A 111,762-nucleotide genomic window follows, 5' to 3' on the forward strand; every position below is an offset into this window, starting at 1 on the left:
GCGCGCGACGCGCGGCTGGCGCGGCTCGCGGTCGGCCTGGCTGCAGCTGATCGGCTTCGCCGCCATCCTCTTCAACTTCACGGTCGTGAACCTCTTCTTCAAGGGCCTCCACGCCTACAGCGGCCTCTAGCGGTTCTCAACGTCGCGGGTGGTTGCAGACCCGCGTATGCGGGATGAGCGACCACCCGCGACGTTGAGAACACTCAGCCCCAGGGCTGACGGAGGTGGGCGCCGCGTCGGACGACGGCGAGCACCGTTCCCATCACGTAGTCCTGCTGGAAGAGCACCTGCTCGTACGTGAACCGGAGCACGACGTAGCCGCGTCGAGTGAGCTCGGCGTCTCTGGCCCGGTCTGCGGCCTGCTGCTCCGGCGTCGCGTGCCACAGCTGCGAGTCGATCTCGACCACCAGGCACCGGCCGATCAGGAAGTCGACGAAGCGCTCGCGCATCAGCTCTGGCTGCTGCACGAAGCGCACGTGCGCGCGCCGCAGCATCGCCGCGAAGGTCGACTCGGTGCCGGATCCCGCAAGCCCGGTCGCCCAGTCGAGACCGCTGCGTCGGCGCCGCGGCAGCGCCAGCGCGAGCTCCCGCAGCTGCTCGCGGTTCACTAGCTGCTTGGCGAGCGCCGAGTCGGCCGCGGCCAGCAGCTCATCGGGCGCGACGCAGCCCGTTGCGACGGCGAGGGCGTCGAGGGCCGAGTCGACGCCGTGGCGGGGCCGCACCTCGTCGATGCGGTCGTGCATTCGGTGCAGCACCCTGCCGTCGGTGACCGCGCTGAGCGCGACGCGTGCGCTGTGGGTTCGCCGCCGCACCCGCACGTGCAGCAGCTGCGGGCCATGCGGCGTCCACAGCCCGAGCGATCGGAACGCCGTCACGCACGAGGCGACGCCGCCGGCCTGCAGCGAACGCGTGACGTCGTTCTGCACGCCCACGCGAGCGACCCATCCGCGCAACGGGGTCCACAGCGCGCTTCCCTGCATGCTGTCGAGCGCATCCTTCGACATGCGGTCCCGAGCCGACTGCATGGTGCAGACCCCGCCATTCGCGTCCAACCACTCCAGGAAGTCCATCGGCGGAGCATGCCGTGCCCGCCGCGGCTGCCGCTGCCGCGGCAAGCCCCGCTGTGGAGAGATCTCAACGTCGCGGGTGGTAGCTCAGCGCCTATGTGCGCTTCTCCTACCACCCGCGACGTTGAGAAATCAGAGGTGGGGGTGGGCAGCGGCGAGGCGGGCTCGCCAGGCGGCCGTGCGCTCGGGGGACGCGGCGTGGGCGGCCAGGAGCTCTGGGGTGGGGGTGACGCGGGCGACCGGGATCGAGCCGGCGACCGGCACGAGCGGCTCGGCGACGTCGGCGGCGAGCAGCGCGCCGGTGCCGAGCCCGCAGTCGTAGGGGAGCGACGGCATCGCACCCGCGAGCGCCGCGCCCATCGACAGCCCGACGCTCGAGTCGAGCGCGCTCGACACCACCGCTGGCAGCCCCGCCTCGGCGACGATCGCGAGCGCCGACCGCACGCCGCCGAGCGGCTGCGCCTTCACGACGAGCACGTCGGCGGCACCGGCGCGCGCGACGAGCAGCGGGTCGTCGGCCTTGCGCACCGACTCGTCCGCCGCGATCGGGATCGCGAGCCGATGCACGCGCATCCGCAGCTCGGCGAGCTCCGGCACCGTCGCGCACGGCTGCTCGACGTACTCGAGGTCGAAGCGCTCGAGCGCCCGCACGGCGTGCTCGGCCTCGTCGATGTTCCAGCCGCCGTTCGCGTCGACGCGGATGCGCGCGTCCGGCAGCAGCGCCCGCACCTCCGCGACCCGGGCGACGTCGTCGGCGAGCGTCTGCCCCCGCTCGGCGACCTTGACCTTCACCGTGCGGCAGCCGTCGTAGCGCGCGAGCACGCCCGCGACGGCATCCGGCGCGACGGCAGGCAGCGTCGCGTTCACCGGGATGCGGTCCCGCAGCACTGCCGGACGCTCGAGATCCGCGTCCTCGAGCGCCGCCCGCAGCCAGCGCGCCGCCTCCTCGGGCGGGTACTCGAGGAAGGGGCTCCACTCGCCCCACCCGGCCTCGCCCGAGAAGAGCGCGACCTCGCGCACCTCCACCCCGCGGAAGCGCGTGACGAGCGGCAGCGAGACGACGTGCATGCGATCGGCGAGCCGTTCCAGGGCGAGGTCCACGCCGCCATGCTCGCATGCCTGTCAGAATCGTCGCGTGACCGAACTGCCCTGGGTGCTCGAGACCCGACTCGCGCCCCGCCGCAATCCCGTCTGGGGCGTGCTCGCGCTCGTCGCGGCCGTGCTCTGCGGCGCGATGCTGCTCGTCGCGATCGGCGTCGCCTTCGTCGACCTCGACGGCCTCGTCATCTGGCTGCTCCCCATCTGGGGCGTCTGCACGCTGCTGTCGATCGCGTTCGCGATCACCGCCGCGGTGAAGCGCGGCACCGCCAACATCACGATGGCGGCGATCAGCGGCGGCCTGCTGGTGATCTCGAACCCGGTCGTGTTCCTCGTCACCGGCTTCGCGCTCGGCCTGCTGGAGTAGCGAGCGCGCCTCCCGCGCCGACCGCCGCAACGCTCGTAGCATCGAGCGATGCTCGACGACCTCATGACCGACGCCCCGCCGAGACCCGCGCGCGTGCGCAGCACCGACCGCCGTGCCCGCTTCGGCGTGCTCTCGCTGTGGCTCCTCGCCGCCGCGGTCGCGCTGCAGGTCGTCTCGCTCGTGCAGCAGATCAGCTACCTCTTCGCGCCGCGGCCCGGCGAGCTCCCGCTGCTCGTGGCGGTGCTCGTGATGGCCGTGCTCGTCAGCCTCTGCGGGATCGTCGCCGGATGCGTCGGCGCGACCGTGCCGGACGGCCGACGCGCGGGCGTCTTCGGTGCCGCCCTCGGGCTCGGCACGCTCGTGCTCTTCGGCGCCGCCAGCTCGTTCGGCTGGGGCTTCCTCGAGGCGCTCTCCGCCTCGGTCTGACCGGTCGCGCGGTAACGATTCGCGCACTGCCCTGGTCGTCGGCACCGCTCCGCGACAGGATGAGGGCGTGCCGTCGCCGGAGTTCGTGATGCCCGAGCCGGCGCCCGTCATCGAGGCGCCGGTCGAGCCGCCGCCCGTCCGCGCTCCGCGGTCGAGCGCGCCCGATCCGGTCGCCGAGCGCGACCTCGCCGAGCCGTTCGCCCGCCCGCGCCGCCCGTGGCGGCAGCTCGTGATCGCGGCGCTCATCGGCGTGCTCGTCGGGGCGGGGCTGCCGACCGCCATGCAGGGCCTCGACGAGGCCGCCGCCGACGCGCGCGTCGAGCGCCTGCGCCAGACCGCGATGGACTACCTCACGGCGATCGCCGAGGGCGCCTCTGACCGCGCGACCGCGATGGCGCCGGTCGATGGGGAGACGCCGCCGGACGCGGTGCTGCAGTCGGCCGAGCGCCTGAACCAGCCGGAGGTGCGGATGACGACCGTCGACGGCGACGCGGCGACGGTCGAGGTGCGCTACCGCGTCGCGGGGCAGACGGTCACGCGAGCGCTCGAGGCCGAGGAGGTCGACGGCACTTGGCAGCTGCGCACGTCGATCGCCGAGCCCACGATGGCCTACACCTACGAGGGCTACGCGGCGGTCACCATCGCCGGCGTCGAGCTGCCCGCCTCCGCCCGCACCCTGCTCTACCCCGGGGCATACGAGTCCGACCGCGTGGAGGGCTCGCTCGTCGTCAGCGGCGGCAACCCGATCATCGTCGACGGCGACCCGCTGACCCCGACCGAGCTGATCTCCACCATGGAGCTCACGCCGGGGCTCGACGAGCTCGCGCAGGACATCGCGCTCGCGCACGTGCGCGCCTGCGACGCCGAGTGCACGTTCGAGCCGGATGCGGAGCTCCGCGCCGATGGGCCGTGGGTGATGGGCGAGGAGCCGACAGGCGCCGTCAACGTGTCCCTGCAGGTGTACACGAGCACCTTCAGCGGTCAGACGGTGGAGATGCAGCTCCGCGCGATCGTCGACGAGGCCGGCACGCTCGTCTCGTGGCAGTGCGCGATGCCCAGCGCCTCCGAGTTCGAGCTGGAGCCCTGCCGCGGCTAGTGCGATGTGCCGCCCGCGCGAGGCGGAGCCCTGCCTGCCCTGAACTGCCCTCTTCTCGGGGTGCCGCGACGGCGTGACAATGGTCGCGTGTCGACGGCGATGCCGGAGTTCGAGATGCCGTCGCAGGCGGTCGCGCCGCCCGCGATGGTGGTCGAGCCCGCCGTCGACGTGCGTGTGGAGGCGGTGGAGCCGACGGTCGTTCGCCGCCGCCGGATCCCGAGCTTCGGGTGGCGCCAGATCGCGATCGCGGCCGTGGTCGGCGCGGTGCTCGGGGCAGCGGTGCCGGCTGCCTTCGAGGCCTCGGAGCGCAGCGCGGCGACGGCGAGCGTCGACGGACTGCGTGCGGTGGCGCTCGACTACCTGACGGCGATCGCCGAGGGCAGGGCCGAGCTCGCGTCGGAGGTCGTGCCGCTCGAGAGCAGGGGCGCGGTGGCACCCGACGCGGTGCTGCAGGCCGCCGACCGCATCGAGGCGTTCGAGGTGCGGCTCGTGCACGTCGACGGCGACGTCGGCACGGCGGAGGTGCGCTACCGCGTCGGCGGTAGCGACGTCTTCCGCACGCTGCAGGCCGAGCGCGCGGGCGGCACGTGGCGCCTCATGACCTCGCTCGCCGAGGTCGCCGACCTCGCCTACTACGACCCGATCACCCGCGTGCAGATCGCGGGCGTGCCGCTCGGCGGCGACGAGCCGGTGCTCCTCTACCCGGGCACCTACACGATCGACATCGTCTCCGGACCGATCTTCCTCACCGGCGGCGACGTCTTCGTCGTCGACGGCGACCCGCTCACCCCGACCGTGCCCTACGTCACCGCGGGGATCGTGCCGCAGATCAGCGACTACGCCACGGAGCTCGCGCTCGTCACCATCGCGGCCTGCCAGGTCGAGCCGGGCTGCCCCGTGCCCGCCGAGGCGAGGCTCGAGCCGGCCGGCGAGGTCTACCCGATGGGCATGGGCACGACGATGGGCTCGATCGACCTGTCGGTCCCGGTCACGGCGACGGTCGACGGCGCCCCGGAGTGGTTCGAGGTGCGCGTGCGCGTCGTCTTCGACGACGACGGCGTCGCGACCGAGTGGCTGTGCGGCGAGCCCGGCGAGTATGGCGCCGAGCTCCAGCCCTGCACCCCCTGAGCCGATGGAAGGCCTCGACGATGGCGGCAGCACAGGCTGACGGGGTCGGCGCCCGGCGGTCGTTCGGCTGGCGGCACCTCGTGGCGGCCTCGTCGCCGGCGGGCTCGTCGGAGCCGCGGTCGTCGTCGGCATCCGCGCCGCCGACGATGCGAGCGCGGGCGATCCGGCGGCCGGCCTCGAGGCGACGGCGAGCGCCTACCTGCAGGCGATCGCCGACGGCGAGGCAGTCCGAGCGGTGCAGCTCTCGCCGCTCGGGCCTGGACGCGTGCTCGCGCCGGAGGCGGCACTCGCATCCGCGACGCGCATCGAGCCGGTCGCGGTGGGCCCGACGCGCGTCGACGGCGCGCGAGGAAGCGTCGACGTGCGCTACCGGGTGGGCGGTGCGGAGGTGCAGCGCACGCTGCAGGCGTCGCTCACGCCCGCAGGCTGGCGGCTCGCCACGTCGCTCGCCGAGGCGCCCGACACCCGGTACAACGAGCCGACCGCCGTGCTGCGCGTCAGCGGCGTGCCGCTCCCCGACGGCGGCGCGCTGCTGCTCTACCCCGGGGTGTACCGGCTCGACGTCGTCGAGGGGCCGCTCTTCGCGTGGGGCGGGGATGCGTTCGCGGTCGATGGCGACCCGGCGACGCCGACGCAGGTGCAGGCCGCGCGCGAGCTCATGCCCTCGTTCCAGGATCGGCTCGCGCGGCTCGGCCTCGAGGCGATCGGCGCGTGCCGGGAGCGCCCGGACTGCCCGATCCGCACAGGCTACGACTTCGAGCTCGCCGGCGAGATCAGCGTGCTCGAGGCGCTCGATGACGGCAGCACGGTCGATCTCAAGGTGCCGCTCGTCGCGCGCGATGCCGCCGGCTGGGAGTGGCGCGACGTCATCGTGCGCGTCCGGCTCGACGACCGGGACCTGCCGGTCGAGCTGCAGTGCTCGGCATCCGGCACCGGGTTCCAGCCGTGCGGGCCGTGATCCTGCTGCACTGCGGCCTCTCGCTGGACGGAGTGACCCGTCACGCGCACGGCGCGATGGCTAGGGTGGACACGTGATGCCATCGCCGCTCTTCGACCCCGCCGAATGGGCCGACGCGGCGCCGGGCTACGACGACATCACCGTCCACCGGTCCCGCGACGGGCGCATCGCCCGCATCGCGTTCGACCGCCCGGAGGTGCGCAACGCCTTCCGCCCGCACACCGTCGACGAGCTGTACCGCGCGCTCGACGACGCGCGGCAGGACAGCCGGATCGGCGTCGTGCTGCTCACCGGCAACGGCCCCAGCCCGAAGGACGGCGGCTGGGCGTTCTGCTCGGGCGGCGACCAGCGCATCCGCGGCCGCGACGGCTACAAGTACGCCGAGGGCGACACCGCCGGCTCGATCGACCCGGCCAGGTCGGGCCGCCTCCACATCCTCGAGGTGCAGCGGCTCATCCGCTTCATGCCGAAGGTGGTCATCGCGGTCGTGCCCGGCTGGGCAGCCGGCGGCGGCCACTCGCTGCACGTCGTCTGCGACCTCACGATCGCGAGCGCCGAGCACGGCCGCTTCAAGCAGACGGACGCGGACGTCGGCTCCTTCGACGCCGGATACGGCTCCGCCTACATGGCGCGCCAGACGGGGCAGAAGTTCGCCCGCGAGGTGTTCTTCCTCGCCCGCGAGTACAGCGCGGAGCGCGCGCTCGCGGCGGGCGCGATCAACGCGGCGGTGCCGCACGCGGAGCTCGAGTCGACGGCCCTCGACTGGGCGCGCGAGATCCTCACGAAGAGCCCGACGGCCATCCGGATGCTGAAGTTCGCCTTCAACGCGGTGGACGACGGGCTCGTCGGTCAGCAGATCTTCGCGGGCGAGGCGACGAGGCTCGCCTACGGCACCGACGAGGCGGTCGAGGGGCGAGATGCCTTCCTCGAGAAGCGGGAGCCCGACTGGTCCCCCTTCCCCTGGCAGTACTGATCGAGCGACGCGGACGGAGGTGCCCATGACGATCGTCGTCGAGACGAGCGGATCGAGCGGCGTGCCGAAGCGCGTCATCATCTCCGAGGCCGCGATCCAGGCGTCGACGGATGCCGCGAACGAGCGGCTCGGCGGACCCGGCCAGTGGGTGCTGGCGCTGCCCGAGCACTACATCGCCGGCAAGAACGTGATCTGGCGCAACGAGGCCTCCGGCGCCCCGCTCGTGCGGACCGAGGGCTCCTTCACGGCGGAGGCCTTCGTCGAGGCCGTGCAGAGCCTCGAGCACGACCGCAAGTTCACCTCGCTCGTGCCCACGCAGCTCGCCCGGCTCGTCGACGCCGCGCTGCTCGACCGCTCGTTCATCGGACCCATCGCCCGCCTCGACCGCATCCTGCTCGGCGGCCAGCGGGCGCCCTTCGGCCTCATCGAGCGCGCCGCGCGGCTCGGCTGGCGCATCACGCGCACCTACGGCGCGACCGAGACGGTCGGCGGGTGCGTCTGGGACGGCCGGCCGCTGCGCGACGTCAAGGTGCGCCTCACCGACCAGATCGAGATCTCCGGCCCGCAGCTCGCCGACGGCTACGACGATCCGCAGCTCACCGAGCAGCGCTTCATCACCGACGGCACCGGCACCCGCTGGTACCGCACCGGCGACGCCGGCTCGCTGCTGGGCGGCACCCTGCAGGTCTCCGGCCGCATCGACGACGTGATCATCTCCGGCGGCATCAAGGTGTCGCTCGCCGCGGTCGAGCACGTCGTCCAGACGTTCGCGCCGGATGCCGTGGTCGTCGCCGCGCCGCACGCCGAGTGGGGCGAGGTGCCCGCGGTCGTCACGACGCTCAAGCCGTCGCTCGCCGAGATCCGAGCCGCGGTCGGCAACGCGCTCGGCAAGCCGGCCAGGCCCAACCACCTCGTGACGGTCTCGGTGATGCCGACCACGGCATCCGGCAAGCCCGATCGCAAGCGGCTCGCCCGGCTCGTCGCCAACCGCACGCAGGAGCGCCGGCGCCGCGGCATCTTCGGCTGACCGGTCGCCGCACCGGAAGTAGCATCGAGGGGATGGCTTCCAACCGCTCCGGCAACCCTGCTCGACGCTCGCAGACGGCCGGCACCTCGTCCGGCCGGGCGACCTGGCGCGACTGGGTGGCCGCGGCGAGGCCGCGCACGCTCGGCATGGCGATCGCGCCCGTCGCGCTCGGCTCCGCCGCGGCGTTCAACGCCGAGGGGTTCCACCTCGGGATCGCGCTCGCGTGCCTCGTGCTCGCGCTCTGCATGCAGATCGGCGTCAACTTCGCGAACGACTACTCCGACGGCGTGAAGGGCACGGACGCGGTGCGCGTCGGCCCCGGGCGACTCGTCGGCGCGGGCAAGGCGGCGCCGCGCCTCGTGCGGAACGTCGCGATCGGCTTCCTCGCCGCCGGCGCGCTCGCCGGCATCGCGGTGGTGCTCGTCTCGGGGCGCTGGTGGCTGCTGCTCGTCGGCGCGGTCTGCATCGTCGCCGCCTGGACCTACACCGGCGGCAAGCGCCCCTACGGCTACTTCGCGCTCGGCGAGCTGATGTCGTTCCTGTTCTTCGGCCCGGTCGCCGTGCTCGGCACCACCTACGCCATCATCGGCCGCGTCACCGAGGACGCGGTCGCGATCAGCATCGCGATCGGCTGCTTCTCGGCGGCCCTCATGCTCACGAACAACCTGCGCGACATCGACACCGACCGCGCGGCGGGCAAGCGCAGCCTGCCGACGCTCATCGGCCGGCGCGCCTCGAAGGCGCTCTACGCGCTGCTGATGCTCGTGCCGTTCGGCATCCTGTGGGTGTTCTCCTACGCGCTCGCCTACGGCTTCGCGGTGTTCGCCGTGCTGCTGCTCGCGGGCCCCGCGATCGTCATCGTGCTGCTCGCCCGCAACGCGCGCGACCTCATCACGGCGCTCGGCCTCACCGGCATCTCGGCGCTGCTCTACGGGGTCGGCCTCGCGGTCGCCATCTGGGGCGGTCCGGCGGGGTTCGTCGGCGCGTAGCCCGGTCCGGTCCGGAGCGCTCAGCGGCCGGATGCGTCCGGCTCGTCGCGCCGGTCGGTGACCTCGGCGTCGTCCGCGGCGTCGTCGCCGAGCGCGGCATCCTCGACGTCGCCGTCGTCGGGGGCCGCGCCGTCGCGCCGACGGCCCTCGCGCATCCGCTGCAGGTCGGCCGCGGCCTCGTCGCGCAGCTTCCCGAAGAAGACGATGCTGGCGGCGAAGGCGAAGGCGAGCGCGACGAGCAGCGCGAGCCACCACGGCACCTGCGCGATCATGAGCACCGCGAACGGCACGACGAACAGCAGGGCGCGCGCGATGAGGTATCGCATCGAGGGAGCCATGCACCAAGTCTATGAGCGACCCACAGACTCCGGACGTAGGGTGGAGCCATGAGGTGGTTGATCATCGGCGGAGTCCTGGCCCTTGTGGTCACGGTCTACGCGCTCGTCGACCTCACGGTCACCGACGATCGACGCATCCGCCGACTGAACCGGGTGCTGTGGGTCGTGCTCATCGTGGTGCTGCCGATCATCGGTGCGCTCGGCTGGCTCGCCTGGGGCAAGGGACCGGTCTCCTCGGCCCGCCCGATGGCCCCGGACGACGACCCGTCGTTCAAGCGCTCGAGCGACGTGACCGACGACGAGGCGGATCGCCGCATCGCCGAGATCGAGGCGCAGCTCGCCGCGCTCGACGCGGAGGTCGAGATCGTGCGGCCCGAGAAGCCGCAGCCGAAGCCCGAGCCGGCACCCGAGCCTGAGGCCGAGCGCGATGCCCCGGCGGACGACGACACAGACGGGCAGGGCCACCGGGCACCTGACGACGGCGACCCCGCGCGTGCCTGAGGCGCTCGCCGCCGCCGCATACGCCGACCGGCTGGTCGCCGCCCTCGCCGCCGCAGGCGTCGCCGACATCGTCGTCTGCCCGGGCTCCCGCTCGCAGGCGATCGCGCTCGCCGCGGCCCGTGCCGCGCGCGACGACGGCATCGGCCTGCACGTGCGCGTCGACGAGCGCACCGCCGCGTTCCTGGCGCTCGGCCTCGCGCGCGAGACGGGGCAGCCCGCCGCGATCGTCGTCACGAGCGGCACCGCGCTCGCGAACCTGCATCCCGCGATGCTCGAGGCCCACCACAGCGACGTGCCCGTCATCGCCATCACCGCCGACCGCCCGGCCGAGCTGCAGGGCATCCGCGCGAACCAGACGACCCGCCAGCCGGGCATCTTCGGCGAGGCGGCGCGCGTGGTGCTCGACATCGGGGCGGATGCCCTGCACGACCCCGAGGGCGACGCCGTCGCGGCCGTGCGCGCCGCGCTCGGCTGGCGCGGCGACGGCGATCCCGCCGCGCACACCGAGCCGGGCCCGGTGCAGCTGAACATCGCCTTCCGCGAGCCGCTCTCGGGCGGCGAGCGCGCGCACGGACCTGCCGTCGCCCGCGTCGAGCGCCCGCCGCTGCCGACCTCGACGCTCGAGGCCGCCGAGCGCACCGTCGTCATCGCCGGCGCCGACGCCGGTCCTGCCGCCGTCGACCTCGCCGAGGCGATCGGCGCGCCGCTCATCGCCGAGCCCACCTCCGGTGCCCGCTTCGGACCCATGCTCGTGCCGCACGGCCGCGACGTCATCGCCTCGCTCGCCGACGAGGTGCGGCGGGTGGTGGTGATGGGCCACCCGACGCTCGCGCGCGCCGTGACCGGTCTCATCCGCCGGCCCGACGTCGAGGTGGTCGCCATCGGCCGCGCCGGGCAGGACAACGTGCGAGGCACCGGCGTCACGAGCGTGCGCTCCGGACGCATCCAGGTGATCGAGGCCGAGCCCGACCGGGCGTGGATCGACCGCTGGATCGCCGCCGGCCGAGCCCTCGCAGCCGAGCGCGACGCCGAGCGCGCCCCCGACTCGCAGCTGCCGCGCGCCGCCTACGCCCGGGCCGAGCTCGCCGAGGGTCGCACCGCCATCTCGCGCCGCGACCTCGTCACGGCCGTGTGGGACCGCACCTGGCCGCACGATCGCCTCGTCGTCGCCGCCTCCCGGCTCATCCGCGAGCTCGACTCCTATGCCGGGCCGAAGGCAGTCACGGCGCGCGCCAACCGCGGCCTCGCCGGCATCGACGGCACCGTCAGCACCGCATCCGGCGTCGCGATCGCGCACGAGCGCTCGGGCGCGGGCGGGCTCACGCGGCTGCTCATCGGCGACCTCGCGCTGCTGCATGACGCGGGCGGGCTGCTCGTGCCGCCCGGCGAGGAGCGCCCGCGGCTGCAGATCATCGTCGGCAACGACCGCGGCGGCTCGCTCTTCGAGCTGCTCGAGGTGGCGGGCAGCGCCGACCCCGACGACTTCTCGCGCGTCCAGCGCACCCCCCACGACGTCGACCTCGAGCACCTCGCCGCGGCCTACGGCTGGCCCTACGAGCGGGTCGTCGACCGCGCCGGCCTCCGCAGGGCGCTCTCGCAGTCGGAGCCCGGCATCATCGAGGCTGTGCTGGAGGGGGAGACGGATGCGCAGGGGCTCTGACGCCGGTGGCCGGCCGGGCGCGATCGGCGCCGGCACGACCATCGTCATCACCGGTGCCGCGAGCGGCATCGGCCGGCTCGTGGCGCTCGGCGCCGCTCGCAAGGGCGCGCACGTCGTCATCTGGGACCGCGACGCCAAGGCAGCGCGCTCGGTCTCCGATGCCGTGCACGAGGCGGGCGGCCGCGGGACGGTCGTGGTGGTCGACCTCGCCGACGCCGACGCGATCGAGCTCGCCGCCGCCGAGACGCTCATGCTCGGGCCGGTCGATGTGCTCATCAACAACGCCGGCGTCGTCTCCGGCCGCTCGCTCGCCGAGCTCACCGCCGCGCAGATCGATCGCACGATGCGCGTGAACGCGATCGCGCCCATCCTCGTCACCCGCGCGCTCCTGCCCGCGATGCGCGATGCCGGCCGCGGCCGCATCGTCACGGTCGCGAGCGCGGCGGGGCTCATCGGGGTCGCCGGCCAGACCGACTACGCGGCCTCGAAGTTCGCGGCGGTCGGCTTCATGGAGTCGCTGCGGGCCGAGCTGCGCAAGGAGCGGTCGCCGATCACGACGCTCACCGTCGCGCCCTTCTACATCGACACCGGGATGTTCGCCGGCGTCACGACGAAGGTGCCGGCGCTGCTGCCGATCCTGTCGTCGGCCGCGGTCGCCACGCGCATCCTCGCCGCGATCGACTCCCGCCGGTCGATGCTCGCGCTGCCGCCGCTCGTCCGCGTCGTCCCGGCGCTCAAGGTGCTGCCCGCGGCGATCGCCGACCGGCTCGCGGATGCGCTCGGCGTCAACGAGGGCATGGACGGCTTCACGGGGCGCGAGGCGGTCGTCGAGCCGCCGCGCGCGAGGCGCGACTGATGCGCTGGCCGTGGCAGCGGCAGCGCGAGCTGCCGGTCGTGCCTGCGGTGACCGAGGCGGTCGAGCGGCGCTGGATGCTGCCGCGCACGCTCATCATCCTGCTGTCGATCATCGCGACCATCGCGGTGCTCATCCTGCTCAGCCAGGTCGCGACCTTCGTCGCGCCGGTGTTCCTCGGCGTGAACCTCGTGATCGCCGTGCTGCCGCTGCAGCAGTGGCTGCTGCGCAAGGGCGCGCCGCGGCTCGTGGCCGCGCTCGCGGCGCTGCTGACCGTCTACGTGTTCCTCGCGGCGCTCTTCTGGTCGATCTACTGGTCGGTGCAGTCGCTCGTGCAGGAGCTGCCGTCCTACGGCCCGGAGTTCAACGCGCTCTACCGCGACGTGCTCACGTGGCTCGAGGGCTTCGGCGTCTCGCAGGACGAGGCGCTGCACCAGCTGCAGAGCGCCTTCAGCCCGAGCGCGATCGCGAGCGCGCTGACGAGCGTGCTGTCGAACGCGGGCAGCGTGCTCGCCTTCCTCGCGACGCTCACGGTCGTGGTGTTCTTCCTCGCGTGGGATTCGATGAACATCCCCGCGCGGGTCGAGCGGATCGCGCTCACCAACCCGGGCATCGTCCGCGGCGTCGACCGCTTCGCCGCCGGCGTGCAGCGCTACTGGGTCGTGACGACGCTCTTCGGCCTCATCGTCTCGGCGCTCGACCTCGTCGCCCTCACCGCCCTCGGGGTGCCGCTCGCGCTCGTCTGGGCCGTGTTCGCGTTCGTCACCAACTACATCCCCAACGTCGGCTTCGTGGTCGGCGTCATCCCGCCGACGCTCATGGCGCTGCTCGCGAACGGGCCGATCAACGCGCTGCTGACCGCGATCCTCTTCAGCGTCATCAACTTCGTGATGCAGTCGCTCATCCAGCCGAAGGTCGCGGGGGATGCGGTGGGCGTCACGCCCGCGACCTCGTTCCTGTCGCTGCTCGTGTGGGCCTACGCGCTCGGGCCGGTCGGCGCGCTGCTGGCGCTGCCGGCGACGCTCGCCGTGAAGACGCTCATCGTCGACCCCGACCCGCGGCTCGGCTGGGTGAGCACGCTCATGTCGAGCAAGCTCGAGGCGCCGAAGGCGGGCAGGCTCGGCCGCGCCGTCTCGCCGGGGGTCCAGGGCAGGCGCTGAGCCGGCCGACTACGCTCGGCCCATGACAGCGATCACCGACGCGCTGCGCGTCACCCGCTCCGTCCGCCTCGCCGACGTGGATCCCGCATCCACCCCCGGCTTCGACGGCGACAAGGCCGCCGGGGAGGCCGCGCTCGCGGCCGGCGCCGACCGGCTCGAGGAGCTGCAGGAGCGGCTCTTCGCCGAGAGCCGCGCGGGCGGCCAGCGCGCGGTGCTGCTGATGGTGCAGGGCATGGACACCTCCGGCAAGGGCGGCATCATGCGCCACGTCGTCGGCCAGGTCGACCCGCAGGGCGTGCGGATCAAGGCGTTCAAGGCGCCGACGGCCGCCGAGCGGCGGCACGACTTCCTCTGGCGCGTCGAGCGGGAGCTGCCGCAGCCCGGCTTCATCGGCGTCTTCGACCGCTCGCACTACGAGGAGGTGCTGATCCACCGCGTGCGCGGGCTGTCGACGCCCGATGCCATCCAGGAGCGGTACGGCCGCATCGTCGAGTTCGAGCAGGGGATCGCCGAGCGCGGCATCGCGCTCGTGAAGGTGATGCTGCACATCTCGCGCGAGGAGCAGGGCACGCGGCTGCTCGAGCGGCTCGACCGGCCCGACAAGCACTGGAAGTTCAACCCCGGCGACATCGACGAGCGTGAGCGGTGGGACGACTACATGGAGGCGTACCAGATCGCGATTAACCGCACCGCCCGTGCCTCGGCACCGTGGCACGTCGTGCCCGCCGACCGGAAGTGGTTCGCGCGCCTCGCGGTGCACGAGCTGCTCGTCGAGGCCCTCGAGCGGATCGACCCGCAGTGGCCGGTGGCCGACTTCGACGTGGCCGCGGAGCGGGAGCGGCTGCTGGCGACGGGGGATGTCGCGGTGGTGGATACCGCGGATGCGGGGGACGCGGACGAGCGGTCGGCAGCCGGCGAAGAGCAGGGCGGGGCGGACGAGCAGCAGGGCAAGAAGGACGAGAAGCAGGGCAAGAAGGCCGGCAAGAAGGAAAAGAAGAGCAAGAAGAACAAGAAGCACGAGGAGAAGGAAAAGAAGGCCCGGAAGCAGGGCAAGAAGGCCGGGAAGCAGGATGAGAAGGCCGGGAAGCAGGTCGCAGCGAAGGGCGAGCACCAGGCTGCGATGTAGCCGGGTGGCGCAGGACGAGGGGGATCGCACCGGCAGCGGCCGGACGACCGCCGCTCATGCGCCGACGGACCTCCCTCGATCCGTGACGGGCGCTAGGGGAGCGGGTCGGCGAGCGCGTCGGTGATCGGGCGCAGCTTCACGGCCGTCTCGGTGAGCTCGTCGTGCGGGTCGGAGCCTGCGACGACGCCGGCGCCCGCGAAGGCGCGGATGCAGCCGTCCGCGTCGATCTCGGCGCCGCGCAGCGCGATGACCCACTCGCCGCCACCCTCGGCGTCGACCCAGCCGACCGGCCCCGCGTAGCGGCCCCGATCGACGCGCTCGAGCTCTCGGATGATCGCCAGCGCCGCGGCGCGCGGGGTGCCGGCGACCGCGGCCGTCGGATGCAGCAGCGCCAAGACGTCCAGCGTCGAGCTGCCGCCCAGCGTGCCCGTGATGTCGGTCGCGAGGTGCCACAGGTTGGGCAGCCGCAGCGGGAACGGCTCCGAGGCCCGGGTGTCGGGCGCGAGCTCGCGCAGCACCTCGATGGCCGAGTCGGCCGCGAAGCGATGCTCGCGCACGTCCTTGTCGCCGCTCGCGAGCGACTCCGCGATCTCCGCGTCGAGCGACGGAGTCGCGCCGCGTGCTGCGGTGCCCGCGAGCACGCGCGAGAAGAAGTGGCCCCGGTGCGCGGCGATGAGCGTCTCGGGGCTCGCGCCCACCACGCCGTCGACGGCGTAGGTGACGGCGTCCGGGTACCGGCGGCCGAGGCCCACCACGACCGAGCGGATGTCGCCCTCGGGCGGCAGCTGGCCCACCCGGTCGCGCGCGACGACGACCTTCTCGGCGTCGCCGGCGCGGATGCGCTCGGTCGCCGCGGCGACGATCGCCCGGTAGCACTTCGCGCCGATGGCGCCGTCGTGGAGCTCGACGCGCACCTCGTCGATCGCGGTCGGGTGCAGGCGACCGCCGTCGCCGATCCACGTCACCCACTCGTCGTCGCCGCGGCGGCCCACGACGAGCTGCGGCACGATGAGCACGCTCGTCGCCGCGGAGGCGTCGTCGAAGGCGAAGGCGCCGAAGGCGATGAGCCCGGTGCCGGGCACGCCCACCTCGTCGTCGACCTGCGCGTCGCGGGCGACCTCGCGCCACGCGTCCGCCGCATCCGTCAGCCGGGAGGGGCCGCGGAACTCGAGCCGCAGGGCCTCGCCGCGCCCGACGATGCCGTCGGCGCCGCGTCGGATCGCGAGCGGTGCGCGCGGATCGGCGTGCTCCAGCAGGCGTCCGAGCTCCGCGCGCTCGGTGCGCGCCCGCAGGGCCGGCATGCCAGCCAGCCTAGCGTCGCGCCCCGCGAGGGGGCCGTGCCGGCCGGCGATCACGAGCCTGGACGGCCGCCGGAAGGCCCGCACGTCGGGGAGCCTAGGATGGAGGACGTGAGCCGAGCAGACATGCAGAAGGACCCAGCAGAGGTCGCGGGCATGTTCGACGCGACGGCCAAGCGCTACGACCTGCTCAACTCGCTGCTCTCGGGCGGCAACGACAAGCTCTGGCGCATCCACATGCAGCGCGCCGTGCGGCCGCAGCCGGGCGAGCGCATCCTCGACGTCGCCGCGGGCACCGGTGCCTCGGCCGCCCCGATGGCGAAGGCCGGCGCGCTCGTGACCGCGCTCGACATCAGCCAGGGGATGCTCGAGGAGGGCCGCAAGCGCCACGCCGACATCGAGTTCGTGCACGGCTCCGCCGAGGAGCTGCCGTTCGAGGACGACACCTTCGACGCCGTCACCATCTCGTTCGGGCTGCGCAACGTGCAGCACCCGCGCGTCGCGCTCAGCGAGTTCTACCGCGTGCTCAAGCCGTCCGGCCGCCTCGTCATCTGCGAGTTCTCGCAGCCGCCGGTGAACGTCGTGCGCAAGGGCTACGAGCTCTACCTCGGCACGATGCTGCCCGGCATGGCCAAGGTGGCGAGCTCCAACCCCGAGGCCTACCGCTACCTCGTCGAGTCGATCCGCTCGTGGCCCGACCAGCAGTCGCTCTCGCAGTGGATCCGCACCGCGGGCTTCACGCGCGTCGCGCACCGCAACCTCACCATGGGCGTGGTCGCGCTGCACCGCGGCCGAAAGCCCACGGAGCAGACCGCCGCGATGCGCATCGCGCGCCACGCGCAGGCGGAGGAGCAGGCCGACTGATGCCGTCGATCGCTGAGGCCTTCGGCCTGCGAGGGCCGCGCTTCGTCGCGCCCGCGGACGCTCGCGTGGTCGACAACGTCGACCGCGGCCTCGACGAGCTCGAGGCGCGCCTCGACGCGCACCTGCGGGTCGCCGACCCGGTCGCGGATGCGGTCACCCGCTACCTGCTCGAGGCCGGCGGCAAGCGCGCCCGCCCGCTGCTGCTGCTGCTCACGGCCCACCTCGGCTCCGGCGTCGACGACGACGTGCTCTCGGCCGCAGAGGTCGTCGAGATCACGCACCTCGCGAGCCTGTACCACGACGACGTGATGGACGAGGCGGACACCCGCCGCGGGGTGCCGTCGACGCACACCGTCTGGGGCAACTCCGTCGCGATCCTCGCCGGCGACCTGCTCTTCGCGCGCGCCGGCCAGATCGCCGCGCCGCTCGGCCGAGAGGTGGCGGTGCTGCAGGCGCGCACGTTCGAGCGGCTGTGCCTCGGCCAGCTGCACGAGACGCTCGGGCCGGGCGACGCGGATGCGGTCGACCACTACCTGCAGGTGCTCGCCGACAAGACCGGCTCGCTCATCGCCGCCGCCGCCGAGCTCGGGGTGGTCGTGAGCGGCGCCGACGACGCCTACCGCGAGCCGCTGCGGCTGTTCGGCGAGCGCATCGGCGTCGCCTTCCAGATCGTCGACGACGTCATCGACCTCTCCGCCGACCCGGAGACGGGCAAGGACCAGGGCAACGACGTGCGCGCGGGCGTCGCGACGCTGCCCGTGCTGCTGCTCGCGAAGCGCGACGACGAGGCCTCCGCCCGGCTGCACGCCCGGCTCGAGAGCCCGGCCGACGACGCCGACCTCGCGGCCGCGGTCGCCGAGCTCGCCGCGCATCCGGTCGTGGAGGAGACGGTCGCCGAGGCCGAGCGCTGGCAGCGCAGCGCCCTCGAGGCGCTCGCGCCGCTGCCCCGGGGCACCGTGCGCCGCGGGCTCGAGACCTTCGCCGAGCACGTCGTCTCGCGCACCCGCTGAACCCCGACTGAAGAAGACTCGGGCGGCGAGGCCGCCCCGCACCTGAGGAGAATCGTGAGCGCAGCGCTCCGCATCGCCGTCGTCGGCGCCGGCCCGGCGGGCATCTACGCCGCCGACATCCTGAAGAAGTCGGCCGCCGAGTCCGGCCGCGAGGTGCTCATCGACCTGTTCGAGCACCTGCCCGCGCCCTACGGGCTCGTGCGCTACGGCGTCGCGCCCGACCACCCGCGCATCAAGGGCATCATCGCCGCGCTCCGCGAGGTGCTCGAGTCGGGCGTCGTGCGGCTGTTCGGCAACGTGCGGTTCGGCGAGGACATCACGCTCGCCGACCTCGAGCGGCTCTACCACGGCGTCATCTTCGCGACCGGGGCGACGAAGGACGCACCGCTCGACATCCCCGGCATCGACCTGCCCGGCTCCTACGGCGCAGCCGACTTCGTCTCCTGGTACGACGGCCACCCCGACGTGCCGCGCGAGTGGCCGCTCGAGGCCAAGGAGATCGCGGTGATCGGCAACGGCAACGTCGCGCTCGACGTCGCCCGGATGCTCGTGAAGCACCCCGAGGACCTCATGCCCACCGAGGTGCCGGCGAACGTCGTCGACGGCCTCGAGGCATCCCCGGTCACCGACGTGCACGTCTTCGGCCGTCGCGGCCCGCTGAACGTCAAGTTCACGCCGCTCGAGCTGCGCGAGCTCGGCGAGCTGCGCGACGTCGACATGATCCTCCACGACGACGACTTCGGCGTCGACCCCGACGAGGAGACGCTCAAGCAGAACAAGCAGATCCTCGTCATCTCGCGCGTGCTCGAGCAGTGGCGGCAGCGCGAGGTCGGGCAGGCGTCGCGCCGGCTGCACCTGCACTTCTGGTCGCGGCCCGACGCCGTGCTCGGCGACGGCCGCGTCGAGGCGCTGCGCATCGAGCGCACCCGACCGACCGAGCACGGGCTCGAGGGCACGGGGGAGTACCGCGAGATCCCCGTGCAGGCGGTCTACCGCGCGGTCGGCTACTTCTCCTCGCCGCTGCCCGACGTGCCCTTCGACGAGCGCCGCGGGGTCGTCCCCAACATCGCCGGGCGCGTGCAGGACGGCTCGCGGCCGATGCCCGGCATGTACGCGACCGGGTGGATCAAGCGCGGCCCGGTGGGCCTCATCGGGCACACGAAGTCCGACGCCAAGGAGACGGTCGAGCACCTGCTCGGCGACGAGCACTCGTGGTGGACGCCCGAGGCGTACGACCAGGATGCGGTGCCCGCGCTGCTGCGCGAGCGCGGCGTCGCCTGGACCGACATCGACGGCTGGATCCGCCTCGACCAGCATGAGATGGCCCTTGGCGAGCCGCACGGCCGCACCCGCATCAAGGTCGTGCCGCGCGACGAGATGATCTCCGTCTCGCGCGACGAGTGACCGCGCCGCAGCCGCGGGGCGGGCGTTGACGTGGAGCTGCCCGGCTACCTGCTGATCGCGCTCGCCTCCCTCGGCGCAGGCGCCATCAACGCGGCCGCGGGCGGCGGCACGCTCATCACCTTCCCGGCGATGCTCGCCGCAGGCATGAGCCCGCTCGCCGCCAACATGACGTCGTCGGTCGGGCTGCTGCTCGGCACGGTGGGTGGCGCGTGGAGCTACCGTCAGGAGCTGCGCCGCCAGCGCCGCCGCTTCATCGCGAACGCCCCGTTCGCCGCGGTCGGCGGCGTCATCGGCGCGGTGCTGCTGCTCCTCACCCCGTCCGACTCCTTCGAGGCGATCGTGCCGTGGCTCGTGCTCACCGCTGCGGCCCTCTTCGCCGCGCAGCCGCTCGTGGCGAAGGGCCTCCGCCGCGACGACGCGGCCGGGTTCGACGTCGAGTCGACCGGCGGCTGGGTGACGAGGGCGGCGTTCGTCGCGATCGGCATCTACGGCTCGTACTTCGGCGCCGGCATCGGCGTGATGATGCTCGCGATGCTCGGGCTCGTCATCCACGACTCGCTGCAGCACCACAACGCGCTCAAGAACGCGATCGCCGGCGTCATCAACGGCACGGGCGTGCTCATCCTCGCCTTCTCGCCGCTCATCCACTGGGGCGTCGTGCTCGTCATGCTCGCGAGCTCGCTGCTCGGCGGGCTCGCCGGCGGCTGGCTCTCGCGGCGGGTGCCGTCGTGGGCGCTGCGCACGGTCGTGATCGCGTTCGCGGTCGTCGTGGGGCTCGCGATGCTGCTCGACTGAGCGAGACCCGCGGCTGAGCCGCTACTGCAGGGCGGAGGTCAGCCGCGCGACGCTGTCGAACAGCTGCGCGACGCGCGGCCGCGCCATCCAGTCGTCGAGCTGCAGCTCGGTCGACTGCCGCCGGTACCCCTCGGCGATGCCGTGGAGCTGCGCGACCATCGAGGTGCCCTCGATGAGCATCGACACCTCGAAGTTGAGGCCGAAGGAGCGCAGGTCGATGTTCGACGAGCCGATGACCGAGACCCGGTCGTCGAAGGTCATGAACTTCGAGTGCAGCACGGTCGGCTTCTCGAACAGGATGATGCGCACGCCGGCGCGCAGCAGCTCCTCGTAGTAGGAGCGCTGCGCGTGATAGGTCCAGAACTGGTCGCCGATCTCGCTCGCGTACAGCTCCACCTGGACGCCGCGCATCGCGGCGGAGGTGATCGCGTAGCGCATCGCGTCGTCGGGCACGAAGTACGGGCTGACGATCGTGATGCGATCCTCAGCGGCGTGCACGAGCTCGACGAAGACGCGCAGGTTGATCTCGCCCTCGAAGCCCGGCCCCGAGGGGATGGCCGATGCGAGCAGGTCGCCGCCCGTCTCGGACTCGCTCGTCGCGAGCTCGACGAGCTCGTTCGTCTCGGCCCACCAGTCGGACCAGAAGAGCACGTCGAGCGCCCGCACGGGCGGGCCGCTGAGCTCGATCCAGGTGTCGCGCCACTGCAGGCCGCGCCGCAGGTTGCGCCGCCACAGGTAGGAGGGGTCGATGAGGTTGAGCGAGCCGGTGAAGCCCACCCGGCCGTCGACCACCAGGAGCTTGCGGTGGTTGCGCAGGTCCGGGCGCTGCCACTTGCCCGCCCACGGTCGCAGCGGCAGCATGTCGCGCAGCTCGGCCCCCATGGCGTCGAGGCGCGCGAGCGTCTCCTTGCGGCGCGGGTAGCGCACGCTCGTCAGGTGGTCGACGAGCACCCGCACGGTGACGCCGCGGGCGGTCGCCCGCTCGAGCGCCGCGAAGAACGGCTCCGTGCGCTCCGACGCGACGATGAGGTAGAACTCGACGTGCACCCAGTGCTCCGCCTCGTCGATGCGGCGGGCCATCGCCTCGAGCTGCGCGTCGAACTCACCCCAGACAATGCCCGACGAGGGGCCGACATGCGGCATCGAGGTGAGCGTGCGATTGAGCTCGAGCACGCCCGGCAGCCACGACGGGCGCTCCGTGGGCGGCGTCGCGTCGTCGATCGCCTCGGTGCTCTCGCCGATGAGCTCCTGGATCGCCGACATCTTCGCGTGACGGCCGCGCGAGACCCGGTTGTTGCCGAGCAGCAGGAACACGATCCAGCCGACGACCGGCTGGATCATGACGATGAGCAGCCACGCGATGGCCGTCGCGGGCCTGCGGTTGTGGGGGATGACGACGAGTGCGAGCAGGCGCAGCGCCACGTCGAGGGCGATCCAGAGCGCGCCCAGCGCCTGCGTCAGCTCCACGGCCGGCGGTCAGCGGAAGTTGATGAACTGCAGGTCGATGTCGAGGTCAGCGCCCTTGAGCAGCTGGATGGTGGCCTGCAGGTCGTCGCGGCTCTTCGAGGTGACGCGCACCTCGTCGCCCTGGATCTGGGTCTTCACGGTCTTGGGGCCCTGCTCGCGCACGAGCTTCGTGACCTTCTTCGCGTCCTCGGTCGAGATGCCGTCCTTCAGGCCGACCTCGATGCGGAACTCCTTGCCGGAGGCATACGGCTTGCCGGCGTCGAGCATCTTCAGGTCGATGCCGCGCTTGACGAACTTCGACTGCACGACGTCGAGCACGGCCTTCACGCGCTCCTCGCTGGAGGCCTTCAGCAGCAGGCTGTCGCCGCTCCACGAGACGTCGGCGCCGACCCCCTTGAAGTCGTAGCGCTGCTCGACCTCCTTGCGGGCCTGGTTGACCGCGTTCTCGGCCTCCATCTTGTCGACCTTGCTGACCACATCGAACGAGGAATCTGCCATGTCGACAACACTAGGACAACTGCAGTCGCAGGACTGGTGGGAGAGGGGACGACGTACTACTCCTCGCCGGGCGGCACGTCATATCGCTCGACCACGATCAGCCACCACTGCAGGCAATCGCACTCGATCATCGCTGGCTCCTCGCCGCGGTTGGCTATCAGCGCCTCACCCTCGGAGGTGAGGAGTTGCGCTTCGGCACCACGGTCCACCCCGATCGGATCTGCGATCACGTAACTCATCGGCTCAGCCGACAATGTCGAGGTCACCCAACCGGGTTGCGTGACGTCATACCTCACGAAGTCGTGTTCGACTGTGCCCGAGGCGAAAAGTGGCATCGACTCGTCGCCCCAATCCACGGCGTCGACCAACCTCGACACGTGGATGCGCTCGCGCGCGAACTCGGCCGCCTCCGCGCGTGAACCGTCGAGGCGGACGACGGTGATGTCAACGGCAAAGCACGCGAAGGACGCGGGCGATGGTTGCCAGCCATCGTTGAGAGCGATGTCCGAGCACCGGTCGAGTCGCTGATGCGCGATCACGTCGGCGTCCTCCGGCACGATGGAGTTGGTCAACTCCTGAACGCTGGCGAGCGCCCGACTTGCGTCAGCTCGCACCCCTTCGGCTTCGTAGGGAAGTGACGAGCACGCTGTCATCGTCGCGGCCACGATCGAGATTCCGAGAAGTGATCGCGCGGCGGACGCTTCTCGCACTGTGTCTCGGTCGGAAGCGGCCGCCATGCCCCGATCGTATGCTGGGGATTACCGGCCGCCAGCGTCCGAGGGTTGCTCCCAGCTCTCGCTTAGCTGCTCCACGCGGCGCCAGTAGCGTGCGTGTCAACCGCATTCGCCGAAAGGGCACCATGCACAGTCGCACCTTGATCATCATCGCGCTAGTCGGAGGCGCGGCGCTCACCGGTTGCTCGAGCAGCACCGCCCCCGAGTCCTCTGGCGCTGGCGCTGAGGTCAGCGATGCAACGACGTGCGAGGCCTTCGGCGACGTCCTCACCATCACGGGCAATGCAGACATCGCGCTCGATCAGGGGCGTATCGGGCAGCAGGAGCACGACGGCTGGGAGCGATTGGCAACCCGTGTGCTCGATCGAGTGCCAACAACAGGGGAGGGGGCCGTCAGTGAGGCCATCACCCAGCTCCGTGACTCAGCTCCGCCGATCGCGTTAGGAGCTGCGTATAGCGCGGGAATCGGCTCGACGAGCTGGAACGATGGGATCGGGGCGCTTCTCGAGGCTTGTCAGAGCGCAGGATCTGACCTCGCTACCGAGGCCTTCACCGGCGGCTGAAAGCGCGACGACCAGCTCGCGGGCGGGCTCTACAGGCAGGCGGCTCCAATGAAGTCGACCGTTGCGGTTCGACTACATCGAACGAGGAATCTGCCATGCCGCAACCTTAGATCCCGAGGTTGCGGGGGTCCACGCTTCGCGGAGCGACCGCGGCCGGAGGATCCGGCGCTGAGACACGCCTCGACTGCATGCTGCCGACGAGCGGCCGGTGAGCGCGCGATCCTCCGGACCATCTGCCGCAACGACGAAGCCCCGCCTCGAGGGCGGGGCTTCGGATCGGTGGCGAGTGAGGGATTCGAACCCCCGAATGCTGAGCAGTCTGATTTACAGTCAGATCCCTTTGGCCGCTTGGGTAACTCGCCGTGGCCGCACAGGCCGTCGTCAAGGATACATGGCCAACAGGACGCCGGGCGACCGCGGCCGCCCGGCGGCGTGCGCGGTAGGTTCGAGGCATGCGCGAGCTCCATGACCTGGTCGTCGGCATCGCCACCGAGGCGGCCGAGCTCGCGCGCACGCGCCGGCACGAAGGCGTCGCCGTCGCGGCGAGCAAGTCGAGCCTCGTCGACATCGTCACCGAGGCCGACCGCGAGGTCGAGCGCTTCGTCGTCGAGCGCCTGCAGGCTGCGCGGCCCGACGACGGCATCCTCGGTGAGGAGGGCGCGAGCGTCGCCGGCACCTCCGGCCTCACCTGGGTGATCGACCCGATCGACGGCACGGTCAACTACTTCTACGACATCCCGGCCTACGCGGTCTCGATCGCGCTCGTCGAGGGCGAGCCCGAGCCGACGACCTGGCGGGCGCTCTCGGGCGTCGTCATCAACGGCGCGACGGGGGAGCGGTTCGAGGCGCTCCGCGGCGAGGGAGCCCGGCTCGACGGCAGGGAGATCCGGGTCGCGGATGCGGTGCGGGCCTCGATGGCGCTCGTCGGCACGGGCTTCGGCTACGACGCCGGGCGCCGCGAGCGGCAGGCGGCGGTCGTGCAGGGCCTCATCGGCTCGGTGCGCGACATCCGCAGGATCGGCTCGGCGGCGCTCGACCTCGCCTCGGTCGCCTGCGGCCGGCTCAACGGCTACTACGAGCGCGGCCTGCAGCCCTGGGACATGGCCGCAGGCGCGTTGCTCGTCGAGGAGGCCGGTGGGGATGTCCGGGGCTGGGGCGGCGCGCCCGCGAGCTCCGCGTTCCTGCTGGCCGCGCACCCGGCGCTCGCCGACGAGCTGGCGGCGCTGCTGGAGCCCCTCGCGCCGCACGAGGTCTGACACCTTGCCCTCTCGTTACCGTTCCGTTATATTTGAACCTTGAGCGAGTGATGATCGGACGCACAGCGTGCCGCTTCTCGCCACGGCCGGTTCATGCGAGCATCGTTTCCGGCACCGCACAGTTGCAGATCGATCCAGCTGCGCGCCCCACCGCACATCGAGCATCAGGACGGCATCCAGCGTGACGCACCCCACCCGACGAGCACTCCGCTCGTCCCCTGAGGGCGTCTCCCGACCCGATGCGGCTCCCGCCGCCACGCGGCGATCGGTCCGCGATCGCGAGCGCGCCGCCGAGGCCATCGCCCTCACCGCGAGCGAGGCGCGCGCCGCCGAGCGCGTGACCGTTGTCGAGGGCTCCGCGCCGCTCTACACGACGCGCCGCGCCATGCGCGACGCGGCGACGCAGATCGCCCGCGACCTGCCCGTGCAGATCGCCGAGCCGACCTTCGAGTCGCCCAGCATCGTCGTCGACGCCCCGTCGCTCGGCAACGGCGGCGACCAGATCCCCAGCGTCCGGCCCGTGCCGCGCGCCCTCGCGCCGCGCGTCATCCGCCAGGCGCCGATCGCGCCGCCGACGCAGGCCAAGCGCGGTGCGCGCAAGATCGTGCAGAAGATCACCGCCGGTGGCGCGCTGCTCTTCATCGGCTCGCTCGTGGTCGTCACGTCGCTGCCTGCGCAGGCCGTGCAGGCGCCGAACGGCCTCGACCCCGAGGTCGCGCAGATGAGCGAGGGCGTCCAGACGCTCGAGGGCGTCAACGCGGAGTCGACCGGCTACTTCCAGCGCGACGACATCATCGTCAACGACCAGATCGCCGCCGCGCGCATGGCGCCGGGCGAGCTCGCCGCCTACCAGGCGGTCGCGGACTCCGAGGTGGCCGGCCCGTCCTACACCGGCGACCCCGCGTTCCCGCAGGTGTGGGGGATGCTCGAGACCGGCTTCGTGCAGACGCCCTTCCCGAACCTCGACCAGGTGCCGATGTCGAGCGGCTTCGGCTACCGGCCCGGCGGCTTCCACGGCGGCAGCGACTTCATCCCGGGCATCGGCACCGACGTGCGCCCGATCGCCAACGGCGTCGTCTCGGCCGTCTTCCAGGGCAACAACCCTGGCGGTGGGGGCTACTCGGTCTTCATCGACCACAACATCGACGGCCAGTTCGTGCAGTCCTGGTACGGCCACATGCTGCCCGGCTCGCTCACCGTCGAGGTCGGGCAGGTCGTCGACATCACGACCGTCATCGGCCAGGTCGGCAACTCCGGCCGCTCCACGGGCCCGCACCTGCACCTCGAGCTGAAGAACGCCGACTACGTGTCGTTCGACCCGCTGCTGTGGCTGCAGACGCGTGAGATGAACCTGGAGTACCGCTAGCGAGAGCGGCCTCGATGCGCGCGCCGCTGGTGTGGTGCTCGGTCGGTGCGTGTGGTCTCGATACGCGCGCCTTCGGCGTGCTACTCGACCAGCGGGTGGTGTGCTGCTCGACCAGCGAAGTGAGCGCTGCATGACGAAGGGGCCTGCCGGGAGGCAGGGCCCTTCGTCGTCGCGAGGCGGCGGCTACGCCGTGCGGACCCAGACGACCTCGTCGGCCGAGAGCGACGCCGAGTCGAGCGGCGACGAGGCGAGCAGGATCTCGCCGCGGGGCACGTCGACCGCGTCGTGCCCGAGGTTGGCGACCACCGTGATCGAGCCGTTGCGGAACGCGAGCGCCGTGGGGCCGACGTCGAGCCACTCGAGGGTGCCGGTGCCGAGGCCCAGCTCGCGCCGCAGGTGCAGCGCGCGGCGGTACATCGCGAGCGTCGAGTCGGGGTCGTGCTCCTGCCGGTCGCGGGCGAGCTCGCCCCAGAGCGGCGGCTGCGGGAGCCAGGTCTCGCCGGTCTCGCTGAAGCCGTAGGCGGGCGCGGCCGACTCCCACGGGATCGGCACGCGGCAGCCGTCGCGGCCCCACAGCTCTCCGCCCGTGCGTGCGAACGTCGGGTCCTGGCGCTCGTGCGGCTCGATCGCGGTGACCTCGGGGAGCCCCAGCTCCTCGCCCTGGTAGACGTAGGCGCCGCCGGGCAGCGCGAGCATGAGCGCGGTGGCGGCGCGGCCGCGGCGCAGCGAGACGGTCGGGTCGGCCTTCGAGCGCGACGTCGGGCCGATGCCGGCGCCGTGGATGGGCGGCGGCACGAGCGCGAGCCGCGTGCGGTGCCGGATCGTGTCGTGGTTCGAGAGCACCCACGTCGGGGGAGCGCCGACGGCGCCGAACGCCGAGATCGAGTCGTCGATCACCTCGTGCAGCAGCTTCGCGTCCCACGGGGTCTCGAGGTAGACGAAGTTGAACGCCTGGTGCATCTCGTCGGGGCGCACGAAGCGCGCCATCTTCTCGAGCGGCGTGACCCACGCCTCCGCGCACAGCACGCGGTCGCCGTCGTACGCGGCGAGCACGTCGTGCCAGCGGCGGTAGATCTCGTGCACGTGCTCCTGGCCGAAGAACGGCGAGTCCATCGAGCCGGCCGCGACGAGCTCGACGTCGACGTCGGGCAGTCCCTCGGCCTTCGCGTTGCCGTGCGCGACGTCGACCCGGAAGCCGTCGACGCCGCGGTCGAGCCAGAACCGCAGCACGTCGACGAACATGTCGCCCACGGCGGGGTGGTTCCAGTCGAAGTCGGGCTGCGACGTGTCGAACAGGTGCAGGTACCACTGGCCGTCGGGCACGCGCGTCCACGCCGGGCCGCCGAAGACGCTCTGCCAGTTGTTCGGGGGCAGCTCGCCCGACTCGCCCTTGCCGTCGCGGAAGATGTAGCGCTCGCGCGCCTCGCTGCCGGGACCGGCGGCGAGCGCCTCCTGGAACCAGGCGTGCTGGTCGGACGAGTGATTGGGCACGAGGTCGACGATCACCCGCAGGCCGAGCGCGTGCGCCTCGGCGAGCATCCGGTCGAAGTCGTCGAGCGTGCCGAAGAGCGGATCGACGTCGGTGTAGTCGGCGACGTCGTAGCCGGCGTCCTTCTGCGGTGAGCGGTAGAACGGGCTGAGCCACACCGCGTCGACGCCGAGGTCGGCGATCGCCGGGAGGCGCGCGGCGATGCCGGCGAGGTCGCCGATCCCGTCGCCCGAGGCGTCGGCGAACGAGCGCGGGTAGATCTGGTAGATGACGGCGGATCGCCACCACTCGTTGCCGGGGGCGGTCGGGGTGAGGTGGGCGTCGGGCGCGGACTGCGTCGAGGCGTCGGTCATGCGACCAAGGCTATGCGGAGGCGACTGGGTGCGCGCGAAGCACGCGCAAGGTCACGAGTTGCGAACGATTGGCGGAGCGGGGGCGCTTCGGCTTGCCATGCGCCGCACGCGACCGCCACGATGAGCCGGGCTCAGCCGACGATGGCCGTCGGCGCCGCGAGTCCCGAAAGCTGAGGAACGCAACCATGAAGCAGAGCAGCCTCATGAAGGTCGCCGGAGTCGGGGCGCTCGCGCTCTCGCTCGCGGCATGCTCCGGCGGCGGCACCCCCGCCCCCGCTCCGTCGCAGAGCGAGTCGGCAGCGCCCCAGGGCGGCGGCGAGCTCGTCATCTGGATGGACCAGAACCGGGCGGATGCCCTGACCGACGTCGTCGCGACGTTCGAGGAGGAGACCGGCACGACCGTCGAGGTCGTCGTGCAGGACTTCGACTCGATCGACGAGAACCTGACCACCCAGGCGCCGTCCGGCGAGGGCCCCGACGTCATCGTCGGCGCGCACGACTGGATCGGCAAGCTCGCGCAGAACGGCGTCATCGCGCCGGTCGAGCTCGGCGACACCGCGGGCGACTTCCAGGAGATCGCCGTCAACGCCATGACGTTCGAGGGATCGACCTACGGCGTGCCCGTGTCGATCGAGAACATCGCGCTCGTGCGCAACACCGACCTCGCCCCCGAGGCGCCCGCCACGTGGGACGAGCTCATCTCCTCCGGTCAGGCCGCGGTCGACGCCGGATCCGCGGAGTTCCCGCTGCTCGTCGGCATCGACCCGAACAACGCCGACCCTTACCACCTGTACCCGCTGCAGGCGTCGTTCGGCGGCCCGGTCTTCGGCATCAACGAGGACGGGTCCTACGACGCCGACGACCTGCAGCTCGGCAACGAGGGCAACGTGGCGTTCGCGCAGGCGCTGGGCCAGTGGTCGGCAGAGGGCATCATCAACCCGAACATCAGCCAGGACATTGCCAAGGAGCAGTTCGCGAGCGGCGCGTCGCCCTACACGATCACCGGTCCGTGGAACCTCTCCGCGTTCCAGGAGGCCGGCGTCAACTACGCGGTCAGCGAGATCCCGTCGGCCGGCGGCGAGCCTGCCACGCCGTTCGTCGGCGTGCAGGGCTTCATGGTCTCGGCCTACGCGAACAACCCGATCGTCGCCTCGCAGTTCCTCACCGAGTACATCGCGGGCGAGGAGGCGCAGACGGCCATCTACGAGACCGGCCAGCGCGCGCCCGCGCTGACCTCGGCGTTCGAGGCTGCGCAGTCGAACGAGGACGTGGCTGCCTTCGGTGAGGTCGGCGCTGCCGGCGTGCCGATGCCGAACATCCCCGAGATGGGCCTCCTGTGGGAGGACTGGGGCGTCGCGGAGGGACAGATCATCGCGCAGCAGGGCGGTGACCCGGCCACGGTCTGGACGACGATGGCCGACAAGATCCAGAGCTCGCTCGACGGCTGACCCCCTCTCGACGCGGCGGCCGGTCCGATCGGGCCGGCCGCCGCGCCATCCCCGCAACCCATCTCGGCGATCAGGAGCTCCGCGTGACGACGACCGTCTCGAAGGACAGCACGGCGACGCGCAAGCGGAGCATCAGTACCGCGCCGCCCAGCATGAAGGTGCTGGCGGTCAAGATCCTCTTCCTCGCCATCGTCGACGCCGTCGCGGTCTTCGCGATGTCGATGCTGTTCTTCCGCGGCGACTGGCTCGTGCTCGGCATCGTCGCCGTCACCACGCTGCTCGTCAACATCGTCTACCTGTCGCCGGGGCTGCTGCCCGGCAAGTACCTGACGCCGGGCCTCATCTTCCTCGCCGTGTTCCAGGTGTTCGTGGTCGTGTACTCGCTCTACATCGCGTTCACCAACTACGGCGACGGGCACAACTCGACGAAGGAGGACGCGATCTCGGCGATCGTGCTGCAGAACACGCAGCGCGTCGAGGGCTCGCCCACCTACCTCGTGCAGCTCGTCGAGGGCCCCGGCGGCCTCGGCCTGCTCGCGACCTCGCCCGAGGGCGAGGTGCTCGTCGGCACCCAGGAGGAGCCGCTGCAGCCCCTCGACCCGGGGGCGGTGACGCTCGACGGCGACCGCGCCGTCGCGGCCGAGGGATGGACGAGCCTGCAGCAGCAGGACGTGCTGCAGCGGCAGCAGGAGGTGGCCGCGCTGCAGGTGCCGCTGAGTGACGACCTCGCCGACGGCTTCCTCCGCACGACGGATGCGCGCAACGCCTTCGTCTTCCAGTCGATCTTCGTCTACGACGAGGCCGCCGGCACGATGACCGACACCACGACCGACACCGTCTACGCCGACCTCGGCAACGGGCAGTTCGAGACCGAGGGCGGCGAGGTGCTCGGCACCGGCTGGCAGATCGTGGTCGGCCCGGAGAACTTCCTCTACCCGTTCGAGAACCCGCGGTTCGGCGGCGCGCTCCTCGGCGTCGCCGTCTGGACCTTCGCCTTCGCGATCCTCTCGGTGGGGCTGTCGTTCTTCCTCGGCCTGTTCCTCGCGCTCACGCTCAACGACCCGCGGATGCGCTCGCGCAAGGTCTACCGCGTGCTCTCGATCCTCCCGTACGCCTTCCCGTCGTTCCTGTCGGCGCTCGTCTGGCTCGGCCTGCTCAACACCGAGTTCGGCTTCGTCAACGAGGTGCTGTTCGGCTCCGCGAACATCCCGTGGCTGACGGATCCGTGGCTCGCGAAGTTCTCGGTGCTGCTCGTCAACGTCTGGCTGGGCTTCCCCTACATGTTCCTCGTCTGCATGGGCGCCCTGCAGTCGATCCCGGAGGAGCTCACCGAGGCGGCGACCGTCGACGGCGCCAACGGCTGGCAGGTGTTCCGCGGCATCAAGTTCCCGCTGCTGCTCGTGTCGACCGCGCCGCTGCTGATCTCGTCGTTCGCCTTCAACTTCAACAACTTCAACACCACCTACATGCTCACGCGCGGCGGTCCCCGCATGGAGGGCGTCACCGAGAACGTCGGCCACACCGACCTGCTCATCACGCTCGTCTACAAGACGGCGTTCGAGGGCGGCAACCGCGACTACGGCCTGGCGGCCGCGCTCTCGATCCTCATCTTCATCGTCGTCGCCGCCGTCTCGGCGATCTCGTTCCGCCAGACCAGGGCACTGGAGGATCTGCACTGATGAGCATCAACATCGACCCCGCCGCCATCGAGCTCGACGCCGAGCCCGAGCGCCGCCCCGCCCCGCAGCCGAGGATGAGCTTCCGCAAGTGGGTGCGGGAGCTCGGCTGGCGCCACCTCATCGGGATCGCCGTGGTGATCTTCGCCGCGTTCCCGCTCGTCTACGTCCTGAGCGCCTCGCTAAACCCCGGCGGCACGCTCACCGGCTCGAACGCGCTGTTCCGCAACTTCTCGCTCGAGAACTACGTCGACCTGTTCACGGACCCCAACCGCCCCTACGCCGCGTGGTTCGCCAACACGATGGTGATCGGCCTCGTCACATCGGCCGGCACCGTCTTCCTCGGCGCGCTCGCGGCCTACGCCTTCAGCCGGCTGCGGTTCACGGGCCGCCGGGTCGGGCTGCTGAGCCTGATCCTCGTGCAGATGTTCCCGCAGCTGCTCGCGGTCGTCGCGATCTACCTGCTCATGCGCGGCATCAGCGACATCTTCCCGGTGCTGGGGCTCGACTCGCAGATCGGCATCATCCTCGTCTACCTCGGCGGCGCGCTCGGCGTGAACACCTACCTGATGTACGGCTTCTTCAACACGATCCCGACCTCGATCGACGAGGCGGCGAAGATCGACGGCGCGGGGCACGCCCGCATCTTCTTCACGATCATCCTGCGGCTCGTGGCCCCGATCCTCGCCGTCGTCGGCCTGCTCTCGTTCATCGCCACGACGAGCGAGTTCGTGATCGCCTCGACGCTGCTGTCGAGCAACGACAAGCTGACGCTCGCGGTCGGCCTCTTCCGGCTCGTCTCGGACGAGACGAACTCGAACTACCCGGTGTTCGCCGCTGGTGCCGTGCTCGCGGCCATCCCCGTGATGGCGCTGTTCCTCTGGCTGCAGAAGTACATCGTCGGCGGCCTGACCGCGGGAGCCGTGAAGTAGCGACGCGCCCGGCCGGGCCGGACTCCGCGGATTCCTCAGCATCCGCGCCTCGTGCCGCTACGCTCGTCGCACCTCGACGGTGAGGCGGGCGCAGCGTCGCGTCCGGGAATGGGAGCGTCACGCATGCCTGAGTCCGACCCCGTAGCCGAGCGCAGCCTGCAGATGCAGCGCTCACCCGAGTTCCAGCGCCTGCGGCGCACCTTCATGGGCTTCATCGTCCCGCTCACGGTGCTCTTCCTCGGCTGGTACCTCGCCTACGTGCTGATCGCCGGCTTCGCGCCGAGCTTCTTCGCCACCCGCATCGGCGGCAGCAACATCAACGTCGGGCTGCTGTTCGGGCTCGCGCAGTTCGTCTCGACGTTCGTCATCACGATGGCCTACAGCCGCTGGGCGAACCGCACCTACGACCCGCTCACCGAACCGCTCGCGCACGAGATGGAGCAGGCGGCGCAGTCGGGGGGTGCGCGATGATCATCCAGGCCGGCCCCGTGAGCCTCGACGAGATCAACCCGACCATCAACATGATCGTGTTCGCGGCGTTCGTCGCGGTCACGCTCTTCATCGTCTTCCGCGTCTCGCGCCGCAAGGCGACCGAGAACGAGTTCTACGCCGCGGGGCGGTCGTTCTCCGGCCGTCAGAACGGCATCGCGATCGCCGGCGACTACCTCTCGGCCGCGAGCTTCCTCGGCATCTGCGGCGCGATCGCGGTCGCGGGCTACGACGGCTTCCTCTACTCGATCGGCTTCCTGGTCGCGTGGCTCGTCGCGCTGCTGCTCGTCGCCGAGCTGCTGCGCAACACCGGCCGGTTCACGATGGCCGACGTGCTCAGCTTCCGGCTGAAGCAGCGCCCGGTGCGGATGGCGGCGGCGCTCGCGACGCTCACCGTCTGCTTCTTCTACCTCGTCGCGCAGATGGCCGGCGCCGGTGGCCTCGTCGCGCTGCTCATGGGCTTCACCGAGCCGATCGCGAAGACGATCACCGTCGCCGTCGTCGGCGTGCTGATGATCGTCTACGTCATCTTCGGCGGCATGAAGGGCACCACCTGGGTGCAGATCATCAAGGCCGTGCTGCTCATCGCGGGCGCCGGCATCCTGACCCTGATGGTGCTCTTCATCGTGCGGTTCGACTTCAACGAGCTGCTGCAGCGCGCGATCGACGCGTCGCCCGACGGCGAGGCGATCCTCGCCCCGGGCCTGAAGTACACGAACCCGATCGACTTCCTCTCGCTGGGTCTCGCGCTCGTGCTCGGCACCGCGGGCCTGCCGCACGTGCTCATGCGCTTCTACACGGTGCCGTCGGCGAAGGAGGCCCGGCGCAGCGTCGTCTGGGCGATCTGGCTCATCGGCATCTTCTACCTGTTCACGCTCGTGCTCGGCTTCGGTGCCGGGGCGCTCGTCGGACCGGAGACGATCCGCGAGGCCGCGGGCGGCGAGAACGCCGCGGCGCCGCTGCTCGCGCTCGCCCTCGGCGGCCCGGTGCTCATGGCGATCATCTCGGCGATCGCCTTCGCGACGATCCTCGCGGTGGTCGCCGGACTCGCGATCACGGCGGCGACCTCGTTCGCGCACGACATCTACGCCTCCATCATCAAGCGCGGCGACGTCGCACCGGGTGCGGAGGTGCGGGTGGCCCGCTACACCGTCGTCGTCATCGGCATCATCGCGATCATCGGCGGCATCGTGGCGCAGGGGCAGAACGTCGCGTTCCTGGTGGCGCTCGCATTCGCGGTCGCGGCGAGCGCCAACCTGCCGACGATCCTCTACTCGCTGTTCTGGCGGCGCTTCAACACCGGCGGCGCGCTCTGGTCGATGTACGGAGGGCTCATCTCGTGCGTGCTGCTCATCGTCCTCTCGCCCGCCGTGTCGGGTCGCGAGACGTCGATGTTCCCGGATGCGAGCTTCGCGATCTTCCCGCTGTCGAACCCCGGCATCGTGTCGATCCCGCTCGCGTTCCTGCTCGGCATCATCGGCACGCTCGTCACGAAGCCGTCGGCCGACCACGAGGTCAAGCAGGCCGAGATGGAGGTGCGCTCCTTCACGGGCGCCGGGGCCGAGAAGGCCACCGAGCACTGAGGCCACCGAGCACTGAGGCCACCGAACACTGAAGTTCGGCCTCAGGGAGCCCACCAGCCGCCGAGGTACGCCTCGAGGTCGGGCGCCTCGGGCAGCGGCACGACGCCGTCGCCCGGGCGCTCGACCCGGCGCCACCCGGTCGGCCGGCCCCACCGGCGGTCGCGCGCGTCCGCCCGCGTGGCCGTGACGGTCACGAGCGCACCGAGCGCGATCGAGCCGAGGTCGCCCTCGCCCACCTCGGCGGTCGCCGCCCGGAGCCGCGCGGCGGCCGCGGCGTCGACGTGCACGGGCGCCGCGAGGTCGACCTCGACACTCGGGGTGCCGCTCCAGCGCTCGACGACCCGCGGGTCGCCGGCGAGGGCCTCGCGCACGACCGGCGGCACGATCACGCGGGCGCCGGGCAGCACCTGCAGGATGCTGTCGACGCAGACGACGCCGGCGGCCGCGGAGCCGGCCGATCGCAGGGTGACGAGCACATCCGCCTCGCGCACCAGCACGCCGCGCGGGGCTGAGCCCGGTGCCGCGATCGACTGCATGAGCCGCAGCGTCTCGACGTTCTTGCGCCGCAGCCGGTCGGCCTCGTCGCGGCCCGCCCAGTCGGGGCCGTCGTGCCAGGCGACCGCGTCGGGCACGTGCGCGAGGGCCGCGCCGCCGAGCCACGCGCGGTACGCCCACTCCCAGTCCTCGCCACCGTAGGCGTCGAACGTCTCGTCGAAGCCGCCGACGTCGTCGAAGAGCCAGCGGCTGCACGCGACGACCGCGCTGATGACGAAGCGGTAGGAGCGCGCGTCGGCGTCGCGCAGGTCGCGCGAGCGCGCGTAGGCATCGGCGAGCCAGGCCGGCTCGTCGATCGCGCGCGCCGCACCGGCCACCTCGATGGCACGGTCGTCCCCGCTGCCGGCCAGCATGGCGTGGCGTCGCCGCCCGACCGCGACGATGTCCGGGGCGAGCGAGGGCAGCCGCGCGATCCTCGACACGTAGTCCGGCTCGGGCGCCGTGTCGGCGTCGAGGAAGCACAGCACGTCGCCAGTGCTGTGCCGCACGCCGAGGTTGCGGGCCGCAGCGACGCGGAAGCCGAGATCCCTCTGCCGCACGAGCGTCACGTCGCGCGGCACCGCGGGCGGGGTGGGCGAGCCGTCGTCCGCGACGATCACCTCGAGCAGCTCGGGGGGATGCGTCTGGCGGCGCAGCGCCGCGAGCGTGCGGTCGAGCTGCTCCTGCTGGTCGTAGTGCGCGACGATCACCGAGACGGACCGTGGCGCCGCCGGCTCCCCGTCGAGCGCTTCCCAGCCGTTGCCCGCGATGGGACGGCCGAACGGCGCCGTCACCACGCCGCCCACAGGTCGAGGTAGGCGGCCGCGGTGTCGTCGAGGTGCGGGGCGCTGCGGGCGTCGTCCGGCAGCCACGTGCGCGACGGGTCGCGGAGCGCCGCGGCGACGGCGGCTGCGAGGCCATCGCGCTCCACGAGCTCGACGGTGCCGGGTCGGAGGGCCGCCATCTCGGCGAAGTAGTCGTTCACGATCGTGATGGGCCGCCTGCCTGCTGCGATCCAGTCGTTGAGCGAGCCGGACGCCGACACGTGCTGGTGCGCGACGACCGGCACGGCCGCGCGCTGCGCGCGCTCGAGCAGCGCGTCGTCGGGCACGAAGCCCGTCGCCGAGAGGTCGACGCCTCGGGCGGCGGCGTACCGCTGCAGCTCGGCGAGCTCCGCCTCGTGGCCCGGGGCCGCCCGGCCGATCGCGGTCACGGCGATCGGCGGCTCGAGCGAGGCGACGGCGTCGACCGCCTCGCGGTGTCCCTTGCCCGGGTAGAAGAAGCCGAGCACCGCGACCTCGGCGAGCGGCTCCCAGCGCTGCGGCCGCCGGAGCGGCGCCGCCGCGGGCAGCGGCACGACCTCCGCCGCCACGTCGCCCAACGCCGCCCGCAGCAGCGCTCGCTCGTGCCTGCTGTTGCAGACGACGAGCTCGGCGGCGTCGACGACGCGACGGTAGGCCTCGGTGCGGCGCCGCATCGAGGCGACGCCGTCCGAGGCCTGCGGCACGTCGTGCAGCGTCACCGCCACCCGCGATCCGGCGGCGATCGCCTCGACCGCGTCGGCCGCGGACTCGGGCGACTCACCCCAGAGCCGGTCGGTGAAGTGCAGGTGCACGCGCTCGGCGTCCGCTGCGTCGCCGTCCAGCTCGAGCCGCATGCCCGGGTGCATCGCCCGCGTCGCCTCGGCGAGCGTCCTGGCGCACCGGTCGACGCCGTGCTGGGCGTCGCCGCGGTGGAGCAGCACGGGCGGAGCGCCCGTCACAGCCCGAGCACCGCCATGGCGTCGGCGTGCCGCCGGGTGCCCGCGACCACGACATCGGGGTGCTCGCGATACCAGGCCAGGTGTGCCGCGCGCACGTCCCCGTCGTCCACGCGCTCGCCGTCGACGATCCAGTGCTCGCGCGGCTCCGCGTCGAGCCCGAGGGCGTCGATGACCTGCGCGGCCCGGGGCGCGTGCACGCGGTCGAGCAGCGGCCGGGGGAGCGGCGCAGGAGCTCCGCCGAGCCGGAGCACCTCGTGCACGCGCGCCGCGAGCGCGTGCCAGACGGGGTTGCCGGGGTGGTTGATGGTGCGCATGTGGTCGAACGTCGGGCGCGCGAGCGCGTCGGAGATCGGCACGGTCCCGAAGCGCTCCTCTCGCCACCGCAGCTGGTCGAGCGAGGCCTGGCCGACCTCGCGGAGGGCGGCGGGCGACGCGGGGGCAGACGCATCCGCCCCCGCGGCCTCGGCGAGCGTGCGGAGGTCGTGGTACGGCACGATCGGCGGGGCGGCAGAGGGGTCGTGCGGCGGCCGCACGATCGCCTGCCACGGGTGGAGCCCGGCGAAGCGGATCACCGGCACGATCGCCGAGCGGGCGCCGACGCGCACGGCGTCGAGCAGCTGCCGGGTGCCGAGCGGCATGCCGCGGTAGTCGTCGCGGATCGGCTGCGCGACCACGACGTCGACACCGGCGAGCAGCCGCTCGAGGTGCGGCAGGTCCGACGCCTCGAGCTCGTGCACGGGCGGCACCCGGAGCAGCCGCACGTCGGAGCCCGAGAGCGCCTGGCGCAGCGACTCCGCCTGGCAGTTGCCGAGCAGCACGCCGGTCGGACCGTCGTGGGGGCTCGGGTCGTAGAGGTCGGCGTAGTGCTGCCGACGGGCGGCGTCCTGTGCGGCCTCGCTCGTCATGCTGCCTCCTGTCGGCGCGCGCGCCGACGGCGGCAGGGTCGCGGGGCGGTCGCTCAGCCGCCAGCATCTAGTGTACGAACCGGTGGTCCTCCACTGCTGCGCACCGACGACGCCTCGCGCCGCTTATCCCCGCGCCTGTTGCAGAAGGAGCACCGCATCGACGTCATCGAGCCCGCATCGCGGACCGCCACCGTGCGGGTCGCCTCGGTCCGGGTCGCCTCCGTGCCTGCCGCGCACCCCTACGTGCGGGCCGTCTCCGCGGCCGAGGGCGTCGTGGTGCTCGCCGATCCGGTGACCGACCCCGCGCATCCGGACCGCTGGTGGCCGCCGGCGATGCTCGACGCCGAGTGGATCGAGCGGTCCGCCGACCGCTTCGACGTCATGCACGTGCACTTCGGCATGGAGTCGCTGCCCGAGGGGCGCCTCGCGGCAGCGCTCGACGCGCTCGACGCGCTCGGCAAGCCCCTCGTCTACACGGTCCACGACCTGCAGAACCCGCAGCTGGACGAGCAGACCGGCCACCGGGGCGACCTCGACCTGCTCGTCCCGCGTGCCGCCCGACTGGTGACGCTGACGCGCGCCGCGGCCGACGAGGTGCGTCGCACGTGGGGCCGCGATGCGCTCGTGCTCGCGCACCCGACGCTCCTCGACGACGATGCCGACGACCCGGTCGACGCGGATCCGCACCCCGACGCGGGGCTCGACGCGCCGCTCGTCGTCGGCGTGCACCTCCGTGACCTCCGCCCGAACATCGACGCCGAGGCGGCGGTGCGTGCGCTCCTGCAGGCGCTCGACGCGCTCGCGAGCGCCGGCGTGGCCGCGACCGGACGGGTGCTGCTGAACGCGACGACGCGCGACGAGGCGCTCGCGAGCCGGGTCGAGGCGTCGCTGCGCGGCCGCGGCGACTGCGACCTCATCGTGCGCGCGCGTCCGGACGACGCCGCCCTGCTGGCCGAGCTCGACCGCCTCGACGTCGCGCTGCTGCCGTACGGGCACGGCACCCACTCCGGCTGGGTCGAGCTCTGCTACGACCGCGGCGTGACCGTCGTCGGGCCCGGGTCGCTCGCCATGGCGGGGCAGCACCCGGACGGCTACGTCGGGTTCGCGACGCCGGACGACGCGGGCCGGGCCGTGCTCGAGGCGGTCTCGCGCGGTGCCCGCGCCGGATCGCCGGAGCGACGGCGGCTGGTGGGCGCGCGTCGCGAACGGCGCCTGGTCGAGCGCGCGGTCGTGGCCGAGGCGCACGCGGCGCTCTACCGCGAGGTGCTCGCCGAGGGCGGGGCGCGGTGATGCGGCGCCCGCTCGGTGACCGCCTCCGCATCCTGGTCATCGCCCCGTCGCGCCACCCGATCCGCGAGCCGCACGCGGGTGGCCTCGAGGCGCTCGTGTGGGACCGCGTGCGGTCGCTGCGAGCGAGCGGCCACGACGTCACGCTCGTGGCGGCGCGCGGCTCCGACTTCCTCGATCGCACCCCCGAGCAGATGCGGCTGCCCCGTGTGGTCTGGGGCGGCGGGCGCTCGTCCGACGAGGCGTATCCGGACGGGTACCTGGACCAGGTGGCGAGCGTGCTCGACGCCGTGGTCGACGAGCTCGTCGTCGACCGCACCGCCTTCGACCTGATCGACAACCACAGCCTGCACCCGGTGCCGATCGCTCGCGCCGCCGAGCACGGCATCCCGATGCTCACGACGCTGCACACGCCGCCGCTGCCCGAGCTCGTCGCGGCCGCCGATGCTGCCGGGCCCGCGCACTCGTTCGTCGCGGTGAGCGGCCACACGGCGGGGGAGTGGCGCGCGAGCGGGGTCGAGTCGACGGTGCTGCTCAACACGGTCGACGCCGACGCGTGGCCGCTCGGGCCGGGCGGCCCAGGGCTCGTGTGGTTCGGGCGCATCGTGCCCGAGAAGGGCCCGCACCTCGCCGCCGATGCGGCGCGCGCGATGGGGCGCCCCCTGGTGGTGGCGGGCCGCGTGGGCGACGAGCAGTACTTCGAGCGCTCCGTGGTGCCGCGGCTGGGGGGCGGCATCCGCCACGTCGGGCCCATGCGGCGTCGTCGGCTCGCCCACCTCGTGGGGCGCAGCGGCTGCGCGCTCGTGACGCCGTGCTGGGACGAGCCCTTCGGGCTCGTGCTGGCCGAGGCGCTCATGACCGGCACGCCGGTCGCCGCGTTCGACCGCGGCGGCATCTCCGAGGTGCTCGAGGGGCTGCCAGGCACGCGCCTCGTGCCGCCCGGGGATGTCGTGGCACTCGCGGCCGCCGCGGACGAGCTGCTGCGCCTCCCGAGCACCACGCGGATCGGCATCCGCGAGCACGCGGTCGAGCGGTTCTCGGCGCTGCGCCGGGACCGGCAGCTCGAGGCGCTCTACCGCGACCGGCTCGATGTCGTCGAGCGCACGGCGGCCCTGCCGTGACCGCGGTCGGCTGGTACGTGCACCACCACGGCATGGGGCACCTGACGCGCTTCCTCGCGATCCGGCCGCACGTCGCCGCGTCGGTGGTGGCGTTCAGCTCGCTGCCGCAGCCCGCGGCGCTGCCCGACGGCACGACGTGGGTGCAGCTGCCCCGCGACGACGAGGACGAAGGGGCCGGCGCGCCGTCGGCGGCCGAGCCGACGGCGCGCGGCGCGCTGCACTGGGCGCCCATCGGGCACCGCGGTCACGTCGAACGGATGGCGGCGATCGCGGCCCGCGCCCCGCACCTCGACGCGATCGTCGTCGACGTCTCGGTCGAGGTGACGCTGCTCGCGCGGCTCCTCGGGCGCCGCGTCGTGCTGATGACCCAGCCGGGCGACCGCACCGACGACCCGCACGTGCTCGGCCGGCGGCTCGCCGACGCGGTGCTCGCCCCGTGGCCGGCCGACGACGGCGAGGTCCACCCCGTGGGCGGCATCTCGCGCTTCGCGACCCGGGAGCGCTCGGCCGCGCGCCGTCCGGGCACCGTGCTCGCGCTCGGCGGCGGCGGCCGCGACGCGGCGTGGGACGCGATGCTGCGCGAGGCGATCGCGGCGACGCCCGACCGGCAGTGGCGGGTCGCCGGCGGTGCCACGTGGATCGACGACCCGTGGGAGGCGCTCTGCGAGGCGGAGGTCGTGGTCACGGCGGCGGGGCAGAACGCGATCGCCGACATCGCCGCGGCGGGGGCCAGCGCGATCGTCGTGCCGCGGCCGCGCCCGTTCGACGAGCAGCACCGCACGGCCGCCATGCTGGACGAGCTGGGCCTCGCCGTGGTCGCCGACGCATCCGCGCCCGGTGACTGGCCGGCACTGCTCGCCCGCGCGCAGGCGCTCGAGCCGGACTGGAGCGCGTGGGGCGTGCGCGGCGCCGCAGGCAGGGCCGCGGCGATCATCGATCGCGTCGCGGCAGGAGGACGGCCATGACCATCGCCACCATCACGCTCGCGTCGCGCGCGCGGGCGCACCACCTGGACCGGCAGCAGGAGCGGCTGCGGGGCATCCCGGGCCTGGAGCGGATCGTCGTGTGGCTCGACGCCGAGCCGCCCGGCGACGACGTGCCCGCGACGCTCCTGCTGCACGTGCCGCCCGCGGCCGCGGGCATGCGGCTCGCCGCCGCCCGCAACGCCGGCGCGCAGGCCGCGATCGACCACGGTTGCGACCGCCTCGTCTTCCTCGACGCCGACTGCGTGCCCGGTGACGCGCTGCTCGATCGCTACGACCGGGCGCTCCGCGCCCACCCGGGAGCGCTGCTCGCCGGCCCCGTGACGTACCTTGCCGAGGGCGTCGCCGTCGACGCCCAGACGGATCTCGCGGCGCTGACCGCCCCGCATGCCGCGCGTCCCTCGCCGCCCGACGGCGAGGTCGACGTCGCGGCGCCGGAGGACCAGCTGCTGTTCTGGTCGCTCTCCTTCGCCCTCAGCGCGTCGACCTGGCGCCGCATCGGCGGCTTCGACGAGGCCTACGTGGGCTACGGCGCGGAGGACACGGACTTCGCGATGCGCGCGCAGGCAGCGCGGGCGCCGCTCGCGTGGGTGGGCGGCGCGCACGCGTACCACCAGCACCACCCGACCTCGAGCCCGCCGTGGCAGCACCTGGACGACATCCTCCGCAACGGCGGGCTCTTCGCCGACCGCTGGGGGTTCTGGCCCATGCGCGGATGGCTCGAGGCGTTCGAGGCCGCGGGGGCGGTCGAGCGCGTCGACGGCGGCTGGCGCCGCGCGGCCGCCACTCCTCGCTAGCCAGCGCGCGTCAGCGCGCGGCGGGTGATGGCGCGCGCTCCGTGGGCGGCTCGGCCGGGGCAGGTCTGGCGGCGCGGCTCCCGCCGCCCAGCGCACCGGATCCCAGCAGCACGCCGGCTACCACCACGCCGGCGCCGGCGATCTCGACCGCCGTGAGCGTCTCGCCGAGCACGATCCAGGCGGTGAGCAGGCCGACGACGGGCACGAGCATCGAGAACGGTGCGACGCGCGCGGCCGGGTGGCGGCTCAGCAGCCAGGTCCAGATGCCGCTCCCCACGACCGTGCCGAGCAGCATCGTGTAGGCGAGGCCGGCGATCGCGAGCAGGCCGGTGGTGGTCTCGAGCCCGACGAACGACTGCGCGATGCGGTCGGGGCCCTCGACCCACAGCGAGGTCGCGAGCATCGGCAGCACCGGGACGACCGACATCCACAGCGTCAGGTGGAGCGGCTTCGACGGGCGCGCGAGCCGGCTCGAGACGTTGCCAAGCGCCCAGCCGAGCGCACCGAGCAGCGTGAGCAGGAACGGACCGAGCGCGGCGGTGCCGAGCTGCTGCGCGCCGATCGCGGTCAGCCCCGCGACCGCGAGCAGGATGCCGAGCACCTGCGCGCGGTCCAGGCGCTCGCGCAGCAGGGTGGCGCCGAGCAGCACCGTGAAGGGGGCGGATGCCTGCAGCACGAGCGAGGCCAGGCCCGTCGGCATGCCGGTCGCCATCGCCCAGTAGAGGAAGAGGAACTGTAGCGTGCCGAACCCGAGCCCGTAGCCGAGCAGCCACCGCAGCGGCACGTCCGGCCGCGGCACGAGCAGGATCGTCGGTACCGCGAGGAGGGCGAACCGCAGCGCCACGAGGAAGAAGGGCGGGAACTGCTCGAGCGAGAGGTGGATCGCCAGGAAGTTGAGCCCCCACAGCACGGCGACCAGCAGGCCCAGCAGTCGTTCTCTCGTCGTCATGCGGACAGCCGAGCAGGCGAGCACCATGCAGCACAAGCGATGAATGCTGCATCGACTGTGTAGCGTTGCTGCATGGAGCTGCGCGACCTCATCCTGCTGCGGGAGCTCGACGAGCGCGGCAGCCTCACGGCCGTGGCGCGCGCGACGCGGGTGACCCCGTCGGCCGTGTCGCAGCGCATCCGATCGCTCGAGCGCACGATCGGGCTGCCGCTCACCGAACCCCTCGGCCGCGGGGTGCGGCTGACCGAGGCCGGGAGGCTGCTCGCCGCCGGCGCGATCGAGGTCGCGGCCGTGGTCGCGCGGGTCGAGGGCAGGCTGGCCGCCTACCGCGGCGGGATCGGCGGGCGGGTCGACGTCGCGGCCCTGCCGAGCGCGGGCGTCGTGCTGCTGCCGTCGCTCATCGCGGCGCTCGGCGCGGACGTCGACCTCCGCGTGCACGACCACGACGTCGCGGAGGCCGACTACGCGGCGCTCGCGCGCGACCACGACCTCGTGATCGGGCACCGGATGGCGGCGACGCCGCTGCCGGACTGGCGTGGCCTGCGCGTGATCGACCTGCTGCGGGAGCCGATCGACATCGCCGTGCCCGAGGCGCATCCGCTCGCGGGGAGCGTCTCGGTGCGGCCGGCGGACATCGCGGGCGAGCGCTGGATCGGCGTGCCGGAGGGCTACCCCTTCGACGACCTGCGCATCGCGGTCGAGGCGGCGGCGGGGGAGCGGTTCGCGATCGGGCAGCGCGTGCGCGACAACCGCCTCGTCGAGGCGCTCGTCGCCGCGGGCCTCGGGATCGGCATGCTGCCGCGCTTCAGCACGCGGCCCGGCGGCGGCATCGCGCTCGTGCCGCTCGCGGGGCTCCCGACCGGTCGGATCGTCAGCGTCCTCGCCCGACCGGACGTCGCCGAGCGCGCCGTCGTCGCGCACGCGATCGACGCGCTGCGACGCTGCGCGCGGACGATCGGAGGCGTCGACGCGCTCGCGCCGTGAGGTGCGCGAAGGGGCCGTCCGCGGTGCTACGATATTCCGGTTGCCATCACGGCTTCGCCCCGATAGCTCAGCGGTAGAGCACTTCCATGGTAAGGAAGGGGTCGCGAGTTCAATCCTCGCTCGGGGCTCGCGTTCGCTTGATGCTTCGTGCTTGGGTGGGCGTTCTGGCGGGGTAGCTCAGTTGGTGAGAGCGCACGACTCATAATCGTGAGGTCGCGGGTTCGAACCCCGCCCTCGCTACCGCCACGAAGGGGATCGGATGCGTCCGGTCCCCTTCGGCATGTCCGGAGCCGGCACCGCCGGCAGTGCATGCTTCCGCGCGCTGACGTCGTGATCGTACGTCGGGGGAGTCAGGGTCTCCCGGTGGCAGGACCGCGCCACTGCCTAGACTGGCTGCGTGCCAGTGAACCCCGAGATCCAGGGCAGGCAGTACCCGCCCACGGCCCCGTACCTCGTCGGGCGAGAGAAGGTCCGCGAGTTCGCCCGCGCGGTGCAGGCGACGCGCCCCGAGCACCTCGACGTCGACGCCGCGCGCGCCGCCGGCCATGCCGACGTGATCGCGCCGCCCACCTTCCCGATCGTCATCCAGGAGCTCACGCTCCGCCAACTGCTCGAGGACGAGACCGCGGGCGTCGACTTCACCCGCGTGGTGCACGGCGACCAGCGCTTCAGCGCGACGCGGCCGATCGTCGCCGGCGACGAGCTCACGGCGCAGCTGACCGTGACGAGCGTGAAGTCGCTCGGCGGCAACGACATGGTGACGAGCGAGAGCGTCATCACGGATGCGGACGGCGAGCACGTGGTCACGGCGACGTCGACGCTCGTGGTGCGGGCCGCCTGATGGAGGGGACGACGCCGATGACCGGCACGCAGCAGCTCGGCGAGCTCGAGGTCGGGCAGGTGGTCGCGGAGCGCGACCTCGCGCTCACGCGCGACTCGCTCGTCCGGTACGCCGGTGCCTCCGGCGACTTCAACCCCATCCACTACCGCGACGACGTCGCCGAGTCCGTCGGCCTGCCGGGCGTGCTGGCCCACGGCATGCTCACGATGGGCGCCGCCGTGCAGCCCGTCGTCGACTGGGCCGGCCCCGCGCGCATCCTCGACTACCAGGTGCGCTTCACGCGGCCCGTGGTCGTCGATCCCCAGACGGGCGCGGCGCTGCACGTGGTGGCGAAGGTCGCGCGCGTCGACGAGGGCAGTGCCCGCATCGACCTCACCGTCACAGTCGGCGAGCAGACCGTGCTCGGCAAGGCGCAGGTCGTCGTGGCGACCGACCGATGACCGCGTCGCGCAGGCTCGCCGACGCCACGACCATGCGCGTCGGCGGCGAGGTCGGCCGCTGGATCGAGGCGGGCTCGCGCGACGAGGTCATCGCGGCCTACACCGAGATCGTGGCGGACGGCGGCGACCACCTGCTGCTCGGCGGCGGCTCGAACACGGTCGCGTCGGACGAGCCCTACGACGGCACCGTCCTGCACATCACCACCCGGGGCATCCGCACGCTGCCCGCTGCGGAGCGGCCGCATCGGCCCGCCGGCGAGGACGCGCCCGTCGACGACGCCGTCGTGCTGCGCGTCGAGGCCGGGGAGTCGTGGGACGCGCTCGTCGCGCTCGCGGTCGAGCAGGGCCTGACGGGCATCGAGGCGCTCAGCGGCGTGCCCGGCTCGGTCGGCGCCTCGCCCGTGCAGAACATCGGCGCCTACGGCCAGGAGCTGTCGTCGACGCTGCAGGGCATCGAGCTGCTGGATGCCGAGACGCTCGAGGTGCGGTCGGTGCCGGCCTCCGAGCTGCGGCTCGGCTACCGCGACTCGGCGATCAAGCGGGGCGTGCTGCGCGGCGTCGTGCTGTCGGTCGACCTGAAACTGCGCCGCTCGCCCGACGGCCGCAGCCAGCCGATCGCCTACCAGCAGCTCGCCTCGGCGCTCGGGGTCGAGCTCGGCACGCGCGTGCCGCTCGAGGATGTGCGCGCATCGGTGCTCGCGCTGCGCGGCTCGAAGGGCATGGTGCTGTCGGACGACCCCGACTCGGTGAGCGCCGGCTCGTTCTTCACCAATCCGATCGTCTCCGCACGCTTCGCCGCGGCGCTGCCGAAGGATGTGCCGAGCTGGTCGACGTCGCCCGCGCCCCAGGCGACGGTGCTGCCGCTCGACGCCGACACGGCGGTGCCGTCGCTCGAGCGACCGGTGCCGCAGGTGAAGCTGTCGGCCGCGTGGCTCATCGAGCACGCGGGCATCGGACGCGGCTTCTCGCTGCCGGGCTCGCGCGCCGCCATCTCGGACAAGCACACCCTCGCCCTCACCAACCGCGGCGGCGCGACGGGCGAGGAGATCGCCGAGCTCGCGCGCTTCGTGCAGGCGCGCGTCGAGAACCAGTTCGGCGTGCACCTCGCGCCGGAGCCCGTGCTCGTCGGCCTGACGCTCTAGCCCGACCGCGCGTCCGATCGGCCTGAGCCGCCCGCCGAGCGCGAGGAGCGGCTCACGGCGGCGTCAGCCCGATCGAGCGCACACCGGATGGCGTGCGCGTGTCCGCGGTGATCGGCGCCACGATTGCTCCCCGCGTCGGGCCGTGGCAGAGTCGATGCTCAGGGGACAGCCATGGATCAGCACGAGCCGGACGACACCTCGCCGATCGAGCACGAGCTCGAGGTGGCGGTGAGCCGGACGCGCGCCTGGGACGCCTACGTGCACGGCCTCAGCGAGTGGTGGCACCCCGGTTGGACCGCGACGGGCTCGGGGCTCGATCGCATCGAGGTCGAGCAGCGCGACGGCCTGCGCATCGTCGAGCACGGACGCGACGGCCGGGAGGTCGTCTGGGGCGAGGTCATCGAGACGATCCCGGGCGAGCGCTTCGGGCACACCTTCCGCCTCACCCACGAGGGCGACGCGACCACGGTGCTCGTCACCTTCACCGACCTGCCGCACGGCGGCACCCGGGTCCACCTCACGCACTCCGGCTGGAACGACTCCAACCAGCGCGGCCGCGAGCTGCACGCCGGCTGGCCGAAGCTGCTCGAGCGCTACCGGGCCTACGCCCAGCACGTCTAGCTAGGCCGCAGCCCTCGCCGCGGTCAGATCCGGGCTCGGAGCCAGTCCTGCGCCGCGCGCCGGTAGCGCTCCGCGAGCGCCGACCGCGCTGCGATCGCCAGCAGCCCGTGCGGCGCACCCGGCACCACCAGCAGCTCGACGTCGACCCCGGCGGCGCGCAGCCGATCGGCGTACGCGACGTCCTCGTCGTGGAAGAGGTCGATCGAGCCGACGCCGATCCAGGCCGGCGGCAGCCCGCCGAGGTCCGCGCGGCGCGCGGGCACGGCATGGGCGGGCACCGACGGCGCGCCCGGCTCCTGGCCGAGCAGCGAGCGCCAGCCCAGGCGGTTCTCGCGGTTGTCCCAGACGAAGTGCGCCTCGTCGTCGCGCGCCGCGTCGGCGGCCGTGCGGTCGTCGAGCATCGCGCAGTCGAGCAGCTGCGCGATGGGCTGCGGTCCGCCCTCGTCGAGCAGCCGCTGGGCGAGCCCCGCGGCGAGGCCGGCGCCGGCGCTCTGGCCGCCGAGCGCGATCCGCGCGTCGCCTCGAGCGATGAGCCCGGCGAAGACGCGGGCGCAGTCGTCGAGCGGCGCCGGGAACGGATGCTCGGGTGCGAGCCGGTAGTCGACGCTCACGACCCGGAGGCCGAGGCGGGCGGCCGTCTCGGAGCAGAAGTGGTCGTCCATCGCCGGCGCACCGATGAGCATCCCGCCGCCGTGGATCCACAGCAGCACGGCGTCGCTGCGCGGCTCGGGCGGCGCGTAGGTGCGCACGCGCACGCCGCCGATGCGGGCGCGGCCGATGCGCACGCCCGGCTCCCGCGGCCAGCGCATCAGCCGGGGCGCCACCCTCCCGATGGCGCGGCCGACTCGACGCTCGAGCGGAACGCCGCCGAGTCTCGCGACGGCATCGCGCAGCTCGGGCGCGACCCGCTCGAGCTCCACCGGCTACGCGGCGAAGAGGCGCTGGAGCCGCTGGACGCCCTCGAGCAGCGCGTCGTCGCCGAGCGCGTACGAGAAGCGCAGGTAGCCCGAGGGGCCGAAGGCCTCGCCCGGCACCGCGGCCACGTCGGCCTGCTCGAGCATCAGGTCGGCGAGCTCGAGGCTCGACGAGGGCGTGACGCCGCCCCAGGTCCGGCCGAGCAGCCCGGCGACGTCCGCGTAGACGTAGAACGCGCCCCTGGGCGTCGGCACGGTGATGCCGTCGATCTGCGAGAGCTCGGCGACGATCGTCTGCCGACGGCGGTCGAACGCCGCGAGCATCTCGCCGACCGCGTCCTGCGGGCCGGTGAGCGCCTCGAGCGCCCCGCGCTGGGCGACGTTGTTCACGTTGCTCGTCAGGTGCGACTGCAGGTTCGCGGCCGCCCTGATGACGTCGGCGGGGCCGACCATCCAGCCGACGCGCCAGCCGGTCATCGCGTAGGTCTTCGCGACGCCGTTGACGAGGATGGTGCGGTCGGCGAGGGCGGGCACGGCCTCCGTCACCGAGACGGCGCGCTCGCCGTCGTAGACGAGGTTCTGGTAGATCTCGTCGCTCACGACCCACAGGCCGTTCGCCTCCGCCCACTCGGCGATCTCGCGCACGCGGTCGGCCGGGTAGACGGCGCCCGTCGGGTTCGACGGGCTCACCATGAGCAGCGCCTTCGTGCGGTCGGTGCGGGCGGACTCGAGCTGGTCGACGGTGACGAGGTAGCCCTGCTCGGCGCCGGCGAAGACGTCGACCTGCCGCGCACCCGTGAGCGCGATCGCCTCGGGGTAGGTGGTCCAGTACGGCGTCGGCACGAGCACCTCGTCGCCCGGGTCGAGGATCGTCTGGAACGCCTGGTACACCGACTGCTTGCCGCCGTTCGTGACGAGCACCTGGCTGGGCTCGACCTCCAGGCCCGAGTCGCGCCGCGTCTTCGCGGTGATCGCCTCGCGCAGCTCCGGCAGGCCGGCCGCGGGCGTGTAGCGGTAGTTCTTCGGGTCGGCGAGCGCGCGCTGCGCGGCCTCGACGATGTTCTGCGGGGTGGCGAAGTCCGGCTCGCCCGCGGCGTACGAGATGACGTCGCGGCCGGCGGCCTTGAGCGCCTTGGCCTTCGCGTCGACCTTGAGGGTCGCGGACTCGTTGATGGCGGCGATGCGGGCGGCGATGCGGTTCACGGCGCCCAGCCTAGGCGGCACCGCGTGTCGCCGCCCGGATCTCTCGCGATCGAGCCGGGGATGGCGCGCCGTCAAGTGGACAGGGGATGCCGACCCGTCGTAGACTCTCTCCTTGGTGGTTGACAACCGCCATGCTGTCGTATGCCCTGCACGGGCGATCATGGGCGACGCCATGGCACTCCACCCGCCCAGGGCGGTGGCTCAATTGGTAGAGCAGCGGTCTCCAAAACCGCAGGTTGCAGGTTCGAGTCCTGTCCGCCCTGCTCGAGGCGCCCGTGAGGGCGCCTGACGGGCCTGGCACCCGCCGGGCCGAACAAACCGAAGGGTCACCGTGGCTGAGAACGCGATCGAGGAGGCACCCCGCACGCGCGAGGGTGCGTCTCGCAACCCGTTCATGCGCCTGTGGACCTTCCTCAAGGAAGTCCTGGTCGAGCTGCGCAAGGTCGTCACCCCGACCCGCAAGGAGCTGATCCGGTACACGCTCGTCGTGCTCGTGTTCGTCGTCTTCATGATGCTGCTGGTGTCTGGCCTCGACCTCCTGTTCGGCTCGTTCGTGGGCTGGATGTTCGGCGACCTGCCGATGTTCGGCCTCGCCGGCTGAGCCCGATCCAGGACCTGAAGGAGAAGGTGGACTGTGTCTGACGTCAACGACCTCGACATCGAGCTGAACAAGGCGCTCGACGACCTCGTGCCTGCCGACGAGAAGCCGGCCGAGCCCGAGACCGACCCGTACGACGACTTCAAGCGCGAGATGCGCCTGAAGCCCGGCCGCTGGTACGTCATCCACTCGTACGCCGGCTACGAGAAGAAGGTCAAGGCGAACATCGCCTCCCGTGCCGAGAACATGCAGGTCGACGGCATCTACGAGATCCAGGTCCCGACCGAGGACGTGCTCGAGACGAAGAACGGCCAGGCCAAGCGCGTCAACCGCGTGCGCGTCCCCGGCTACGTGCTCGTCCGCATGGAGCTCGACGAGGACACCTGGTCGGTCGTCCGGCACACGCCCGGCGTGACGGGCTTCGTGGGCAACGCCCACAACCCCGCGCCGCTGCGCTTCGACGAGGCCTTCACGATGCTGAAGCCCATCGCCGACGAGCAGCTCGCCGAGCAGCAGAAGTCCGCGCCGTCGCAGCAGCCCACGCAGCTCGCGGTCGAGGTCGACTTCGAGGTCGGCGAGACCATCACCATCACCGAGGGCTCGTTCGCGGGCTTCCCGGGCACGATCAGCGAGATCCAGCCGGCGAGCCGCAAGCTCACCGTGCTCGTCAGCCTGTTCGAGCGCGAGACCCCTGTCGAGCTCGGCTTCGGACAGGTCAGCAAGCTCTAGCCCCCACAGGGGACTGGATGCGGTCCCGGGCGCTCAGCGCTGCCCGCGATCGCGACACACCAAGAAGGAAGAGACATGGCACCCAAGAAGAAGGTCACGGGTCTGATCAAGCTGCAGATCCAGGCCGGCGCCGCCAACCCGGCGCCCCCGATCGGACCGGCGCTCGGTCAGCACGGCGTCAACATCATGGAGTTCTGCAAGGCGTACAACGCCGCGACGGAGAACCAGCGCGGCAACGTCATCCCGGTCGAGATCACGGTCTACGAGGACCGCTCGTTCGACTTCATCCTCAAGACCCCGCCGGCCGCAGAGCTGATCAAGAAGGCCGCAGGCGTCAAGAAGGGCTCCGGCGTCCCGCACACGACGAAGGTCGGCAAGCTCACGTCGGCGCAGATCACCGAGATCGCCGAGCAGAAGATGGCCGACCTCAACGCGAACGACATCGAGGGCGCGAAGAAGATCGTCGCCGGCACCGCCCGCTCCATGGGCATCACCGTCGAGGGCTGACCTCGACTCCCGAGCCGCACGGCTCACCAGTGGGAGCGCCTGCCAGGCGCGCACCACGAACTCTGATCTAGGAGATCCACATGGCACAGAAGTCCAAGGCCTACAAGGCCGCAGCGGCGAAGATCGACGCTGACAAGTCCTACACGGCCGCCGAGGCCGTCGCGGTCGCTCGCGAGACCGGCTCGACGAAGACGGACTCCACCGTCGAGGTCGCGCTGAAGCTCGGCGTCGACCCCCGCAAGGCTGACCAGATGGTCCGCGGTACCGTTTCTCTTCCTCACGGCACCGGCAAGACCGCTCGCGTCATCGTCTTCGCGCAGGGCCCGGCCGCTGAGGCCGCCATCGCCGCCGGCGCCGACGAGGTCGGATCCGACGAGCTCATCGAGAAGGTGGCCGCGGGCTGGACCAACTTCGACGCCGCCGTCGCGAGCCCCGAGCTCATGGGCAAGGTCGGTCGTCTCGGCAAGGTGCTCGGCCCGCGCGGCCTGATGCCGAACCCGAAGACCGGCACCGTCACCCCGAACGTCGCGCAGGCCGTGACGGACATCAAGGGCGGCCGCATCGAGTTCCGCGTCGACAAGCACGCCAACGTGCACTTCATCGTCGGCAAGGCCTCGTTCTCGGCAGAGCAGCTCAGCGACAACATCCAGGCCGCGCTCGACGAGATCGTCCGCCTGAAGCCGTCGTCGTCGAAGGGCCGCTACGTGCAGAAGGCGACCGTCTCGACCACGTTCGGTCCGGGCGTGCCGGTGGACGTCACCACGATCTGACGCACCGCACCCCAGGAGAGCCCCGCTTCGGCGGGGCTCTCCTGCGTTTGGGGGACGGTGCGAACTCGTGGTGGGATGGAGCAATGCCACCAGCCTCCGCCTCGAGCACGCTCACCGCGCAGGTGCAGCGCTCCATCCTCGACCTCATCGAGGCCGACGGGCTCGAGCCGGGGCAGTCGCTGCCGTCGACGGCCGCGATGAGCGAGCGCTTCGAGGTGTCGCGGCCGGTCGTGCGCGAGGCGCTGAGCGCGCTGCACGCCACCGGCGTCGTCGAGCTCATGAACGGCCGCAACGCGATCGTCCGGCAGCTCGACGACCACCTCATCTCGCTCTTCCTGACGCGCGCGCTGCAGGCGACCGGCGAGCCGCTCGCCGCGCTCATGGAGGTGCGCGCGCCGCTCGAGATCCAGGCCGCCCGGCTCGCCGCGGAGCGGGCGACGCCCGACGCGCGCGCCGAGCTCGTCGACGAGGTGCACCGGATGGCCGCGCTCGCCGACGACCGCGACGCCTACGCCCTCGCGGACCTCGACCTGCATCGCAGCATCGCCGACCTGGCCGGCAACCCGGCGCTGCTGTGGTTCACGGGCGCCGTGCGCCACCGCGTCTACGAGGCGATCGTGCAGGTGCGCCAGCACCGCGCGGAGCACGGGCTGCTCGGCATCGAGCACGAGCAGCACGAGGCCATCGCGACGGCCATCGCCGCGGGCGACGCGCCCGCCGCGGAGGCCGCGATGCGCGAGCACATGGCGTCGGTCGCGGGCATCGTCGCGGCGATCGAGTCGCCCGGCCGCTGACTACGCCTCGATGAGGCGGTGCTCGTAGGCGAGCGCGATGAGCTGCACGCGGGACGCGACGCCGAGCTTCGCGAGGATCGCGCGCATGTGCGTCTTCACCGTCGTCTCCGCCACCCAGAGCTGCTGTGCGATGTCGGCGTTCGAGAGCCCGCGCGCGGCGAGCGCGAAGAGCTCGCGCTCCCGGTCGGTGAGCGGCTCGAGCACGCTGGTGTCGGGCGCCGGCCGCACCGGCGCGAACGCCCGCAGCAGGTCGAAGGTCTCGGCGGGCGCGATCACCTGCTGCCCGTCGACGACCGCCCGGATCGACTGCACGAGGAACTCCGGCCGCGCGTCCTTCAGCAGGAACCCGCTCGCCCCCGCGCGGAGCGCATCCACCACGGCGCGATCGTGCCGGATGGTCGTGAGGACGATGATGTGCGGCGGCTCGGCCGACGTCCGGCGGATGGCGGCGGTCGCCGCGACGCCGTCGAGCACCGGCATGCGGATGTCCATGAGCACGACGTCGGGCTGCAGCTCGCGCACGCGCTCGACCGCCTGCGCGCCGTCGAGCGCGGTGCCGACGACCTCCAGCCCGTCCTGGCTCTCGAGGATCATCGACAGCCCCTGCAGGAAGAGCTCCTGGTCGTCGACGAGCAGCAGCCGGATCACGCGCGCTCCGGCCGCGGCGCCGCATCCGGTTGCGGCGCTGCATCCGGTCCCGACATCGGGTTGGCGACCCTGCCGTCCGACGGCTGCACGGGGGTCAGGTCGACCGTCGTCGCCTGCGACCAGTCGGCGGCGGCCTGTCGCGGGTGGCGCTGCTCGTAGCGCCGCGACGCCTCCACGATCCACGGCGCCACGACCTCCTCGGGCCGCCGCTGCACCGGCACGGGCAGCGTGGCGAGCTGGTCCTCGCTGAGGGGAGCGGTCGGGGCGTCGCTCACGGGCGAGTAGGGCAGGTGCGCGCTCACCACGAAGCGATCGCCGTCCGCATCGATCTCGAGCGAGCCGCCTGCGAGCCGAGCCCGCTCGAGCATGCCCGCGATGCCGCGCCCAGCCGGCCGCAGCGCGGTGCGGTCGCGGATGGGGGAGGAGACCACGATCGTGAGCCCCGGGCCGGTCCAGGTGAGGGAGACCGAGACCTCGATGTCCGCGCCGCCGTGCCGCAGCGCGTTCGTGAGGCTCTCCTGCACGATCCGGTAGGCGGCGATGTCGGCCACGCGGGCGAGGTGCCCGCGCGTGCCCACATCCTGCAGGGCGACGGTGGGACCGGCGGAGCGCAGCTGCGCGACCAGCCCCGGGATGTCGGCGCTCGTCGCCTGCGGGCGCCGGTCGTCGTCGTCGACGCGCTCGAGCAGCTGCCGCACCTCGACGAGGGCGAGCCGCGCGGTGTCGCTGATCGTCGTCAGCACCGGGTCGATGCGCTCGGGATGCTGCCGGTGGCTGAGCCGCAGCCCCTCGGCCTGGGCGGCGAGCACGGCGAGGGAATGGGCCATGACGTCGTGGAAGTCATGCGTGAGGTCGGCGCGCAGCCGCTCGTCGCGCAGCTCCGACTCGACGACGGTGGTGCGGGCGACGGCCTGCTGCTTCGCGGACTCGACCCGCAGGTAGTCGCGCAGCGCGCGAGCGCCGATGACCGCTGCCCACGCGACCACGGCGAACGTCCACGCGTACCCGGCCGCCCAGCTCGCGACCGAGGAGGAGCCGATGCTCGCTTCCGCGCGCAGGCCGAGCAGGATGAGCGCCGCAGCGGCCGTCGCCGCCACCGGGATCCCGAGCAGCAGCCGCCAGCGCAGCGGCTCGACGCCCCAGCTCGCGAGCAGGCCGACGGCGAGCGCGAAGGCGAGCAGCACCCATCCCGTGCTGGTCTCCCCGGCGAGCGGGGCGAGCACGGCGCCGAGCGCGGCGATGCAGAACGACTGCAGCGGTCCGACGCGCGCGACGGCGAGCGCGAGGCACAGCACGAGGATCGCCAGCATGAGCAGGGGCTCCCCGAAGCGCGTCAGCGCGTTCGCGAGGAAGACGATCGCGGCGATCGGCGCGGGCCACCAGCGCTCGGCGAGCCGACGGCTCCGGGTCATGTCCATGGCGTCAGGCTAGGCCTGCCCGCGCGGCCGCGGCACGGCATCCGGCCGGATCTCCTCCCCGAGGACGAGACCCGTGTTGAGCGTTCGCGTCCGAGTTGCCCTGCACTCGGACGCGAACCCTCGACGCGCTGCCGCGAGGAGGCGCCGACCGAGCCGATGCGACCCGCATGCACCGAAACCTGATCGTGACCCTGCTGTGACATTCGAGGCGCCTGTGACTCGCTAGGTTGTCCCTACGCAGCCTCACGGCCGAGCCGCGGCGTGCGTCCAGTCCCAGAAGGAAAGGTCCAGCACCGTGAACCGAACCGCACACCGGCGACTCCTCGGGGGTCTCGCGGCAGGCGCAGCATTCGCGCTCCTGCTCACCGGCTGCCAGAGCCAGCGAGACGACGGCGATCCCGCAGCATCAGAGCCGGGAGCAGCCAGCGACGTCGACTCGACGTTCGTCTTCGGCGCTTCGAGCGACCCCTCCGGCCTCGACCCCGCGTTCGCATCCGACGGCGAGACCTTCCGCATCTCGCGCCAGATCTTCGAGGGCCTCGTCGGCGTCGAGCCCGGCACGGCCGACCCGGCCCCGCTGCTCGCCGAGAGCTGGGAGACCAGCGAGGACGGCCTCGACTACACCTTCGCGCTCAAGAGCGGCGTCACGTTCCACGACGGTACCCCGTTCGACGCCGAGGCCGTCTGCGCCAACTTCGACCGCTGGTACAACTGGACCGGCCTCACGGCGACCGAGAGCCTCTCCTACTACTACGGCTCGCTCTACGGCGGGTTCGCCGGCGACGAGAACGCGCTCTACGCGTCGTGCTCGGCCGACGACGAGACCACCGCGACCGTGAGCCTCACGCGTCCGTTCTCGGGCTTCATCGCCTCCCTCTCGCTTCCCGCCTTCTCGATGCAGAGCCCGACTGCGCTGGAGGAGTATGGCGCGGATGACGTCGGCGGCTCGGAGGAGGCGCCCGAGTACAGCGAGTACGGCGAGGGCCACCCGACGGGCACCGGTCCCTTCAAGTTCGAGTCGTGGTCGCCGGGCAGCGAGGTCGTCCTCTCCGCCAACGCCGACTACTGGGGCGAGCAGGGACAGATCCAGGAGATCGTCTTCCGCACGATCGACGACCCCACGGCGCGCCGCCAGGCGCTCGAGGCGGGCGACATCGACGGCTTCGACTACGTCGCGCCGGCCGACACCGCCGCGCTCGAGGACGCCGGCTTCAACGTGATGCAGCGCGACCCGTTCACGATCCTGTACCTCGGGTTCAACCAGACGGTGCCGGAGCTGCAGGACGTGCGCGTCCGCCAGGCGATCGCGCACGCTGTCGACCGCGAGGCGCTCGTGACGCAGGTGCTCCCGGAGGGCACCGAGGTCGCGTCGCAGTTCATCCCGCCGGTCGTCAACGGCTACAACGAGGGCGTCACCGACTACGCGTACGACCCCGACGCCGCGCGCGACCTGCTGGCCGAGGCCGGCTACGCCGACGGCCTGGAGCTGACGTTCAACTACCCCGTGAACATCTCGCGCCCGTACATGCCCAACCCGGAGCAGATCTTCACCGCGCTGTCGTCGCAGCTCGCTGAGGTCGGCATCACGGTGAACCCGGTCTCCGACGAGTGGACGGACTACCTCGACCGCATGCGCGGCGGGGCCGACCACGGCATCCACCTGCTCGGCTGGACCGGCGACTACAACGACACCGACAACTTCGTCGGCGTCTTCTTCAACGGCTACTCCAACGAGTGGGGCTTCGAGAACCCGGAGCTGTTCGGCGCACTGAGCGAGGCGCGGCAGATCGCCGACCCGGACGAGGCGGCGACGGCCTACCAGGAGATCAACGAGCAGATCGCGCAGTTCGTGCCCGGCGTGCCGCTCGCGCACCCGGCGCCGTCGCTGGCGTTCGACTCGCGGGTCACCTCGTACCCGGCCAGCCCCGTCAACGACGAGGTGTTCAACATGATCGAGCTGAGCGAGTAGCCTCGATCGTCACCAGCGGATGCCGCGGGCCACGACCGGCCCGCGGCATCCGCCACGAACGGACCGCGCGATTCGCGCGCCGCACCCAGCCCGCCCCCGACGGAGAGACCACGTGCTGAGAACCATCGGCAGACGACTGCTGCTGCTGATCCCGACGCTGTTCGGCCTGACCGTGCTGCTGTTCTTCTGGGTCCGGGCGCTGCCCGGCGGCCCGGCCTCCGCGCTGCTCGGCGAGCGCGCGACGCCGGAGGCCGTCGAGCGCATCAACGAGGCCTACGGCTTCAACCGGCCGCTGCCCGAGCAGTACATCACCTGGCTCGGCCGGCTGCTGCAGGGCGACTTCGGCAACTCGATCGAGACCCGCAGGCCGGTGCTCGAGGAGTTCGTCAACCGCTTCCCCGCGACCTTCGAGCTCGCGATCGTCGCGCTCATCCTCGCCGTCGGCATCGGTGTGCCGCTCGGCTACTGGGCGGCTCGCCACCACGGCGGCATCATCGACAACCTGTCCGTCACGGGCAGCCTCATCGGCATCACGATCCCGGTATTCTTCCTCGCGTTCATGCTCAAGTACGTCTTCGCGGTGCAGCTCGGATGGCTGCCCTCGACGGGCAGGCAGGACCGGGAGATCGATGCGACCCACGTGACGGGGTTCTTCGTGCTCGACGGCCTGCTGACCGGCGAGCTCGACGCATCCGTGAATGCGATCGTCCACCTGCTGCTCCCCGCGATCGCGCTCGCGACCATCCCGCTCGCGATCATCGTGCGCATCACCCGCGCCTCGGTGCTCGAGGTCGTGAACGCCGACTACGTGCGCACGGGTCGCGCGAAGGGCGTCTCGACGCAGGTCATCCGCAACCGCTTCGTGCTCCGCAACGCGATGCTGCCCGTCGTCACCACGATCGGCCTCCAGGCGGGCCTGCTCATCTCGGGCGCCGTGCTCACCGAGACGGTGTTCGCGTTCCCCGGCATCGGCGCCTTCATGAAGGACGCGATCTTCGCCCGCGACTTCGCTGTGCTGCAGGGCTTCGTGCTCTTCATCGCGATCGCGTACGCGCTCATCAACCTGCTCGTCGACATCTCGTACAGCATCATCGACCCGAGAGTGAGGATCCAGTGAGCGCCGCAGAGGTCCTGCCCACCGTCCCGACGCCCGAGACGGGGCCGGCCGCGAGCGGGCGCCGCAGCGGCAGCTTCTGGGGCGACGTGCTGCGGCGCGTGCGCCGCAGCCCCGCCGCGTGGATCGGCGGCGTCGTCATCGCCGCGTTCGTGCTCGTCGCACTGCTCGCGCCGTGGATCGCGCCCTACCCGGAGCTCGCGACCCCCGGCCGCGAGTACCTGCGGCCGACGTCGCTGCCGGGCATCGGCGAGATCCCCGAGTTCCCGCTCGGCATCGACCGCTTCGGTGGCGACGTCGTCTCGAAGCTCATCTGGGGCGCGCAGGCGTCGCTCATCATCGGCATCGCATCGACGTTCTTCGGTCTCGTCGGCGGCATGGTGCTGGGCGCCCTCGCCGGCGCGTTCGGCGGATGGGTCGACACGATCGTCATGCGCGTCGTCGACATCCTGCTGTCGGTGCCGCACCTGCTGCTCGCGGTCTCGATCGCCGCGATCCTCGGGCGCACGCCGCTCGCCGTCATGATCGCCATCGGCGTCGCGCAGGTGCCGATCTTCGCCCGCCTGCTGCGCTCGTCGATGCTCGGCCAGCGCGAGGCCGACTACGTGCTCGCCGCCCGCACCCTCGGGCTCGGCACGGGTCGCATCACGATGTCGCACCTGCTGCCGAACTCCGTCGGGCCCGTGATCGTGCAGGCGACGCTGACGCTCGCGACCGCCGTCATCGACGCCGCCGCGCTGTCGTTCCTCGGCCTCGGCGGCGGACGCCCCGAGGCGGCAGAGTGGGGGCGCATGCTCACCTACGCGCAGTCGGAGCTCGCGATCGCGCCGCACCTCGCGTTCCTGCCCGGCATCTGCATCATGATCACCGCGCTCGGCTTCACGCTGCTCGGCGAGGCCCTCCGCGAGGCGATGGACCCCCGCACCCGCAAGCGCTGACGGCCCCCGCGCGCGGCAGGTCCGGCGCGTCCCGCCCGCGGCGAGTGGTCACCTCCGCGCGTGAGTGGTCACTTCCGCGCGCGAAGGGTCACTTCCGCGCGTGACTGGTCGCTTCCGCACGTGACTGGTCGCTTCCCCGCGCGAGTGGTCACGCCCGCGGGTGAGCGGTCACGCCGGCACCTGAGGGGTCACTCCCGCAGGTGAGTGGTGACGTTGGCGGGTCAGGGCGAGTGCAGCCGCCGGTCTCGGATGTGGAGACCAACGCATCCAGGAAGTGATGAGCGACGCGCGTGGTGAGTGACGCTCCCGGCAGGTAGTCACGGCATCCCTGCCGCATCGCGGGCGCTCGAAGGTGCCACTGAGCTCAGGGACGCCCGCGCACCTGCGCGAGCAGCCGCTCGGGCGCGGGAATGACCGCTCCGGCGCGGCAGTGACCATCCAGGCGCGGGAATGACCGCTCAGGCGCGGGCGTGACCGCTCAGGCACGGGAGTGACCACTCAGGCGCGGGAGTGACCGCTCGAGCGTGGGAGTGACCGCTCGGGGTCAGCTCGCGATCTTCAGCTCGTTGCCGGGGATCGAGGCGAGCAGCCTGCGCGTGTAGGGGTCGCGCGGGTTCGTGAAGATCTCCTCGGAGGTCGCCGCCTCGACGAGCTTGCCGTTCTGCATCACCGCGACGTAGTCACTGATGAGCCGCACGACGGCGAGGTCGTGCGAGATGAAGAGGTAGCTGAGCCCGAGGTCGCGCTGCAGGTCGCCGAGCAGTCGCAGGATCTGGTCCTGCACGAGCACGTCGAGCGCCGACACCGGCTCGTCGCAGACGATGACGTCGGGGGAGAGGGCCAGCGCGCGGGCGATCGCGACGCGCTGCCGCTGCCCGCCCGACAGCTCCGAGGGGTAGCGGCGCGCCATGTCGCTCGGCAGCGCGACGTGGTCGAGCAGCTCGCGCACGCGGCGCTGCCGCTCGGTCTTCGAGCCCTGCTTGTAGAACGAGAGCGGCTCGTCGATGATGCGCTCGATCGTGAACATCGGGTTGAGCGACGAGTACGGGTCCTGGAAGACCGGCTGCACGCGCTGGCGGAACGCCTTCTGCTCCTCGCGCGAGAGCGCGAACACGTCCTTGCCCTCGAAGCGCACCGTGCCGCTCGTCGGCTCGAACGCCTTCAGCAGCATGCGCGCGGCGGTCGTCTTGCCCGAGCCCGACTCGCCCACGATCGAGACCGTCGTGCCGCGCGGCACCTTGAGGCTGATGTCGTCGACGGCCTTGAACGGCTCGCGCCGCCCGCGCACGTGGAACTCCTTCGACACGTTCTCGAACTCGAGGATGATGTCGGATGCGTTGCGCGGCACCGCGACGTCGGGTCGCCCCTCGGTGCGGGCGAAGTCCTCGGGCCGCAGGCGCGCCATCGCCACCGACGGCGCCGCCTTCACGAGCGACTGCGTGTAGGGGTGCTGCGGCGCCTCGAGGATCTGCTTGGCCGGCCCCTGCTCGACGACGCGGCCGCGGTGCATGACGACGACCCGCTGTGCGCGCTCCGCGGCGAGCCCGAGGTCGTGCGTGATGAGCAGCACGGCGGTGCCGAGCTCCTTGGTCATGGTGTCGAGCTGGTCGAGGATGGTGCGCTGCACCGTCACGTCGAGCGCGCTCGTCGGCTCGTCGGCGATGAGCAGCTGCGGCCGGCAGGCGAGCCCGATGGCGATGAGGGCGCGCTGCCGCATGCCGCCGGAGAACTCGTGCGGGTACTGCTTGGCGCGCTCGGCGGCGTTCGGCAGCCCGGCGGCCTCGAGCGTCTCGATGACCTTCGCGTCGACGGTGCGGCGGTCGGCGAGGCCGTGCGCGAGCAGCGTCTCGGCCACCTGCGAGCCGATGCGCGCGACCGGGTTGAGGTTCGACATCGGGTCCTGCGGCACGAGGCCGATGCGGCGTCCGCGCACCTTGCGCATCGCGGCCTCGTTCGCGCCGACGAGCTCCTCGCCGTCGAGCCGGATGCTGCCGGACATGACCCGGCCGTTGCCGGACAGCAGCCCGATGATCGCCATCGCGGTCGTCGACTTGCCCGAGCCCGACTCGCCCACGATCGCGAGCGTCTCGCCCGCGGCCAGCGTGAGGTCCGCCTCGTGCACGGCGGTGACCAGGCCGTCCTGGGTCGTGAACTCCACCTTGAGTCCGGAGACCTCCAGCAGCGGCTTCTTCGCGTCGCTCATGCGACCATCCTGCACTGCCCCGGGGGCTTTCGGTGACTCAGCGGATCTTCAGCACGAGCTTGCCGCGCACGTGCCCGCCCTGGAGCTCGGCGAAGGCGTCGTGCACCTGGTCGAGCGGGTAGATGTGCTGCACCTCGACGTGCACGTCGCCGGCGTCGATGAGGCGACCGATGATGCCGAGGTTGGAGCCGTCCGACTCCACCTTGACCGAGGAGGAGCGCAGCCCGCGCTCGGCGGCGGCTGCGGCGTACTCGGGCCACGACCCGGTCGGCACGTTGAGGTAGAGGCCGCCGTGCTTCAGCACGTCGAGCGAGCGGGTGCCGGTGTCGTCGGCGACGTTGCCGACGAGGTCGATGACCACGTCGACCTTCTGCAGCGCGTCCTCGAAGCGCGACTGCGTGTAGTCGATGACCTCGTCGGCGCCGAGCGACCTGGCGAAGTCGACGTTGCGGGTCGAGACCGTCGTCGCGACCTGCGCGCCGAAGTACTTCGCGAACTGCACGGCGAAGTGGCCGACGCCGCCGGCGCCGGCGTGGATGAGGATGCGCTGCCCGGCGCGCGCCTTCGCGACCCGCACCACGGCGTCCCACGCGGTGAGCGCCGCGCACGGCACGGCTGCGGCCTGCTCGAAGCTGAGCGACTCGGGCTTGAGGGCGAGCGCGAGGCTCGGCACGACCGCCTGCTCCGCGTAGGAGCCGCGCGTGCGCCAGTGGTTCACGATGCCGAAGACCGCGTCGCCCGGCTGCAGGTCGTGCGCCTCGTAGGCGGCCTCCGCGACCACGCCGGCGACGTCGCCGCCCGGGATCCACGGCAGCAGCGGCGCGACGGCCTTCGCGGCACCCTTGCCGATGACGGTCTTGAAGTCGATGGGGTTCATGCCCGCGGCGTGGACGTCGACGACGACCTCGGTGCCGAGCTTCAACGGGGCCTCCGTCTCGCCCACCTCGACCTCGTCGGTCGGACCGAACTCCCGCACCAGCACTGCGCGCATCGCACTTCCCCTCGCCTCGCTTTCGACGCTAGCGCACGCGTGTGACGGGCAGATGACGGCTTGGCGACGCGGCTGGTCGCGGCGCGGCTACAGTGCTCGTGTGCCGCTGCGCCCCCGGATCGTCGACGCCGCCGTCGCCGTGCTCGCCGCCGCGTGCCTCGTCGCGGGGGCGGTCGTGATCGGCGTCGCCCGCATCGTGCTCGACCGCTACCTCTACATCTCGGAGCTCGGCGCCCTCACGATGCCGACGGCCGAGCTCTTCCAGGTGGGCTTCCTGCTCGTCGTCGCGGGCATCGTGCTCGTCGGCGTCGTCGTGCGGGACGTCCGCACGCGGCTGCCGGTGCTGCGGCGCTGGGCGCCCGCGGCGTCGCTCGTCACCGCGGGCGGCCTCTTCCTCGTCGCGGCCGCCGTGCCGTGCTCGCTCGGCTGCCCGTCGCTGCTCACCGACGGGGCGCAGTGGCGCGACTGGGTGCACATCGCGGCCGCGGTGCTCGCCTTCGCGGCCGGCTGCGTCGCGATGCTGCAGTTCGCGACCGCCGGCGACCGCTGGGTCGCGCGCCTCTCGGCCGTGAGCGGCATCGCGGTCGGCGTGATCTCGGCCACCGGCGGCATCATCTCGCTCGCCCGGGGCAACACCGACATCGGCTCGACGCTCGAGTACGTGGCGGCTGGGCTCGGCGTCGTGTGGATGCTCGCGATGGTCGTCGTGCACACCGTCCCGACCCGTGCCGGCCGGCCGGTCGCGCCGGCCGACGCGCTCGTCGGCGCAGAGCGCTAGCGGATCCCGACCAGGAAGCTGCCCAGCCGCTCGCGGAACCACGCGAACATCGCGGCCTCGCCGTCGTCGCGCGCGGGGGAGACGAGCATCCGGCACCCGAGCTCGTCGCGCCAGGCCTCGGCGACGTGCAGCGGATGCACCGGGTCGCGCGGGCTCGCCAGCACCACGGTGGGCGCGGCGATGCGCAGCTCGCCCGGACGGTAGGCGACGTCCCGCGGGATCTCGAGCAGCCGGATGCGCCGCTCGGCAGCGAGCGGCTGCGTCAGCTGCGCCTCGAGTCCGTGCGCGTGCGCGAGCGATTCGTGCGCGATCGCCCGCCACGCGCCGGAGCGGTGCAGCTCGGCGAGCGCCCTGCGGGGCCGGTGCTCCTCGAGCAGCCGACCGAGCACGGGGAAGATCGCGAGGTTGGGCGGCAGCGGCTCGGTCGTGAACGCGGGCCGGACGAGCGCGACGCGGTCGAGCGGGAAGCGGCCGGAGCGGGCGATGATCGCCGCGAGCGCCGCCCCGAGCGAGACCCCGACGATCGAGACAGCCGAGCCGTCGCCCGCGCGGGTGCGCCGGTCGGCGAGCTCGTCCGCGACCTCGGCGGCGAGCGCCTCGAGCGCGAAGTCGTCGGGCTCGCCGATGAGCGTGCTCGAGCCGTGGGCGCGGAGGTCAGGCGCGAGCACCTGCACGCACGCGGGCACCGCGCCGTCGAGGTAGCCGTGCATCGCGCCCGCATCCGAGCCCAGCCCGTGGATGGCGAGCAGCATCAGCCGCGCAGGATCGCGAGCAGCCGGTCCGCGCGGTCGACGAGCATCGCGATCTCGTCCTCGTCGCGCTCGACCCAGACGTGCTTCGGCCGGCCGACCGGCACGAACTCGCTGTGCAGCTCCCAGACGAAGAGCGTGCGCTCGGCGCCGAGCACGTACTGCTGCCACCAGATCTGGCGCAGGTACTGCTTCGGCACCCGGTCGAACGGCTTCGACGTGGTCTTGATCTCGGCGAGCACGCTGCCGTCGTCGCTGACGCAGTCCGGCGTCGCGAGGTGCTGGCGGTCCGGCACCGCGTGGAAGAGCGCATCCGACGGCACGAGCGAGAAGTGGTCGTGCACCCACCGCGCGATGTGCGGCTCCCGCGCTCGACCGTGGTCGGTGAAGGCGTTCCCCGAGAAGCCGCGGAGCCCCATCTTCTCGCGCGCGACGGCCTCGACGGCGCGCGAGGTGCTGAGCCGCGCGGCGTCGGTCGCGGTGACGCCGCGCGAGCGGGCGCGCAGCCAGGCGATGCGGTCGCTCGAGCGCGCCACGATGCGGCTGGTGTGGCCCAGCACCGTCGGCTGATCGCCGAAGATGTCGAGCTGGAGCTGCATGCCTCCATCGTCCCACGCCGGACCGACGCGGGACGCGCCGCGCGCCGGGAGCGACGTGATGGGATGGCGGCATGACGCAGGCGTACGACGAGCTGGGCGAGGCCGACCAGGTCGGGGTGCTGCGCGGCGTCGCCCTGCGCGCGGCGGCGGCGTTCGGGCTCGAGGTCGAGGGCATGGCGCTCGCGCTGCACGGCTACAACACCACGTTCCGCGTCGACGTCCGCGACGGCCGGCGGCTCGCGCTCCGGGTGGGCACCAACTCGCACAGCACGCCGGCGCACGCCGTCGCGCAGCAGGCGTGGCTCGGCGCGATCGCGGCCCAGACCGACGTGCGCGTGCCCGAGCCGCTGCGCACCCCCGACGGCGGATGGTTCGTGTCGGTCGACGCCGAGGAGCTGGGTCGGGCGGTGCTCGTCGCGATGGCGAGCTGGCTCGAGGGCCCCGACGCGGAGGTGCTCGGGCCCGACTCGGCGCGAGCGCTCGGCCGCGCGATGGCGGCGCTCCACATGCAGTCCGCCGAGTGGGCGCCGCCGGCGGGCGGCGCGCTGCCGCGGCTGGACGCGCCGCTGTTCGGCGACCTCGACGTGCTCGACGACGCCCCCGGCCTCGCCGCCGACGACCGCTCGGTACTCGACACCGCCCGGTCGCGGGCGACGGAGGTCTTCGACCGGCTGCACCGCGGCGCCGAGGTGCGGCCGCTGCACGCCGATCTGCACGGTGGCAACCTGAAGTGGCACGAGGGGCAGCTCGCGGTCTTCGACTTCGATGACGCGGGGCTCGGGCTGCCGGTGCTCGACCTCGCCATCTCGACGTTCTACCTCCGCGGCGGCGATCCGGCCCTCGAGGTCGCGCTGCGCGAGGGCTACGCCGAGGTCGCCCCGCTGCCGGACGTCGACCCGGCCGACGTCGAGGCGCTCATCGCCTCGCGCCAGCTGCTGCTCGCGAACGCCCTGCTCGTCTCGACCACCGCGGAGCACCGCGCGCAGGCCGCCGACTACACGGGCGTCGCGCTCGCGAGGCTGCGGCACTGGCTCGCCTCCGGCAGGTTCTCGCTCGACCCCGACCGGGGGTGATCAGGGGAAAGGCGACGCACAGGAAGCGCATAGGTAGACTGTGACGCCTCCACAGGATGCTCTGACGGAATGGATGGCATGACCGACACCGCTCAGCAGCAGCTGCGTGCACAGCCCCGCCTCACGCGCCCCGACGGGTCGCCCATCCGCATCGTCGTGGTCGACGACGAGCAGAGCCTCGCCGACCTCGTCGCCATGGGCCTCAAGTACGAGGGCTGGGACGTCAAGACCGCCGCGAACGGCCAGCAGGCGCTGCAGGCCGTTCGGGAGTTCCGGCCCGACGCGGTCGTGCTCGACATCATGCTCCCCGACATCGACGGCCTCACCGTCCTGCAGCGGCTCCGCTCCGCGGGCTTCGACGTGCCGGTGCTCTTCCTCACCGCGAAGGACTCGCTCGACGACCGCGTCGCCGGGCTCACCGCCGGCGGCGACGACTACGTGACGAAGCCGTTCGGCCTCGAGGAGGTCGTCGCACGCCTCCGCGGCCTCATCCGTCGCACCGCCGCGACCGCCGAGGAGTCGAGCGTGCTCTGGGTGGGCGACCTGATGATGGACGAGGACTCCTACGAGGTGCGCCGCGGCGGCCAGCAGGTCGACCTCACGGCCACCGAGTTCGAGCTGCTGCGCTACCTGATGCGCAACCCCCGCCGCGTGCTCTCGAAGGCGCAGATCCTCGACCGCGTCTGGTCGTACGACTTCGGCGGGCGCGCGAGCGTCGTCGAGCTCTACATCTCGTACCTGCGCAAGAAGATCGACACCCTCGGCCCGCCCATGATCCACACGGTGCGCGGCGTGGGCTACCAGCTGCGCGCCGCTGAGTGAGCCCGGCGGGCGTGACCACCGGCCGACCGCACCCGTGAACCCGGCGACGTCCGCATCGCAGACCCGGCGCATCCAGAACCCGTCGTCGTGGTCGCTGCGCCGACGCCTGCTCGTGGTGGTCGTGACGCTGTTCGCGCTGCTCACCGCTGCCGTCGCGATCGCGAGCGTCATGACGATGCGCGTCGTGCTCGAGACGCGCGTCGACGAGCAGCTCACCGAGCTGGGCAACCGCACCGCGGTCGAGGTCGAGCGCGCGATGGCGACGGGCACGCCGGCGCTCGTCGACCCGCGCAGCGCGCCCGCCGGGGCGCTGTTCGCGGTGCAAGAGGGCGACGCCCTGCGCGAGGCCTTCATCCTGACGAAGACGCAGACGGAGCAGGCGCTCACCGCCGCCGGCGAGCAGGCCGTGCTCGCCGTGCCCACCGGGAGCATCTCGAGCGCCACCCTGCCGGGCTACGGCTCCTACCGGGTGGTCGCGCACGACGTCGGCGGCGCTCGCGTGCTCGTCGGGCTCTCGCTCGCGGACGCCAACCAGACGCTCGCCGCGCTCGCGTTCGTCATCGCGGTCTCGGCCTTCGCCGCGGTGTCGATCGTGCTGCTCGTCGGCGACATGATCATCCGGCGCGCGCTCCGCCCGCTCACCGCCTTCATCGCGACGACCGAGCGCATCTCGCAGCTGCCGCTCGCCTCGGGCGATGCGCAGCTGACCAACCGGGTGCGGATCGAGGAGCCCGCGTCGGAGGTCGGTCGTGTGCAGGAGAGCATGAACCGGATGCTCAGCCACATCGAGGAGGCGTTCGACGCGCGCGCCGCGAGCGAGCGGCGGGTGCGGCAGTTCGTCGCCGACGCCTCGCACGAGCTGCGCACGCCGCTCGCGGCGGTGCGCGGCTACGCCGAGGTGACGCGCAAGCACGACGACGACCTCCGCCCCGACTCGCGCGAGTCGCTCGAGCGCATCGAGGCCGCCGCCCGCCGCATGCAGGCGCTCGTCGACGACCTGCTGCTGCTCGCACGCCTCGACGAGGGCCGCGAGGTCGAGCGCGCCGAGGTCGACCTGTCGCTGCTCGTGGTCGAGGCGGTCGCCGACGCGCAGGCCGCGGGTCCGGAGCATCCGATCGCCCTCGAGCTCCCCGAGGAGCCCGTGACGGTCGCGGGCGACGCGCTGCGGCTGCAGCAGGTGATCGCCAACCTGCTCGCGAATGCCCGCGTGCACACGCCCGACGGCACCGCGATCGACGTCACGCTCCGGGCGGACGGCACGCACGCGATCGTCCAGGTGGTCGACGCCGGACCGGGCATACCTGTGGAGCAGCAGCGCACGGTCTTCGAGCGCTTCGCGCGCGGCGACTCGTCGCGCTCGCGGGCGACGGGCTCGTCCGGCCTCGGGCTCGCGATCGTGCAGGCGCTCGTCGACGCCCACCACGGCGCCATCCAGCTCGAGAGCGAGCCGGGCCGCACGGCCTTCACGGTGCGGCTGCCGCGCTGGCAGCAGGCGCCGGCCGGCGCGCTCCGCGAGACTCCGCTCGCCGCAGAGGCGTAGGGCAGGGGCGTAGGTCCGACCGCGCCAGGTTGCGCCGCGCATCCGTCGTGCCGTAGTCTGATGCCATACCAAAGACCGCTGGTCGCTGGTGCGTGCCCGCAAGGGTGTGCAGCAGTCGAAGGCTCGCCCAGGAGCGACGTCCCGCGCAGGTGTGACACCCCGTCGAGGGTCGAGCTCCGTGCGCGTGCGCCGGAGCTCTTTTCATGTTTGAGCCAGGGAAGCCAGCAACGACGCAAGGAGCACCATGGCGAACAAGGAAGCTGCGGTCGCCGAGCTCTCGAACCTCTTCGAGACCTCGAACGCCGTTCTGCTGACCGAGTACCGCGGTCTCACCGTCGGCCAGCTGAAGACGCTGCGCCGATCCATCAGTGAGCACGCGACGTACGCCGTGGTGAAGAACACGCTCACCAAGATCGCAGCCAACAACGCCGGCATCTCGGCGTTCGACGAGTCGCTTGCCGGCCCGTCCGCGATCGCATTCGTGCACGGCGACCCTGTCGCCGTCGCGAAGGAGCTGCGTGCCTTCGCCAAGGCGAACCCGGCGCTCGTGGTCAAGAACGGTTTCTTCGACGGGAACCCGCTCACGGCCGACGACGTCAACAAGCTCGCCGATCTCGAGTCCCGGGAGGTGCTGCTGGCCAAGCTGGCCGGTGCCTTCAAGGCCTCGCTCTTCGGCGCTGCCTACATGTTCAACGCTCCGCTCGCCCAGGCCGTTCGCACGGTCGACGCGCTGCGGATCAAGCAGGAGTCCGCGGCCGAGTAAGGCCCGGTCGATACCAGAAACAAGGAGAAGACGATGGCAAAGCTGTCGACTGACGAGCTGCTCGAGCAGTTCAAGGAGCTCACCCTCATCGAGCTCAGCGAGTTCGTGAAGGCGTTCGAGGAGACCTTCGAGGTCACCGCCGCCGCTCCGGTTGCTGCCGCTGCTGCCCCCGCAGCCGCTGCTGCCGCCGAGGAGGTCGAGGAGAAGACGGAGTTCGACGTCGTCCTCGAGGCCGCCGGCGCGAGCAAGATCCAGGTCATCAAGGTCGTCCGTTCGCTGACGTCCCTCGGCCTCGGCGAGGCCAAGGCACTCGTCGACGGTGCACCCGCGACGGTGCTCGAGGGCGCCAAGAAGGACGACGCTGACAAGGCGAAGGCTGACCTCGAAGAGGTCGGCGCGACGGTCACCGTCAAGTAGCCTGCATCACTTGCGAAGGGCCGCACCCGCGAGGGTGCGGCCCTTCGTCTGTGCGTCGCCGGGTCGGGCGGCGCCCGCGGCGCGGGCTGCCGCACGACGCGGCGAACGGGGTCGGCGCCCGGCGCTACGGTTGACCCGATGAGCATGATGGGTGGGGGCGGCGGCCGTGGCGGCCGCGTGGCGATGCGCGACGAGGCGGCGCAGAAGGCGGTCAACGCCGACGCCCCGCGCGTCCCCGACCTGGGCCGGCGCATCATGGCGCTCTTCGCGCCCCACCGGTCGGCGCTCACCCTCACCATCGTGCTCGTGCTGCTCGTCGCGACGATCACGGTCTTCCCGCCGCTGCTCACCCAGCGCGTGTTCGACGAGGCGCTGTTCCCTGCGGCCGGCGGCCCGAACCTCGAGCTGCTCTGGGTGCTCGTCGGCACGATGGTCGCGCTGCTCGTCGCCGCCAACCTGATCGGCGTCTGGCAGACGTGGATCACGTCGAGGGTCGGCAATCAGGTGATGGGCGAGCTGCGCAACGCGCTGTTCGAGCGGCTGCAGGGCATGGAGCTCGCGTTCTTCACCCGCACGAAGACCGGCGTCATCCAGTCCCGCCTGCAGAACGACGTAGGCGGTGTCGCGAACGTCCTCTCGAGCACGGTCTCGTCGGTCGTCGGCAACACCGTCACCGTCATCGCGAGCCTCGTGACGATGCTCATCCTGTCGTGGCAGCTGACGATCGTCGCCGTGCTGCTCACCCCTGTGCTCGTGCTGCTGCAGCGCCGCGTCGGCCAGGTGCGCGCGCGCATCGCGACCAAGACGCAGGAGTCGCTGAGCGACATGACCGCCATCACGCAGGAGTCGCTGTCGGTCTCCGGCATCCTGCTGGCGAAGGCCTTCGGCCGCCAGGCCGACGAGTCCAAGCGCTACCGCGACGAGAACGACCGCCAGATCGACCTGCAGGTGCGCCTGACGATGAGCGGCCAGACGTTCTTCGCGCTCGTCTCGATCTTCATCTCGGTGCTGCCCGCGGTCGTCTACCTCATCGCCGGCTTCCTCATCGTCGGCGGCGACGCGGCGGTCACCGCCGGCACGCTCGTGGCGTTCACGACCGTGCAGGCGCGGCTCCTCATGCCGCTCATGGGCCTGCTGCGCGTCGCGCTCGACCTGCAGACGTCGGGCGCGCTCTTCGCCCGCATCTTCGAGTACCTCGACCTCGTGCCCGCGATCGAGCCGCCGGCCGACCCGAAGCCGGTCGACCCGGCGCGGCTCGGCGAGGTCGCGTTCGACGACGTCGAGTTCCACTACCCGGATGCGAAGGAGGGGGAGCGGGCGACGCTCGACGGCGTCTCCTTCTCGCTCGAGCCCGGCACCTTCGCGGCCTTCGTCGGGCCGTCGGGGGCCGGCAAGACGACGATCGGCTACCTGCTGCCGCGCCTGCACGAGGCGACCGCCGGTGCGGTGCGCTTCGCGGGCGTCGACGTGCGCGAGCTCGACCCCGCGGCGCTCACCGACAACATCGGCATCGTGAGCCAGGAGCCGTACCTGTTCCACGCCACCATCGCCGAGAACCTGCGCTACGCCAAGCCCGACGCCACCGATGACGAGCTCGACGCCGCCACCCGCGCCGCGAGCATCTACGACACCATCCACCGCTTCCCGGACGGCTACGACACGATCGTGGGGGAGCGCGGCTACCGCCTCTCGGGCGGCGAGAAGCAGCGCATCGCGATCGCGCGCGTGCTGCTCAAGGACCCGGCCGTGCTCGTGCTCGACGAGGCGACGAGCGCGCTCGACACCGTCTCGGAGCGCGTCGTGCAGGCCGCGCTCGACGAGGCAGCGCGCGGTCGCACGACGCTCGCGATCGCGCACCGGCTCTCGACCATCCGGCACGCCGACGTCATCTTCGTGATCGACGCCGGGCGGATCGTCGAGCAGGGCACGCACGACGAGCTGCTCGCCCGCGGCGGCACCTACGCGACGCTCTTCGCGCAGCAGGCGCGCGGCTGACGCGACCGCGGCGTCGCGTCAGGCGGAGGCGTCCTCGGCGACCGCGTCCGGGTGCGGCAGGTCGGCGACCGCCGTCCGCCATGACTGGGCGAGCGCATCCGGGTCGGCCGCGAAGTCGGCGTAGCGGCATCCGAGCCCGTTGGGCTTCACCCGGATGCCCTCGGCGTCCCACAGCGGCCGCGCCTCCGCGAGCAGGTTGGCGGGCAGGTCGCCGGAGGCGTTCGTGATGCGCCACCAGGTCACGTCGTGCCCGTAGGCCTTCATGATCGAGCCGACCTGGCGCGGGCCGATGCCGCAGACGGCGGCGATCGCGCCGTAGGAGGCGACGCGGCCGGGCGGCACCTGCTCGACGCAGCGCAGCACTCGCTCGATCACGAGCTCCCGCCTGGCGTCCACGCCCCCATCCTGCCCGCTGTCCCACCCAGCTGGCCGCACAACGCAAGCCCGCAAGACCCCATCCAGCCCCCAGCGAGGAGCCGACGCCCATCGGCCGCGGGATCGCGGGCTCGGGCTTGCGTTGTGCGTCGGGGGACCGGGGTGCGGCCGCCTCGCCGGGTTCAGCGGGCCGATAGGCTCGATCGTCAGTCAGGAGGCACGATGCGCTACGCAGAGTCGATCCTCGAGACCATCGGCGACACCCCGCTCGTGAGGCTCTCGAAGGTCACCGAGGGGATCGCCGCGACGGTGCTCGCGAAGGTCGAGTTCCTCAACCCCGGCGGCTCGGTCAAGGACCGCATCGCGCTCGCGATGGTCCTCGACGCCGAGGAGCGCGGGCTGCTGCGCCCCGGCGGCACGATCGTCGAGCCGACGAGCGGCAACACCGGCGTCGGGCTGGCGCTCGTCGCGCAGCAGCGCGGCTACCGCTGCGTGTTCGTCTGCCCCGACAAGGTCTCGGAGGACAAGCGCTCCACGCTGCGCGCCTACGGCGCCGACGTCGTCGTCACCCCCACCTCCGTCGCGCCCGACAGCCCCGAGTCGTACTACGGGGTCGCGAACCGCCTGACGGCCGAGATCGAGGGCGCCTACCAGCCCAACCAGTTCTTCAACCCGGCGGCCCCCGGCGCGCACGAGGTGACGACCGGGCCCGAGATCTGGCGCGACACCGACGGCCGCGTGACGCACTTCGTCGCCGGCGTCGGCACCGGCGGCACGATCACCGGCACCGGGCGCTTCCTCAAGCGCGCCTCCGACGGCGGGGTCGCCGTCATCGGCGCCGACCCCGTCGGATCGATCTACTCGGGCGGCACCGGCCGCCCCTACCTCGTCGAGGGCGTCGGCGAGGACATGTGGCCCGGCAACTACGACCCGAGTGTCATCGACCGCGTGATCGCGGTCGACGATGCGGCGTCGTTCGCGATGACCCGCCGCCTCGCGCGCGAGGAAGGACTGCTGGTCGGCGGCTCGAGCGGCATGGCCGTCGTCGCCGCGCTGCGGGTCGCGCGCGAGCTGCCCGCCGACGCGGTGCTCGTCGTGCTGCTGCCCGACTCCGGTCGCGGCTACCTGCAGAAGGTCTACTCCGACGCCTGGATGCGCTCCTACGGCTTCGCGGCGCCCGACGAGGGCACGACGGTGCGCGACGTGCTCACCGGCAAGGGAGCCGCCGCCGATGGCGGGGTGCCCGCGCTCGTCCACGCGCATCCGAGCGACACCGTGCACGACGCGATCGAGATCATGCGCGAGTACGGCGTGAGCCAGCTGCCCGTGCTGACCGCCGAGCCGCCGGTCGTCGTCGGCGAGGTCGCCGGCGCCGTCGACGAGCGATCGCTGCTCGACGCCGTCTTCGCCGAGCGGGCGCAGCTCGCCGACCCCATCGCCGAGCACGTCGGGCCGCGGCTGCCGCAGATCGGCATCTCCGAGTCGGTCGACGCGCTGCGCGCCGCGCTCAAGGACGCCGACGCGCTGCTCGTGCTCGACGAGGCCAAGCCCGCGGGGGTCATCACCCGCACCGACCTGCTCAGCTACCTCGCCAAGGAGGCATGACCGTGACCGACGCACCGGACCTCGGCTTCTCGACCCGCGCCATCCACGCCGGACAGGCGTTCGAGCCGCGCACCGGCGCGGTGATCCCGCCGATCTTCATGACCTCGACGTTCGTGCAGGACGGCGTCGGCGGGTTCCGCGACGGCTACGAGTACTCGCGCGGCGGCAACCCGAGCCGCGACGCGCTGCAGCAGCAGCTCGCGAGCCTCGAGGCGGGCACGCACGCCTACACGTTCGGCTCCGGCCTCGCCGCCGAGGACGCGATCCTGCGCGCCGTGCTGCAGCCGGGCGACCACGTGCTCATGGGCAACGACGTCTACGGCGGCACGCACCGGCTCGTGTCGCAGATCCACGCGCGCTGGGGCATCGAGATCACGACCGCCGACGCCTCCGACGTCGACGCCGTGCGCGCAGCGATGCAGCCGAACACGCGCATCCTGTGGGTCGAGACGCCCTCCAACCCGCTCATGAAGGTCGCCGACATCCCCGGCCTCGTCGAGCTCGGGCACGCCGCCGGCGCGATGGTGGTCGCCGACAACACGTTCGCGACGCCCTACCTGCAGCAGCCGCTCGTGCTCGGCGCCGACGTCGTCATCCACTCGACGACGAAGTACATCGGCGGGCACTCCGACCTCGTCGGCGGCGCGGTCGTGACCTCGGATGCCGACCTCGCCGAGCGCATCGCCTTCCAGCAGTTCGCGGTGGGCGCCGTCAACAGCCCGTTCGACGCCTGGCTGACGTCGCGGTCGCTCAAGACGCTCAGCGTGCGCGTCGAGCGGCACTGCCGCAACGCGCAGGCGGTCGCGGAGTCGCTCGTCGGCCACCCGGCCCTCACCGCGGTGCACTACCCGGGGCTGCCCGACCACCCGCAGCACGAGCTCGCGTCGCGGCAGATGCGCGGATTCGGCGGCATGGTGTCGATGCAGCTGGCCGGCGGCCGGGAGGCGGCGCTCGCGCTCGTGCAGCGCACCCGCCTCTTCCAGCTCGCGGAGTCGCTCGGCGGCATCGAGTCGCTCGTCTGCTACCCGACCGAGATGACGCACGCGTCGGTGCAGGGCACGGAGCTCGCGGTGCCGGACGACCTGCTGCGGCTCTCGGTCGGCCTCGAGGACGCCGACGACCTGGTCGAGGACCTGCGGCAGGCGCTCGACTCGCTCTAGCGCGGCCGTAGGGGCGGCGCCGCTAGGCGAGCACGAGCCGCGCGGCACCGCGCCGCGCCGCGCGCGCAGCGGCCGCCGGGAGGGACGCATCGCTGACGAGCACGTCGAGCTCGTCGAGCGCGGCGAAGGTCGACAGCCCCTGCACCCCCCACTTCGACGCGTCGACGAGCACGATCGTCTCGCGCGCCGCCGCGATGAGCGCGCGGTTCGTCTCGGCCTCCGCGAGGTTCGGCGCCGTGCAGCCGCGCTCGGCGTCGATGCCGTGCGCACCGAGGAAGAGCGCGTCGAGCCCGATCGACGCGGCGCTGCGGTTCGCGACCGGCCCGACGAGCGCGTCCGACCGCGTGCGCTCGCCGCCCGTGAGCACGACGTGGTCGTGGTGGGGGAGGGCGAGCGCGACCGACAGGGAGTTCGTCACGATCGTGAGCCCGGGCACCGCCCCGATGAGCCGCGCGAAGGCGAGCGTCGTCGTGCCCGCGCCGATGCCGATCGCCGTGCCCGGCCGCACGAGCGTCGCCGCCACCTGGGCGATGCGCGCCTTCTCGTCGCTGTGGAGCGCAGCCTTCGCGAGCGGGCCGGGCTCGTCGGTCACCGGGGATCGCGCGAGCCGGATGCCGCCGCGCACGCGCTCCGCGCGGCCCTCGCTGACGAGCCGATCGGCGTCGCGGCGCACCGTCATGGGCGAGACGCCGAGGGCAGCGGCGAGATCGGCGACGCGCGCCGTGCCCGCCGCGCGCACGTGGCTGAGGATGCGCTCGCGGCGCTCGACGTCGAGGAGCCCGGCCTCGAGCGCGGAACCGGGACGCGCGTCGCCCGGGCCCCGAGCCGGGACACCGGGACGTGATCGATCGTCGTCCATGTGCACACTTTCGCACACGAACGCGCAGGATCGCACGGGGTACGGCATGATCGAGGGGTGAGCCGCATCCGTCAGACCTCCGACCTGCTCGCCGACGGGCGGGAGATCGTCTACTTCGACGATCCCGGGACGCCGGCGCGCGAGCGCCGGGCCGACAGCCGCGCCCTCGACCCGCGCCCGCAGACGCCGACGATGCGCTTCGACGCCCTGAGCGCGGAGTGGGTCACGGTCGCGACCGCGCGCCAGGGCCGCGTGCACCTGCCGCCCGCCGAGTTCGACCCGCTCGCCCCGCAGTCGCCCACGAACCCGAGCGAGATCCCGGACGGCTACGACGTCGCCGTCTTCGAGAACCGGTCGCCGTCCTTCGGGCCGGGCACCGCAGCCGACGACCTGCCGGAGCTCGCCGTCGAGGTGCCGATCGCGCTCGGGGCCGCGCGGCCCGCGATCGGACGCTGCGAGGTCGTGTGCTTCAGCCCCGACCACGCGGGCTCCTTCGGCACCCAGTCGACGCTCCGCGCCCGCACCGTCGTCGAGGCGTGGGCGGAGCGCACGCGGGCGCTCTCCGCCGTGCCCGGGATCGCGCAGGTGTTCCCGTTCGAGAACCGCGGCGTCGAGATCGGCGTGACGCTGCACCACCCGCACGGCCAGATCTACGGCTACCCCTACGTGCCGCAGCGCATCCGCCGCATCTGCCAGTCGGTCGAGGCGTACGGGCAGGGGCTCTTCGCCGACCTGCTCGACAGCGAGGCGACCGGGCCGCGCGTGCTGATCGCGGGCGAGCACTTCACCGCGTTCGTGCCGTTCGCGGCCCGCTGGCCGGTCGAGGTGCAGCTCATGGCGCACCGGCACGTGCCCGACCTCGCCGAGACGACCGACGCCGAGCGCGACGAGCTCGCCGTGCTGACGCTGCGCATCGCGCGCGGACTCGATGCGCTCCACGACGCGCCGCTGCCCTACATCGCCGGCTGGCTGCAGGCGCCGGTCGGGCGGCACCGCGACGACGTGCGGCTCACCTGGCAGGTGACGAGCCCGCGCAGGGCCGCCGACAAGCTGAAGTTCCTCGCCGGCTCCGAGGCTGCGATGGGCGCGTGGGTCGCCGACATCAGCCCCGAGGACGGCGCCGCGCGGCTGCGCGACGCGATCGCGAAGGCCGACGAGGCCCGCCCGGTCGAGCCGCTCGCCACGACCGGAGCCGCGGATGCGTGACGCGTTCGCGGCCGCGTTCGGCGCGGAGCCCGACGGCATCTGGTCGGCACCCGGCCGCGTCAACCTGATCGGCGAGCACACCGACTACAACGGCGGCCTCGCGCTGCCGTTCGGCATCGACCGCCGCACGCGCGTCGCGGTGCGGCTGCGCGACGACGACGTCGTGCGCGTCGCGACCGACTCCGCGCAGGCGCAGGCCGACGACGGCGGCGGCATCGTCACCGCGACGCTCGCCACGGCGGGCGAGGCGACCGGATGGAGCCGCTACCTGCTGGGCGTCGTGCACGTGCTGCGCCGCGAGCGCGCCGTCGAGGGTGTCGGCTTCGACGCGCTCGTCTCGAGCGACGTGCCCGTCGGCGTCGGCGTCTCGTCGTCCGCCGCGCTCGAGTCGGCCGCGCTCGTCGCGCTCGACGAGCTCTGGGGCCTCGGCATCCCGCGCGGCGAGATGGTGCGGCTCGGCCAGCTCGTCGAGAACGAGGTGGTCGGTGCGCCGACCGGCACGCTCGACCAGTCCGCCGTGCTGCTCGCCGAGCGCGACCACGCGGTGCTGCTCGACTTCCGCGCCGACACCGCAGAGCAGGTGCCGCTCGGCTTCGAGGCGGCGGGCCTCGAGATCCTGGTGATCGACTCGCTCGTGCGCCACGACCACGCGACCGGCGGCTACGGCGAGCGGCGTCGCGAGTGCGAGGAGGCCGCGCGCATCGCGGGCGTGCCGACGCTGCGCGAGATCGCGGTCGACGACGTCGAGGCGTGGGCCGACCGCATGCCCGCGCACGTGCACCGGCGGATGCGCCACATCGTCACCGACACCGATCGTGCTGCCCGCGTCGCCGCGCTCGTGCGCGACGGCCGGCCGCGCGAGATCGGGCCCATCCTGACCGACGGGCACGTCTCGCAGCGCGACGACTTCGAGGACTCCGTGCCGGCGATCGACGCGGCCGTCGAGGCCGCGCTCGCGGCCGGCTCGCTCGGGGCCCGGCTCACCGGCGGCGGCTTCGGCGGCGCCGCCATCGCGCTCGTCGACGCGGCCGAGTCGGCGCGCATCGGCGCCGAGGTCGCGGATGCCGTCGAGGCGGCCGGCCACGCCCGTCCGGTCGCGTTCACGGTGCGGGCGTCGCAGGGCGCCCGCCGCGACCCGGACGCCTGACCCCGCCGATTCGGCGTCACGCTGGGTGCAGGCCCACCGTGGTCTTCGTGAGTTGTAGTTGACGCCCGCCGAGCGTCCAGTGACCGCCGCTCGATGGGGCCTGCACGTCGAGCTCCGACGTCGCCGTCGCATCGGCGTCCACCGGTGATGCAGTCCCCGCCTGCCCGGCCGCCACTTCGTGGAACGTGACCCCGGCGATCAGGTAGCGCGAGTCGAGACGGATGTTGAGGCGCGCAAACCAGACGTGCAGCGGGGGCGGTGGGATCGTCGCCCTGCTGTTGGCTGTAGGGGTCAGCATGCCCCAGCCGACGAATCGCGGGCGACTGTTGCTGGTTGTCGTCGGCGGCCGGAAGAACAACAGGCCGGTGTAGCAGCCCCAGAGGTCGCCGGGCTCCTGCATCCACGCGAAGTAGAGGCATCGCGTCGCCTCCGGAGTCTGTGCCGGCTCGAGGCACCAGTCGACCAGCGGTTGCACGTGCTGTGGGATATGCGGGCTCGACATGGGCTGCTCCTCGTCGCGTCGATCTCTGCGGCCGGGACGCGAGAGCGACGCCGTGCTCACAATGAGACACCGTCAGGATCTGCTGCATCACGCGTGCTGCACACATCTCCCTTCGTTGGGGACCCGGCACCGCTGCAAACCTGGCGCTATGCGCTCGATGGCGGCGCACGGGAACACCCCTGGTGCGGAACCAGCTGGCGGAGCATACTCACCGACGGGCGGCCCGACCGCACCACACAACGGCGAGGAGGCAGCGATGCCATGGGTCGATGCAAGTCAGACGGTGAAGGTGCTGGCGATCCTGGCCAGGTCGAGACCTGAGGTCTACGACGTCTTCCCTCCACACCGCCTGGCGGCGGAGCCGTCAGCCGCAGATCGCTTGGTAGTGGAGGGGATCTCGATGGCGCGCCGGGTGGCGCAGCTGGCGATCGAGGCGGACGTTCGCGGCGAGGATCCGGTGGGATGGCTGTCGCAACTGATCGATGAGTGGTGCGGGACTCCCTGGCCCGGGAAGTGGCCGCGGCCCGGTTCCGGGCCGGCTCCCGAGGAAGGACCTCATCCCGAGCCGTGGGCGCTCAATGGTGCTCGCATCGCCGGGGCTGCCGTCTTCGCATCGACCGCATGGAGGCTCGGAGATGGCCCCCTGCGGGCTGCGCTCATCGACGGCGCTGAACGGCTGGCGGAGATCGCGGTGCGCGAGTAGCGCTCGTGACCACCCCGCTCAGTCGAGCGGGCGGCCGCGGCGCTCGGGGAGCGTCCACGCCGCGATCGCGGCGACCGCGAACGCCGCGGCGAAGACGCCGAACAGCGCGATCGTGCCACCCGCGCCCAGCAGCAGCGGCACCGCGAGCGGCGCGAGGATCGACGCGATGCGGCCGAAGCCGGCGGCCGCGCCGGTGCCCGTGCCGCGCACGTCGGTCGGGTAGAGCTCCGGCCCGATCGCGTAGAGCGCGCCCCAGGCGCCGAGGTTGAAGAACGACAGCGTGCAGCCCGCGGCGATGATCATCGCCTCCGTCGAGGCGGTGCCGTACCAGGCGGCGGCGAGCGCCGATCCGACCAGGAACACCGTGAGCGTCGGCCTGCGGCCCCACTTCTCGATCAGGAACGCGGAGACCGCGTAGCCGGGCAGCTGCGCGATCGTGATGATGAGCGTGAACTCGAACGAGCGCACGAGCGAGAACCCCTGTGCGACGAGCAGCGACGGGATCCAGATGAACGCGCCGTAGTACGAGAAGTTGATGCAGAACCACACGACCCAGAGGGCGACCGTGCGGCCGCGCAGCTCGCGCGACCAGATCGAGGTGCGGGGCGCCGACGTGCCGGTCGCAGCCGCATCCGCAGCCGGGGCGCCGGCGCCGGGGCCGGCCGAAGCGGCCACCGGCACGCCCGCGGCCTCCTCGAACCCGCGCACGGTGCGCTCCGCCTCGGGCAGCCGCCCCTTGGCCTCGAGGTAGCGCACCGACTCGGGCATGCCCCAGCGCACGACGATCGAGAAGATCGCGGGCGCCATGCCGATCGCGAGCCCCCAGCGCCAGCCGTCGTCGGACGCGCCGACCACGAACGTGCCGATCACCGCTGCCGCGATCCACCCGACCGCCCAGAACGCCTCGAGCCAGACGACGACGCGGCCGCGGATGCGCTTGGGCGCGAACTCGCTGATGAGCGTCGAGGCGACCGGCAGCTCCGCCCCGAGGCCGAGCCCCACGACGAAGCGGAGCACGAGCAGCGCCGCGAGCGAGCCGACGAGCGCGGAGGCGCCGGTCGCGAGGCCGTAGACGATGAGCGTGAGCGCGAAGACGCTGCGGCGGCCGATGCGGTCGGCGAGCAGCCCGCCGACCGTCGCGCCGATCGCCATGCCGACGAAGCCGATCGACGCGATCCAGCTCGTCTCGGTCGTCGAGAGGCCCCACTGCTGCACGAGCGCCGCGATGACGAACGAGACGAGGCCGACGTCCATGGCGTCGAGCGCCCAGCCGATGCCGGCGGTGCCGAGCAGGCGGCCGTGCTTGCGCGTGAAGGGGAGGCGGTCGAGCCGCTCGGAGCGGGTCAGCTCGCCGGCAGTGGGCAGCGCGGTCATGCGGAGGCCTCTCGGGCGGCGGCGCGGATGCCACCACGATAGTGCCCGGCGCGACGCGCGGCCGCGGGCGATCGGCTACGGCCGGGCGAGGGGCGCGGTGGTGCTGCGCTCGACGAGCCGCGTCGGCAGCCGCAGGTGGCGCTCGGTCTCGCGGCCCTCGAGCAGGTCGAGCATGAGGGCGAGCGCCGAGCGGCCCATGTCGTGCAGCGGCTGCGCGATCGTCGTGAGCGGCGGGCTCGCGATCGCCGCCTCCGGGATGTCGTCGTAGCCGATGACCGACAGGTCGTGCGGCACGCGGATGCCGAACTCGGCGGCGACCTCGAGCACGGGGAGGGCGGAGCGGTCGTTCGCGGCGAAGATCGCGGTCGGTCGCACGTCGGCGGGGAGCGCGAGCAGCTCGCGCGCGGCCTGCTCGGCGAGGTCGGGGCGGTAGCCGACGACGCGCACGAGCGCGGGGTCCGGCACGACGCCCGCGGCGTCGAGCGCCTCGCGCCAGCCCGCCTCGCGCATCCGCGCCGACTCGAGGTCCTCACGGCCCCCGAGCAGCCCGATGCGGCGGTGCCCGAGCGCGAGCAGGTGCTCGGTCGCGAGCCGAGCGCCCGTGCGGTTGTCGGAGTCGACGGTGTGCGGTCCCTCCGGGCCCGAGTGCGGGTCGACCGCGACGATCGGGATGCCGAAGCTGCCGGTGATGAGCGTCGACGGCGTGACGACGATGGCGCCGTCGAAGAGGGTGCGGGCGAGTCGCGAGAGCGAGCGCCGCTCCCAGCCGACCTCGGTGACGTCGTCGCGGCGTCCGGCGTACGCGAGGAGACCGTACCCGGTGCCCGCGACGGCCTCCGAGATGCCCTTGAGGAGCTCGGTCGAGTACGACTCGAACTCCGAGACGAGCACGCCGATGTTGCCCGTGCTCTGCCCGCGCATGCTGCGCGCGACGAGCGACGTCTCGTAGCCGAGCTCGGCGATCGCGGCCTGCACGCGCGCGATCGTGCCGGGCGCGACGCCGTAGCGGCCGTTGACGACCTTCGACACCGTGGCGACCGAGACCCCGACGCTGCGCGCGACGTCCGTGATCGTGACCCGGCCATCGCCGGAGTCGCCGAAGACGTCGGATGCTGTCGTCACGTGCCGACCATAGCGGAGCCGGAGCCCGCCGACGTCGCTCGACGGCCGGGTTGCGAAAACGTTATCGAAAACGTTTGACAAGTGCTCGCGCCGGTGCCATCGTCATCAGCACGCGCACCGCGGATCAGCGATCGCAGGTGCGGGGCACACCACTCAATGACGAGGAGCACTGCCATGAAATCACGCACCGTGCTGACGCTCGCAGCCATCGCGGGGGTCACCGCCCTCGTCGGCTGCTCGGGCGCGCAAGGCGACCCTGCGGCATCCGGGGGCGAGGTGACGATGACCTTCTGGCACAACTCCACGACCGGCGACGGCAAGGCCTACTGGGAGGACCGGGTCGCTGCCTTCGAGGCGGCGAACGAGGGCGTCACCATCGAGATCCAGTCGATCCAGAACGAGGACATGGACGGCCGCCTGCAGACCGCCGTGAACTCGGGCGACATGCCCGACATCTTCATGGCGCGCGGCGGCGGCAAGCTCGCCGACATCGTCGGCGCGGGCGCCGTGCGCGACCTCACCGACCTCATCTCGGAGGACGTGTCGAGCGACTACGGCGAGGGCGTCTTCAGCGCCTTCACGGTCGAGGGCGCCATCTACGGCATGCCGGTCGCGGTGCTGCCGGGCGGCATCTTCTACAGCGAGGACCTCTTCGCCGACGCCGGCATCGACGGCACGCCCGCCACGATGTCGGAGCTGGACGACGCCGTCGGCGCGCTCGAGCAGAGCGGCGTCGAGCCGATCGCGCTCGGCGGCATGGCCGCATGGCCCGCCGCCCACTGGTACTACTTCTTCGCGCTGCGCGAGTGCAGCCAGGAGGTCATGGAGTCGATCGCCTCGACGCTCGACTTCAGCGACGCGTGCTGGCTCGCCGCGGGCGAGGACCTGGCCGAGTTCGCCGCGACCGAGCCCTTCAACGAGGGCTTCCTCACGACCGCCGCGCAGGAGGGCGCCGGCTCCTCCGCGGGCCTCATCGCCAACCACCAGGCGGGCATGGAGCTCATGGGCGGCTGGAACGTCGGTGTCATCGGCGGGCTCACGCCCGACCAGCAGCCGCTCGCCGACCTGGGCTGGTTCCCGTTCCCGGAGGTCGAGGGCGGCGCTGGCTCGCCCTCCGCGATGATGGGCGGCGTCGACGGCTACTCGTGCGCGAACGACGCGCCGACGGCGTGCGAGGCGTTCCTGAACTTCATCGCCTCGCCCGAGTCGCAGGCCGGCTACGCCGAGGCGTTCGACACCATCCCCGCCTCGTCCGAGGCGCAGACGGCCGTCGAGGACCCGGCGCTCGAGCCGCTCGTCGAGGCCTACGAGTCGGCCGACTACGTGGTCGTCTGGCTCGACACGCTGCTCGGCCAGAACATCGGCAACTCGCTCAACACGGCGGTCGTCGAGCTGCTCGCGGGCAACGGCACGCCGCAGGGCATCGTCGACGCCGTCACGACCGCAGCACAGCGAGGGTGAGCACCGCGGCGGCGTCCGTCGCGCCGGTGCGCCAGGGATCCGCGGAGCCGGAGGTCGACGCCCAGGCGTCGGCCCCGGCCCCGCGGGGCCCGCGCCGCGGGCGGACGGACTGGCGGAAGCGCGCGGAGATCCTGCTGCTCGCGGGGCCCGCGGTCGGCGTCTTCGTCTTCTTCGTCATCGTGCCGGTGCTGATGGCGGCCTTCTACGGCTTCTTCCGCTGGAACGGCTTCGGCGCCCCGACCGACTTCGTCGGGCTGCAGAACTACGTCACGATCCTCGGCGACTCGACCTTCCGCGACGCCGTCGCGCACAACCTGTTCATCGTCGTCGCCTCCCTCGCGCTGCAAGGGCCGCTCGCGGTCCTCTTCGCGCTGCTGCTCAACCAGCGCATCCGCGGCCGCTCGATCATCCGCGTGCTCATCTTCGTGCCGTACGTGATCTCGGAGGTCGTGGTCGGCACGGGCTGGAGCCTCATGCTCCAGGACCGCGGCGCCGTCAACGACCTGCTCTCGAGCGTCGGGCTCGATGCGCTGCGCAACTCCTGGATCGCCGACCCGCAGATCGCCCTCTGGACGCTCATGGTGATCATCACGTGGAAGTACATCGGCTTCGCGGTGATCCTCATGCTCGCGGGCCTGCAGTCGATCCCCGACGAGCTCTACGAGGCGGCGTCGATCGACGGCGCGTCGTTCTGGCAGATGCAGCGCAGCATCACGCTGCCGCTGCTCGGGCCGACGATCCGCATCTGGGCGTTCCTGTCGATCATCGGGTCGCTGCAGCTGTTCGACCTCGTCAACATCATCTGGGGCCAGTACGTCTCCGCGACCGCGGGGACGTCGACGATGGCGACGTACATGTACCTCAACGGCCACATGGCCGGCAGCTACGGCTACGGCAACGCCGTCGCCGTCGTGCTCTTCATCATCTCCCTCGCCATCGCGCTCGGCTACCAGCGCTTCGTGCTGCGTCGCGACACCGAGGGGGCCCTCACCGGCATGGCCGGATCCAGCACGAAGGAGCCGCGACCGTGACGACCTCGATCCTCCCCGCACGACCCGCGCTGCGGCGCCCGAACCGACGCGTCGCCGCCTGGGGCAGCCCGCTCGTCTACCTGTGCTCGATCGTGCTCATCGCGATCTGCATGGGACCGGTGCTCTACATCATCCTGGGCGGCTTCCGCACGAACTCGCAGATCACCACGAGCCCGTCCGGCTTCCCGAGCCCCTGGGTCGCCACGAACTACCTCGAGGTGCTCGCGAGCGGCAGCTTCTGGCAGACGATGGGCAACTCCGCCGTCGTCGGCGTCGCGACCGCGGTCGGCGTCGTCGCGCTCGGCCTCATGGCGAGCTTCGTGCTCGCCCGCTACGAGTTCGTCGGCAAGGGCGCCATGTACGCGCTCTTCGCCGCGGGCCTCATGTTCCCCGTCACGGTCGCGATCACGCCGCTCTACCTGCTGGTGCGCAACCTCGGCCTCACGAACACGCTCGCCGGCGTGATCCTGCCGCAGATCGCCTTCGCGCTGCCGGTCACGATCATCATCCTCGTGCCGTTCCTCCGGGCGATCCCGGTGGAGCTCGAGGAGGCGGCGGCGATCGACGGCGCGAGCCGGCTCGGCTTCTTCTTCCGGATGGTCGTGCCGCTCAGCCTGCCGGGCGTCATCACGACCGGCATCCTCGCGTTCGTCGGCTCGTGGAACGGCTACATGCTGCCGCTCTTCATCCTCAACGACCCGAACCTCTACACGCTGCCGCTCGGGGTGCAGAACTTCTCGTCGCAGTACTCCGTCGACACCGCGCGCGTGATGGCCTTCACCGCCCTCTCCACGGTGCCGGCACTCGTGTTCTTCAGCATCTTCGAGCGCCGCATCGTCGGCGGCCTGACGGGAGCGATCAAGGGATGACCACCACCGTGCACACGAGCGGCGCACCGCTCGCCGACGTCGGACGGGCGACTGCCCTTCCCGCGAGCCCGCTCGTCTCCGAGCGGGTGCGGGAGCTCCACGCCCGCATGACGCTCGAGGAGCGGCTCGCCCAGCTCGTCGGCTACTGGCTCGACCAGGGCGGCAGCGTCGTCGCCCCGATGCAGGGGGAGATGGCGAGCGCGGCGGCCGGCGCGTCGCTCGCTTCGATCACCGAGCACGGGATCGGCCACTACACCCGCGTCTACGGCACGCGACCCGTCGAGCCCGCGGCGCGCGCCGCGTGGCTCGTCGCCGAGCAGCGGCGGCTCCAGCGCGAGACGCGGCTCGGCATCCCCGCGATCGTGCACGAGGAGTGCCTCACGGGGCTCGCGGCGTGGAAGGCGGCGACCTTCCCCACGCCGCTCGCCTGGGGCGCTGCGTTCGACCCGGCGCTCGTCGAGGAGATGGGGCGCGCGATCGGCGACTCGATGCGCAGCCTCGGCATCCACCAGGGCCTCGCACCCGTGCTCGACGTCGTCCGCGACCCCCGCTGGGGCCGGGTGGACGAGTGCATCGGCGAGGACCCGTACCTCGTCGGCACCGTCGGCAGCGCCTACGTGCGCGGCCTCCAGGGCGCCGGCGTGCACGCGACGCTCAAGCACTTCGTCGGCTACAGCGCCTCGAACGCGGGCCGCAACCACGCGCCCGTCTCGGCGGGGCCGCGCGAGATCGCGGACACCTACCTGCCGCCCTTCGAGATGGCCATCCGCGACGGCGGCGCGCGCTCCGTGATGAACAGCTACACCGACGTCGACGGGATCCCCGTGGCATCCGACGAGCGGATGCTCACCGACGTGCTGCGCGGCGAGCTCGGCTTCGACGGCGTGGTGGTCTCCGACTACTTCTCGGTGGCGTTCCTCGAGGTCATGCACGGCATCGCCGCCGACCGCGGCGAGGCGGCGGCGCAGGCGCTCATCGCCGGCATCGACGTCGAGCTGCCGACGGGCGACGCGTTCCTCGGCCCGCTCGCCGCGCGCATCCGCGCCGGCGAGCTCGACGAGGCCTACGTCGATCGCGCCGTGCTGCGCGTGCTCGCGCAGAAGGAGGAGCTCGGGCTGCTCGAGCCCGATGCCTTCGCCGACGACGCGCCGGCGACGATCGACCTCGACTCGCCGCGGCACCGCGCCATCGCCCGCAGCCTCGCCGCGGAGTCGCTCGTGCTGCTCGCCAACGACGGCACGCTCCCGCTCGCGGCACCCGCGCGTGTGGCGGTCATCGGCCCCAACGCCGACCGGTCCGAGGCGCTGCAGGGCTGCTACTCCTTCGCCAACCACGTGCTCGCGCACCACCCGGGCGTCGAGCCCGGCTTCGCGATCCCCACCGTCCGCGAGGCGCTCGCGGCGGCGCTCCCCGGCAGCGCCATCGAGGCCGTCCAGGGGGTCGGCATCGAGGACGGCGACGCGCACGGCATCGCGGACGCCGCGGCCGCCGCGGCGCGCGCCGAAGTCGCGGTCGTCGTCGTCGGCGACGACGCGGGGCTCTTCGGCCGCGGCACCGTCGGGGAGGGCAACGACGTCGCCTCGCTCGAGCTGCCGGGCAGGCAGCGCGAGCTCGTGGAGGCGGTCGTCGCGACCGGCACGCCCGTCGTGCTCGTCCTCCTCACCGGCAGGCCCTACGCGGTGCCGTGGGCGCTCGAGGGCCATGCGGCACCCGCCGCCGTGCTGCAGGCGTTCTTCCCCGGGGAGGCGGGCGGCGAGGCGATCGCCGACGTGCTCACCGGTGCCGCCTCGCCGTCCGGCCGGCTCCCGGTCTCGCTGCCGCGCACCACGGGCGCCCAGCCCTACACCTACGCGCACGCGCGGCTCGGCGGGCCGTCCGACGTGACGACCGCCGACCCGACGCCGCTGCGCCCGTTCGGCTTCGGCCTCTCGTACGCGTCGTTCTCGTACACCGACCTCCAGGTCGACGCGACGGCACCGACCGACGGCGCGTTCCGCGCATCCGTCGTCGTCACGAACACGGGCGACCGCGCCGGCGACGACGTCGTGCAGCTCTACGGCCGCGACCTCGTCGGCTCGATCCCGCGGCCGCTCGTGCAGCTGCTGGGCTACGCGCGCGTCTCGCTCGCCCCCGGCACCTCGGCGCGCGTCGAGCTCACCGTGCCCGCGCGCCGCTTCTCGTTCACCGATCGGCGGATGGTGCGGGTCGTCGAGCCCGGCGAGGTCGAGGTGTGGATCGCGTCGCACGCGGCGGCCTCCGCACCGCGGTCCGACGAGGACGACCCGTCGCAGGGCGTCATCTCGAACGCGCGGCGGAGCGAGGCGATCGCGATCCCCGGCACCGCGACGGCTCGCGCGCGGCTGACGCTCACCGGGCCCGTGCACGAGGTAGGCCCCGGCGACCGGCGCATCGTCGACGTGACGATCGGCTGACGCGTGCCGGTCGCGAACCCGATCCTGCCGGGCTGCTTCCCCGACCCCTCGATCTGCCGCGTGGGGGAGTGGCACTACCTCGTCACGTCCACGTTCGAGCTGCTGCCCGGCATGCCCGTGATGCGGTCGCGCGACCTCGCGACCTGGGAGACGATCGGCCACGTGCTCGACCGGCCCGGGATGGTCGACCTGGCCGGCATCCGCTCGTCCGGCGGCATCTTCGCGCCCACGATCCGGCACGACGGCGAGCGGTTCTGGATCGTCACGACGCTCGTCGATCCCGCGGACGGCGAGCGCGGCGGCACGTTCCTGGTCACCGCCGACGACGCGGCCGGCCCGTGGAGCGAGCCGATCTGGATCGACGTGGCGGGCATCGACCCGTCGCTGCTGTTCGACGACGACGGCCGGGTGTGGATGCACGGCACGCGCCTCGTCGCCGAGCCCGAGTGGCACCACCAGACGGAGGTCTGGGTGCGCGAGCTCTCGCTCGCCGAGGGGCGGCTCGTCGGCGAGGAGCACGTCGTGTGGACCGGTGCCGTGCGCGGCGCCGTGTGGGCCGAGGGTCCGCACCTCCTGCGCATCGACGGCACGTGCTACCTGCTCGCCGCGGAGGGCGGCACGGCGTTCGAGCACGCGGTGTGCATCGCGCGGGCCGAGCACCCGACCGGCCCGTTCGTCGGCTCGCCCGCCAACCCCGTGCTCACGCACCGGCAGCTCGGGCACGGCGCCGAGGTGCAGGCGGTCGGCCACGCCGACCTGGTGCAGGCGCCCGACGGGCGCTGGTGGGCGGTGCTGCTCGGCACCCGCCCCTACGACGGCCACCGGCACCCGCTCGGCCGCGAGACCTTCCTGTGCCCCGTCGAGTGGCAGGACGGCTGGCCCGTGTTCGCGCCCGGGGAGGGGCGCGTGCCCGCCACGGTCGAGCTCGGCGTGGAGCTGACGCCTGGCGTCTGGCAGCCGGACTCGCGCTCGGCGGGCGCCGTCCTGCCCGAAGACCCGCGCTGGACGAGCGTGCGCGGCTTCGCCGCGTCGTTCGCGACGCCCGACGGCGAGGGCTGGTCGCTCCGGGCGACCGAGGACGGCCTCGGCGACCCCGGGACACCCGCCTTCCTGGGCGTGCGGCAGCAGCACCGCGAGCTCGACGTCGCCGTGCGCGTCGAGCACGTCGCTGACGGCGCCGCCGCCGGCCTCGTGATCCGCCAGTCGGAGGACGACCACGTCGCGCTGCTCGTCGAGCGGCGCGGCGCAGGCTCGCGCGTGCGCGCTGTGCACCGCCTCGCAGGCGAGGAGACGGAGGTCGGCGCCGTCGACCTGGACGCCGGCGCGGCGCTGCTCGGCGTCCGCGCGCGCGGCAGCGACTACCGGCTGCTCGTCGACGGCGACGTGGTCGCGACCGTCGACGCCCGCACGCTCGACACGGCGTCGACCGGCGGCTTCCTCGGCGTCTGGATCGGCATCGCCGCCGTCGGCGCGGCCGGTGCCGGGGCCCGCTTCGGGGCGCTCGACTACCGGCCGGCCGCGTCGCCGATCGGGTCGGCGGGTGTCGCGGCGTAGGCCGCGCGCACCTCCGGCCGCGGCTGCTCGACGACGGTCGCCGCCTCGACGGCCCAGGATGGCCGAGCGCCGGTGAGTGCCCACGCCGCCTGCACCGCGGCGCCGGCGGCGACGTACTCGCCCGGCGTCGGCACGGCGATCGGGCGGCCGAGCACGGCTGCCGCGACGCGCTGCACGGCGGGCGACTGCGCCGCGCCGCCGATGAGCAGCACGCGGCGCGGCTCCACGCCGAGCCGCTCGAGCGAGTCGAGCCCGTCGGCGAGCCCGCACACCATGCCCTCGATCGACGCGCGCGCGAACCCCTCGCGCGTGAGCGAGCGGCTCGTGATGCCGTACAGGGTCGCGGTCGCGGTCGGCAGGTTCGGCGTGCGCTCGCCCTCGAGGTAGGGCCGCAGCACGAGGCCGCCGGCGCCGGCGGGCGCGGCGAGCGCGAGCTCGCCGAGCGTCGCGTGGTCGACGCCGAGCAGGCGCGTGGCGGCGTCGAGCACGCGCGCCGCGTTGAGCGTCGCGACGAGCGGCAGCCGCAGCCCGGAGGCGTCGGCGAAGCCGGCGACGGTGCCCGTCGCATCCGGGGCGAACGCGCGCGTCACGGCCGTCACGACGCCCGAGGTGCCGAGCGAGACGATCACGTCGCCATCCGCTGCGCCGAGCCCCAGCGCGGCGCCGGCGTTGTCGCCGCAGCCGACGCCGATCGCGAGCCCCGCGGGGATGCCGGGATGCGCTGCCGTGACGCCCGCGGTCGCCCCTGCCGGCAGCACGCGCGGCAGCACCACGTCGCTCGCGTCCCGGCGGAGCGCCGCACCGAGCAGCGTGCGGTCGTGCTCCCCGTCGACCGTCGTCCACCCGGTGCCGGAGGCGTCGGAGGCGTCGGTCGTGAGCGCCGACAGCTCGGGGGCTGCGGGCCCGAAGCCCCGCAGCCGCCAGGTGAGCCAGTCGTGGGGGAGCGCGATCGCGGCGACGCGCGCCGCGAGCTCGGGGTGCGCGTCGGCGAGCCAGCGCACCTTCGCGATCGTGAACGACGCGACCGGCACGACGCCGGTGCGCCGCGCGAGCGCTTCGGCGCCGAGCTCGTCGACGAGCGCGGCGGCCGCGGCCGCGGAGCGCACGTCGTTCCACAGCAGCGCGTCGAACACGGGCTCGCCGCGGTCGTCGAGGGCCACCATGCCGTGCTGCTGCGCTCCGACCGAGATCGCGGCGACGTCGTCGAGGCCGCCGGCGTCGGCGACCGCGGCGAGCAGCGCCTCCCACCACCGCTCGGGGTCCACGGCCGTGCCGTCGGGGTGGGGTGCACGACCCGCGCGCACCGTCGCCCCGGTCTCGAGGTCGCGGACGACCACCTTGCACGACTGCGTCGAGGAGTCGACGCCCGCGACGAGGGTCATGCGCGGGTCAGCGCGCGCCGAGCAGGTGCTCGGTCGCGAGCTGCTGCAGGTGCACGAAGCCGGCGCCCTTGCCGCCGAAGTAGGCCTGGGCGTCGAAGTCCTCGAACGCGCTGCGGTCGGCGACGAGGTCGGCGATCGACTCGCCCTCAGCGAGCGTCGGGGTGCGCAGCTCGTCGACCTTCGCGGCCGAGAGCGCGGTCTGCACCTCGGGGTCGGCGCGGAACGACTGGGCGCGCTCCTTGAGCAGCAGGTAGTTGCGCATGTTCGCGGCGGCCGACGCCCACACGCCGTCGTAGTCCTCGGTGCGCGACGGCTTGTAGTCGAAGTGCCGCGGCCCGTCGTAGGCGGGGCCGCCGGTCGGCGAGCCGTGCTCGAGCAGGTCGACGAGCGAGAACGCGTTGAACAGGTCGCCGTGGCCGAAGACGAGGTCCTGGTCGAACTTGATGCCGCGCTGCCCGTTGAGGTCGATGTGGAAGAGCTTGCCGTGCTCGAGCGCCTGCGCGATGCCGGCGGTGAAGTTGAGCCCGGCCATCTGCTCGTGCCCCACCTCGGGGTTGACCCCGACGAGATCGGGCCGGTCGAGCGTCGCAATGAACGCGAGGGCGTGCCCGAGCGTCGGCAGCAGGATGTCGCCGCGCGGCTCGTTCGGCTTCGGCTCGATCGCGAAGCGCATGTCGTAGCCGCGCTCGACGACGTGCTCCGAGAGCAGGTTCACGGCCTCGCGGTAGCGGGCGAGCGCGGCCTGCACGTCCTTCGCGGAGTCGTACTCGGCGCCCTCGCGGCCGCCCCACATGACGAAGGTCTGCGCGCCGAGCTCGGCGGCGAGGTCGATGTTGCGCAGCACCTTGCGCAGGGCGAAGCGGCGGACCGAGCGGTCGTTGCTCGTGAAGCCGCCGTCCTTGAAGACGGGGTGCGAGAACAGGTTCGTCGTGACCATCGGCACGACGAGCCCGGTGTCGTCGAGCGCGCCGCGCAGCCGGTCGATCTGCTGCTGCCGCTCGGCGTCGCTCGAGCCGAAGGGGAACAGGTCGTCGTCGTGGAACGTGAGCCCCCACGCGCCGAGGCCGGCGAGGCGCTCGACGGCCTCCACGACGTCGAGGTCGGGGCGGGTCGGCGGGCCGAACGGGTCGTTGCCCGTCCACCCGACGGTCCAGAGGCCGAAGGAGAAGCGGTCGTCGGGGGTGGGATTGGTGGCCATGAGCGGTGCCTTCCATGCTTCGTCGCAGGATGCGTCGCGCCTCAGGCAAGGACCGTCAGCGTCGACGACTTAGAATGTTCTGGACGGAAACATATCAGGCGCACGAGCCGGGCGCACCCGGTGAGATCCGCCGCGCGGCCGTAGCATGCGAGCGGCCCGACTCCGAAGGAGCGACATGACGCAGGCGCACACCGGTTCGCGCGAGCTGCGCCGCGCCAACCTCTCGCGCGTGCTGCGGCTCGTGCACGAGGAGGGCGCAGCGTCGCGCGCCGCGCTCACGCGACGCACGGGCCTCAGCCGCTCGACGATCGCCGACCTCGTGGCCTCGCTCGAGGCCGCAGGGCTCGTCGTCGAGCGCGATCCGACCGGCACGGGCGGCGTCGGCAGGCCGTCGCCCGTCGTCCACGCGTCGGCCCACGTCGTGGCGATCGGCGCAGGCGTCGAGGCCGACGCGGTGACGGTCGCGGTGGTGGGCCTCGACGGCGCCGTCGCGCACCGCATCCGCCACGAGTACGCGGCCGAGCCCTCGGCGGCGGCGACCGTCGAGATCGTCGGCAGGCTCGTCGACTCGCTCGCGCCGGCGCTCTCGGGCGCCCGCGTGCTCGGCATCGGCGCCGCGGTGCCGGGGCTCGTGAGCGCCGCCGACGGGCTCGTGCGGATGGTGCCGCACGCGGGCTGGGTCGACGAGCCGATCGCGCGCCTGCTCGCCGATCGCACCGGCCTGCCCGCGTTCGCCGACAACGACGCGAACCTCGGCGCCGCGGCGGAGTCGACGTTCGGCGCCGGCCGAGGGGTCTCGAGCCTCGTGTACCTGCACGGCGGGCCCTCCGGCATCGGCTCCGGCGTGCGCCTCGGCGGCAGCGCGCCGGCGAGCGCGCACGGCTTCGCGGCCGAGCTCGGGCACACGCTCGTCGACCCGCGCGGCGAGCGCTGCCGCTGCGGCGCGACCGGTTGCCTCGAGACCGAGGTGCGCTTCGACCTGCTGCTCAGCGTGCTCGGCCGCGACCGCCTCGACCTGCCGGACGTGAGCGCGGCGCTGCGGGAGGCGGCGAGCCCAGAGGTCGACGCCTTCGTCGCCGAGCAGCTGCGGCGGCTCGCGATCGGGCTGCGGAACGCGGTCAACGCGTTCGACCCCGAGGCGGTGGTGCTCGGCGGGTTCCTCGGCGCGCTCTTCGCGGAGCAGCCCGAGACGCTGCTCGCGGCGCTCCGCGCCCAGCTCATGCCGCCCATGGCCGAGTCGCTCGTGGTGGTGCGCGGCGCGCTCGGCGAGGACCGGCTGCTCATCGGCGCCGCGCAGCTCGCGTTCCGCGGGCTCCTCGACGATCCGCTCGGCACGTGACGCGCGACGGCGCGGGCCCGAGTGCGGCTAGCGTTGCGGCATGGCACTCGACAGCGAGCACGACGGCGGGCAGCGGGTCGAGGTGACCGGCTTCGTCGCCGCGACGACCGACGCGGTGTGGGCGCTCTGGACCACGGCCGACGGCCTGCGGCAGTGGTGGTGGCCGCAGTTCGACGACACGCGCTACGAGCTCGACGCCCAGGAGGGCGGCTGGTACCGCATCCGCACGGCCGAGGGCGGCATCGGCGTGCAGGGCACGTACGTCGAGCTGCTCGAGGGGGAGCGCATCGTGCAGACGTGGGACTGGCTCGGCGGCGACGGCACCGCCGCGACGCAGCTCGTCACCGTCGAGCTCGAGGAGCTCGACGGCGGCACGCTCGTGCGGGTGACGCAGACCGGGCCCGCGGACGAGCTCGAGCAGCTCGAGCAGGGCTGGAGCGACATCCTCACGCGGCTCGAGGAGCTGCTCGACGACTGACGGCGGTCGGATGCGAAACGGTCACTTCGTGCGATGCTTGGGGCTCAGCATGCAGCGAGCGGAGGGGCGATGGCGTCCGGAGAGCGGAGGCGACCGAACATCCGCGACGTCGCGGCGGTCGCCGGGGTCAGCTATCAGACGGTCTCGCGCGCGCTGAACCGGCATCCCAACATCCGCCCCGAGACCCTCGCGCGGATCGAGGCGGCCATCGTCGAGCTCGGCTACCGGCCGAACGCCGCGGCGCGCGCGCTCGTGCGACGCAGCTCGCAGACCATCGGGCTCCTCACGCTCCCCACGACCCACTACGGGCCACAGGCGCAGCAGATCGCGATCGAGATGGCGGCACGCGACGCGGGGTACCGGATCGCGCTCACGAACGCCGCCACCGGCAGCGTCGAGGACCTCGCCGCGGGCGTCACGTTCCTGCGGGAGACGAGCGTCGACGCGCTCGTCGTCTCGGTCGCCGAGACCGCGATGCTCGAGGCGCTCGCGCAGCTCCGCGTGGAGGTGCCCTACGTCACCCTCGAGCCGACCGGCCTCGCCTCGGGGCACAGCGTCGCCATCGACCAGCGGCTCGGCGCGCGCATGGCGATCGACCACCTCGCGAGCCTCGGTCACCGTCGCATCGCCCAGCTGTGCGGGCCGAGCGGCTCGATCGACGCGACCGCGCGCACGTCCGGCACCGAGGAGCGCATCGCGGAGCTCGGCCTCGAGCTCGTCGGCACCGTCGAGGGCGACTGGACGCCGGACTCCGGCCACGCGGTCGGCGCGCGCGTGCTCGCGCTCGGGGCGACGGGGATCGTGGTCGGCAACGACCAGATGGCGCTCGGCCTCATGCACGCGTGCCGCGACGCCGGCCTCGACGTGCCGGGCGACGTGTCGATCGTCGGCTTCGACGACGTGCCGGAGGCGGCGCACTTCCCGACGCCGCTCACGACCGTGCGGCAGGAGTTCGAGGAGGTCGGCGCCGCCGCCATGCGCGTGCTGCTCGACGACCTGGCGGGCCGGGCGGGGCTCGTGCACCTGCGGATCCCGCCCGTGCTCGTGACCCGCGCCTCGGTCGCGCGCCCCGGCTGAAGACTCGCCGCCACGCCGAAGGTCACGGTTCGGCCACGGAGTGGCATGCATGTGACCGTTTCGCATACAGTGTCACCCATTGCATCGCGGCAGCCGCCGCACGAGACGACGGAGTCCCATGGGAACGAGCCGAGATGACGCGGTCGCTGCTGTGCGCGAGCAGGTCGCCGCGCTGCACGCGGAGCTCGTCCGGTACGGCCTGGTCGTCTGGACCGGCGGCAACGTCTCCGGCCGGGTGCCGGGGGAGGACCTCTTCGTCATCAAGCCGTCCGGCGTCGACTACGACGACCTGACGCCCGCGTCGATGATCCTGTGCGACCTCGACGGCGTCGTCGTCCCCGGCAGCGAGGGCTCCGAGCGATCGCCCTCGAGCGACACCGCGGCGCACGCCTACGTCTACCGGCACATGCCCGAGGTGGGCGGCGTCGTCCACACGCACTCGACCTACGCGACCGCGTGGGCCGCGCGCGGCGAGTCGATCCCGTGCCACATCACCGCGATGGCCGACGAGTTCGGCGGCGAGATCCCCGTCGGCCCGTTCGCGATCATCGGCGACGACTCGATCGGCCGCGGCATCGTCGAGACGCTCACCGGCCACCGGTCGCGCGCCGTGCTCATGCAGAACCACGGCCCCTTCACGATCGGCAGCGACGCGCGCGACGCGGTCAAGGCCGCCGTCATGTGCGAGGACGTCGCGCGCACGATGCACCTCGCACGGCAGGGCGGCGCGACGATCCCCATCGACCCGGCGGCGATCGACGCGCTCTTCGACCGCTACCAGCACGTGTACGGCCAGCAGGAGGCTTCGGCCATGGAGGAGACGCAGTGACCAGCATCATCCCCGACCCCACGACGCGGACCGTCTGGTTCCTCACCGGCAGCCAGGGGCTGTACGGCGAGGAGACGCTCGCGCAGGTCGCGGCCCAGTCGCAGGAGGTCGCGGCGCTCCTCGCGGAGGCCGACGAGATCCCCGTGACGGTCGAGTGGCGCCCGGTGCTGACCTCGCAGGACGCGATCCGCCGCGCCGCGCTCGAGGCCAACGCCGACGACTCCGTGATCGGCGTGATCGCCTGGATGCACACCTTCAGCCCGGCGAAGATGTGGATCGCCGGCCTCGAGGCGCTCGCGAAGCCGATGCTGCACCTGCACACGCAGCACAACGTGGCGCTGCCTTGGGACGAGATCGACTTCGACTTCATGAACCTGAACCAGGCGGCGCACGGCGACCGCGAGTTCGGCTACCTCGCCGCGCGCCTCGGCGTGCCGCGCACGATCGTCGTGGGCCACGCCTCGGCGCCCCGCGTCCGCGCCGAGATCGGCACCTGGTCGCGCGCCGCGCTCGGCACCGCCGCGGTGCGGTCGCTCAAGGTCGCGCGCTTCGGCGACAACATGCGCTTCGTCGCGGTCACCGAGGGCGACAAGACCGAGGCCGAGATCCGCCTCGGCACGCAGATCAACACCTGGGGCGTCAACGAGCTCGCGGATGCCGTCGCCGCGGCCGACGACGCCGCGGTCGACGCGCTCGTCGACGAGTACGTCGCGAGCTACGACGTCGCCGACGAGCTGCTCCCCGGCGGCGCGCGCCACGAGTCGCTGCGCGACGGCGCCCGCATCGAGGTGGGCCTCCGCGGCTTCCTCGAGGCAGGCGGGTTCGGCGCCTTCACCACGAGCTTCGAGGACCTCGGGTCGCTGCCGCAGCTGCCCGGGCTCGCGGTGCAGCGCCTGATGGCCGACGGCTACGGCTTCGGCGCGGAGGGCGACTGGAAGACGGCGATCCTCGTGCACGCGGCCGCGCACATGGGCGCCGGCCTGCCGGGCGGCGCGAGCCTCATGGAGGACTACACGTACCACCTGGTCGAGGGCGAGGAGGTGATCCTGGGCGCGCACATGCTCGAGGTGAGCCCGAGCCTCACGACGGCGCGCCCGCGCCTCGAGGTGCACCCGCTCGGCATCGGCGGCAAGGACGACCCGGTGCGGCTCGTCTTCACGGCCGACGCCGGCCCGGCCGTCGTCGTCGCGCTCAGCGACATGCGCGAGCGGTTCCGGATGACCGCGAACGCGGTCGAGAACGTCGCGCTGCCGCACCCGATGCCGAAGCTCCCGGTCGGGCACGCCGTGTGGCGCCCCGCGCCGGACCTGGCGACCTCCGCCACCGCCTGGCTCACCGCCGGCGCCGCCCATCACACCGTCATGTCGACGCAGGTCGGCATCGACGCCTTCCGCGAATTCGCCCGCCAGTCCGGCATCGAGTTCCTCGCCATCGACGAGACCACCACGAAGGACGGCTTCGAGCGCGAGGTGCGCTGGAACGCCGCCTACCACCGACTCGCACAGGGCCTCGGCTGACGCCCCGACCCTTGCCGCGACCGTCCCGGTCGCACCAACCCGCCGCATCGCGGCACCCCATGAAAGGAACCACAGTGAAGAAGCACCGCATCCTCGGCGCTGTCGCCGCTGCAGGCGTGATCGCGCTCGTCGCGACCGGCTGCGGCCGTGGCGGCACCGCAGAGCCGGCTGCGTCCGACGGGGCACAGGAGCCCGGCGGCACGGGCCAGATCGTCGGCGTGGCCATGCCGACGCAGCAGTCGGAGCGCTGGATCGCCGATGGCGACAACGTCCGCTCGCAGCTGGAGGAGATGGGCTACACCGTCGACCTGCAGTACGCGAACGACGACATCCCCACGCAGGTCTCGCAGATCGAGAACATGATCTCCTCGGGCGCTGAGGCCCTGATCATCGCCTCGATCGACGGCACCACCCTCACCGACGTGCTGGCGCAGGCCGGCGACGCCGGCATCCCGGTCATCGCCTACGACCGCCTCATCAACGGCAGCCCGAACGTCGACTACTACACGACGTTCGACAACTTCCAGGTGGGCGTGCAGCAGGCGACGAGCCTGCTGACCGGCCTCGGCCTGGTGGACGAGAGCGGCGAGCGCACCGACGAGGCTGGCCCGCTCAACGTCGAGCTCTTCGCCGGCAGCCCGGACGACAACAACGCCACGTTCTTCTGGGAGGGCGCGATGAGCGTACTGCAGCCCCTGATCGACGAGGGCGTGCTCGTGGTCCCCAGCGGCCAGGTCGACTTCGAGCAGGCGGCGATCCTCCGCTGGCTGCCCGAGACGGCGCAGGAGCGCATGGAGAACATCCTCACCGTCATCGGCGACACGAAGCTCGACGGCGTGCTCTCGCCCTACGACGGCCTCTCGATCGGCATCATCTCGGCGCTCACGTCGGGTGGCTACTCGACCGACGCCCTGCCGGTCATCACCGGTCAGGACGCTGAGGTCGGCTCGGTGCAGTCGATCATCGCCGGCGAGCAGTACTCGACGATCTTCAAGGACACGCGACTGCTCGCTGAGCAGGCCGTGACCATGGTCGACTCGATCCTGCACGGCGACGAGCCGGAGGTCAACGACACGGAGACCTACGACAACGGCGACCACATCGTGCCGTCGTACCTGCTCGAGTCGACCATCGTGACGGTCGACAACTACGAGGAAGTGCTCATCGACTCGGAGTACTACACCGAGGACGAGCTCTCCTGACGGTCCGGGGCGGGGGCGCGAGCCCCCGCCCCGCACCATCACCCATCGGCATCGGAACGGAAGGAGGGGCGCTGTGACGGCGATCCTCGAGATGCGCGGCATCACCAAGGAGTTCCCGGGCGTCAAGGCCCTCTCCGACGTCAACCTCACCGTCGAGCGCGGTGAGGTCCACGCGATCTGCGGCGAGAACGGCGCGGGCAAGTCGACGCTCATGAAGGTGCTGTCGGGCGTGTACCCGCACGGCACCTACGACGGCGAGATCGTGTTCGAGGCGGAGCCGGTGCAGTTCCGGTCGATCAGCGACTCGGAGCACAAGGGCATCGTGATCATCCACCAGGAGCTCGCGCTCAGCCCCCACCTGTCGCTCGCCGAGAACATCTTCCTCGGCAACGAGCGGGTCGGCCGCGGCGGCCTCATCGACTGGCACGCGACGAACACCGAGGCCCAGAAGCTGCTCGCGCGCGTCGGCCTGGGCGACAACCCGGCCGTGCGCGCCAACGAGGTCGGCGTCGGCAAGCAGCAGCTCGTCGAGATCGCGAAGGCGCTCTCCAAGGACGTGAAGCTGCTGATCCTCGACGAGCCCACCGCGGCGCTCAACGACGAGGACTCCGCCCACCTGCTCGACCTCATCCGCCACCTGCAGCAGCAGGGCATCACGTCGATCATCATCAGCCACAAGCTGAACGAGATCAAGGCGATCGCCGACAAGGTCACGGTCATCCGCGACGGCCGGACGATCGAGACGCTCGTGACCCACGACGTGACCGAGGACCGCATCATCAAGGGCATGGTGGGCCGCGACCTCGAGTCGCGCTACCCCGACCGGGACGTGACGATCGGCGACGAGGTCTTCCGCATCGAGGACTGGCGGGTGCACCACCCGACCGAGGCCAACCGCGTGATGATCCACGACGCGAACCTGTCCGTGCGCGCCGGCGAGGTCGTCGGCATCGCCGGCCTCATGGGCGCGGGCCGCACCGAGCTCGCGATGAGCGTCTTCGGGCGCTCCTACGGCTCGCACATCACCGGCACCGCCTACCTGCACGGCAAGCCGATCGACGTGCGCACCGTGCCGGCCGCCATCCGCGCCGGCCTCGCGTACGCGACCGAGGACCGCAAGATGTACGGCCTCAACCTCATCGAGGACATCAAGCGCAACATCTCCGCCGCCGCCCTCGACAAGCTCGTGAAGCGCGTGCTCGTCGACGGGGAGCAGGAGATCATCGTCGCCGAGGGCTACCGCAAGAGCATGCGCATCAAGACGCCGACCGTGAACGCGGTCGTCGGCAAGCTCTCGGGCGGCAACCAGCAGAAGGTCGTGCTGTCGAAGTGGCTCTTCACCGACCCGGAGGTGCTCATCCTCGACGAGCCCACCCGCGGCATCGACGTGGGCGCCAAGTACGAGATCTACACGATCATCAACCAGCTCGCCGCCGCCGGGAAGGCGGTGATCGTCATCTCGTCCGAGCTCCCCGAGCTGCTCGGCATCTGCGACCGCATCTACACGCTGTCGGAGGGCCGCATGACGGGTGAGTTCCCGATCGCCCAGGCGACGCCAGAGGCGCTCATGCAGCGCATGACCCAGGAGAAGGAGGCGGACCATGTCCTCGCCCAATGACACGTCGACCCAGGGCACGTCGACCGGCGGCTCGCCGGCACAGGGCGGCGCCGGCCGGCGTGCGCCCCGCGGCGACGCGGGCCGCGACCTGAGCCCCTCGCCGCTGCGCACCGCAGGCTCGTTCCTGCTCTCGCGCGTGCAGCAGATCGGCATCTTCATCGCCCTCGTGGTGATCGTGCTGCTGTTCCAGGGCCTCACCGGCGGCCGCCTGCTCACCGCGGGCAACGTCGCCAACATCATCGTCCAGAACAGCTACATCCTGATCCTCGCGATCGGCATGGTGATGATCATCATCGCCGGGCACATCGACCTCTCGGTCGGCTCGGTCGCCGCCTTCGTGGGCGCCGCGACCGGCGTGATGGTCGTGCAGTGGGGATGGCCGTGGTGGCTCGCCATCGTCGTCGGCATCGTGCTCGGCGCGGTCGTCGGCGCCTGGCAGGGCTTCTGGGTGGCGGTGGTGGGGATACCGGCGTTCATCGTGACGCTCGCGGGCATGCTCATCTTCCGCGGCCTCACGCAGATCACCCTGTCGAACACGCAGATCACCCCGTTCCCGGCCGAGTACCGGCAGCTCGGCGGCGGCTACCTGTTCCCGCAGCTCTTCCCGGCATCGACGAGCCCGGCGGAGTGGATCACGGTCGGCCTCGGCCTGCTGACGCTCGTGCTGTTCGTCGGCTCGCAGCTGCGCGGTCGCGGCAAGCGCGTCAAGCTCGGCGTCGAGGGCGAGCCGGCGTGGTGGTTCTGGACCCGCACCGGCTTCGGCGCGCTGCTGATCGTGCTGCTGACCTACCTGCTCGGCATCGCCGAGGGTTCGCGCGGCACGCCGATCGTGCTCATCGTGCTCGGCGCGCTCATCGTGGCCTACTCGGTCGTGATGCAGCGCACCCGCTTCGGCCGCCACATCTACGCGGTCGGTGGCAACCGGCACGCGGCCGACCTGTCGGGCATCCGCTCGAAGCGCATCGACTTCATGCTGTTCGTGAACATGGGCATGCTGGCGGCGCTCGCGGGCATCGTGTTCACCGGTCGCCTGAACTCCGCAGGCCCCGGCGCCGGCAACCTGTTCGAGCTCGACGCGATCGCCGCGGCGTTCATCGGCGGCGCGGCCGTCCAGGGCGGCATCGGCACCGTGGTCGGCGCGATCACCGGTGGTCTCATCATGGGTGTGCTCAACAACGGCATGTCGCTCATGGGCGTCTCGACCGACTACCAGCAGTTCATCAAGGGCATGGTCCTGCTGCTGGCCGTCGCGTTCGACGTCTACAACAAGCGGCGCGCGCGCTCGCTCGGCTGACGAGCGGCACTGCGGCGGCCCCGGGCGGATGCCCGGGGCCGTCGTCGTGCGTGGGGCTTGCGGCTCACGCGACGCGCTCATACACTTCACCACATGGTGAAGTCATCGGTCGACGGGGTCGCGCACGCGATCGCGTCCGCGCCGCGGCGGCTGCTCGTCGGCCGGCTCGCGGAGGGCCCGGCGACGATGAGCGAGCTCGCGGCCGTCATCGGCGTGACGCTGCCGGCGATCGACAAGCACGTGCGCGTGCTCGAGGCGGCGGGGCTCGCGCGCAAGCGCAGGGCCGGCCGGCACGCGATCGTCACGCTCGAGCCGGGCGGGCTCGACCTGCTCGCCGACTGGGCGACGGGCGTGCGCGCGATGTGGCGCGCGCAGCTGGCCGACTTCGCCGCCCACGTTGAGTCGCAGCCCGCGGCCGCAGACCAGGAGGAGCAGCCATGACCGAGACGCAGATCGAGCTGACGCAGCAGGTGGCGGCGCCGCGCGAGACCGCATGGGCCGCGTGGACCGACCCCGAGCGCATCGCGCGATGGTGGTGGCATCGCATCCCCGGCACGACGATCGCGGCGGATGCGCGGGTCGGCGGCGCCTACCGGTTCGAGAGCGTCGACGCCGGCTTCGGCGTCACGGGGGAGTACCTCGAGGTCGAGCCGCTCGAGCTGCTCGTCTTCACGTGGCGCTGGATCAACGACGGCGTCGAGGGCGAGGCGCTCGACACCGTGACGGTCCGGTTCGCGGATGCGGCGGGGGGCACCGCCGTGACCGTCGTGCACGAGACGGATGCGGCGGGGGCCGCGGACTACGAGCTCGGCTGGCGCGACACGCTCGCCGAGCTGCCGCAGTCGGCCTGATCGCCGCTCGTCGGCGCAGAAGTCGTTCGTCCGGCTAAGGAGGTAGGCTGGTCGGAGGAAGTCTGACACGAAGAGGGAACGCATGCTGCTCGCCATCGTCAACGCCAAGGTCATCCCGGTCGAGGGCCAGGAGTTCGACGGCACGATCGTCGTGCGCGACGGCCGGATCGCCGAGCTGGGCGCCGACGTCGCCGTCCCGGAGGGCGCCGAGGTGCTCGACGCCGCGGGCGCTCAGGTCACGCCCGGCCTCGTCGACGCACACGTGCACCTCGGCGTGCACCCCGAGGGCGACGGTCCCACCGCGAGCGACACGAACGAGATGACGAACCCCAACACGGCGGGGGTGCGCGCGCTCGACGCGATCGACCCCTTCGACGAGGGCTTCGACCTCGCGCTCGCCGGCGGCGTGACGACGGTGAACGTCAACCCCGGATCGGGCAACCCGATCGGCGGCCAGGCGGTCACCCTCCACACGCACGGCCGGATCGTCGACCACATGGTGCTGCGCGAGCCCGCGGGCATCAAGAGCGCGCTCGGCGAGAACCCGAAGCGCGTCTACGGCGACAAGAAGGTCATGCCCTCGACGCGGATGGGCACGGCCAAGATCCTGCGCGACGCGTTCGTCGCCGCGCAGAACTACCAGCGCAGGCTCGCCGACCCCGACAAGGGCAGCCAGCAGGACGTCGATCTCACCATGGAGGCGCTCGGCAAGGTGCTGCGCCGCGAGATCCCGTGGCGCCAGCACGCGCACCGCGCTGACGACATCGTCACGGCCCTGCGGCTGCAGGCGGAGTTCGGCTACGACCTCATCATCGACCACGGCACCGAGGCGCACATCGTCGCCGACCTGCTCGCCGAGCGCGGCGTGCCGGTGCTCATCGGGCCGCTCTTCACCACGAAGTCGAAGATGGAGCTGCGCAAGCGCTCGATCGCGAACCCCGGCAAGCTCGCGAGGGCCGGCGTCGAGCTGTCGCTCATCACCGACCACCCGGTGATCCCCATCTCGTTCCTCGTCCACCAGGCATCCCTCGCGGTCCGCGAGGGCCTCGACCGCGAGACAGCGCTGCGCGCGATCACCATCAACCCGGCGAAGGCGCTCGGCGTCGCCGCGGAGGTCGGCTCGCTCGAGGTCGGCAAGCGCGCCGACGTCGTCGTCTGGGGCGGCGACTGGATGGACCCGATGGCGCGACCCCGCACGGTGCTCATCGACGGCCGCGTCGTCTTCGAGCACGACGCCGCCACCGGCGACGAGCGCATCGCGTCGCGCGACGAGGTGCCCCTGGCGCTGTCCGCGTGACGGGGCACCCCGGAGACGCGCTGAGCCCCAGCCGTCGCTTCACCACCCTGCTCGTGCTCGGGCTGCTCGCCGGGCTGGGGCCGTTCACGATCGACCTCTACCTGCCGGCGTTCCCGGCGGTGAAGGAGGAGTTCGCGACGACGGATGCGGTCGTGCAGCTCACGCTGTCGGCCACCACGATCGGCTTCGCGCTCGGCCAGCTCGTGGTCGGGCCGCTCTCCGACCGCATCGGGCGCCGACGGCCGCTGCTCATCGCCACGACCGTCCACGTGCTCGCGAGCGTCGGCGTCGCGATCGCGCCCGACGTCACGACGCTCATGCTGCTGCGCGTGCTGCAGGGCTTCGGCGCGGCGGCCGGCACGGTGGTCGCCATGGCGATGGTGCGCGACCTGTTCAGCGGCTCCCGGCTCGTGACCGCGCTCTCGCGCCTCGCGCTCGTGATCGGCATCGCGCCGATCGCGGCACCAGTGCTCGGCTCGTGGCTCCTCGGCCTGCTCGACTGGCGAGGGCTCTTCTGGGTGCTCGCGGGCTACGCGGTGCTCGTCATCGTGCTGCAGCTGCTCTTCCTGCGCGAGACGCTGCCGCCGCACCTGCGGCAGGAGCCCGGGCACTCCACGCTCCGGCAGCGCTACCGCGCCGTGCTGGGCGACCGCGTCTTCGTCGGCGTCGCGATCATCGGCGCGAGCATCTTCGGCGGCATGTTCGCCTACCTCTCCACCTCGTCGCTGCTGCTGCAGGAGGTCTACGGCTTCTCGCCGGAGGAGTTCGGCCTCATCTTCGCGCTCTGCTCGGTCGCGGTGCTCATCGGCACGCAGACCGCGGGCCGCGCGGCGAACCGCTGGGGTGCGCAGTGGGTGCTCGCGGTGTCGACGTCGCTGCTCATCGTGGGTGCATCGGCCATCATCCTGCTCGACCTCGCCGGGCTCGGCATCGTCGGCCTGGTGCCGCCGCTCGCCGTCTTCGCCTTCGCGTTCGGCCTCTCGATGCCGTGCGTGCAGTCGCTCGCGCTCGCGAACCACGGCCAGGAGGCCGGCACCGCGGCGTCGCTCCTCGGCGCGCTCAACATGTCGATCGCCGGGCTCGTGAGCCCGATCGTCGGGCTCTTCCGCATCGAGAACGCCATCCCGATGGGCGTCGTGATGCTGCTGTGCGGGATCCTCGCGACCTGCTCGCTGTGGCTCGTCGTGCGCCCGCGGCAGGTGCAGCCGATCGCGTGAGCGTGCGCGCGGGCTCGCGCGCCGCGACCGCGGCGCTCCTGGGCGCCGTGCGGTCGAGACCTAGGATGGCGACATGACCGACGAGCTGGCGAAGGCCCAGGCCGAACTCGAGGCGGCTCGGCAGGCGCAGGCCGCCGCCGCGGCCCGCCTTGCGGAGCTGCAGGCGGGCGAGACGCGCTCGAGGATCGACACCCCGCCGTCCGCGGCCGACGAGGCGACGCCCGAGGGCGCGCCGCCCGTCGCGGAGTCGTACACGCAGGCGCCCGAGGCAGAGACCGCGCCTGCCGACCCGGAGCACCCGTCGGAGCCCGGCGACCGCGTCGAGCCCGCGGCCACCGCCGGCCCGCTCAGCGTCGACGAGGTGGCCGCCGTGCGCGCCGGCTACGCCTTCACGGGTCCCGTGCTCGAGATCGGTGCGCTCGTCAACGGCGAGCCCGACGCGGCGACGCAGGTGCGCATCCCGCTCGCGATGGTCAATCGGCACGGCCTGATCGCCGGCGCGACCGGCACGGGCAAGACCAAGACGCTGCAGGTGCTCGCGGAGCAGCTCTCCGCTGCCGGCGTGCCCGTCTTCGCGGCCGACATCAAGGGCGACCTCTCCGGCGTCGCGACGGCGGGTGCGTCGAGCGAGAAGCTGCTCGCGCGCACGGCCGGCATCGGCCAGGCGTGGGAGGGCGCCGCCTTCCCGGTCGAGTACTTCGCGCTCGGTGGCCAGGGCACCGGCGTGCCGGTGCGCGCGACCGTGCTGTCGTTCGGACCGACGCTGCTCGCGAAGGTGCTGGGCCTCAACGACACCCAGGAGTCGAGCCTCGGCATCGTCTTCGCCTACGCCGACGAGCAGCGGCTGCCCCTCGTCGACCTCAAGGACCTGCGCGAGCTGCTGCTGTGGCTCACGGGCGACGAGGGAAAGGCGGACCTCAAGCGCCTCGGCGGCATCTCGACGCAGACCGCCGGCGTCATCCTGCGCGAGATCACCGCGTTCAGCGAGCAGGGCGCCGACGTGTTCTTCGGCGAGCCCGAGCTCGACACCCGCGCGCTCATGCGCACGACGCCGGACGGCCGGGGCGTCATCAGCCTGCTGGAGCTGCCGGACGTGGCCAGCCGCCCGACGCTCTTCTCGACCTTCCTCATGTGGCTGCTCGCCGACCTCTTCGAGGACCTGCCCGAGGTGGGCGACATCGAGCGGCCGAAGCTGGTCTTCTTCTTCGACGAGGCGCACCTGCTCTTCCAAGACGCATCGAAGGACTTCCTCACGGCCATCACCCAGACGGTGCGGCTCATCCGCTCGAAGGGCGTCGGCATCTTCTTCGTCACCCAGACGCCCAAGGACGTGCCCTCCGACGTGCTCGCGCAGCTCGGCTCGCGCGTGCAGCACCAGCTGCGCGCGCACACGCCCGACGACGCGACGGCGCTGCGGCAGACGGTGCGGACCTACCCGCGCAGCGGGTACGACCTCGAGGAGGTCCTCACGAGCCTCGGCATCGGTGAGGCGATCGTCACGGTGATGGACGAGCGCGGCGCGCCCACCCCGGTCGCCTGGACGCGCCTGCGGGCGCCGCAGGGCTCGATGGAGCCGACCCCGGTTGTCGCGATGCAGCAGAGCGTCCAGGCGTCGCCGCTGTCGGCGACCTACGGGCAGGCGGTCGACCGCGAGTCGGCGTACGAGCTGCTGCAGGCGCGGCTCGCGTCGGCGCAGCGCGCCGAGCAGGACGAGGCCGCTCGCGAGGCGGCCGAGCAGGAGGCGCAGCGGCTCGAGAAGGAGGCGCAGCGCCTCGAGAAGGAGGCGCAGCGGGGCCGCTCGACCGGCCGATCCTCCGGCGAGCGCGCCGGCGGCAACGTCGTGACCGACTTCATCGGGTCGCGCACCGGCCAGTCGCTCATCCGCGAGATCGTGCGCGGCGTGTTCGGCAACCGGCGCCGGTGAGCGTGACCGAGAGCCTCGAGGCTCGCGAGCGACCGCGCGGCCTCGCCGCCCTGACCGAGACGCTGCGCGGGCAGCTGCTGTCCCTCGCGGTGCTCGCGCTCGTGCTGATCGTGCTCACCGTCGTCGCACCCGGCGTCTGGGACGGGCCGTGGCTGTGGGCGAGCGTCATCGCGGTCGCGGTGGCGACCGGCGTCGCCCTGCTCGGGCAGGGGCCGCTCTACGACGCGCCCTGGATGCCGGTGCTCGTGCCGGCGCTCGACCTCCTCGTCATCATGCTGCTGCTCGGCGACGCGGAGGTGCCGCGCATCGTGGCGATGCTCGCGGTCGTGCCGGCGTTCTGGCTCGGCTTCGTCGCTCGCCGGCTCGGCCTCGTGATCGTCGCCGCCGGCGGCGTCGCGATGGGCATCGCGATGGCGCTGCGGATCGGAGCGTCGACGGGCACGACCCTCACGGCGAACGCGGTCGGTGCCGTGCTCGTGCCGCTCGCGCTCGTCGCCGCCGCCTACTTCGCCGACAGCTACACCGGCAGGATCGAGCAGCAGCAGCTCACCCTCCTCGAGCGGGAGCGCGAGAAGACCGAGATGGCGCGCCAGCTCGTCGCCGACGGCGTGCTGCTCGACAACATCTTCGACACCGCGCGCGTCGGCCTCATGCTGCTCGACGCCGACGGCGGCGTCGTGCGCATCAACCCGACGCTGAGCGGCCACCCCGCGCTCGACGGCACCGACCTCGAGCACGTGCTCGACGGCGCGAGCTTCCTCGACCTGGAGTCCCGGCAGCCGATCCCGTACGGGGCGATGCCGTTCCTGCGGGCCGCGCGCGGCGAGTCGTTCGACAACAGCCGCTTCTGGATCGCGCGCCCGGGCCACGACATGTTCGCCGTGACGGTGTCGTCGCGGCCGCTCATGGTCGACGGTGAGTTCCGCGGGTCGATCGCGTCGGTCGACGACGTGACGGCCTACATGCGCATGCTCGAGGACCGCGACGACTTCGTCGCGCTCATCTCGCACGAGCTGCGCACCCCGCTCACCTCGATCGCCGGGTACATCGAGCTGGCGATCGACGAGGACATGTCGGAGCAGCTCCGCTCCTGGCTGAAGATCGTGGAGCGGAACAGCACGCGCCTGCGCACGCTCGTGGAGGACCTGCTGATCGTCGGCGAGATGAGCCGCGGCGAGCTGCACCTCGAGCCTGGCGAGACCGACCTGCGCTCGGTCGCCCAGGACGCCGTCGCGACCCTCGCCCACCGGGCGCGGAACCGCGGCGTCGAGCTGCGGCTCGTCGACGGGCCGCCCGTGCCGCTCGTCGCGGACGCGCGCCGCGTGAGCCAGGTGGTCGAGAACCTCATCTCGAACGGCATCAAGTACACGAGCGACGACGGCTTCGTCGAGGTGCGGGTCGGCACAGAGGGCACCGACGCGCTGCTGCAGGTGAGCGACGACGGACCCGGTGTCGCGCCCGACGAGGCGGCCCGCGTCTTCGAGCGCTTCTACCGCTCGTCCGCCGCGCGAGCCTCGGGGGTGCAGGGTGCCGGCCTCGGCCTCTGGATCTGCCGGATGATCGCGCAGGCGCACGGCGGCGCGATCGCGTTCGACAGCGAGGTCGGCGCCGGTTCAGTCGCGACGGTCCGGCTGCCCGCCGGTCGCTGATGCGCCGGGCATGACCGCGTCCGGTGCATCCGAGGCGCCGGCGAAGCCGGTGCGGGTCATCTCGCCCCACACCTGCGTGCGGTTGGTGAGGCCGGCCCACCAGCCCTGGATGCGCCAGATCGCGGTGAGCTGGCGGTAGCCGAGGCTCTCGGCGACGACCGCCCAGAGCGTCGTGCCCATGTCGCGCCAGCGCTCGTAGCGGTGGAAGCTCGCCTCCTCGACGACGACCGCGGCGAGCGTGACGATGGTGCCGTAGACGTAGGCGACGATCAGCAGCAGCAGCGCCATCCCGGGGTGGACGGCGCCGACGAGCAGCCCGAGCACGACGAGCACGATGCCCACGAGCTCGATGAGCGGCGCGAACAGCTCGAAGAGCCAGTAGTAGGGGAGCGCCAGCATGCCGACGCGGCCGTAGCGGGGGTTCAGGAGCATGCTGCGGTACTTCCACAGCACCTCCCAGAGCCCGCGATGCCAGCGCCGCCGCTGCCGCGCGAGCACCTTGAGCGTCGAGGGCGCCTCGGTCCAGCTGACCGGCTCGGCCACGAACTCGACCCGGGACTCGCGATGGCCGTGGCGGATCCAGCGCTGGATGCGCATGACGAGCTCGAAGTCCTCGCCGATCGAGTCGGCGTCGAGGCCGCCCACGGCGATGAGCACGTCGCGGCGGAACATGCCGAAGGCGCCCGAGATGAGGATGAGCGCGTTGAGGTCCGACCAGGCGGTGCGCCCCAGCAGGAAGGCGCGCAGGTACTCGACCACCTGGATGCGGGTGATGAGCTCCTTGGGCATGCGGATGTCGACGATGCGCCCCGCCTGCACGCGGCTGTTGTTGACGATGCGCACGACGCCGCCGGTGGCGACGACGCGCTCCGGGTCGTCGGCGAACGGCTTCGACACCGACAGCAGCGCGTCGGGCTCCAGGATCGAGTCGGCGTCGACCATCACCACGAGCTCCTTGCTCGCGAGGTCGAGGCCGAGGTTGACGGAGTCGGAGCGCCCGGAGTTCTCCTTATCGACGACGAGCAGCGGCACGGCCGGGTCGGGGGAGCGCCACACGCCGCGCAGCGCGCCGCGCACGGGGATGCGTCCCGGGACGTCGCGCTCGTCGGGCACGAGCCCGAACCCCTCCTTGAGGAGGCGCATCGTGTCGTCCTTGCTGCCGTCGTTGACGACGATGACCTCGTGGTCGGGGTACCGGAGGTCGAGCACGGAGCGGACGCTCGTGAGGATGACGGCGGCCTCGTTGTAGGCCGGCACGATCACGCTCACGCCGAGGCTGAGCGGCGACGCGGCCATGGCGTCCTCGCCGCGGTGCTCGCTGCGGCGCAGGTAGCGGGCGAAGTGCCGAGCGGCGAGCAGCACGAGCAGCAGCATCGAGGTGTTCGCGAGGATGAAGTACGCCGCCGCCGGCCACGCGATGACGGCGAAGATCGCCTCGAGGGTGTCGTGCAGCCAGCTCACGCGCGCGCCTCCGCCCTCGGGAGCCCGGCTGCGCGCCGCACGCCGAGCTGCGCCTCGGCAGCGATCTCGGCGAGCGCGTCGGCGGTCCAGCTGCGGGGCATCGCGACGAGCGCCCGGGCAGCCGCCTCGCCGACCGTGCCGCCGTCGAGGGCGGCCGACCGGAGCGCCGGCACCGCGGCGCGCACGGGCATCCGCTCGAGCGACCGCATCGCGGCGAGCCGCACCGACTCGTGCTCGTCGGCCACCAGGCGGGCGAGCGCGTCGGCGGTGCCGGATGCCTGCAGCAGGCCGGCGACGCGCGCGGCGCCGCGGCGCACGCCCGGGTCGTCGTCCTCGAGCGCGAGCCGCACGCGGTCACCGACCGCGCCGCCCTGCTGCAGCAGCGCCGATGCCGCGACGCTCGTCGGGACGCCGCTGCCCTCGGCGAGCGCCGCCACGACGCGGTCGATCGCGGCGGGCTCGTCGAAGGCGCCGAGGGCGCGGATCGCGACCGTGCGGACGTCGGTGGAGGGGTCGTCCGCCAGCTCGAGCAGCAGCGCGAGCGCGCCGTCCGGCGCGAGCAGCCCGAGGGCCTCGGCGACGTCGGCCCGGATCACGGGGTCGCGGTGGTGCGCGGCCGCGATGACGCGCGGTGCGAGGCCGCTGGCGTCGGCGACGGCGCGCAGCCGGTCGGCGGCCTCGCCGGTGATGCCGCGCAGCATGAGCGACACCGTGCGGCCCACGTGCGCCCGCTCCTCGGCGTCGAGCGCGCGCACGCGGGCGAGCAGCGCGTCGACCTCGTCGTCCTCGGCGATCGACGCCTCGAGCACGAGCGGTCGCAGGCGCTCGTCGAGCTCGGCGCGCCGTCGCTCACGACGATGGCGCACGAGCCGCTGCGTGACGAGGCTGATGAGCATGCCGACCACGACGAGCGACGCGATGGCGAGCAGCCACCACAGCAGCGATGGCGGCAGCAGCGTGGTCATCCCAGCGCGGCGGTCACACGAGCGAGCAGCGCCCTCGGGCTGAACGGCTTCGTCACGTAGTGGTCCGCGCCGGCAGCGAACCCCGCCTCGATGTCCTTCTCCTGGCCCCGAGCGGTGAGCAGGATCACCGGTGTCCGGTCGCCGCGGTCGCGGATGAGGCGCAGCACGTCGATCCCCGACATCCCGGGCATCATGACGTCGAGCACGATGACCGACCAGTCGCCCTCGCTCGCGGCCTGCAGGGCCTCGGAGCCGTCGGCGCGCGTCTCGACCTCGAGCCCCGCGGACTCGAGCTTGATCGCGACGAGGTCGCGGATGTCGCGGTCGTCGTCGACGACCAGGATGCGCTTGCTCACGAGCGTGCTCCAGCACACCCGAACGAGCGCGGACTGCTTGGGCCCATCGGGTGCTCCAACGTGACGAGTCTGCTCTACCGGTGCTCTCACGGTACACCGGCGGCCATGGCCACGCCCGATCGGTCGCCCCCGGCACGGGAAGAGCCCCCGGCGGGGCCGAGGGCTCTTCGTGCGCGACATGCGTCGCGGGGCGGAGGATGGGGGATTCGAACCCCCGAGGGCTTGCACCCAACACGCTTTCCAAGCGTGCGCCATAGGCCACTAGGCGAATCCTCCAGGCCGGTCCCGAGAGACCAACCCTGCGATCCTACCCGGTAGCGGAAGGGGGCGAGGACCGAAGTCCTCGCCCCCTCCCGTCAGTGCTGCACTACGGGCAGATCGCGTACGCCGCGACCTGGGCCGACAGCGTCTGCTCGTCGCCGAGCAGGTACACCGGCGGCTGGTCGAGCCGCAGGCTCTCCGTCACCACGGCCGAGTCCACGCAGGACGAGCGCGACAGGTACAGCGGGGAGCCCTCGGCAGCCGCGAGCGCCGAAGCGGCCAGGGCGTCCGGGAACTTCTCGCCGCTGGCGATGTACATCGCCGGCACCGGTGCGTCGAACATCGCGCGGTTGACGAGCACGGCCGTGTCGAACCGGTCGGAGCCGCCGAAGCGGTTCACGGCCAGTCCGGCGTTGTCGAGCTGGAGCTCGATGCCGTTCGACATCGACTGCTGGTCGCCCATCAGGTACGCGTTCTGCACACCCAGTCGGTCGAGCTCAGCCACCGTCGCGTCGTCCAGACCGCCGGCCTTGCCGTCGACCAGGATGACCGGTGCGTCGATCGAGCCGGCAGCAGAGCCCGCCGTCAGCGCGTCGGGGAACGCGCGGCCGGTGGCCATGAACGCGGAGCCCGAGGCGTCGAAGGCGTAGGCGGCGATGAGACGGCTGGTCTCGTACCGGTCTGCGCCCGCGAGTCGGACGACCTCGGCCGCGAGCGGCTCGAGCGCATCCTCGACCGCGGCCGTCAGCGTGGGCTCTCCACCCACGATGACGATGCGCTCGGGTGCGAGTCGCTCGATCTCCTCCATCACGACGTTGTTCAGCGAGGCACGCGACGAGAGGAGCAGCGGGCCGCCCTCGTGCGCCGCGGCCGGAGCCGCTGCGAGGCCGTCGGGGAAGTTCTCGCCGCTGGCCACGTAGACGACGTCAGCGCCGCCCGGGTAGCCGTGCTGCGAGACCTCGACTGCGGTCTCATAGCGGTCGTCGCCTGCGAGCCGCTCGGGCACAGGCATCGTCGCGTCACCGGTCGTGACGTGCACGATCGTGGTGACGTCGGTGCCGGTGTACTCGACGACGCCCAGGTACTCGGAGTTCACGTCCAGGCCGTTCCACTTGGCCGTGTAGGTGAACTCCTCGCCGATCCCCACGTCCACCGAGGTGGGCTCGGTGCGGAACTGGCCCTCCTGCTGGCCCTCGCCGACACCGACGTGGTCGAGCGTGAAGCTCGCGGGCTCGCCGGCCTGGTTGACCGCGTAGACGTCCACGAAGGCGACGTAGTTCGCCGCCTGCGGGGCCTCGATGAGCAGCTCCTCGTCGGCAGAGCCGGTCGCGGCGACGATCTCCTCGACCGCCTGACCCTGCGCGTTGAGGCGGTACACGAACAGATCGAGATCCGTGGTGTCGTCCGCGGCGTCGAGCGAGAAGTAGTGCACGAGCTCGCCCTCCGGGATGGAGAAGCTGTAGTCGAACGAATCGCCCTTGGCGCCGGTGTCCGCACCGAGCTGGACGTACGGCGCGAGGCCGTTCGCCTCGAGGCCGATGGAGCCCTCGATGCCGGAGACCGCGGTGATCGGCGTCTCGCCGACCGTGCCCATGCCCTCGACCCACGTGGGCGCCGCGACGGCGACCGGCTGCACCGCGATGGGCGACCGGACCGTGTGCTCGGCGCTCGTCCAGGTGAGGAAGCCCGACGACCAGGTGCCGAGTTCGGCGCCGGCGGTCGTGAACGTCACCGTGTAGTCGAGCGTCTGGCCGGCGTCCGTGAACGCGAGCGACGCGGGCGACACCTCGACGTCGATGCCGGGCACGCCCTCGATCGACGGCGTGTACGTACCCGCCTCGAGCGACGTCACCGAGCGGGTGATCGTCTGCGTGCCTGCCAGCGAGCCGATCGCGATCGACGCCTGGTTGAGGTCGCTCGGATCGATCGGGCTGCCCACCCACTCGTCGGGCAGGATGTAGCCCAACCCGCGGAGGTAGCCGTACCAGTCGGCCGTGCCTGCCTCGTAGTACAGGCCCGCGTCGAGCATCGACTGCGTGTTCACGAAGCCCGCACCCTGTGCCCACGGGTCCGTCGAGACGGTCCCGTCGAGGTTGCGCGTGTCGGTCGCCGTCGTCATGAGCGCGGACTTGACCTCCGCCGGCGACGCGTTCGGGTGCGCACCCAGGTAGATCGCGCCGAGGCCCGCCACGTGGGGCGCCGACATCGACGTGCCCGAGAGGAACTCGAAGCTCGGCTCGCCGTCAGCCGGGTTGGGGCCGGCAGCGATGATGCCGACGCCCGGTGCGGTGATGTCCGGCTTGAGGACATCGCTGCCCTCGGCCAGCACCGGACCGCGCGACGAGAAGCCCGCCACGACAGGAGCGATCGTCTCGATGCCCGACGTGTTGCCCGGCTCGAACGAGATGACGGTGGTGCCGTCGGCGGCTGCGAGCAGCTCGTCGCGGTACTCGGCGTCGACGTGGATCGTCGGCACGGCGTGGTCGTCGAGGTCGATCGACCCCGGCGTCACGTTGACGAGCACCGTCGCGATGCCGCCGGCGTCTGCGACGACCTG

103 protein-coding genes, 5 tRNA genes and 2 pseudogenes (2 of these 110 only partly in view) are annotated in these 111,762 nt (G+C 72.6%); 77 read left to right on the plus strand and 33 right to left on the minus strand.

All coding sequences use genetic code 11. From position 1 onward, the window contains the following. Positions 1-130, plus strand: the 3' end of a protein-coding gene (gene ccsB / locus ABIB37_RS07205) for a c-type cytochrome biogenesis protein CcsB (protein ID WP_354261557.1). 749 nt of this gene lie to the left of the window's left edge; only the last 130 of its 879 coding nucleotides appear in the window; the start codon falls outside the window, past its left edge; it ends in the stop codon at positions 128-130. Between the two features lie 73 nt (positions 131-203). Here the strand turns inward: ccsB and ABIB37_RS07210 are convergent, their stop codons facing one another. Together ABIB37_RS07210 and ABIB37_RS07215 are read right to left on the minus strand one after the other, a co-directional pair. After that, positions 204-1,070, minus strand: coding sequence for an endonuclease domain-containing protein (locus ABIB37_RS07210; protein ID WP_354258606.1), 867 nt, complete (start codon positions 1,068-1,070; stop codon positions 204-206). Positions 1,071-1,199: 129 nt separating this feature from the next. Beyond that, positions 1,200-2,168 carry an o-succinylbenzoate synthase gene (locus ABIB37_RS07215; protein ID WP_354258609.1) on the minus strand — a complete coding sequence of 323 codons (969 nt, stop codon included), beginning with the start codon at positions 2,166-2,168 and terminating at the stop codon, positions 1,200-1,202. A gap of 34 nt (positions 2,169-2,202) precedes the next feature. Between ABIB37_RS07215 and ABIB37_RS07220 the strand changes: the two genes are divergently transcribed. From ABIB37_RS07220 to ABIB37_RS07255, 8 genes are all read left to right on the plus strand, one after another. Next, positions 2,203-2,532 carry a hypothetical protein gene (locus tag ABIB37_RS07220; protein ID WP_354258611.1) on the plus strand — a complete coding sequence of 110 codons (330 nt, stop codon included), beginning with the start codon at positions 2,203-2,205 and terminating at the stop codon, positions 2,530-2,532. Positions 2,533-2,580: 48 nt separating this feature from the next. Next, entirely contained in the window at positions 2,581-2,958 is a 378-nt protein-coding gene (locus tag ABIB37_RS07225; protein ID WP_354258614.1) for a hypothetical protein, read from the plus strand. 67 nt (positions 2,959-3,025) lie between these two features. Then, on the plus strand, positions 3,026-4,054 hold the full coding sequence (locus ABIB37_RS07230) for a hypothetical protein (protein ID WP_354258616.1): 1,029 nt from the start codon (positions 3,026-3,028) through the stop codon (positions 4,052-4,054). 87 nt (positions 4,055-4,141) lie between these two features. Next, on the plus strand, positions 4,142-5,182 hold the full coding sequence (locus ABIB37_RS07235; RefSeq protein ID WP_354258619.1) for a hypothetical protein: 1,041 nt from the start codon (positions 4,142-4,144) through the stop codon (positions 5,180-5,182). A gap of 235 nt (positions 5,183-5,417) precedes the next feature. Beyond that, positions 5,418-6,140: a hypothetical protein gene (locus ABIB37_RS07240; protein ID WP_354258621.1), complete on the plus strand. Its 723-nt coding sequence runs from the start codon at positions 5,418-5,420 to the stop codon at positions 6,138-6,140. Between the two features lie 76 nt (positions 6,141-6,216). Next, the gene (locus tag ABIB37_RS07245; RefSeq protein WP_123698397.1) at positions 6,217-7,113 is read left to right on the plus strand and encodes a 1,4-dihydroxy-2-naphthoyl-CoA synthase; all 897 of its coding nucleotides are present in this window, start codon (positions 6,217-6,219) and stop codon (positions 7,111-7,113) included. Between the two features lie 25 nt (positions 7,114-7,138). Beyond that, positions 7,139-8,140: an AMP-binding protein gene (locus tag ABIB37_RS07250; RefSeq protein WP_354258624.1), complete on the plus strand. Its 1,002-nt coding sequence runs from the start codon at positions 7,139-7,141 to the stop codon at positions 8,138-8,140. A gap of 32 nt (positions 8,141-8,172) precedes the next feature. After that, entirely contained in the window at positions 8,173-9,129 is a 957-nt protein-coding gene (locus tag ABIB37_RS07255) for a 1,4-dihydroxy-2-naphthoate polyprenyltransferase (RefSeq protein WP_354258627.1), read from the plus strand. 20 nt (positions 9,130-9,149) lie between these two features. Here the strand turns inward: ABIB37_RS07255 and ABIB37_RS07260 are convergent, their stop codons facing one another. Next, positions 9,150-9,467: a DUF4229 domain-containing protein gene (locus tag ABIB37_RS07260; protein ID WP_354258629.1), complete on the minus strand. Its 318-nt coding sequence runs from the start codon at positions 9,465-9,467 to the stop codon at positions 9,150-9,152. A gap of 48 nt (positions 9,468-9,515) precedes the next feature. Between ABIB37_RS07260 and ABIB37_RS07265 the strand changes: the two genes are divergently transcribed. The 5 genes and pseudogenes from ABIB37_RS07265 to ABIB37_RS07285 all read left to right on the plus strand — a co-directional run. Beyond that, positions 9,516-9,968 (plus strand): PLDc N-terminal domain-containing protein, encoded by a 453-nt coding sequence (locus ABIB37_RS07265; RefSeq protein ID WP_354258632.1) that lies wholly within the window; start codon positions 9,516-9,518, stop codon positions 9,966-9,968. After that, positions 9,961-11,628: a 2-succinyl-5-enolpyruvyl-6-hydroxy-3-cyclohexene-1-carboxylic-acid synthase gene (gene menD, locus ABIB37_RS07270; RefSeq protein WP_354258635.1), complete on the plus strand. Its 1,668-nt coding sequence runs from the start codon at positions 9,961-9,963 to the stop codon at positions 11,626-11,628. Before ABIB37_RS07265 ends, menD begins: the two co-directional genes overlap by 8 nt. Then, a complete protein-coding gene (locus ABIB37_RS07275) occupies positions 11,612-12,484 on the plus strand; it encodes an SDR family oxidoreductase (RefSeq protein WP_354258638.1) in 873 nt (290 codons plus the stop codon). Before menD ends, ABIB37_RS07275 begins: the two co-directional genes overlap by 17 nt. Next, complete coding sequence (locus ABIB37_RS07280) at positions 12,484-13,641, plus strand: AI-2E family transporter (RefSeq protein WP_354258641.1); 1,158 nt, start codon at positions 12,484-12,486, stop codon at positions 13,639-13,641. The genes ABIB37_RS07275 and ABIB37_RS07280 overlap by 1 nt, the downstream gene beginning before the upstream one ends. Positions 13,642-13,663: 22 nt before the next feature. Continuing rightward, a pseudogene (locus ABIB37_RS07285) lies at positions 13,664-14,494 on the plus strand (PPK2 family polyphosphate kinase); the annotation flags it as partial. Between the two features lie 365 nt (positions 14,495-14,859). Here the strand turns inward: ABIB37_RS07285 and ABIB37_RS07290 are convergent. Continuing rightward, complete coding sequence (locus ABIB37_RS07290; RefSeq protein ID WP_354258644.1) at positions 14,860-16,068, minus strand: isochorismate synthase; 1,209 nt, start codon at positions 16,066-16,068, stop codon at positions 14,860-14,862. Positions 16,069-16,167: 99 nt separating this feature from the next. Between ABIB37_RS07290 and ubiE the strand changes: the two genes are divergently transcribed. Genes ubiE through ABIB37_RS07310 form a run of 4 tightly spaced genes read left to right on the plus strand, consistent with a single transcriptional unit; the run spans position 16,168 to position 20,138 of the window. Beyond that, a complete protein-coding gene (ubiE, locus tag ABIB37_RS07295) occupies positions 16,168-16,929 on the plus strand; it encodes a bifunctional demethylmenaquinone methyltransferase/2-methoxy-6-polyprenyl-1,4-benzoquinol methylase UbiE (RefSeq protein WP_354258647.1) in 762 nt (253 codons plus the stop codon). Then, positions 16,929-17,939: a polyprenyl synthetase family protein gene (locus ABIB37_RS07300; protein ID WP_354258650.1), complete on the plus strand. Its 1,011-nt coding sequence runs from the start codon at positions 16,929-16,931 to the stop codon at positions 17,937-17,939. The genes ubiE and ABIB37_RS07300 overlap by 1 nt, the downstream gene beginning before the upstream one ends. A gap of 54 nt (positions 17,940-17,993) precedes the next feature. After that, the gene (locus ABIB37_RS07305; protein ID WP_123696241.1) at positions 17,994-19,343 is read left to right on the plus strand and encodes an FAD-dependent oxidoreductase; all 1,350 of its coding nucleotides are present in this window, start codon (positions 17,994-17,996) and stop codon (positions 19,341-19,343) included. 30 nt (positions 19,344-19,373) lie between these two features. Next, entirely contained in the window at positions 19,374-20,138 is a 765-nt protein-coding gene (locus tag ABIB37_RS07310) for a sulfite exporter TauE/SafE family protein (RefSeq protein ID WP_354258653.1), read from the plus strand. Between the two features lie 21 nt (positions 20,139-20,159). On the opposite strand, the gene ABIB37_RS07315 is transcribed toward ABIB37_RS07310, so the two are convergent. Genes ABIB37_RS07315 through ABIB37_RS07325 form a run of 3 tightly spaced genes read right to left on the minus strand, consistent with a single transcriptional unit; the run spans position 20,160 to position 22,840 of the window. Then, positions 20,160-21,605 carry a phospholipase D-like domain-containing protein gene (locus ABIB37_RS07315; RefSeq protein WP_354258656.1) on the minus strand — a complete coding sequence of 482 codons (1,446 nt, stop codon included), beginning with the start codon at positions 21,603-21,605 and terminating at the stop codon, positions 20,160-20,162. Positions 21,606-21,614: 9 nt separating this feature from the next. Continuing rightward, positions 21,615-22,103 (minus strand): YajQ family cyclic di-GMP-binding protein, encoded by a 489-nt coding sequence (locus tag ABIB37_RS07320; protein ID WP_123696238.1) that lies wholly within the window; start codon positions 22,101-22,103, stop codon positions 21,615-21,617. A gap of 56 nt (positions 22,104-22,159) precedes the next feature. Next, positions 22,160-22,840, minus strand: coding sequence for a hypothetical protein (locus tag ABIB37_RS07325; RefSeq protein WP_354258660.1), 681 nt, complete (start codon positions 22,838-22,840; stop codon positions 22,160-22,162). A gap of 137 nt (positions 22,841-22,977) precedes the next feature. Here ABIB37_RS07325 and ABIB37_RS07330 point away from each other — a divergent pair, with 137 nt between their 5' ends. Further along, the gene (locus ABIB37_RS07330; protein ID WP_354258663.1) at positions 22,978-23,400 is read left to right on the plus strand and encodes a hypothetical protein; all 423 of its coding nucleotides are present in this window, start codon (positions 22,978-22,980) and stop codon (positions 23,398-23,400) included. A gap of 280 nt (positions 23,401-23,680) precedes the next feature. Here ABIB37_RS07330 and ABIB37_RS07335 read toward each other — a convergent pair. Further along, positions 23,681-23,762, minus strand: a tRNA-Tyr gene (locus ABIB37_RS07335). A gap of 90 nt (positions 23,763-23,852) precedes the next feature. On the opposite strand from ABIB37_RS07335, the gene ABIB37_RS07340 reads away from it, so the two are divergent. After that, positions 23,853-24,656, plus strand: coding sequence for an inositol monophosphatase family protein (locus ABIB37_RS07340; RefSeq protein ID WP_354258666.1), 804 nt, complete (start codon positions 23,853-23,855; stop codon positions 24,654-24,656). Positions 24,657-24,837: 181 nt separating this feature from the next. Beyond that, a complete protein-coding gene (locus tag ABIB37_RS07345; protein ID WP_354258669.1) occupies positions 24,838-26,022 on the plus strand; it encodes a M23 family metallopeptidase in 1,185 nt (394 codons plus the stop codon). 183 nt (positions 26,023-26,205) lie between these two features. Here the strand turns inward: ABIB37_RS07345 and ABIB37_RS07350 are convergent, their stop codons facing one another. Then, positions 26,206-27,864, minus strand: a complete 1,659-nt coding sequence (locus ABIB37_RS07350) for a glycoside hydrolase family 13 protein (protein WP_354258672.1) — start codon at positions 27,862-27,864, stop codon at positions 26,206-26,208. Positions 27,865-28,049: 185 nt separating this feature from the next. Here ABIB37_RS07350 and ABIB37_RS07355 point away from each other — a divergent pair, with 185 nt between their 5' ends. The 5 genes from ABIB37_RS07355 to ABIB37_RS07375 all read left to right on the plus strand — a co-directional run bounded on the left by ABIB37_RS07355 (position 28,050) and on the right by ABIB37_RS07375 (position 33,992). Beyond that, positions 28,050-29,312 carry a sugar ABC transporter substrate-binding protein gene (locus ABIB37_RS07355; protein WP_354258675.1) on the plus strand — a complete coding sequence of 421 codons (1,263 nt, stop codon included), beginning with the start codon at positions 28,050-28,052 and terminating at the stop codon, positions 29,310-29,312. An 83-nt stretch (positions 29,313-29,395) separates the two neighbouring features. Further along, positions 29,396-30,991, plus strand: coding sequence for an ABC transporter permease subunit (locus tag ABIB37_RS07360; protein WP_354258678.1), 1,596 nt, complete (start codon positions 29,396-29,398; stop codon positions 30,989-30,991). A gap of 74 nt (positions 30,992-31,065) precedes the next feature. Then, positions 31,066-31,920, plus strand: coding sequence for a sugar ABC transporter permease (locus tag ABIB37_RS07365; protein WP_245989997.1), 855 nt, complete (start codon positions 31,066-31,068; stop codon positions 31,918-31,920). A 123-nt stretch (positions 31,921-32,043) separates the two neighbouring features. Further along, positions 32,044-32,391 carry a DUF485 domain-containing protein gene (locus ABIB37_RS07370; protein ID WP_354258681.1) on the plus strand — a complete coding sequence of 116 codons (348 nt, stop codon included), beginning with the start codon at positions 32,044-32,046 and terminating at the stop codon, positions 32,389-32,391. Next, positions 32,388-33,992: a monocarboxylic acid transporter gene (locus ABIB37_RS07375; protein ID WP_123696230.1), complete on the plus strand. Its 1,605-nt coding sequence runs from the start codon at positions 32,388-32,390 to the stop codon at positions 33,990-33,992. The genes ABIB37_RS07370 and ABIB37_RS07375 overlap by 4 nt, the downstream gene beginning before the upstream one ends. Positions 33,993-34,033: 41 nt before the next feature. On the opposite strand, the gene ABIB37_RS07380 is transcribed toward ABIB37_RS07375, so the two are convergent. From ABIB37_RS07380 to ABIB37_RS07390, 3 genes are read right to left on the minus strand one after another with little or no spacing between them, the layout of a single operon-like run. Beyond that, on the minus strand, positions 34,034-35,320 hold the full coding sequence (locus ABIB37_RS07380; protein ID WP_354258684.1) for a glycosyltransferase family 2 protein: 1,287 nt from the start codon (positions 35,318-35,320) through the stop codon (positions 34,034-34,036). Further along, on the minus strand, positions 35,317-36,270 hold the full coding sequence (locus ABIB37_RS07385; protein WP_354258687.1) for a glycosyltransferase family protein: 954 nt from the start codon (positions 36,268-36,270) through the stop codon (positions 35,317-35,319). The genes ABIB37_RS07380 and ABIB37_RS07385 overlap by 4 nt, the downstream gene beginning before the upstream one ends. Before the next feature lie 14 nt (positions 36,271-36,284). Next, positions 36,285-37,193, minus strand: a complete 909-nt coding sequence (locus ABIB37_RS07390; protein ID WP_354258690.1) for a WcbI family polysaccharide biosynthesis putative acetyltransferase — start codon at positions 37,191-37,193, stop codon at positions 36,285-36,287. Between the two features lie 138 nt (positions 37,194-37,331). Here ABIB37_RS07390 and ABIB37_RS07395 point away from each other — a divergent pair, with 138 nt between their 5' ends. The 4 genes from ABIB37_RS07395 to ABIB37_RS07410 are packed head-to-tail and all read left to right on the plus strand — an operon-like array spanning position 37,332 to position 41,381. After that, positions 37,332-38,483 carry a glycosyltransferase gene (locus ABIB37_RS07395; protein WP_354258693.1) on the plus strand — a complete coding sequence of 384 codons (1,152 nt, stop codon included), beginning with the start codon at positions 37,332-37,334 and terminating at the stop codon, positions 38,481-38,483. Continuing rightward, entirely contained in the window at positions 38,483-39,601 is a 1,119-nt protein-coding gene (locus tag ABIB37_RS07400) for a glycosyltransferase (RefSeq protein WP_354258696.1), read from the plus strand. Before ABIB37_RS07395 ends, ABIB37_RS07400 begins: the two co-directional genes overlap by 1 nt. Next, positions 39,598-40,566 (plus strand): glycosyltransferase, encoded by a 969-nt coding sequence (locus tag ABIB37_RS07405; protein ID WP_354258699.1) that lies wholly within the window; start codon positions 39,598-39,600, stop codon positions 40,564-40,566. The genes ABIB37_RS07400 and ABIB37_RS07405 overlap by 4 nt, the downstream gene beginning before the upstream one ends. Continuing rightward, the gene (locus ABIB37_RS07410) at positions 40,563-41,381 is read left to right on the plus strand and encodes a glycosyltransferase family 2 protein (RefSeq protein ID WP_354258702.1); all 819 of its coding nucleotides are present in this window, start codon (positions 40,563-40,565) and stop codon (positions 41,379-41,381) included. The genes ABIB37_RS07405 and ABIB37_RS07410 overlap by 4 nt, the downstream gene beginning before the upstream one ends. 10 nt (positions 41,382-41,391) lie before the next feature. Here ABIB37_RS07410 and ABIB37_RS07415 read toward each other — a convergent pair whose 3' ends face one another. Beyond that, positions 41,392-42,330 (minus strand): EamA family transporter, encoded by a 939-nt coding sequence (locus tag ABIB37_RS07415; protein ID WP_354258705.1) that lies wholly within the window; start codon positions 42,328-42,330, stop codon positions 41,392-41,394. Between the two features lie 72 nt (positions 42,331-42,402). Here ABIB37_RS07415 and ABIB37_RS07420 point away from each other — a divergent pair, with 72 nt between their 5' ends. From ABIB37_RS07420 to ABIB37_RS07450, 7 genes are all read left to right on the plus strand, one after another. After that, on the plus strand, positions 42,403-43,314 hold the full coding sequence (locus ABIB37_RS07420) for a LysR family transcriptional regulator (RefSeq protein WP_354258708.1): 912 nt from the start codon (positions 42,403-42,405) through the stop codon (positions 43,312-43,314). 56 nt (positions 43,315-43,370) lie between these two features. Beyond that, positions 43,371-43,442: transfer RNA gene (locus ABIB37_RS07425), tRNA-Thr, on the plus strand. A 38-nt stretch (positions 43,443-43,480) separates the two neighbouring features. Beyond that, positions 43,481-43,554: transfer RNA gene (locus tag ABIB37_RS07430), tRNA-Met, on the plus strand. A gap of 157 nt (positions 43,555-43,711) precedes the next feature. Then, positions 43,712-44,155: an FAS1-like dehydratase domain-containing protein gene (locus tag ABIB37_RS07435; protein ID WP_354258711.1), complete on the plus strand. Its 444-nt coding sequence runs from the start codon at positions 43,712-43,714 to the stop codon at positions 44,153-44,155. A 17-nt stretch (positions 44,156-44,172) separates the two neighbouring features. Next, positions 44,173-44,595, plus strand: coding sequence for a MaoC/PaaZ C-terminal domain-containing protein (locus ABIB37_RS07440; protein WP_354258714.1), 423 nt, complete (start codon positions 44,173-44,175; stop codon positions 44,593-44,595). Continuing rightward, positions 44,592-45,737, plus strand: coding sequence for a UDP-N-acetylmuramate dehydrogenase (locus tag ABIB37_RS07445; RefSeq protein WP_354258717.1), 1,146 nt, complete (start codon positions 44,592-44,594; stop codon positions 45,735-45,737). The genes ABIB37_RS07440 and ABIB37_RS07445 overlap by 4 nt, the downstream gene beginning before the upstream one ends. Positions 45,738-45,908: 171 nt before the next feature. After that, positions 45,909-46,358: an SRPBCC domain-containing protein gene (locus ABIB37_RS07450; protein WP_354258720.1), complete on the plus strand. Its 450-nt coding sequence runs from the start codon at positions 45,909-45,911 to the stop codon at positions 46,356-46,358. 23 nt (positions 46,359-46,381) lie between these two features. On the opposite strand, the gene ABIB37_RS07455 is transcribed toward ABIB37_RS07450, so the two are convergent. Next, entirely contained in the window at positions 46,382-47,167 is a 786-nt protein-coding gene (locus ABIB37_RS07455) for an alpha/beta hydrolase fold domain-containing protein (protein ID WP_354258722.1), read from the minus strand. Between the two features lie 114 nt (positions 47,168-47,281). Continuing rightward, complete coding sequence (locus tag ABIB37_RS07460) at positions 47,282-48,475, minus strand: pyridoxal phosphate-dependent aminotransferase (protein WP_502914038.1); 1,194 nt, start codon at positions 48,473-48,475, stop codon at positions 47,282-47,284. 190 nt (positions 48,476-48,665) lie between these two features. Here ABIB37_RS07460 and ABIB37_RS07465 point away from each other — a divergent pair. The 6 genes and pseudogenes from ABIB37_RS07465 to ABIB37_RS07490 all read left to right on the plus strand — a co-directional run bounded on the left by ABIB37_RS07465 (position 48,666) and on the right by ABIB37_RS07490 (position 51,873). Then, positions 48,666-48,738: transfer RNA gene (locus ABIB37_RS07465), tRNA-Trp, on the plus strand. Positions 48,739-48,869: 131 nt separating this feature from the next. Next, positions 48,870-49,076 carry a preprotein translocase subunit SecE gene (secE, locus tag ABIB37_RS07470; protein ID WP_245989992.1) on the plus strand — a complete coding sequence of 69 codons (207 nt, stop codon included), beginning with the start codon at positions 48,870-48,872 and terminating at the stop codon, positions 49,074-49,076. A 120-nt stretch (positions 49,077-49,196) separates the two neighbouring features. Then, positions 49,197-49,802, plus strand: a pseudogene (gene nusG, locus ABIB37_RS07475) (transcription termination/antitermination protein NusG); the annotation flags it as partial. Positions 49,803-49,877: 75 nt separating this feature from the next. After that, a complete protein-coding gene (gene rplK, locus ABIB37_RS07480) occupies positions 49,878-50,309 on the plus strand; it encodes a 50S ribosomal protein L11 (RefSeq protein WP_123696209.1) in 432 nt (143 codons plus the stop codon). Positions 50,310-50,389: 80 nt separating this feature from the next. Beyond that, positions 50,390-51,079 (plus strand): 50S ribosomal protein L1, encoded by a 690-nt coding sequence (rplA, locus tag ABIB37_RS07485; RefSeq protein ID WP_354258725.1) that lies wholly within the window; start codon positions 50,390-50,392, stop codon positions 51,077-51,079. A gap of 83 nt (positions 51,080-51,162) precedes the next feature. After that, positions 51,163-51,873: a FadR/GntR family transcriptional regulator gene (locus tag ABIB37_RS07490; protein WP_354258728.1), complete on the plus strand. Its 711-nt coding sequence runs from the start codon at positions 51,163-51,165 to the stop codon at positions 51,871-51,873. Here the strand turns inward: ABIB37_RS07490 and ABIB37_RS07495 are convergent, their stop codons facing one another. Both ABIB37_RS07495 and ABIB37_RS07500 read right to left on the minus strand, forming a co-directional pair. Beyond that, entirely contained in the window at positions 51,874-52,521 is a 648-nt protein-coding gene (locus tag ABIB37_RS07495; protein ID WP_354258731.1) for a response regulator, read from the minus strand. Continuing rightward, positions 52,518-53,939, minus strand: coding sequence for a sensor histidine kinase (locus tag ABIB37_RS07500; RefSeq protein ID WP_354258733.1), 1,422 nt, complete (start codon positions 53,937-53,939; stop codon positions 52,518-52,520). Before ABIB37_RS07500 ends, ABIB37_RS07495 begins: the two co-directional genes overlap by 4 nt. 295 nt (positions 53,940-54,234) lie before the next feature. On the opposite strand from ABIB37_RS07500, the gene ABIB37_RS07505 reads away from it, so the two are divergent. The 3 genes from ABIB37_RS07505 to ABIB37_RS07515 all read left to right on the plus strand — a co-directional run bounded on the left by ABIB37_RS07505 (position 54,235) and on the right by ABIB37_RS07515 (position 57,960). Beyond that, complete coding sequence (locus tag ABIB37_RS07505) at positions 54,235-55,908, plus strand: ABC transporter substrate-binding protein (RefSeq protein WP_354258736.1); 1,674 nt, start codon at positions 54,235-54,237, stop codon at positions 55,906-55,908. Between the two features lie 112 nt (positions 55,909-56,020). Then, the gene (locus ABIB37_RS07510) at positions 56,021-57,025 is read left to right on the plus strand and encodes an ABC transporter permease (RefSeq protein ID WP_354258739.1); all 1,005 of its coding nucleotides are present in this window, start codon (positions 56,021-56,023) and stop codon (positions 57,023-57,025) included. 14 nt (positions 57,026-57,039) lie between these two features. Next, positions 57,040-57,960: an ABC transporter permease gene (locus ABIB37_RS07515; protein ID WP_354261561.1), complete on the plus strand. Its 921-nt coding sequence runs from the start codon at positions 57,040-57,042 to the stop codon at positions 57,958-57,960. A gap of 544 nt (positions 57,961-58,504) precedes the next feature. Here the strand turns inward: ABIB37_RS07515 and ABIB37_RS07520 are convergent. Both ABIB37_RS07520 and ABIB37_RS07525 read right to left on the minus strand, forming a co-directional pair. Further along, a complete protein-coding gene (locus tag ABIB37_RS07520) occupies positions 58,505-60,163 on the minus strand; it encodes an ABC transporter ATP-binding protein (protein WP_354258742.1) in 1,659 nt (552 codons plus the stop codon). 37 nt (positions 60,164-60,200) lie between these two features. Continuing rightward, on the minus strand, positions 60,201-61,154 hold the full coding sequence (locus ABIB37_RS07525) for an NADP-dependent oxidoreductase (RefSeq protein WP_354258745.1): 954 nt from the start codon (positions 61,152-61,154) through the stop codon (positions 60,201-60,203). Positions 61,155-61,254: 100 nt separating this feature from the next. Here ABIB37_RS07525 and ABIB37_RS07530 point away from each other — a divergent pair, with 100 nt between their 5' ends. Continuing rightward, positions 61,255-61,932: a DUF998 domain-containing protein gene (locus ABIB37_RS07530; protein WP_354258748.1), complete on the plus strand. Its 678-nt coding sequence runs from the start codon at positions 61,255-61,257 to the stop codon at positions 61,930-61,932. Here ABIB37_RS07530 and ABIB37_RS07535 read toward each other — a convergent pair. Continuing rightward, the gene (locus ABIB37_RS07535; protein WP_354258750.1) at positions 61,929-62,684 is read right to left on the minus strand and encodes an alpha/beta fold hydrolase; all 756 of its coding nucleotides are present in this window, start codon (positions 62,682-62,684) and stop codon (positions 61,929-61,931) included. The genes ABIB37_RS07530 and ABIB37_RS07535 overlap by 4 nt on opposite strands. Next, on the minus strand, positions 62,684-63,280 hold the full coding sequence (locus ABIB37_RS07540) for a YqaJ viral recombinase family protein (protein ID WP_123696197.1): 597 nt from the start codon (positions 63,278-63,280) through the stop codon (positions 62,684-62,686). The genes ABIB37_RS07535 and ABIB37_RS07540 overlap by 1 nt, the downstream gene beginning before the upstream one ends. A 71-nt stretch (positions 63,281-63,351) precedes the next feature. Here ABIB37_RS07540 and ABIB37_RS07545 point away from each other — a divergent pair, with 71 nt between their 5' ends. The 6 genes from ABIB37_RS07545 (at position 63,352) to ABIB37_RS07570 (ending at position 69,890) form a co-directional block, all read left to right on the plus strand. Further along, positions 63,352-64,353, plus strand: coding sequence for a phosphotransferase enzyme family protein (locus ABIB37_RS07545; protein WP_354258753.1), 1,002 nt, complete (start codon positions 63,352-63,354; stop codon positions 64,351-64,353). 78 nt (positions 64,354-64,431) lie between these two features. Next, on the plus strand, positions 64,432-65,175 hold the full coding sequence (locus ABIB37_RS07550; protein WP_123698394.1) for a response regulator transcription factor: 744 nt from the start codon (positions 64,432-64,434) through the stop codon (positions 65,173-65,175). Positions 65,176-65,209: 34 nt separating this feature from the next. Next, positions 65,210-66,715 carry a sensor histidine kinase gene (locus tag ABIB37_RS07555; RefSeq protein WP_354258756.1) on the plus strand — a complete coding sequence of 502 codons (1,506 nt, stop codon included), beginning with the start codon at positions 65,210-65,212 and terminating at the stop codon, positions 66,713-66,715. A 244-nt stretch (positions 66,716-66,959) separates the two neighbouring features. Then, positions 66,960-67,478 carry a 50S ribosomal protein L10 gene (gene rplJ / locus ABIB37_RS07560; RefSeq protein ID WP_123696194.1) on the plus strand — a complete coding sequence of 173 codons (519 nt, stop codon included), beginning with the start codon at positions 66,960-66,962 and terminating at the stop codon, positions 67,476-67,478. Positions 67,479-67,511: 33 nt separating this feature from the next. Then, positions 67,512-67,895 (plus strand): 50S ribosomal protein L7/L12, encoded by a 384-nt coding sequence (rplL, locus tag ABIB37_RS07565; RefSeq protein ID WP_123696193.1) that lies wholly within the window; start codon positions 67,512-67,514, stop codon positions 67,893-67,895. Positions 67,896-68,033: 138 nt separating this feature from the next. Further along, on the plus strand, positions 68,034-69,890 hold the full coding sequence (locus ABIB37_RS07570) for an ABC transporter ATP-binding protein (protein WP_354258759.1): 1,857 nt from the start codon (positions 68,034-68,036) through the stop codon (positions 69,888-69,890). 18 nt (positions 69,891-69,908) lie between these two features. On the opposite strand, the gene ABIB37_RS07575 is transcribed toward ABIB37_RS07570, so the two are convergent. Then, a complete protein-coding gene (locus tag ABIB37_RS07575; RefSeq protein WP_354258762.1) occupies positions 69,909-70,286 on the minus strand; it encodes an MGMT family protein in 378 nt (125 codons plus the stop codon). 201 nt (positions 70,287-70,487) lie between these two features. Between ABIB37_RS07575 and ABIB37_RS07580 the strand changes: the two genes are divergently transcribed. Continuing rightward, positions 70,488-71,870, plus strand: coding sequence for a cystathionine beta-synthase (locus ABIB37_RS07580; protein ID WP_354258765.1), 1,383 nt, complete (start codon positions 70,488-70,490; stop codon positions 71,868-71,870). Beyond that, positions 71,867-73,030 (plus strand): cystathionine gamma-synthase, encoded by a 1,164-nt coding sequence (locus ABIB37_RS07585; protein WP_354258767.1) that lies wholly within the window; start codon positions 71,867-71,869, stop codon positions 73,028-73,030. Before ABIB37_RS07580 ends, ABIB37_RS07585 begins: the two co-directional genes overlap by 4 nt. Before the next feature lie 22 nt (positions 73,031-73,052). Here the strand turns inward: ABIB37_RS07585 and ABIB37_RS07590 are convergent, their stop codons facing one another. Further along, the gene (locus ABIB37_RS07590) at positions 73,053-73,889 is read right to left on the minus strand and encodes a DeoR/GlpR family DNA-binding transcription regulator (protein WP_354258770.1); all 837 of its coding nucleotides are present in this window, start codon (positions 73,887-73,889) and stop codon (positions 73,053-73,055) included. 57 nt (positions 73,890-73,946) lie between these two features. On the opposite strand from ABIB37_RS07590, the gene galT reads away from it, so the two are divergent. Both galT and galK read left to right on the plus strand, forming a co-directional pair. Beyond that, positions 73,947-75,095 carry a galactose-1-phosphate uridylyltransferase gene (galT, locus tag ABIB37_RS07595; protein ID WP_354258773.1) on the plus strand — a complete coding sequence of 383 codons (1,149 nt, stop codon included), beginning with the start codon at positions 73,947-73,949 and terminating at the stop codon, positions 75,093-75,095. After that, on the plus strand, positions 75,088-76,242 hold the full coding sequence (galK, locus tag ABIB37_RS07600) for a galactokinase (protein ID WP_354258776.1): 1,155 nt from the start codon (positions 75,088-75,090) through the stop codon (positions 76,240-76,242). Before galT ends, galK begins: the two co-directional genes overlap by 8 nt. Before the next feature lie 16 nt (positions 76,243-76,258). Here galK and ABIB37_RS07605 read toward each other — a convergent pair whose 3' ends face one another. After that, entirely contained in the window at positions 76,259-76,744 is a 486-nt protein-coding gene (locus ABIB37_RS07605; protein ID WP_354258779.1) for a hypothetical protein, read from the minus strand. Between the two features lie 256 nt (positions 76,745-77,000). On the opposite strand from ABIB37_RS07605, the gene ABIB37_RS07610 reads away from it, so the two are divergent. Continuing rightward, positions 77,001-77,447 (plus strand): hypothetical protein, encoded by a 447-nt coding sequence (locus tag ABIB37_RS07610; protein WP_354258782.1) that lies wholly within the window; start codon positions 77,001-77,003, stop codon positions 77,445-77,447. Positions 77,448-77,465: 18 nt separating this feature from the next. Here the strand turns inward: ABIB37_RS07610 and ABIB37_RS07615 are convergent, their stop codons facing one another. After that, positions 77,466-78,821: an MFS transporter gene (locus ABIB37_RS07615; protein ID WP_354258785.1), complete on the minus strand. Its 1,356-nt coding sequence runs from the start codon at positions 78,819-78,821 to the stop codon at positions 77,466-77,468. Positions 78,822-78,896: 75 nt separating this feature from the next. Beyond that, positions 78,897-79,943, minus strand: a complete 1,047-nt coding sequence (locus ABIB37_RS07620) for a LacI family DNA-binding transcriptional regulator (protein ID WP_354258787.1) — start codon at positions 79,941-79,943, stop codon at positions 78,897-78,899. A gap of 174 nt (positions 79,944-80,117) precedes the next feature. On the opposite strand from ABIB37_RS07620, the gene ABIB37_RS07625 reads away from it, so the two are divergent. Genes ABIB37_RS07625 through ABIB37_RS07645 form a run of 5 tightly spaced genes read left to right on the plus strand, consistent with a single transcriptional unit; the run spans position 80,118 to position 87,290 of the window. After that, positions 80,118-81,404 carry an ABC transporter substrate-binding protein gene (locus tag ABIB37_RS07625; RefSeq protein ID WP_354258790.1) on the plus strand — a complete coding sequence of 429 codons (1,287 nt, stop codon included), beginning with the start codon at positions 80,118-80,120 and terminating at the stop codon, positions 81,402-81,404. Further along, positions 81,401-82,435, plus strand: a complete 1,035-nt coding sequence (locus tag ABIB37_RS07630; RefSeq protein ID WP_123696183.1) for a carbohydrate ABC transporter permease — start codon at positions 81,401-81,403, stop codon at positions 82,433-82,435. The genes ABIB37_RS07625 and ABIB37_RS07630 overlap by 4 nt, the downstream gene beginning before the upstream one ends. Then, on the plus strand, positions 82,432-83,304 hold the full coding sequence (locus ABIB37_RS07635; protein ID WP_502914039.1) for a carbohydrate ABC transporter permease: 873 nt from the start codon (positions 82,432-82,434) through the stop codon (positions 83,302-83,304). Before ABIB37_RS07630 ends, ABIB37_RS07635 begins: the two co-directional genes overlap by 4 nt. Further along, positions 83,301-85,736, plus strand: a complete 2,436-nt coding sequence (locus ABIB37_RS07640; protein ID WP_354258793.1) for a beta-xylosidase/alpha-l-arabinosidase — start codon at positions 83,301-83,303, stop codon at positions 85,734-85,736. The genes ABIB37_RS07635 and ABIB37_RS07640 overlap by 4 nt, the downstream gene beginning before the upstream one ends. Before the next feature lie 3 nt (positions 85,737-85,739). Continuing rightward, positions 85,740-87,290: a glycoside hydrolase family 43 protein gene (locus tag ABIB37_RS07645; protein WP_354258796.1), complete on the plus strand. Its 1,551-nt coding sequence runs from the start codon at positions 85,740-85,742 to the stop codon at positions 87,288-87,290. Here the strand turns inward: ABIB37_RS07645 and ABIB37_RS07650 are convergent. Then, positions 87,242-88,672 carry an FGGY family carbohydrate kinase gene (locus ABIB37_RS07650; protein WP_354258799.1) on the minus strand — a complete coding sequence of 477 codons (1,431 nt, stop codon included), beginning with the start codon at positions 88,670-88,672 and terminating at the stop codon, positions 87,242-87,244. The two genes, ABIB37_RS07645 and ABIB37_RS07650, sit on opposite strands and share 49 nt — an antisense overlap. A 7-nt stretch (positions 88,673-88,679) precedes the next feature. Further along, on the minus strand, positions 88,680-89,870 hold the full coding sequence (gene xylA, locus ABIB37_RS07655) for a xylose isomerase (RefSeq protein ID WP_354258802.1): 1,191 nt from the start codon (positions 89,868-89,870) through the stop codon (positions 88,680-88,682). Positions 89,871-90,045: 175 nt separating this feature from the next. Here xylA and ABIB37_RS07660 point away from each other — a divergent pair, with 175 nt between their 5' ends. The 14 genes from ABIB37_RS07660 to ABIB37_RS07725 all read left to right on the plus strand — a co-directional run bounded on the left by ABIB37_RS07660 (position 90,046) and on the right by ABIB37_RS07725 (position 106,162). Further along, positions 90,046-91,209: an ROK family protein gene (locus tag ABIB37_RS07660; RefSeq protein ID WP_354258805.1), complete on the plus strand. Its 1,164-nt coding sequence runs from the start codon at positions 90,046-90,048 to the stop codon at positions 91,207-91,209. A 40-nt stretch (positions 91,210-91,249) separates the two neighbouring features. Beyond that, positions 91,250-91,687: an SRPBCC family protein gene (locus tag ABIB37_RS07665; protein ID WP_354258808.1), complete on the plus strand. Its 438-nt coding sequence runs from the start codon at positions 91,250-91,252 to the stop codon at positions 91,685-91,687. Between the two features lie 69 nt (positions 91,688-91,756). After that, positions 91,757-92,764, plus strand: coding sequence for a LacI family DNA-binding transcriptional regulator (locus ABIB37_RS07670; protein ID WP_354258811.1), 1,008 nt, complete (start codon positions 91,757-91,759; stop codon positions 92,762-92,764). A 118-nt stretch (positions 92,765-92,882) separates the two neighbouring features. Beyond that, the gene (locus ABIB37_RS07675; protein WP_354258814.1) at positions 92,883-93,593 is read left to right on the plus strand and encodes an L-ribulose-5-phosphate 4-epimerase; all 711 of its coding nucleotides are present in this window, start codon (positions 92,883-92,885) and stop codon (positions 93,591-93,593) included. Further along, positions 93,590-95,110 carry an L-arabinose isomerase gene (gene araA, locus ABIB37_RS07680; RefSeq protein ID WP_354258816.1) on the plus strand — a complete coding sequence of 507 codons (1,521 nt, stop codon included), beginning with the start codon at positions 93,590-93,592 and terminating at the stop codon, positions 95,108-95,110. Before ABIB37_RS07675 ends, araA begins: the two co-directional genes overlap by 4 nt. A 74-nt stretch (positions 95,111-95,184) precedes the next feature. Beyond that, positions 95,185-96,312: a multiple monosaccharide ABC transporter substrate-binding protein gene (chvE, locus tag ABIB37_RS07685; protein ID WP_354258819.1), complete on the plus strand. Its 1,128-nt coding sequence runs from the start codon at positions 95,185-95,187 to the stop codon at positions 96,310-96,312. A gap of 91 nt (positions 96,313-96,403) precedes the next feature. Further along, entirely contained in the window at positions 96,404-97,930 is a 1,527-nt protein-coding gene (mmsA, locus tag ABIB37_RS07690) for a multiple monosaccharide ABC transporter ATP-binding protein (protein WP_354261566.1), read from the plus strand. Then, positions 97,914-99,224, plus strand: a complete 1,311-nt coding sequence (mmsB, locus tag ABIB37_RS07695; RefSeq protein WP_354258821.1) for a multiple monosaccharide ABC transporter permease — start codon at positions 97,914-97,916, stop codon at positions 99,222-99,224. The genes mmsA and mmsB overlap by 17 nt, the downstream gene beginning before the upstream one ends. A gap of 93 nt (positions 99,225-99,317) precedes the next feature. Continuing rightward, a complete protein-coding gene (locus tag ABIB37_RS07700; RefSeq protein WP_354258823.1) occupies positions 99,318-99,665 on the plus strand; it encodes an ArsR/SmtB family transcription factor in 348 nt (115 codons plus the stop codon). Then, entirely contained in the window at positions 99,662-100,075 is a 414-nt protein-coding gene (locus tag ABIB37_RS07705; protein WP_354258825.1) for an SRPBCC family protein, read from the plus strand. The genes ABIB37_RS07700 and ABIB37_RS07705 overlap by 4 nt, the downstream gene beginning before the upstream one ends. Before the next feature lie 82 nt (positions 100,076-100,157). Further along, positions 100,158-101,372, plus strand: a complete 1,215-nt coding sequence (locus ABIB37_RS07710; protein WP_354258828.1) for an amidohydrolase — start codon at positions 100,158-100,160, stop codon at positions 101,370-101,372. Beyond that, entirely contained in the window at positions 101,369-102,589 is a 1,221-nt protein-coding gene (locus tag ABIB37_RS07715; RefSeq protein ID WP_354258830.1) for a multidrug effflux MFS transporter, read from the plus strand. The genes ABIB37_RS07710 and ABIB37_RS07715 overlap by 4 nt, the downstream gene beginning before the upstream one ends. A gap of 73 nt (positions 102,590-102,662) precedes the next feature. Then, a complete protein-coding gene (locus ABIB37_RS07720) occupies positions 102,663-104,513 on the plus strand; it encodes a helicase HerA-like domain-containing protein (protein ID WP_354258832.1) in 1,851 nt (616 codons plus the stop codon). A 2-nt stretch (positions 104,514-104,515) separates the two neighbouring features. After that, on the plus strand, positions 104,516-106,162 hold the full coding sequence (locus tag ABIB37_RS07725) for a sensor histidine kinase (protein ID WP_354258835.1): 1,647 nt from the start codon (positions 104,516-104,518) through the stop codon (positions 106,160-106,162). On the opposite strand, the gene ABIB37_RS07730 is transcribed toward ABIB37_RS07725, so the two are convergent. The 5 genes from ABIB37_RS07730 to ABIB37_RS07750 all read right to left on the minus strand — a co-directional run. Then, positions 106,127-107,623, minus strand: a complete 1,497-nt coding sequence (locus tag ABIB37_RS07730) for a glycosyltransferase family 2 protein (protein WP_354258838.1) — start codon at positions 107,621-107,623, stop codon at positions 106,127-106,129. The genes ABIB37_RS07725 and ABIB37_RS07730 overlap by 36 nt on opposite strands. Beyond that, complete coding sequence (locus tag ABIB37_RS07735) at positions 107,620-108,588, minus strand: HEAT repeat domain-containing protein (protein ID WP_354258841.1); 969 nt, start codon at positions 108,586-108,588, stop codon at positions 107,620-107,622. Before ABIB37_RS07735 ends, ABIB37_RS07730 begins: the two co-directional genes overlap by 4 nt. After that, complete coding sequence (locus ABIB37_RS07740; RefSeq protein WP_245989700.1) at positions 108,585-108,944, minus strand: response regulator transcription factor; 360 nt, start codon at positions 108,942-108,944, stop codon at positions 108,585-108,587. Before ABIB37_RS07740 ends, ABIB37_RS07735 begins: the two co-directional genes overlap by 4 nt. Before the next feature lie 191 nt (positions 108,945-109,135). Next, positions 109,136-109,220, minus strand: a tRNA-Ser gene (locus ABIB37_RS07745). A gap of 91 nt (positions 109,221-109,311) precedes the next feature. Next, positions 109,312-111,762: the 3' portion of a cell wall-binding repeat-containing protein gene (locus ABIB37_RS07750; protein ID WP_354258844.1), read on the minus strand. The gene runs 1,494 nt beyond the window's last position; the window shows 2,451 of its 3,945 coding nt (coding positions 1,495-3,945); its start codon lies beyond the right edge, outside the window; the stop codon is at positions 109,312-109,314.

This window comes from Agrococcus sp. UYP10, from assembly GCF_040547205.1.
GTDB lineage: Bacteria > Actinomycetota > Actinomycetes > Actinomycetales > Microbacteriaceae > Agrococcus > Agrococcus jenensis.

What these genes read in the sequence shown, in the direction of transcription:
- ABIB37_RS07210 (WP_354258606.1), bottom strand. Translation starts at nt 1,070, where the DNA reads ATGGACTTCCTGGAGTGGTTGGACGCGAATGGCGGGGTCTGCACCATG.
- ABIB37_RS07225 (WP_354258614.1), top strand. Translation starts at nt 2,581, where the DNA reads ATGCTCGACGACCTCATGACCGACGCCCCGCCGAGACCCGCGCGCGTG.
- ABIB37_RS07245 (WP_123698397.1), top strand. Translation starts at nt 6,217, where the DNA reads ATGCCATCGCCGCTCTTCGACCCCGCCGAATGGGCCGACGCGGCGCCG.
- ABIB37_RS07250 (WP_354258624.1), top strand. Translation starts at nt 7,139, where the DNA reads ATGACGATCGTCGTCGAGACGAGCGGATCGAGCGGCGTGCCGAAGCGC.
- ABIB37_RS07255 (WP_354258627.1), top strand. Translation starts at nt 8,173, where the DNA reads ATGGCTTCCAACCGCTCCGGCAACCCTGCTCGACGCTCGCAGACGGCC.
- ABIB37_RS07260 (WP_354258629.1), bottom strand. Translation starts at nt 9,467, where the DNA reads ATGGCTCCCTCGATGCGATACCTCATCGCGCGCGCCCTGCTGTTCGTC.
- ABIB37_RS07265 (WP_354258632.1), top strand. Translation starts at nt 9,516, where the DNA reads ATGAGGTGGTTGATCATCGGCGGAGTCCTGGCCCTTGTGGTCACGGTC.
- ABIB37_RS07275 (WP_354258638.1), top strand. Translation starts at nt 11,612, where the DNA reads ATGCGCAGGGGCTCTGACGCCGGTGGCCGGCCGGGCGCGATCGGCGCC.
- ABIB37_RS07280 (WP_354258641.1), top strand. Translation starts at nt 12,484, where the DNA reads ATGCGCTGGCCGTGGCAGCGGCAGCGCGAGCTGCCGGTCGTGCCTGCG.
- ABIB37_RS07290 (WP_354258644.1), bottom strand. Translation starts at nt 16,068, where the DNA reads ATGCCGGCCCTGCGGGCGCGCACCGAGCGCGCGGAGCTCGGACGCCTG.
- ubiE (WP_354258647.1), top strand. Translation starts at nt 16,168, where the DNA reads ATGGAGGACGTGAGCCGAGCAGACATGCAGAAGGACCCAGCAGAGGTC.
- ABIB37_RS07300 (WP_354258650.1), top strand. Translation starts at nt 16,929, where the DNA reads ATGCCGTCGATCGCTGAGGCCTTCGGCCTGCGAGGGCCGCGCTTCGTC.
- ABIB37_RS07320 (WP_123696238.1), bottom strand. Translation starts at nt 22,103, where the DNA reads ATGGCAGATTCCTCGTTCGATGTGGTCAGCAAGGTCGACAAGATGGAG.
- ABIB37_RS07325 (WP_354258660.1), bottom strand. Translation starts at nt 22,840, where the DNA reads ATGGCGGCCGCTTCCGACCGAGACACAGTGCGAGAAGCGTCCGCCGCG.
- ABIB37_RS07340 (WP_354258666.1), top strand. Translation starts at nt 23,853, where the DNA reads ATGCGCGAGCTCCATGACCTGGTCGTCGGCATCGCCACCGAGGCGGCC.
- ABIB37_RS07350 (WP_354258672.1), bottom strand. Translation starts at nt 27,864, where the DNA reads ATGACCGACGCCTCGACGCAGTCCGCGCCCGACGCCCACCTCACCCCG.
- ABIB37_RS07355 (WP_354258675.1), top strand. Translation starts at nt 28,050, where the DNA reads ATGAAGCAGAGCAGCCTCATGAAGGTCGCCGGAGTCGGGGCGCTCGCG.
- ABIB37_RS07365 (WP_245989997.1), top strand. Translation starts at nt 31,066, where the DNA reads ATGAGCTTCCGCAAGTGGGTGCGGGAGCTCGGCTGGCGCCACCTCATC.
- ABIB37_RS07370 (WP_354258681.1), top strand. Translation starts at nt 32,044, where the DNA reads ATGCCTGAGTCCGACCCCGTAGCCGAGCGCAGCCTGCAGATGCAGCGC.
- ABIB37_RS07375 (WP_123696230.1), top strand. Translation starts at nt 32,388, where the DNA reads ATGATCATCCAGGCCGGCCCCGTGAGCCTCGACGAGATCAACCCGACC.
- ABIB37_RS07390 (WP_354258690.1), bottom strand. Translation starts at nt 37,193, where the DNA reads ATGACGAGCGAGGCCGCACAGGACGCCGCCCGTCGGCAGCACTACGCC.
- ABIB37_RS07400 (WP_354258696.1), top strand. Translation starts at nt 38,483, where the DNA reads ATGCGGCGCCCGCTCGGTGACCGCCTCCGCATCCTGGTCATCGCCCCG.
- ABIB37_RS07410 (WP_354258702.1), top strand. Translation starts at nt 40,563, where the DNA reads ATGACCATCGCCACCATCACGCTCGCGTCGCGCGCGCGGGCGCACCAC.
- ABIB37_RS07415 (WP_354258705.1), bottom strand. Translation starts at nt 42,330, where the DNA reads ATGACGACGAGAGAACGACTGCTGGGCCTGCTGGTCGCCGTGCTGTGG.
- ABIB37_RS07420 (WP_354258708.1), top strand. Translation starts at nt 42,403, where the DNA reads ATGGAGCTGCGCGACCTCATCCTGCTGCGGGAGCTCGACGAGCGCGGC.
- ABIB37_RS07440 (WP_354258714.1), top strand. Translation starts at nt 44,173, where the DNA reads ATGACCGGCACGCAGCAGCTCGGCGAGCTCGAGGTCGGGCAGGTGGTC.
- ABIB37_RS07445 (WP_354258717.1), top strand. Translation starts at nt 44,592, where the DNA reads ATGACCGCGTCGCGCAGGCTCGCCGACGCCACGACCATGCGCGTCGGC.
- ABIB37_RS07450 (WP_354258720.1), top strand. Translation starts at nt 45,909, where the DNA reads ATGGATCAGCACGAGCCGGACGACACCTCGCCGATCGAGCACGAGCTC.
- ABIB37_RS07455 (WP_354258722.1), bottom strand. Translation starts at nt 47,167, where the DNA reads ATGCGCTGGCCGCGGGAGCCGGGCGTGCGCATCGGCCGCGCCCGCATC.
- secE (WP_245989992.1), top strand. Translation starts at nt 48,870, where the DNA reads ATGCGCCTGTGGACCTTCCTCAAGGAAGTCCTGGTCGAGCTGCGCAAG.
- rplK (WP_123696209.1), top strand. Translation starts at nt 49,878, where the DNA reads ATGGCACCCAAGAAGAAGGTCACGGGTCTGATCAAGCTGCAGATCCAG.
- rplA (WP_354258725.1), top strand. Translation starts at nt 50,390, where the DNA reads ATGGCACAGAAGTCCAAGGCCTACAAGGCCGCAGCGGCGAAGATCGAC.
- ABIB37_RS07490 (WP_354258728.1), top strand. Translation starts at nt 51,163, where the DNA reads ATGCCACCAGCCTCCGCCTCGAGCACGCTCACCGCGCAGGTGCAGCGC.
- ABIB37_RS07500 (WP_354258733.1), bottom strand. Translation starts at nt 53,939, where the DNA reads ATGGACATGACCCGGAGCCGTCGGCTCGCCGAGCGCTGGTGGCCCGCG.
- ABIB37_RS07520 (WP_354258742.1), bottom strand. Translation starts at nt 60,163, where the DNA reads ATGAGCGACGCGAAGAAGCCGCTGCTGGAGGTCTCCGGACTCAAGGTG.
- ABIB37_RS07525 (WP_354258745.1), bottom strand. Translation starts at nt 61,154, where the DNA reads ATGCGCGCAGTGCTGGTGCGGGAGTTCGGTCCGACCGACGAGGTCGAG.
- ABIB37_RS07535 (WP_354258750.1), bottom strand. Translation starts at nt 62,684, where the DNA reads ATGCTGCTCGCCATCCACGGGCTGGGCTCGGATGCGGGCGCGATGCAC.
- ABIB37_RS07540 (WP_123696197.1), bottom strand. Translation starts at nt 63,280, where the DNA reads ATGCAGCTCCAGCTCGACATCTTCGGCGATCAGCCGACGGTGCTGGGC.
- ABIB37_RS07545 (WP_354258753.1), top strand. Translation starts at nt 63,352, where the DNA reads ATGACGCAGGCGTACGACGAGCTGGGCGAGGCCGACCAGGTCGGGGTG.
- ABIB37_RS07550 (WP_123698394.1), top strand. Translation starts at nt 64,432, where the DNA reads ATGACCGACACCGCTCAGCAGCAGCTGCGTGCACAGCCCCGCCTCACG.
- rplJ (WP_123696194.1), top strand. Translation starts at nt 66,960, where the DNA reads ATGGCGAACAAGGAAGCTGCGGTCGCCGAGCTCTCGAACCTCTTCGAG.
- rplL (WP_123696193.1), top strand. Translation starts at nt 67,512, where the DNA reads ATGGCAAAGCTGTCGACTGACGAGCTGCTCGAGCAGTTCAAGGAGCTC.
- ABIB37_RS07570 (WP_354258759.1), top strand. Translation starts at nt 68,034, where the DNA reads ATGAGCATGATGGGTGGGGGCGGCGGCCGTGGCGGCCGCGTGGCGATG.
- ABIB37_RS07580 (WP_354258765.1), top strand. Translation starts at nt 70,488, where the DNA reads ATGCGCTACGCAGAGTCGATCCTCGAGACCATCGGCGACACCCCGCTC.
- ABIB37_RS07585 (WP_354258767.1), top strand. Translation starts at nt 71,867, where the DNA reads ATGACCGTGACCGACGCACCGGACCTCGGCTTCTCGACCCGCGCCATC.
- ABIB37_RS07590 (WP_354258770.1), bottom strand. Translation starts at nt 73,889, where the DNA reads ATGGACGACGATCGATCACGTCCCGGTGTCCCGGCTCGGGGCCCGGGC.
- galK (WP_354258776.1), top strand. Translation starts at nt 75,088, where the DNA reads ATGCGTGACGCGTTCGCGGCCGCGTTCGGCGCGGAGCCCGACGGCATC.
- ABIB37_RS07605 (WP_354258779.1), bottom strand. Translation starts at nt 76,744, where the DNA reads ATGTCGAGCCCGCATATCCCACAGCACGTGCAACCGCTGGTCGACTGG.
- ABIB37_RS07610 (WP_354258782.1), top strand. Translation starts at nt 77,001, where the DNA reads ATGCCATGGGTCGATGCAAGTCAGACGGTGAAGGTGCTGGCGATCCTG.
- ABIB37_RS07615 (WP_354258785.1), bottom strand. Translation starts at nt 78,821, where the DNA reads ATGACCGCGCTGCCCACTGCCGGCGAGCTGACCCGCTCCGAGCGGCTC.
- ABIB37_RS07625 (WP_354258790.1), top strand. Translation starts at nt 80,118, where the DNA reads ATGAAATCACGCACCGTGCTGACGCTCGCAGCCATCGCGGGGGTCACC.
- ABIB37_RS07640 (WP_354258793.1), top strand. Translation starts at nt 83,301, where the DNA reads ATGACCACCACCGTGCACACGAGCGGCGCACCGCTCGCCGACGTCGGA.
- ABIB37_RS07650 (WP_354258799.1), bottom strand. Translation starts at nt 88,672, where the DNA reads ATGACCCTCGTCGCGGGCGTCGACTCCTCGACGCAGTCGTGCAAGGTG.
- xylA (WP_354258802.1), bottom strand. Translation starts at nt 89,870, where the DNA reads ATGGCCACCAATCCCACCCCCGACGACCGCTTCTCCTTCGGCCTCTGG.
- ABIB37_RS07660 (WP_354258805.1), top strand. Translation starts at nt 90,046, where the DNA reads ATGACGCAGGCGCACACCGGTTCGCGCGAGCTGCGCCGCGCCAACCTC.
- ABIB37_RS07665 (WP_354258808.1), top strand. Translation starts at nt 91,250, where the DNA reads ATGGCACTCGACAGCGAGCACGACGGCGGGCAGCGGGTCGAGGTGACC.
- ABIB37_RS07670 (WP_354258811.1), top strand. Translation starts at nt 91,757, where the DNA reads ATGGCGTCCGGAGAGCGGAGGCGACCGAACATCCGCGACGTCGCGGCG.
- ABIB37_RS07675 (WP_354258814.1), top strand. Translation starts at nt 92,883, where the DNA reads ATGGGAACGAGCCGAGATGACGCGGTCGCTGCTGTGCGCGAGCAGGTC.
- mmsA (WP_354261566.1), top strand. Translation starts at nt 96,404, where the DNA reads ATGCGCGGCATCACCAAGGAGTTCCCGGGCGTCAAGGCCCTCTCCGAC.
- mmsB (WP_354258821.1), top strand. Translation starts at nt 97,914, where the DNA reads ATGTCCTCGCCCAATGACACGTCGACCCAGGGCACGTCGACCGGCGGC.
- ABIB37_RS07700 (WP_354258823.1), top strand. Translation starts at nt 99,318, where the DNA reads ATGGTGAAGTCATCGGTCGACGGGGTCGCGCACGCGATCGCGTCCGCG.
- ABIB37_RS07705 (WP_354258825.1), top strand. Translation starts at nt 99,662, where the DNA reads ATGACCGAGACGCAGATCGAGCTGACGCAGCAGGTGGCGGCGCCGCGC.
- ABIB37_RS07710 (WP_354258828.1), top strand. Translation starts at nt 100,158, where the DNA reads ATGCTGCTCGCCATCGTCAACGCCAAGGTCATCCCGGTCGAGGGCCAG.
- ABIB37_RS07720 (WP_354258832.1), top strand. Translation starts at nt 102,663, where the DNA reads ATGACCGACGAGCTGGCGAAGGCCCAGGCCGAACTCGAGGCGGCTCGG.
- ABIB37_RS07735 (WP_354258841.1), bottom strand. Translation starts at nt 108,588, where the DNA reads ATGACCACGCTGCTGCCGCCATCGCTGCTGTGGTGGCTGCTCGCCATC.